General features: G+C 42.8%; 99 protein-coding genes and 18 tRNA genes. 26 read left to right on the top strand and 91 right to left on the bottom strand.

Annotated elements, in window-relative coordinates:
* Nucleotides 1-135: 135 nt before the first annotated feature.
* From LQ226_RS19225 to LQ226_RS19165, 13 genes are all read right to left on the bottom strand, one after another.
* Nucleotides 136-212: transfer RNA gene (locus tag LQ226_RS19225), tRNA-Ile, on the bottom strand.
* Between the two features lie 10 nt (nt 213-222).
* Nucleotides 223-296 (bottom strand) — tRNA-Gly (locus LQ226_RS19220).
* A gap of 16 nt (nt 297-312) precedes the next feature.
* Nucleotides 313-389 (bottom strand) — tRNA-Pro (locus LQ226_RS19215).
* A gap of 11 nt (nt 390-400) precedes the next feature.
* A tRNA-Arg gene (locus LQ226_RS19210) sits at nt 401-477 on the bottom strand.
* An 87-nt stretch (nt 478-564) separates the two neighbouring features.
* Nucleotides 565-651, bottom strand: a tRNA-Leu gene (locus LQ226_RS19205).
* Between the two features lie 54 nt (nt 652-705).
* Nucleotides 706-790, bottom strand: a tRNA-Leu gene (locus tag LQ226_RS19200).
* Between the two features lie 14 nt (nt 791-804).
* A tRNA-Lys gene (locus LQ226_RS19195) sits at nt 805-880 on the bottom strand.
* Between the two features lie 9 nt (nt 881-889).
* Nucleotides 890-964, bottom strand: a tRNA-Gln gene (locus tag LQ226_RS19190).
* 6 nt (nt 965-970) lie between these two features.
* Nucleotides 971-1047: transfer RNA gene (locus LQ226_RS19185), tRNA-Asp, on the bottom strand.
* Nucleotides 1048-1056: 9 nt separating this feature from the next.
* Nucleotides 1057-1131, bottom strand: a tRNA-Glu gene (locus LQ226_RS19180).
* Nucleotides 1132-1141: 10 nt separating this feature from the next.
* Nucleotides 1142-1232, bottom strand: a tRNA-Ser gene (locus LQ226_RS19175).
* A 2-nt stretch (nt 1233-1234) separates the two neighbouring features.
* Nucleotides 1235-1309: transfer RNA gene (locus tag LQ226_RS19170), tRNA-Asn, on the bottom strand.
* 282 nt (nt 1310-1591) lie between these two features.
* Complete coding sequence (locus LQ226_RS19165; protein ID WP_231419657.1) at nt 1592-2041, bottom strand: SprT family protein; 450 nt, start codon at nt 2039-2041, stop codon at nt 1592-1594.
* A 113-nt stretch (nt 2042-2154) separates the two neighbouring features.
* On the opposite strand from LQ226_RS19165, the gene cmpA reads away from it, so the two are divergent.
* Entirely contained in the window at nt 2155-2268 is a 114-nt protein-coding gene (cmpA, locus tag LQ226_RS19160) for a cortex morphogenetic protein CmpA (RefSeq protein WP_231419656.1), read from the top strand.
* A gap of 25 nt (nt 2269-2293) precedes the next feature.
* Here cmpA and LQ226_RS19155 read toward each other — a convergent pair whose 3' ends face one another.
* The 15 genes from LQ226_RS19155 to acpS form a co-directional block, all read right to left on the bottom strand.
* A complete protein-coding gene (locus LQ226_RS19155; RefSeq protein ID WP_231419655.1) occupies nt 2294-4456 on the bottom strand; it encodes a Tex family protein in 2163 nt (720 codons plus the stop codon).
* 132 nt (nt 4457-4588) lie between these two features.
* On the bottom strand, nt 4589-5182 hold the full coding sequence (locus LQ226_RS19150; protein ID WP_231419654.1) for a SpoIIE family protein phosphatase: 594 nt from the start codon (nt 5180-5182) through the stop codon (nt 4589-4591).
* Complete coding sequence (gene sigB, locus LQ226_RS19145) at nt 5179-5970, bottom strand: RNA polymerase sigma factor SigB (RefSeq protein ID WP_231419653.1); 792 nt, start codon at nt 5968-5970, stop codon at nt 5179-5181. The genes LQ226_RS19150 and sigB overlap by 4 nt, the downstream gene beginning before the upstream one ends.
* Nucleotides 5942-6421 (bottom strand): anti-sigma B factor RsbW, encoded by a 480-nt coding sequence (gene rsbW / locus LQ226_RS19140; RefSeq protein WP_231419652.1) that lies wholly within the window; start codon nt 6419-6421, stop codon nt 5942-5944. The genes sigB and rsbW overlap by 29 nt, the downstream gene beginning before the upstream one ends.
* A complete protein-coding gene (locus LQ226_RS19135) occupies nt 6421-6756 on the bottom strand; it encodes an STAS domain-containing protein (RefSeq protein WP_231419651.1) in 336 nt (111 codons plus the stop codon). The genes rsbW and LQ226_RS19135 overlap by 1 nt, the downstream gene beginning before the upstream one ends.
* A 65-nt stretch (nt 6757-6821) precedes the next feature.
* Nucleotides 6822-7832, bottom strand: coding sequence for a PP2C family protein-serine/threonine phosphatase (locus LQ226_RS19130; RefSeq protein ID WP_231419650.1), 1011 nt, complete (start codon nt 7830-7832; stop codon nt 6822-6824).
* Nucleotides 7833-7846: 14 nt separating this feature from the next.
* Nucleotides 7847-8248, bottom strand: coding sequence for an anti-sigma regulatory factor (locus tag LQ226_RS19125; RefSeq protein ID WP_036786615.1), 402 nt, complete (start codon nt 8246-8248; stop codon nt 7847-7849).
* 4 nt (nt 8249-8252) lie between these two features.
* Entirely contained in the window at nt 8253-8609 is a 357-nt protein-coding gene (locus LQ226_RS19120) for an STAS domain-containing protein (RefSeq protein WP_255688851.1), read from the bottom strand.
* A gap of 5 nt (nt 8610-8614) precedes the next feature.
* Nucleotides 8615-9484, bottom strand: coding sequence for an RsbT co-antagonist protein RsbRA (locus LQ226_RS19115; protein ID WP_231419649.1), 870 nt, complete (start codon nt 9482-9484; stop codon nt 8615-8617).
* Between the two features lie 232 nt (nt 9485-9716).
* Nucleotides 9717-10067, bottom strand: coding sequence for a type II toxin-antitoxin system endoribonuclease NdoA (gene ndoA / locus LQ226_RS19110; protein WP_036786621.1), 351 nt, complete (start codon nt 10065-10067; stop codon nt 9717-9719).
* Between the two features lie 4 nt (nt 10068-10071).
* Nucleotides 10072-10281, bottom strand: a complete 210-nt coding sequence (locus tag LQ226_RS19105) for an antitoxin (RefSeq protein ID WP_255688859.1) — start codon at nt 10279-10281, stop codon at nt 10072-10074.
* A 228-nt stretch (nt 10282-10509) separates the two neighbouring features.
* Nucleotides 10510-11679, bottom strand: a complete 1170-nt coding sequence (alr, locus tag LQ226_RS19100; RefSeq protein ID WP_354665920.1) for an alanine racemase — start codon at nt 11677-11679, stop codon at nt 10510-10512.
* 152 nt (nt 11680-11831) lie between these two features.
* Nucleotides 11832-12857, bottom strand: coding sequence for a LolA family protein (locus tag LQ226_RS19095; RefSeq protein ID WP_231419646.1), 1026 nt, complete (start codon nt 12855-12857; stop codon nt 11832-11834).
* A gap of 54 nt (nt 12858-12911) precedes the next feature.
* A complete protein-coding gene (locus LQ226_RS19090) occupies nt 12912-14426 on the bottom strand; it encodes an NAD(P)H-hydrate dehydratase (protein WP_231419645.1) in 1515 nt (504 codons plus the stop codon).
* 74 nt (nt 14427-14500) lie between these two features.
* A complete protein-coding gene (acpS, locus tag LQ226_RS19085; protein ID WP_231419644.1) occupies nt 14501-14857 on the bottom strand; it encodes a holo-ACP synthase in 357 nt (118 codons plus the stop codon).
* 137 nt (nt 14858-14994) lie between these two features.
* Between acpS and LQ226_RS19080 the strand changes: the two genes are divergently transcribed.
* On the top strand, nt 14995-15759 hold the full coding sequence (locus LQ226_RS19080) for a rhomboid family protein (protein WP_231419643.1): 765 nt from the start codon (nt 14995-14997) through the stop codon (nt 15757-15759).
* 75 nt (nt 15760-15834) lie between these two features.
* Here LQ226_RS19080 and LQ226_RS19075 read toward each other — a convergent pair whose 3' ends face one another.
* The 4 genes from LQ226_RS19075 to cshA all read right to left on the bottom strand — a co-directional run bounded on the left by LQ226_RS19075 (nt 15835) and on the right by cshA (nt 20919).
* Nucleotides 15835-17034 carry a DUF4129 domain-containing protein gene (locus tag LQ226_RS19075; RefSeq protein ID WP_231419642.1) on the bottom strand — a complete coding sequence of 400 codons (1200 nt, stop codon included), beginning with the start codon at nt 17032-17034 and terminating at the stop codon, nt 15835-15837.
* Complete coding sequence (locus LQ226_RS19070) at nt 17021-18238, bottom strand: DUF58 domain-containing protein (protein WP_231419641.1); 1218 nt, start codon at nt 18236-18238, stop codon at nt 17021-17023. Before LQ226_RS19070 ends, LQ226_RS19075 begins: the two co-directional genes overlap by 14 nt.
* On the bottom strand, nt 18238-19191 hold the full coding sequence (locus tag LQ226_RS19065) for an AAA family ATPase (protein WP_231419640.1): 954 nt from the start codon (nt 19189-19191) through the stop codon (nt 18238-18240). The genes LQ226_RS19070 and LQ226_RS19065 overlap by 1 nt, the downstream gene beginning before the upstream one ends.
* 198 nt (nt 19192-19389) lie before the next feature.
* A complete protein-coding gene (gene cshA / locus LQ226_RS19060) occupies nt 19390-20919 on the bottom strand; it encodes a degradosome RNA helicase CshA (protein WP_284526723.1) in 1530 nt (509 codons plus the stop codon).
* A gap of 226 nt (nt 20920-21145) precedes the next feature.
* On the opposite strand from cshA, the gene LQ226_RS19055 reads away from it, so the two are divergent.
* Together LQ226_RS19055 and LQ226_RS19050 are read left to right on the top strand one after the other, a co-directional pair.
* On the top strand, nt 21146-22054 hold the full coding sequence (locus LQ226_RS19055) for a DMT family transporter (RefSeq protein WP_231419639.1): 909 nt from the start codon (nt 21146-21148) through the stop codon (nt 22052-22054).
* Nucleotides 22055-22112: 58 nt separating this feature from the next.
* Entirely contained in the window at nt 22113-22967 is an 855-nt protein-coding gene (locus LQ226_RS19050; RefSeq protein ID WP_231419638.1) for a DegV family protein, read from the top strand.
* 44 nt (nt 22968-23011) lie between these two features.
* Here LQ226_RS19050 and LQ226_RS19045 read toward each other — a convergent pair whose 3' ends face one another.
* From LQ226_RS19045 to LQ226_RS19025, 5 genes are all read right to left on the bottom strand, one after another.
* Nucleotides 23012-24289 (bottom strand): MFS transporter, encoded by a 1278-nt coding sequence (locus LQ226_RS19045; RefSeq protein ID WP_231419637.1) that lies wholly within the window; start codon nt 24287-24289, stop codon nt 23012-23014.
* 125 nt (nt 24290-24414) lie between these two features.
* Nucleotides 24415-24813, bottom strand: coding sequence for a YppG family protein (locus tag LQ226_RS19040; RefSeq protein ID WP_231419636.1), 399 nt, complete (start codon nt 24811-24813; stop codon nt 24415-24417).
* A 137-nt stretch (nt 24814-24950) separates the two neighbouring features.
* Nucleotides 24951-25235, bottom strand: coding sequence for a glutaredoxin family protein (locus LQ226_RS19035; protein ID WP_231419635.1), 285 nt, complete (start codon nt 25233-25235; stop codon nt 24951-24953).
* 233 nt (nt 25236-25468) lie between these two features.
* Nucleotides 25469-26095 carry an SDR family oxidoreductase gene (locus tag LQ226_RS19030; protein WP_231419634.1) on the bottom strand — a complete coding sequence of 209 codons (627 nt, stop codon included), beginning with the start codon at nt 26093-26095 and terminating at the stop codon, nt 25469-25471.
* 162 nt (nt 26096-26257) lie between these two features.
* Nucleotides 26258-26719 (bottom strand): MarR family winged helix-turn-helix transcriptional regulator, encoded by a 462-nt coding sequence (locus LQ226_RS19025; RefSeq protein WP_231419633.1) that lies wholly within the window; start codon nt 26717-26719, stop codon nt 26258-26260.
* A 179-nt stretch (nt 26720-26898) separates the two neighbouring features.
* Here LQ226_RS19025 and LQ226_RS19020 point away from each other — a divergent pair, with 179 nt between their 5' ends.
* Nucleotides 26899-27516, top strand: a complete 618-nt coding sequence (locus LQ226_RS19020) for a class I SAM-dependent methyltransferase (protein WP_231419661.1) — start codon at nt 26899-26901, stop codon at nt 27514-27516.
* 74 nt (nt 27517-27590) lie between these two features.
* On the opposite strand, the gene LQ226_RS19015 is transcribed toward LQ226_RS19020, so the two are convergent.
* The 16 genes from LQ226_RS19015 to LQ226_RS21235 form a co-directional block, all read right to left on the bottom strand.
* On the bottom strand, nt 27591-27986 hold the full coding sequence (locus LQ226_RS19015; protein WP_231419632.1) for a FixH family protein: 396 nt from the start codon (nt 27984-27986) through the stop codon (nt 27591-27593).
* Between the two features lie 30 nt (nt 27987-28016).
* Nucleotides 28017-28925: a YegS/Rv2252/BmrU family lipid kinase gene (locus LQ226_RS19010; RefSeq protein ID WP_231419631.1), complete on the bottom strand. Its 909-nt coding sequence runs from the start codon at nt 28923-28925 to the stop codon at nt 28017-28019.
* Nucleotides 28926-29031: 106 nt separating this feature from the next.
* Nucleotides 29032-30144, bottom strand: a complete 1113-nt coding sequence (locus tag LQ226_RS19005; RefSeq protein ID WP_231419630.1) for a hypothetical protein — start codon at nt 30142-30144, stop codon at nt 29032-29034.
* A 93-nt stretch (nt 30145-30237) separates the two neighbouring features.
* Nucleotides 30238-30894, bottom strand: coding sequence for a DUF4396 domain-containing protein (locus tag LQ226_RS19000; protein WP_231419629.1), 657 nt, complete (start codon nt 30892-30894; stop codon nt 30238-30240).
* A 68-nt stretch (nt 30895-30962) separates the two neighbouring features.
* A complete protein-coding gene (locus LQ226_RS18995) occupies nt 30963-32471 on the bottom strand; it encodes a class I adenylate-forming enzyme family protein (protein ID WP_231419628.1) in 1509 nt (502 codons plus the stop codon).
* A gap of 55 nt (nt 32472-32526) precedes the next feature.
* Nucleotides 32527-32853: a hypothetical protein gene (locus LQ226_RS18990; protein WP_231419627.1), complete on the bottom strand. Its 327-nt coding sequence runs from the start codon at nt 32851-32853 to the stop codon at nt 32527-32529.
* Nucleotides 32854-32876: 23 nt separating this feature from the next.
* On the bottom strand, nt 32877-33617 hold the full coding sequence (gene fabG, locus LQ226_RS18985) for a 3-oxoacyl-ACP reductase FabG (protein ID WP_231419626.1): 741 nt from the start codon (nt 33615-33617) through the stop codon (nt 32877-32879).
* Nucleotides 33614-34534: an intracellular short-chain-length polyhydroxyalkanoate depolymerase gene (phaZ, locus tag LQ226_RS18980; RefSeq protein ID WP_231419625.1), complete on the bottom strand. Its 921-nt coding sequence runs from the start codon at nt 34532-34534 to the stop codon at nt 33614-33616. Before phaZ ends, fabG begins: the two co-directional genes overlap by 4 nt.
* On the bottom strand, nt 34534-35550 hold the full coding sequence (locus tag LQ226_RS18975) for a 3-oxoacyl-ACP synthase (RefSeq protein ID WP_231419624.1): 1017 nt from the start codon (nt 35548-35550) through the stop codon (nt 34534-34536). Before LQ226_RS18975 ends, phaZ begins: the two co-directional genes overlap by 1 nt.
* 3 nt (nt 35551-35553) lie before the next feature.
* Nucleotides 35554-35748 carry a hypothetical protein gene (locus LQ226_RS18970; protein WP_231419623.1) on the bottom strand — a complete coding sequence of 65 codons (195 nt, stop codon included), beginning with the start codon at nt 35746-35748 and terminating at the stop codon, nt 35554-35556.
* Nucleotides 35749-35760: 12 nt separating this feature from the next.
* Entirely contained in the window at nt 35761-36762 is a 1002-nt protein-coding gene (locus LQ226_RS18965) for a branched-chain amino acid ABC transporter permease (protein WP_231419622.1), read from the bottom strand.
* Nucleotides 36763-36768: 6 nt separating this feature from the next.
* Complete coding sequence (locus LQ226_RS18960) at nt 36769-37629, bottom strand: branched-chain amino acid ABC transporter permease (RefSeq protein ID WP_231419621.1); 861 nt, start codon at nt 37627-37629, stop codon at nt 36769-36771.
* 15 nt (nt 37630-37644) lie between these two features.
* Nucleotides 37645-38352, bottom strand: coding sequence for an ABC transporter ATP-binding protein (locus LQ226_RS18955; protein ID WP_231419660.1), 708 nt, complete (start codon nt 38350-38352; stop codon nt 37645-37647).
* Nucleotides 38336-39103: an ABC transporter ATP-binding protein gene (locus LQ226_RS18950; protein WP_231419620.1), complete on the bottom strand. Its 768-nt coding sequence runs from the start codon at nt 39101-39103 to the stop codon at nt 38336-38338. Before LQ226_RS18950 ends, LQ226_RS18955 begins: the two co-directional genes overlap by 17 nt.
* A 64-nt stretch (nt 39104-39167) precedes the next feature.
* A complete protein-coding gene (locus LQ226_RS18945; protein WP_231419619.1) occupies nt 39168-40424 on the bottom strand; it encodes a substrate-binding domain-containing protein in 1257 nt (418 codons plus the stop codon).
* A 157-nt stretch (nt 40425-40581) separates the two neighbouring features.
* Complete coding sequence (locus LQ226_RS21235; protein WP_231419618.1) at nt 40582-43833, bottom strand: winged helix-turn-helix domain-containing protein; 3252 nt, start codon at nt 43831-43833, stop codon at nt 40582-40584.
* Nucleotides 43834-44041: 208 nt separating this feature from the next.
* Between LQ226_RS21235 and LQ226_RS18935 the strand changes: the two genes are divergently transcribed.
* Nucleotides 44042-45031 (top strand): LLM class flavin-dependent oxidoreductase, encoded by a 990-nt coding sequence (locus tag LQ226_RS18935; protein ID WP_231419659.1) that lies wholly within the window; start codon nt 44042-44044, stop codon nt 45029-45031.
* Nucleotides 45032-45081: 50 nt separating this feature from the next.
* Here LQ226_RS18935 and LQ226_RS18930 read toward each other — a convergent pair whose 3' ends face one another.
* Nucleotides 45082-45591, bottom strand: a complete 510-nt coding sequence (locus LQ226_RS18930; RefSeq protein WP_231419617.1) for a GNAT family N-acetyltransferase — start codon at nt 45589-45591, stop codon at nt 45082-45084.
* A 121-nt stretch (nt 45592-45712) separates the two neighbouring features.
* On the opposite strand from LQ226_RS18930, the gene LQ226_RS18925 reads away from it, so the two are divergent.
* A complete protein-coding gene (locus LQ226_RS18925; protein WP_231419616.1) occupies nt 45713-46669 on the top strand; it encodes a BMP family lipoprotein in 957 nt (318 codons plus the stop codon).
* A complete protein-coding gene (locus LQ226_RS18920) occupies nt 46662-48320 on the top strand; it encodes a methyl-accepting chemotaxis protein (protein WP_231419615.1) in 1659 nt (552 codons plus the stop codon). Before LQ226_RS18925 ends, LQ226_RS18920 begins: the two co-directional genes overlap by 8 nt.
* A gap of 58 nt (nt 48321-48378) precedes the next feature.
* Here the strand turns inward: LQ226_RS18920 and LQ226_RS18915 are convergent, their stop codons facing one another.
* Both LQ226_RS18915 and LQ226_RS18910 read right to left on the bottom strand, forming a co-directional pair.
* On the bottom strand, nt 48379-48633 hold the full coding sequence (locus LQ226_RS18915; RefSeq protein ID WP_231419614.1) for a DUF2164 domain-containing protein: 255 nt from the start codon (nt 48631-48633) through the stop codon (nt 48379-48381).
* 22 nt (nt 48634-48655) lie between these two features.
* Nucleotides 48656-49276, bottom strand: a complete 621-nt coding sequence (locus LQ226_RS18910) for a class I SAM-dependent methyltransferase (protein WP_231419613.1) — start codon at nt 49274-49276, stop codon at nt 48656-48658.
* 161 nt (nt 49277-49437) lie between these two features.
* On the opposite strand from LQ226_RS18910, the gene LQ226_RS18905 reads away from it, so the two are divergent.
* Complete coding sequence (locus LQ226_RS18905; RefSeq protein WP_231419612.1) at nt 49438-50112, top strand: SIMPL domain-containing protein; 675 nt, start codon at nt 49438-49440, stop codon at nt 50110-50112.
* A gap of 128 nt (nt 50113-50240) precedes the next feature.
* Nucleotides 50241-50864, top strand: a complete 624-nt coding sequence (locus LQ226_RS18900) for a Bax inhibitor-1/YccA family protein (protein ID WP_231419611.1) — start codon at nt 50241-50243, stop codon at nt 50862-50864.
* A gap of 68 nt (nt 50865-50932) precedes the next feature.
* Here the strand turns inward: LQ226_RS18900 and LQ226_RS18895 are convergent, their stop codons facing one another.
* Complete coding sequence (locus tag LQ226_RS18895) at nt 50933-51421, bottom strand: hypothetical protein (RefSeq protein WP_231419610.1); 489 nt, start codon at nt 51419-51421, stop codon at nt 50933-50935.
* A 97-nt stretch (nt 51422-51518) separates the two neighbouring features.
* Entirely contained in the window at nt 51519-51821 is a 303-nt protein-coding gene (locus LQ226_RS18890) for a thioredoxin family protein (protein WP_370635538.1), read from the bottom strand.
* An 833-nt stretch (nt 51822-52654) separates the two neighbouring features.
* On the opposite strand from LQ226_RS18890, the gene LQ226_RS18885 reads away from it, so the two are divergent.
* From LQ226_RS18885 to LQ226_RS18845, 9 genes are all read left to right on the top strand, one after another.
* Entirely contained in the window at nt 52655-53893 is a 1239-nt protein-coding gene (locus tag LQ226_RS18885; RefSeq protein WP_231419608.1) for an ABC transporter substrate-binding protein, read from the top strand.
* Nucleotides 53871-54731 carry an ABC transporter permease gene (locus LQ226_RS18880; protein ID WP_231419607.1) on the top strand — a complete coding sequence of 287 codons (861 nt, stop codon included), beginning with the start codon at nt 53871-53873 and terminating at the stop codon, nt 54729-54731. The genes LQ226_RS18885 and LQ226_RS18880 overlap by 23 nt, the downstream gene beginning before the upstream one ends.
* A 1-nt stretch (nt 54732) precedes the next feature.
* Nucleotides 54733-55542 (top strand): ABC transporter permease, encoded by an 810-nt coding sequence (locus tag LQ226_RS18875; protein WP_231419606.1) that lies wholly within the window; start codon nt 54733-54735, stop codon nt 55540-55542.
* The gene (locus tag LQ226_RS18870; protein ID WP_231419605.1) at nt 55539-56525 is read left to right on the top strand and encodes an ABC transporter ATP-binding protein; all 987 of its coding nucleotides are present in this window, start codon (nt 55539-55541) and stop codon (nt 56523-56525) included. Before LQ226_RS18875 ends, LQ226_RS18870 begins: the two co-directional genes overlap by 4 nt.
* A 1-nt stretch (nt 56526) precedes the next feature.
* Nucleotides 56527-57180: a TVP38/TMEM64 family protein gene (locus LQ226_RS18865; RefSeq protein WP_231419604.1), complete on the top strand. Its 654-nt coding sequence runs from the start codon at nt 56527-56529 to the stop codon at nt 57178-57180.
* Between the two features lie 21 nt (nt 57181-57201).
* Nucleotides 57202-57783 carry a CDP-alcohol phosphatidyltransferase family protein gene (locus LQ226_RS18860; RefSeq protein ID WP_231419603.1) on the top strand — a complete coding sequence of 194 codons (582 nt, stop codon included), beginning with the start codon at nt 57202-57204 and terminating at the stop codon, nt 57781-57783.
* A 15-nt stretch (nt 57784-57798) separates the two neighbouring features.
* The gene (locus tag LQ226_RS18855; protein WP_231419602.1) at nt 57799-59226 is read left to right on the top strand and encodes a dihydrolipoyl dehydrogenase family protein; all 1428 of its coding nucleotides are present in this window, start codon (nt 57799-57801) and stop codon (nt 59224-59226) included.
* A gap of 185 nt (nt 59227-59411) precedes the next feature.
* Entirely contained in the window at nt 59412-59519 is a 108-nt protein-coding gene (locus LQ226_RS18850) for a YjcZ family sporulation protein (RefSeq protein ID WP_231419601.1), read from the top strand.
* A 51-nt stretch (nt 59520-59570) separates the two neighbouring features.
* Nucleotides 59571-59699: a YjcZ family sporulation protein gene (locus tag LQ226_RS18845; RefSeq protein WP_231419600.1), complete on the top strand. Its 129-nt coding sequence runs from the start codon at nt 59571-59573 to the stop codon at nt 59697-59699.
* A 200-nt stretch (nt 59700-59899) separates the two neighbouring features.
* Here LQ226_RS18845 and LQ226_RS18840 read toward each other — a convergent pair whose 3' ends face one another.
* The 9 genes from LQ226_RS18840 to LQ226_RS18800 form a co-directional block, all read right to left on the bottom strand.
* Nucleotides 59900-60703, bottom strand: coding sequence for a DUF368 domain-containing protein (locus LQ226_RS18840; protein ID WP_231419599.1), 804 nt, complete (start codon nt 60701-60703; stop codon nt 59900-59902).
* A gap of 15 nt (nt 60704-60718) precedes the next feature.
* Nucleotides 60719-62029, bottom strand: a complete 1311-nt coding sequence (locus LQ226_RS18835; protein ID WP_231419598.1) for a DUF2254 domain-containing protein — start codon at nt 62027-62029, stop codon at nt 60719-60721.
* An 88-nt stretch (nt 62030-62117) separates the two neighbouring features.
* Nucleotides 62118-62927, bottom strand: coding sequence for a ZIP family metal transporter (locus LQ226_RS18830; protein WP_370635537.1), 810 nt, complete (start codon nt 62925-62927; stop codon nt 62118-62120).
* Between the two features lie 177 nt (nt 62928-63104).
* On the bottom strand, nt 63105-65189 hold the full coding sequence (locus LQ226_RS18825; protein ID WP_231419596.1) for a TolB-like translocation protein: 2085 nt from the start codon (nt 65187-65189) through the stop codon (nt 63105-63107).
* Complete coding sequence (locus LQ226_RS18820) at nt 65182-65685, bottom strand: RNA polymerase sigma factor (RefSeq protein WP_231419595.1); 504 nt, start codon at nt 65683-65685, stop codon at nt 65182-65184. The genes LQ226_RS18825 and LQ226_RS18820 overlap by 8 nt, the downstream gene beginning before the upstream one ends.
* A 149-nt stretch (nt 65686-65834) precedes the next feature.
* Nucleotides 65835-66818, bottom strand: a complete 984-nt coding sequence (locus LQ226_RS18815) for an NAD-dependent epimerase/dehydratase family protein (protein WP_231419594.1) — start codon at nt 66816-66818, stop codon at nt 65835-65837.
* 155 nt (nt 66819-66973) lie between these two features.
* On the bottom strand, nt 66974-67264 hold the full coding sequence (locus LQ226_RS18810; RefSeq protein WP_231419593.1) for a YkvA family protein: 291 nt from the start codon (nt 67262-67264) through the stop codon (nt 66974-66976).
* A 101-nt stretch (nt 67265-67365) separates the two neighbouring features.
* The gene (locus tag LQ226_RS18805) at nt 67366-67560 is read right to left on the bottom strand and encodes a hypothetical protein (protein WP_231419592.1); all 195 of its coding nucleotides are present in this window, start codon (nt 67558-67560) and stop codon (nt 67366-67368) included.
* Between the two features lie 157 nt (nt 67561-67717).
* A complete protein-coding gene (locus LQ226_RS18800) occupies nt 67718-68170 on the bottom strand; it encodes a GNAT family N-acetyltransferase (protein ID WP_231419591.1) in 453 nt (150 codons plus the stop codon).
* A gap of 132 nt (nt 68171-68302) precedes the next feature.
* Here LQ226_RS18800 and LQ226_RS18795 point away from each other — a divergent pair, with 132 nt between their 5' ends.
* Nucleotides 68303-69736: a DUF2254 domain-containing protein gene (locus LQ226_RS18795; protein ID WP_231419590.1), complete on the top strand. Its 1434-nt coding sequence runs from the start codon at nt 68303-68305 to the stop codon at nt 69734-69736.
* Between the two features lie 124 nt (nt 69737-69860).
* On the opposite strand, the gene LQ226_RS18790 is transcribed toward LQ226_RS18795, so the two are convergent.
* Nucleotides 69861-70868: a cation diffusion facilitator family transporter gene (locus LQ226_RS18790; protein WP_231419589.1), complete on the bottom strand. Its 1008-nt coding sequence runs from the start codon at nt 70866-70868 to the stop codon at nt 69861-69863.
* 153 nt (nt 70869-71021) lie between these two features.
* Entirely contained in the window at nt 71022-71405 is a 384-nt protein-coding gene (locus LQ226_RS18785) for a DoxX family protein (protein WP_354665919.1), read from the bottom strand.
* Between the two features lie 156 nt (nt 71406-71561).
* Between LQ226_RS18785 and LQ226_RS18780 the strand changes: the two genes are divergently transcribed.
* Nucleotides 71562-72044, top strand: coding sequence for a hypothetical protein (locus LQ226_RS18780; protein ID WP_231419588.1), 483 nt, complete (start codon nt 71562-71564; stop codon nt 72042-72044).
* A gap of 25 nt (nt 72045-72069) precedes the next feature.
* Here the strand turns inward: LQ226_RS18780 and LQ226_RS18775 are convergent, their stop codons facing one another.
* Nucleotides 72070-72624: an LOG family protein gene (locus tag LQ226_RS18775; protein WP_231419587.1), complete on the bottom strand. Its 555-nt coding sequence runs from the start codon at nt 72622-72624 to the stop codon at nt 72070-72072.
* Nucleotides 72625-72746: 122 nt separating this feature from the next.
* Here LQ226_RS18775 and LQ226_RS18770 point away from each other — a divergent pair, with 122 nt between their 5' ends.
* From LQ226_RS18770 to LQ226_RS18760, 3 genes are all read left to right on the top strand, one after another.
* On the top strand, nt 72747-73382 hold the full coding sequence (locus LQ226_RS18770) for a uracil-DNA glycosylase (protein WP_231419586.1): 636 nt from the start codon (nt 72747-72749) through the stop codon (nt 73380-73382).
* Between the two features lie 484 nt (nt 73383-73866).
* On the top strand, nt 73867-74385 hold the full coding sequence (locus tag LQ226_RS18765; protein WP_231419585.1) for a sunset domain-containing protein: 519 nt from the start codon (nt 73867-73869) through the stop codon (nt 74383-74385).
* Nucleotides 74386-74581: 196 nt separating this feature from the next.
* Nucleotides 74582-75589, top strand: coding sequence for a S8 family peptidase (locus tag LQ226_RS18760; protein WP_231419584.1), 1008 nt, complete (start codon nt 74582-74584; stop codon nt 75587-75589).
* A 37-nt stretch (nt 75590-75626) separates the two neighbouring features.
* Here the strand turns inward: LQ226_RS18760 and LQ226_RS18755 are convergent, their stop codons facing one another.
* The 8 genes from LQ226_RS18755 to LQ226_RS18720 form a co-directional block, all read right to left on the bottom strand.
* Nucleotides 75627-76925 carry a globin-coupled sensor protein gene (locus LQ226_RS18755; RefSeq protein WP_231419583.1) on the bottom strand — a complete coding sequence of 433 codons (1299 nt, stop codon included), beginning with the start codon at nt 76923-76925 and terminating at the stop codon, nt 75627-75629.
* 158 nt (nt 76926-77083) lie between these two features.
* Nucleotides 77084-77875, bottom strand: a complete 792-nt coding sequence (locus LQ226_RS18750) for a DeoR/GlpR family DNA-binding transcription regulator (RefSeq protein WP_231419582.1) — start codon at nt 77873-77875, stop codon at nt 77084-77086.
* A gap of 135 nt (nt 77876-78010) precedes the next feature.
* Nucleotides 78011-79135, bottom strand: coding sequence for a 2-aminoethylphosphonate--pyruvate transaminase (gene phnW / locus LQ226_RS18745; protein ID WP_231419581.1), 1125 nt, complete (start codon nt 79133-79135; stop codon nt 78011-78013).
* A 15-nt stretch (nt 79136-79150) separates the two neighbouring features.
* Nucleotides 79151-80500 carry a (R)-1-hydroxy-2-aminoethylphosphonate ammonia-lyase gene (gene pbfA / locus LQ226_RS18740; RefSeq protein WP_231419580.1) on the bottom strand — a complete coding sequence of 450 codons (1350 nt, stop codon included), beginning with the start codon at nt 80498-80500 and terminating at the stop codon, nt 79151-79153.
* On the bottom strand, nt 80493-81302 hold the full coding sequence (gene phnX / locus LQ226_RS18735) for a phosphonoacetaldehyde hydrolase (protein WP_231419579.1): 810 nt from the start codon (nt 81300-81302) through the stop codon (nt 80493-80495). The genes pbfA and phnX overlap by 8 nt, the downstream gene beginning before the upstream one ends.
* 13 nt (nt 81303-81315) lie before the next feature.
* Nucleotides 81316-83091 carry a putative 2-aminoethylphosphonate ABC transporter permease subunit gene (locus LQ226_RS18730; RefSeq protein ID WP_231419578.1) on the bottom strand — a complete coding sequence of 592 codons (1776 nt, stop codon included), beginning with the start codon at nt 83089-83091 and terminating at the stop codon, nt 81316-81318.
* Between the two features lie 10 nt (nt 83092-83101).
* A complete protein-coding gene (locus LQ226_RS18725) occupies nt 83102-84127 on the bottom strand; it encodes an ATP-binding cassette domain-containing protein (RefSeq protein WP_231419577.1) in 1026 nt (341 codons plus the stop codon).
* 55 nt (nt 84128-84182) lie between these two features.
* Nucleotides 84183-85214, bottom strand: a complete 1032-nt coding sequence (locus LQ226_RS18720; protein WP_231419576.1) for a putative 2-aminoethylphosphonate ABC transporter substrate-binding protein — start codon at nt 85212-85214, stop codon at nt 84183-84185.
* 269 nt (nt 85215-85483) lie between these two features.
* Between LQ226_RS18720 and thiD the strand changes: the two genes are divergently transcribed.
* A complete protein-coding gene (gene thiD, locus LQ226_RS18715) occupies nt 85484-86308 on the top strand; it encodes a bifunctional hydroxymethylpyrimidine kinase/phosphomethylpyrimidine kinase (RefSeq protein WP_231419575.1) in 825 nt (274 codons plus the stop codon).
* A 278-nt stretch (nt 86309-86586) separates the two neighbouring features.
* Here the strand turns inward: thiD and glmS are convergent, their stop codons facing one another.
* The 6 genes from glmS to sigW form a co-directional block, all read right to left on the bottom strand.
* Nucleotides 86587-88392, bottom strand: a complete 1806-nt coding sequence (glmS, locus tag LQ226_RS18710; protein ID WP_231419574.1) for a glutamine--fructose-6-phosphate transaminase (isomerizing) — start codon at nt 88390-88392, stop codon at nt 86587-86589.
* 508 nt (nt 88393-88900) lie between these two features.
* The gene (gene glmM, locus LQ226_RS18705) at nt 88901-90253 is read right to left on the bottom strand and encodes a phosphoglucosamine mutase (protein WP_231419573.1); all 1353 of its coding nucleotides are present in this window, start codon (nt 90251-90253) and stop codon (nt 88901-88903) included.
* 40 nt (nt 90254-90293) lie between these two features.
* The gene (locus tag LQ226_RS18700; RefSeq protein WP_231419572.1) at nt 90294-91523 is read right to left on the bottom strand and encodes a CdaR family protein; all 1230 of its coding nucleotides are present in this window, start codon (nt 91521-91523) and stop codon (nt 90294-90296) included.
* On the bottom strand, nt 91516-92349 hold the full coding sequence (gene cdaA, locus LQ226_RS18695; protein WP_231419571.1) for a diadenylate cyclase CdaA: 834 nt from the start codon (nt 92347-92349) through the stop codon (nt 91516-91518). The genes LQ226_RS18700 and cdaA overlap by 8 nt, the downstream gene beginning before the upstream one ends.
* Nucleotides 92350-92519: 170 nt before the next feature.
* Nucleotides 92520-93131, bottom strand: a complete 612-nt coding sequence (locus LQ226_RS18690; RefSeq protein ID WP_231419570.1) for an anti-sigma factor family protein — start codon at nt 93129-93131, stop codon at nt 92520-92522.
* 14 nt (nt 93132-93145) lie between these two features.
* Nucleotides 93146-93709 carry an RNA polymerase sigma factor SigW gene (gene sigW / locus LQ226_RS18685; protein WP_231419569.1) on the bottom strand — a complete coding sequence of 188 codons (564 nt, stop codon included), beginning with the start codon at nt 93707-93709 and terminating at the stop codon, nt 93146-93148.
* A 206-nt stretch (nt 93710-93915) separates the two neighbouring features.
* Here sigW and LQ226_RS18680 point away from each other — a divergent pair, with 206 nt between their 5' ends.
* Nucleotides 93916-94068: an aspartyl-phosphate phosphatase Spo0E family protein gene (locus LQ226_RS18680; RefSeq protein ID WP_231419568.1), complete on the top strand. Its 153-nt coding sequence runs from the start codon at nt 93916-93918 to the stop codon at nt 94066-94068.
* A 54-nt stretch (nt 94069-94122) separates the two neighbouring features.
* Here LQ226_RS18680 and rocF read toward each other — a convergent pair whose 3' ends face one another.
* From rocF to LQ226_RS18645, 7 genes are all read right to left on the bottom strand, one after another.
* On the bottom strand, nt 94123-95022 hold the full coding sequence (rocF, locus tag LQ226_RS18675) for an arginase (RefSeq protein ID WP_231419567.1): 900 nt from the start codon (nt 95020-95022) through the stop codon (nt 94123-94125).
* Nucleotides 95023-95219: 197 nt separating this feature from the next.
* A tRNA-Ala gene (locus tag LQ226_RS18670) sits at nt 95220-95292 on the bottom strand.
* A 7-nt stretch (nt 95293-95299) separates the two neighbouring features.
* Nucleotides 95300-95374: transfer RNA gene (locus tag LQ226_RS18665), tRNA-Gly, on the bottom strand.
* 35 nt (nt 95375-95409) lie between these two features.
* Nucleotides 95410-95485, bottom strand: a tRNA-Lys gene (locus tag LQ226_RS18660).
* A gap of 9 nt (nt 95486-95494) precedes the next feature.
* Nucleotides 95495-95569 (bottom strand) — tRNA-Gln (locus LQ226_RS18655).
* 4 nt (nt 95570-95573) lie between these two features.
* Nucleotides 95574-95659, bottom strand: a tRNA-Tyr gene (locus LQ226_RS18650).
* Nucleotides 95660-95732: 73 nt separating this feature from the next.
* Nucleotides 95733-95809 (bottom strand) — tRNA-Thr (locus tag LQ226_RS18645).
* Between the last annotated feature and the right edge of the window lie 80 nt (nt 95810-95889).

Genomic DNA, 95889 nt, shown 5'->3' with positions numbered 1-95889 from the left:
AGCCAAGATCAAACTCTCCATAAAATGTGAGTCTGCCTAGCATCAAAATAAATGATTACTGGCTTTAAAAAATCAATTTAAAGACATTGACGATACATGTTGTTTCGTTCAGTTTTCAAAGATCAAATGTTTCTCTGGTGGGCCTGAGTGGACTTGAACCACCGACCTCACGCTTATCAGGCGTGCGCTCTAACCAACTGAGCTACAGGCCCATGTTATATATGGAGCGGGTGATGGGAATCGAACCCACGACATCAGCTTGGAAGGCTGAGGTTTTACCACTAAACTACACCCGCATATCAAGTTTTCCGATGGTCGGGAAGACAGGATTCGAACCTGCGACCCCATGGTCCCAAACCATGTGCTCTACCAAGCTGAGCTACTTCCCGCAAAAAGAAAATGGCGCGCCCGAGAGGAGTCGAACCCCTAACCTCTTGATCCGTAGTCAAACGCTCTATCCAATTGAGCTACGGGCGCATGTCTTTTTTTGAAGCGACAAGATTTATTGTATCATGTCTGTTTTATTAATGCAAGTACTTTTTTTAAATTTCTTTGTGACTTCAATGGTGCGGTCGAGAGGATTTGAACCTCCACGGGGTGAACCCCCACTAGGCCCTCAACCTAGCGCGTCTGCCATTCCGCCACGACCGCTCAATCAACTTGAGCTATTTAACGCTTTACAGCGAAGATCGCTTGCAATAATGATGGTGCGGGTGGAGGGACTTGAACCCCCACGTCGAGAGACACTAGATCCTAAGTCTAGCGCGTCTGCCAATTCCGCCACACCCGCACGGTGTGTATAAATGGTGAGCCATGGAGGATTCGAACCTCCGACCCTCTGATTAAAAGTCAGATGCTCTACCAACTGAGCTAATGGCTCTTCGTATAATGGCTGGCCCAGCTGGATTCGAACCAGCGCATGACGGTACCAAAAACCGTTGCCTTACCGCTTGGCTATGGGCCAATTAAGTGGCGGTCCGGACGGGACTCGAACCCGCGACCTCCTGCGTGACAGGCAGGCATTCTAACCAACTGAACTACCGGACCAATATGTAATGGTGACCCGTACGGGACTCGAACCCGTGTTACCGCCGTGAAAGGGCGGTGTCTTAACCGCTTGACCAACGGGCCAGATAGGAAATGGCGGAGAAGGAGGGATTTGAACCCTCGCGCCGCTTACGCGACCTACACCCTTAGCAGGGGCGCCTCTTCAGCCACTTGAGTACTTCTCCACTGGCTCCAACGGCAGGATTCGAACCTGCGACCGATCGGTTAACAGCCGATAGCTCTACCACTGAGCTACGTTGGAATAGGAATCAAATTGTATTTTGTTTGCGGCTTGTTTTCTTTCGCCGACAATTAAATACTTTATCATGTTTTTTTGCTGTTTGCAAGGAATTTTTTAAAGAAATTAATCTCATTTGACTTTATCTCTTTTTTTGTTTTCCGTTGCGACTTTTAATATATTACATTAATTTATTAAAAGTGTCAATTACATTCTCGAAAAAAATGAAATCATTTGATTCGGTTAATGCGCCGTATCGATGACGGCTATAATAATTTAACACGTGGCTCGTCCAAGGTCAATACATTATTCTATCTTTTTTAACTTCCCCTTACATTTCCCGCAACGGTATTTGGTTGTATTCACCCTCTTTATCCTATTGTAACGCTCTAGACAATCTTCACATTGGTAAATATGATTGGGTTTCTTATATTGAGAAGGGAGAGCTTTGCAAAACCTCGGTGACTTCGTGTCTTTCAACAATGCTTTAAACTCTGGATCTCTATGTTGATACCCTTTCCCTTCTATATGAAGGTGGTAATGGCATAATTCATGTTTGATAATTCCTTCGAACTCTTCCTCTCCTAATTCCCTCAGGTATTTAGGATTTAGCTCAATCCTCCGGTAAGCAGGTAAATAACGACCACCTGTTGTGCGTAGACGATTGTTCATTGTGACCTCATCTACATAAGGCTTTTTGAACCATTCTCTCGAGATTTGATCCACCCACTCATGTAATGTCTTTTCCTTATCCATCGTTTTTCCCTCCTTTATCACATATGGGCGTTTATATGCATACCATAAAAGTAACGCAAAACCTTTCTCAACAGCAACACGATTTACATACAACCAGAAAGGTGGTGTCCCATATGCCGAGTTGGTTACAGCGACAACTGATGAAAGCATACCAGGAAAAAAACTCATATCAAATAAAGATGCTTAATCAGTGCTGGTATTTCTATAGAAAAAAACACTGCTCGTAAGCAGTGCTTCTTTCTATATATTTCATTATTCAGATGGCCCTAGCATAGAAAGCGCAATTCGTTCCTTCTTTGTATCTACATCTTCTACCCAAACTGTAACTACATCCCCTACCGCTACTACGTCTAAAGGATGCTTAACGAAGCGCTTGGCTAATTTAGAAATGTGGACCAACCCATCTTGTTTAACTCCTATATCTACAAACACTCCAAAATCTACAACATTTCGCACCGTTCCTTGTAATTCCATTCCCTGCCTAAGATCTTCCATTGAAAGAACATCCTTTTTGAGCAACGGAGTCGGCAAGTCATCACGTGGGTCACGGCCTGGTTGCACAAGCGCTTCTAAAATGTCCTGCAGTGTAGGAACACCAATATCTAATTCTTCAGCAGCCTGTTGCACCTCAAGCTCTTTAACTTGTTGGTTTAACTTCTCTGATCCGAGGTCTTCTACAGAGCACCCCATCCTACTCAACAATTGCTTCGTAGCTTTATACGTTTCAGGGTGGATCGGTGTGCGATCTAATGGTTCTTCTCCCTCAGGCAATCTTAAGAACCCAATACTTTGTTCATAAGTCTTGGCCCCAAGACGAGGGATTTTCTTTAATTGGTTCCGGTTTGTAAACTTCCCTTGCTCTTCCCTTACTTTCACGATATTATTTGCAACTGTTTTGCTAAGTCCTGATACATATTGCAATAAAGAAGAGGAAGCTGTATTTGCATTCACACCTACTTGGTTTACAGTGGTTTCGACCACAAACGTTAAGGACTGATTTAACTTTTTCTGAGAGACATCGTGTTGGTACTGACCGACTCCAATTGACTTTGGATCGATCTTAACCAGTTCTGCTAACGGATCTTGCACTCGACGGGCAATAGATACCGCACTTCGTTCTTCAACCTGTAAGTCAGGAAACTCCTCCCTTGCTAAGGCAGAAGCCGAATATACACTTGCCCCCGCTTCATTTACAATCATATACGCAATGTCCAGATTATTATTCTGGATCATGTCCGCAATAAACTGCTCCGTTTCCCTCGATGCCGTTCCGTTTCCTATTGCGACAAGCTCAATTGGGTATTGCTTCATAAGTTGGAGGATGACTTTCTCAGCACCAGCTTTATCATTTTTCGGAGGTGTTGGATAAACCACTTTAATGGCCTGCACTTTTCCCGTTTCATCTACTACAGATAGTTTACACCCTGTCCGATAAGCCGGGTCCACTCCTAATACAGCTCGTCCTTTTAAAGGCGGCTGCAGAAGTAAGTTCTTTAAGTTCTTAGAGAAAACATCGATCGCCTGCTCTTCTGCTCGTTCAGAAAGAGAAGTGCGTACTTCCCTTTCTACGGAAGGCTGAATTAAACGTTTATAAGAATCCTCGATGGCGTCTTTCCAAATTTGAATGGTTTCACCTGACTGCTTCGGGATAAGCTTTCGGTGTAAATAATCGAGGATCATCTCTACAGGTGGCTGGATCGCTACCTTTAGAACCCCTTCTTTCTCTCCCCGGTTAAGCGCAAGAACCCGGTGAGACGCAATGGAGCGTATTGGCTCTGAATAGTCGTAGTACATTTCAAAAATCGACTTCTCATCATGCTCTTTATTTTTATCTACGGATTCAATTGATCCTTTTTCAAAGGTCTTCGTTCGAATATAGTCTCTGTATACTGGCTCGTCCGATATCCATTCGGCTAGGATATCATTTACTCCAGCGAGTACATCTTCTATTGTATGTAATTCATTTTCTTCAGATTGATACGTTTTTGCTTCGCTTTGTAGATCTTGAATACTGTGATCCCAAACCGCGAGCGCCAGAGGTTCTAACCCCTTTTCTTTTGCCACCGTGGCTTTTGTACGTCGCTTTTGTTTGTATGGTCTGTATAGGTCTTCCACTTTTTGAAGCTGTTGAGCTTTAAGGATTTCAGAACGCAATTCTTCTGTCAGTTTCCCCTGCTCTTCAATTAAACGAACTACTTCTTCTTTTCTCTTCGATAGGTTCTGCCCATACTCCCATTTCTCTTGTATGGTATTGATTTGAACCTCATCTAACCCACTAGTTTGTTCCTTTCTGTAACGCGCAATAAAAGGGACCGTGTTCCCTTCATTTAAAAGCGATATCACTTCTTGAATCAATGAGGATTTTATGGATGTTTCCTTTGCTACCCATTGTATGATTTGTGCTTCATCGTTCATCTGAGTTCCTCCTATCCTGGTTCATCCTATTCTTCCATTTTACCAAACTCACCCGGTAATTCCTATTTGACTTCCCAGTTGTTTGATCTAAAAAAAACCTTGCCCCTATACAGTTTGTAAGGACAAGGTTTTTCACCCATATTTCATCGCAATAAAAGTTGTATCATCATCGTATTTAATTGGTTGTTGTTGCTTGAATGATTCCATAATTAATTCTAGATTTTTGGATACGAATGTATTTGAGGATAATGTTCGTTCATTTACTCCATCAGAAAACATAAAGAAAAGCATGCCCGGATGTAACGAGTCTCGCTTAACATTATAAGGCCTTGGGTAGCCTGACAAATAACCTGCTACTGGGATGTTGCGCTGCTTCTTTCCATGTGCAGGCACAACGACAATACCTATGTTTCCGATCGATGTAAAAGAGTACGTTCCTTGAGAGAAATCCATTCTGAGTATACCAAGCACCGCTCCACGTTTGTCTTTTAGTGTCTCATTAGCCTTGGTAATAATGGAATCAATAGATCCATCTACATTATTTTCGATGACTTCCATTACAGCTTTAGAAGACTCACGAGCATATTCGCCGCTACCGAGTCCATCTGCTAATGCACAAATGAACCCTTCTTCTGTCTTCTGATAAAAATAGCTGTCACCGCAATAATAATTACCCTTTTTAGGCTGCTGAAAGACTTTTAAATCAACTTTCGGTTCTGTCGTCAATAGTAAGACTCCGCCTCATCTGTTTGCAAGGCTTCTTTCAACTTACGAAGAGCGCGTCGTTGAAGTCTGGATACGTGCATTTGAGAAATACCCAACTGCTCACCGGTGTCTTTTTGACTCATATTGTCAAAGTAAGTACACCTTAGGATTTCTTGTTCTCTTTCCGTTAAGATCGGCAGAACTTTCTCCAGTAGCATTTGTTGGTCAATTTGATCAAAGCCTTTTTCAGAGTTACCGATTAAATCTAAGATCGTAACGGTACTACCATCTGAGTCAGCTTCAATCTTTCTGTCCACAGATAGAGCTTTATAACTTTTACCCATCTCCATTGTCTCTAGCACTTCTTCTTCTGAAACCCCGATGTAATCGGCAATTTCAATGACCGAAGGAGAGCGTTGAAGGTCTGTCGTAAGCTCTTCTGCTGCCTTTTTAATCTTAGGACCTAGTTCCTTGATACGACGTGGAACGTGTACACTCCACGTTTTATCTCTGATGAATCGTTTAATTTCGCCAATAATTGTAGGGATGGCGAAAGACTCGAATGATTTCCCAAACGAAGGATCATACCTGCGGATTGCTGCCAAGAGTCCCAGCATACCGACTTGTACAAGATCTTCATGAATGGAACTGTTTTTAGAGTACTTTTTCGCGATGGATTGAACGAGATCCTCATATTGAAGTACAATTTTCTCTTGTACTACTTCATCTTCAGGGGTTTCCTGTAAGTGTTTGATCCATTCGTAAACCTCACCATCACGTTTATTGTGTGGTTGAGATTTGGTCGTCATTAAACCCCACCTCATTTTCATGAAGATATTTCGTCATTAAAACGATAACTCCATATTTATTATTGATTTCGACCTTATCCATTAAAGCGTCGATTAAGAAGAGTCCAAAGCCACCTTCTCTCAATTCTTCAATTGAGTCTTCTTCCTGATAAGGGCCTGTATCTTCTTTCACCTTCTTCAGATCAAAGCTACCACCGTGATCAGCTACCATTACTTCTAAACGATTTTCGTAAACACCAAAGCCAAGAGTAATTTCGCCCTCGCCTGTTTCATTGTAGGCGTGTTTCACAGCATTTGTGATGGCCTCAGAGATCGCTACTTTAAGATCTTCAATATCGTCATAAGCAAACCCCATACGATTAGCGATGCCAGAAATGCTTAAACGAACAACTCCAACGTATTCTGCCTTGGCAGGTATCTTGATTTCAATAAAGTCAAATGTCTCTGTCATTACATTCCACCTCGTACCGTAGAATCTGTTTCAATATCAATAATGTCTGTTAACCCTGTAATTTCAAACAGGCGGTAAACACGATCATTCATTTTGACCAACGTTAATTGGCTATCGTATTCCTTCGTAGACTTCAGAGCGCTAATGAAAACACCCAGCCCTGTACTGTCCATATAGGAAACTCCTTCAAGGTCCACTTTTACAACAACTTCATTCTCTTGCGTCAAAGGAAGTAATGTTTCTTTTAACTTTGGCGCTGTATATGCATCAATTTCACCGCTTAAGGTTACGGTTTTTAATTTATCATTATGATCCACGTTAATGGTTAAATTCATATTCTTAAGCCTCCGTTTCTTTTTTCTGTACCATCCTTTAAGAATTTACCCGTTCTTTTTTTTGATTAAACGTCGCGTCTTATAATCACCATCGTAAAATCATCGCGCAACTGAAAATCCTGCAGTCTCTCGAAATGCTGATAAACTTGCTCAGTGATCTCCTGAGCTGGTAAATGCTTGTACTGATGGATAACATCTGAAATTTCTTCACGTTCAATAAAACGTTCACCAGCCCGACACTCGGTTACGCCATCTGTTAACAGAACAATCATATCGCCTGGTGCGACAAGCGTTTCATACTGTTTATAAGTAGCACTACGGTCTACCCCTAACACAAGACCCTTAGCCTCAATTTCCGAGAAGGCATCATCCTTGGCAGAATAGTAAAAACCTGGTTCATGACCAGCTGAGGAATAATAGAAATAATTCGTAGCTTGATCATACAATCCATAGAACATGGTGATAAACATGCTTGGATCCACGTTTCGTTCAACAACACGGTTCATACCTTCTAATATGGAGCTAGGGTACATCTGTTCATCAGGAAAACTATCCATTGAGTACTTAATCATGGACATGCATAACGCTGCCGGGATCCCTTTACCAATTACATCCGCTACCGCAATCCCCACTGACCCTTTTTGGTCTTGTACAAAGTGATAATAATCTCCGCTCATTTGTCTGGCCGGATGACTGGTTACACCAATATCCAAGCCTTCAACGTCCGGTTTGGTCGTAGACAAAAGCGTATCCTGCATATTAGCGGCTACAGAGATTTCAGATTGCAGTTCAAATTGTTTCTCACGCAATGCCTGGTACTCTTGGTAAGCCAGGCCGTATGAGATCATTGTTTCTAAAAGAAAATTCATTGAATTCATGATGTTCTCAGGGATGTCAGGATAGAGTTCCAATAAGGCTTGGAGGTGCACATCTACAATTTCATCAGGTGATATATTCTGCTGGATTGAATGCTTACTGAATTGTTCAGCACGGTAAAGAGCCTGCTCGTTTTGTGTTTCAATATATTGCTTCAGCAAGTCCTTATAGCTACTAAGATCCATTTTTAAGGTACTCATCTTGATTTCCTCCTTTAGCGGAGCCATTTCACAACTCTCACTTCAGTCCCTTCCCCCTGCCTTGATATTACATCAAAATCATCCATTAAGCGTTTAACACCTGGCAATCCCGCGCCTAGTCCGCCAGAAGTAGAGAAACCATCTTCCATAACCTGACTGACATCGCGAATACCCGGTCCTTCGTCCATGGCCACAATTCTTAGACCACGTTCATTAATATCTTCAATTGCTTCAAAACAAACCTTACCTGTTCCAGCATATAAATAAATATTACGGGCAAGCTCGGATATAGCAGTCGCTATGCGAGCCTGATCCACTGTACCAAAGCCGATCTTCTTGGCAATATCTCGCCCAAGTTGCCGGGCGCCTACAATGTCCCATTCCTTTTTAATGTTCACACAGGATTGAAAGTCCATTCACTCACTCCTCCAATTCCTGTCGAAGTTTGATCAACCCTTGTTCAAGATCCAGAGCAGTCGGAACGTCTTGTAGGTGAATTCCTAAATCAATTAAGGTCATTGCAACAGCAGGCTGTATTCCTGTCAGCACAACTTTAGCACCCATTAGATCAGACATTGATACAACATCGCCCAATACTTTCGCGATGAACGAGTCGATAATATCTACAGACGTAAGGTCAATAACGACACCTGTTGCCCCGCTTTCATGAATCTTACTTAGAAGATCCTCTTGAAACTGAATTGCGGTTTGATCGTCTAAATCAATCTGGATAGAAATTAGCAAATAATTGTGAAGTTTTAAGATGGGTATTCTCATGTTCATCACTCCCTATCCAAAGAGTCTACTAACTCTTCTATTTCGTTGTTCTTGCTTTGAATATCTTCTATTCGTCTGTTTGTTAGCTCTAATGCTGATTCGAATCCTTTCTTCAAGGAACTCTTCGTCGGAAACTTACTCAGATCGATACCCAGGTTCACGATCGTTTGAGCAATCTCAGGCCGGATCCCAACTAATATACAAGTGGAACCGATTAAACGAACCGCTTCAGCTGCTTGTATAATATGATGGGCAACCATTGTATCCACTACTGGAACACCCGTGATATCAATTAACACCACATCAGCATGATGCTTGATCACACCATCTAATAGGTTCTCCATAATTAATTTAGCTCGTTCCGTATCGATCGTCCCAATTAGGGGCATGACTGTGATATTTTCCATAACGGGGATTAGCGGAGCTGATAATTCTTGAAGAGCAACTTTTTGTAGGGAGACAATGTTTTCCCAACTACCAGAGTATTCGTTCACGAGTTGGTTAATAACGGGGTCGACCCACTCATCCACTTTCGCCAACACCTCAGAGAAGTATTGAGTATCAACTTTCGTAGATTGTCCTAGAATATAGTTAATGGTTACACGCCTAAAGGCTTGCATTCCATCTGTTAAATAACTCAAGGGCCAGCCAAGATTGATTAAGCGTTCTGCAAAACCTTCTATGTCATTTGTTGCGCCCTGTTTCTCAAGACTTGTAAAAATAACGTTTACAAACTCTCTATTTGTACTCTCAAATAATTCATCTGAGATCGTTGAGGTGTAGTCGTGTTTCCGGTGTTTCTCCACCTCATCAAGCCACATTTTAACAATATCATTACTATTGTTAAGTACTATTTCCTTCAAATTCGCTTCCATCTCGGGACCCCCTATGATTCCTGTTCCATTTAAGTCAGAATTACATCCATTGTCACACTTTTGTATAAGCTACGCAAACATATATGCTCGTCTATTCATTGTTATTCTTAAAAAGCATTTATCCCTTATACTGTAACACCAACGGTTAGAATCGGCTACTCTCAACACTCTGTCTTTTTGAAGAATTTTTACAGATAATAAAATAAGCTACTCGATTTCGAGTAGCTTATTTTTAAAAGTCAATGAGCCCTAAACTGATTTGTAATGCTTCATCAACCCTGCTCATCATAGCTTCATCTAGATGGGTAATTTTGTCTGTAAGTCTTTGCTTATCAATTGTACGGATCTGCTCTAACAATATGACAGAGTCTCGCTCGAATCCATATCGTTCAGCATCAATTTCTACGTGTGTGGGTAATTTTGCTTTTTGTATTTGCGCAGTAATAGCCGCCACAATGACTGTGGGGCTGAAGCGATTACCAATATCATTTTGAAGGATGAGGACTGGGCGGACGCCTCCCTGTTCTGAGCCAACGACCGGGGAAAGGTCAGCAAAGTAAACGTCGCCTCTTTTTACGATCAAATCCTTACACCCCGCTCACTAGGCGTTCGCAGGTAGTTTCTGCCTCCTCTTCAGCTTGAAAAGCTTCTGAAGCAATGTTTAGATTGATCTTTGCCATTTCCATGTAGCCCTGACGCATCGACTCACGAATGTGGCGTTTTTTACGCTCCCGCAAATACATTTTCGTTGCCTGGTAAATAAAATCGCTCCGATCACCATTTTCGAGTTGTACCATACCATCAAGTTCATTTAATAAATGCTGTGGTAATTTCACTACAATTTCTTGTGAACTATCGGACACTAAAATGCACCTCCACCATCAACTAAGCACCATAATCGGTTCATTTCTTTCTCAATCATACCACCAGAACGCGGGCATTGCAAAGGCTCATTGACGATTTTTACCTAATTTACGCTTTTTTCTGTCAAATTTCACAGATGTGCGTCGATATTTTACAGGACTTCATCCCTTCTCATGTGAAAACGCTATCCCATTCCAGACGGCTTTTACTTCCCCTTTTTGATAGTAAATCCTCGGGACACGTTCACTAATCATACAAGGTATTTCATAATTAATCGTATCAAGGTAATCGGCTACCTCATCAACCTCAATTTCTTCTTCCCTTTGTTTCCCAATTAACGTCACCTGCGTCCCCACTTCATAAGCATCATCAAGCTTCACCATGCATTGGTCCATACAAATACGACCTATAATAGGCATACGCTTCCCATTTATAAGCACTTCCATACCTTGAAGTTTTCGAATCCATCCATCAGCATAACCGATCGGGATCGTTCCAATCCACTCCTCCTCTGAAGTCGTGTAGGTCGCACCATAACTAATGGACTCTCCAGGAGAGACCTTCTTAATGTGTACCAGTTTACTATGGAGAGAAAAAGATGGGGATAATTCAATTGGCTTTAAAGCCTTTACTTCTTTGGAGGGGTATAACCCATACATACTTATGCCGAATCGAACGATGTGATTCATCTTTTCTGGAAATCGCATAGAGAGCGCACTGTTTCCTGTATGAACTTCAACAGGGCCCTTCCACACTGAAGTGAATGTTTCCATTAACCTTTCAAATCGTTGTTCCTGCTCTTTTACATAGCGAGTCTCTTCTTCATCAGCCGTTGCGAAATGGGTAAACACACCTTTCAACCGAAGACCTTCAGCTTCACACTCATGCAGCAGCTCTGTTAATTCCTCTTCGTCACGAACCCCTATGCGCCCCATTCCTGTATCGAGCTTAATATGGAAACTCAGATTTCCATGAAGACTCATGCTTTTTACCCTACGCAACCAATCGGCTTGAAATACGGTAACGGTAATATCCTTTTGGGCTGCCACGTGTGCATCTTCCGGTCTCACCCAACCCATTACAAGAATCGGTGCTGTGAAACCAGCTTCTCTTAAACGGATAGCCTCATCTAATAAGGCAACGGCCAAACCACTTGCCCCTCCATCTAAAGCTGCTTTCGCGACTTGTACATCCCCGTGACCATATGCATTTGCTTTTACAACGGCATACACTTTCGTCTGTGTCGGTAATTGTCGTTTAACATTCTGGATATTCTCTTGAATGGCATCAAGCTGAACCTCTACCCAGGAATCCCTATAATAGTGCGTCACCAAAGATTCCCCTCTCGCAATTGTTTAGCCTTATTATTAATTGTTCCTTCCTGACTGTCAAACTAGAATGCAATAAGAAAGGGCTTCTATCAAAAAAATAAAAGCAGACTCATGATAGGAATGAACTGAGTCTGCTGCTAAATATAAAAACATTATTTCACTACTGTTCCCTGAACGGATTGGGCAACTTCAATCATTTCTTCTTTCGTCAAATCTTCACTAGCAAGATAGAAGTTCATCCCTTCATGGCTCCATTCAAGAGTAGATCCTGATAGAGCTCCCATTGTATAGCCAAGGTCTACCATCTCTCCAGAAACTTCTACAGGGACAGTCGCACTAGCTGGATAGGAAGTCCATGATTCTTGAATAAGAGTGTAGGACTTTTCCCCTTTAAAGCTCAAGATGACGCGTTTACCGTTTTCCATATCAATTTCTTTTTGCTCATCAAGCTCTGTATTTCCAATTACTGCTTCTGGGTACAAAACGGTAAATGCTGCCGGCTCATTCGGTTCTCCATCAGCCATTACCGGAATGCCAAGAGCTCCACTTGTCATATTTTTTTCCGTCGTGAAGGCATCGTCGCTAAATTTAGGGTTAAGTTCGAAAGATGAGAATTTAACCTCAACCAGCGGCTTACGGTCTTTATCCAATACTTTTACCATTACAGGAGTCAGACTCTTCTTATCAAAATAGATTTCCTGGTAAGGAAGGTTCTTGCTATTTTGATAGTTTGTCTTGGTTTCAAAGACATAATACGTTTCTGTAGTTTCAAAGGTTGCATCTTTATCCTTAACCACATCAGCTACTAATGAATTGTATAGATAAGGCTGGCTACTGTTGTTAGGCCAATCGCTCTGGAATTTAAAGCTTTTATTCAAAGCAGGCGTTAACACATAGACGCCATCTTCATTCTTCAGAATGATTTGGCTGTTCTTCTCGTCTTGTTCGTTATTAAGCAACACACGGTAATAATCCTTTTTCTTATGCCATACATCAATTTTGTATTTTTGTTCTTCATCACCTGTTTTAAGGCTCATGGTTGCTTCCGTTTTATAGCCAGTCATTTCTTCTAGCTTCTTCTGTAAGGACTGGACAACGTCTTCTTTTGATTTTTCCCCACACGCTGATAGTACGAGCATCAGCGAGGCGACGATCCAGAGCCAATATCTTTTCTTCATAATGACAACTCCTTTGTCTCATTTGAATGGACAAAGGGAACGCACTCACCTTACTTAGATCGTACGATACGTTTTTGAAAGACCGTCTATGAGATCAGTAGCCAACAGGTCGTATGTGGAATGGGCCTGTTCTGTTAAAAGGTCAGCTGTTGATCCATGAAGCCAAACCCCATTATTGAGCGCCAATTCTACCGTTTGCGGTTGCATCACCATGGCCAGAAGCATTCCGGCTAAGACATCGCCGCTCCCGCCTTTTGCGAGACCAACGTTCCCTGTAGTATGCACCCACTGCTTCTCATCCGGAGTAGTCACAAGAGTAAAGGCCCCTTTTAGAACTACGTGGACGCCATAGCGTGATGCAAACTGTCTGGAATAGTGAAAGGGCTTCTCTAGTAATTCAGGAATAGACACGTCTAGCAAATGAGCCATTTCGCCTGGATGAGGCGTAATAATAGTTGGATAGGATCGAGACTTCACTTCAGATAAATACCCTTTTAGAGCATACAAGCCATCAGCATCAATCAGAACTGGCGATTCTGAAAGCTTTAGCACCTTCTCTAAGAGCTCTTTCCCTTCGCGATGTCTCCCCATTCCCATACCGATTGCTACGCCATCATATCCAAATTCTATTCCTTCCACAGAGCTGATTCGCCCTTCTTGTTCTTCCAGCGGAATAAAAGTAGCTTCCGTTACAGACGATGCAAGAATCGAGATCACTTTCGATACAGTCGCTACTGTCAGAAGCCCCGCCCCCGCTCGAAGCGCTGCTCTTGAGGTCATCGTTACAGAACCTGGCATCTGAATAGAACCACCAATGACTAGCCCCTTCCCATGAGAGCCTTTATGACTGAAGGGCTCTCGTTCGGGTAAACTAGCTACTACGTCTGATTTGGTCCATACGCTGCACCCTTTGTTTCTTCCTCGCAGAAGATGGTCAGGGAGACCAATATCGACAGCCTTCCAATCTCCATAGTATGGAGCAGTATGTTGTAAGAAAGCTGACGTCTTCGGGTACTGAATCACTACCGTATAATCGGCTTGGATAGCCCCCTCAAATGAGACACCTTCATCTGCGGGCACCCCGCTAGGTAGATCAACCGATATGACCTTTGCGTCCAATTGATTTACATGCGGAACGATTTCATCATACGGCGAACGAAGAGGTCCTTTTACTCCGATCCCGAGTAAGCAATCAATAATGACCGTTTTCCGAGAACTGAGGGTTGCTAGAGAATCAACGCTGTCAAAACGACGGTATCCATACCCAAAGGCTTCATAAATTTCACGGTGAGTTCTGGCATCTCCCTGAACCTCTTCATCATTCGGAATCTGCAATACTTCTACACTATATCCTTGTTGAAGCAGCGTACGTGCAATAACGAATCCATCTCCTCCGTTATTGCCTTTCCCGACGAGTATAAGAATCTGGTCTTCTTCAGATACTTGATCTTTGATGGCTGTAGCTACAGCCCTCCCTGCGTTTTCCATTAACAGGTGGCCTTGAAGCCCCATTTCTTCCATGGCATAACGGTCCGTATCGTACATTTCTTTTGCGGTGACAATGTGCAAATCGTTCCCTCCTACCCGCACTAAAATCATATGAGACAAAGTATGCGATTATGCAGACTAGCCTGACAAGCTTTTTATTCTTCAATGACAACTTGAGCAATCGCATGGCTTTGACTATGAGCAATAGAGAGCCAAATGGAATAGGGAAAATTCTTTACTTCAATCATTGGAGCTCCTTTGTCTGTGCGTAACACAGCGATATCTAAGAAGGCGTACTCCTTCCCAATCCCCGTCCCCATCGCTTTAGCAAAAGCCTCTTTTGCCGCAAATCGTCCGGCTACAAATTCTGCTTGTCTTTTGGGTGCGGTTATATTTTTTAGTAATTGTTGTTCCTTTTCTGTTAATATTCGTTGTAGAAAACGTTGATTCGAGTTGAGACTCTGTTCGATGCGTTCAATCTCTACTAGATCAACTCCGATTCCTTTAATCATCCATACCACCATCTTCCTTTATGTATTCATGATAACCGTTTCTGGTTTGAACATGCAGTTTGTAACATGAATGAACTGGTTTCATTGTATAATGAAATAAGCTGATATCAACTTTTTTTAAGTAAGGAGAACTGATTATGTTTTTTCGAACAGAATCCTTTCAAGACTTTATTCGTTTCTACCCAGTTGTAGCGACCATTATCGGTATCCATATCTTCTTATGGTTAACAGGGGACCTTCTTCACCTCTCCTATTTCGTTCAATTAGAACGTCTCGGTAACGGAAATAACCTTGCTACAGCGGATGGCGAATATTGGAGACTCATTACACCGATTTTCTTCCATGCAGGGCTAGCTCACATGGTTTTTAATTCGTTCTCTCTTGTATTATTCGGACCGGCTCTTGAGCAAATGCTTGGAAAAGGAAAGTTCCTGCTCGCTTATTTAGGAGCTGGCTTCGCTGGTAATGTCGGCACCTTTTTACTTGGCCCAGACTTCTACCTGCACGTGGGAGCATCAGGTGCAATCTTCGGCCTATTCGGTGTCTACCTTTATCTGATCTACGCTAAGAAACACTTAATTGACCAGGCCAATGCTCAAATCGTATTAACCATTACTGTCATTGGACTTGTGATGACGTTCATTCGCCCTAACATTAATATCTATGGGCACATCTTCGGTTTACTTGGTGGATTGGCCCTTGGTCCAATCGTCACCACTGGCGCGAATCGGTTCTCAATGAATCCCGCCCGTTCAAGACGCCGGGGAAGAGATTCAGACGTTGGTTTTGACCCGAACAGATGGAACAAGCGCAGAGTTCCTTGGAGAAAGTTCTTACCGAAATTATTATGGGGTCTCTTCGTCATTCTTATCATTGCCGGATTACTTGGGCGCTTCATCTAACCCTAAGGCATACAAAAAGGCTCAGAGCTTATTACCTTTAGCTTCTGAGCCTGATCTTTTTACAGAAAATGTATTCTAAGAGTTTTGAATGGCTTCCCTTAACGATTCAATCGTTCTTTTGAAGAGATCCAGTTCTTGTTGGGACAGAGGTTGATCCCCGTAGCGTACTTTCTGATACAGATCAACATCCCCCTCTTTCACCCCTAACCGTTCAAACCATTCTTCAATGGTTTCAGATGGAGCACGACCCTTCCCTCTTTTAGCAGCGAATGCTTCAAATTTAAAGAACAATTTCCGAGCTTCATCAGTCGGCGCACTCTGAAAGATACGTTTGAATGAGGACCCCCAAGAAGATTCACGTTCCTTTAGGAGGCTTGTATACGTAACCGAATCCTCTTCCGCCGCAACATCAACGAACTGCTCCATTCTTTTATTCCTTAAGCGAATGGCTATGACAACCCCTATGACGATTAAGAGTAAAATGACTCCCCCATACAGAAGGTCAGAGAGATCCGATGTTACAGTAGGATCAGGACTTCGATCGACGCTTTCTCCAAGTTCCATATCAGGCGGGTTTTGCTTATCCACTCTCTCTTGCCAGAACTCCCCAACACCTAGCCACTCTAGTATGAAGAAAATACCGGTCACAACCCCACTAAATGCTTTGGCAATAATGAGGCCTCCGCCTGTAAATCCAGCACGGATGACGTCATAAATAAAGAAGATCCCAACCATTACCCCAATGAAAGAACCCATAACAGTGGCGGTTCTGGTATTCACTCGTTTTTGATTCGCTCTCGAGTCAACACTGACCACCTGACTCACCATATAGCCAAATACCAATACGACTAATTGAAGTGCAGCCATGAGGTACACCTTTTCTTGGTTAAAATAAAGGACGTTCACAATCAGTATACCTAACGAGATCATCAACAGGGTCTGCTCGTTCCTTAAATCAGGATCTCTTTCATGGACGATAAAGCGCCAAGCTAAATACGCACTGAGAAGAATAGCCATAATCAGGTTAAACGGTCCTATAAAGGAAAAGGCAAACACCGCTAACGGAATATAGATGAGGACAGGAATATACCGGGCTGTCAGTTTGGATCCTACGAATAAAAAAACATAAGAACCAAGAACCCCCAACAGAAAACTCCAAAATGGCAGCGTTTGAGTGGGGAGCAAATAGTAGAGTAGACCAAGCGGTAGATAAAAGGCCATCGCCTCCGCTATCCATAAATACAGTTTCACAACAGAGGTTCTACGGTGTTCCATAGATACCCTCCTTCTCTGCTAGGTTTACAAGTGTTGCATGCTCTCCCTGGCCTTCAACAGCATATACCTTTAATTTCTGATTCTGCCATTTATGGGCATAATACTTCATTTCATCGTTTTGATCCCCTAACAAGAAGATGGTCTTAGGCTTATAAAGTTGTTGGTCAAACCGATGGAGGAGCATTTGAAACGACATGACAAGCTCCCTTGATTTAATACGCGCAATGAGCTCAAGAGCCTTCTGTAAATGCTCCCTCCCGCTTCCTTCAGGTAAATAGTAAAAAGGAGGATTCCCCATTTTCCTCGCGTTGATATATAGTTCAAAGGGGTATCCTTTCTTCGTTGCTAATTGACACATATAAGCAGCATAAGAAAGAATCGATTCAATGTCTGGGTTCACACTGAAAGGGCCGCCCCTATGTGAAGTTAAGTTGATGACAATACTCCACGTATGATCCCAGTTCTTCTCAAGCACTTTTGTCTGTAGCGTTTGTTTCCTTGCTGAAGCCTTCCAGTGAATACGATGAAAGGGATCTGAACTCGTATAGTCCCTCGTTCCAACAGGGCTTATTGGATCCTCAAAGGGAGAAAGGCGCGCCTGCTGGGAGCCAAGGGTCATGTGATTATGCTCTTTCAGTCCATACACAGGCAAAGGTTCTGGATAAACAATAAACTCCGCTTTATGAAATGGGACAAAATAGAGAAAAATCTCGTTAAAATTTAGGAGATGAGGAAACGTGTATTGAATATCACGAAAGATCGTTACGCCACGGCGTTTAGCCTCAAAAGGGACTTGAACCTCTGTTTTCCCCTTTTCCACAACAGTGAGAGGAACCTCATATCGAATCCATTCTTCTCCTTCATTCACTACATAGTTCTCCCCTTGTACTTCTGAGCCCACCCTAAATCGAAAACGGCCATTAATAATGGGTAATCGTGATTGATTCTGAAAGGATAGTGGAACTTCAATCCGATCACCGGGGAACATCTTATAAACGTGCTTATGATTTTCAAAGGTGAGTCCTTTTCCTATAAATCGATCGTAGATCATACTAAACGTAATAAAAGCCGTAATTCCACCGATCACAATAAAGGCGCCGGAACGATTAAAGAATAAACTGATAAATAAAAGGATCAGGCTAAACGCAAGTACTTTATCATAACTTTGAGTCAAACTTGATCCTAGTTCCTTCCGCCACTGCATTATGTACGCGCCCCTGATTCAACAGGCACTTCTACACTGCTGATCACATCACGAACGACATCAGCAGGAGATTTCTGAATGGAGGCCTGCATGGATAGAATGAGGCGGTGTTCAAAGACGTATGGAACAAGCGTCTTCACATCTTCTGGACTTACGTAAGAACGGTTACGAAGGTAGGCTCTTGCCTGACTCGCTCTCATGAGTGCCAGGGCTCCCCGAGTACTAATCCCTAATTCAATGTCTGTATGTTCTCTTGAATGACGAACTAAGTTCAACAAATAATCATTCACAACATCTGAAATATGTACGTTTCTCACTTCTTCTTGCATCGTTATTAAATCCTCAGGACTTAACGCTGGTTGAAGCGTATCAAGAGGCTCTTCAGTTAAGTACGCTCTCATGATCGCTCGTTCTTCCTCTTCACTCGGATATCCCATATCCACTTTAAATAAGAACCGATCCAACTGTGCTTCAGGCAATGGAAATGTTCCGTGATTGCTTTCAACAGGGTTTTGCGTTGCAATTACGATAAATGGACTTTGGATCGAGAATGTTTCTCCGTCAATTGTCGTTTGATGCTCCTCCATAACCTCTAATAGACTCGACTGGGTCTTGGGCGTCGCCCTGTTGATTTCATCGGCTAGTAATACATTGGTCATCACTGGCCCTTTACGCAGCTCAAACTCTTGAGTCTTTGGATTAAAGAACTGGATGCCAGTGACATCTGAAGGCAATACATCAGGAGTAAACTGAATACGGCTGAACCTACCGTCTATTACTTTAGCGAAACTTTTCGCAAGCTTGGTCTTCCCTGAACCAGGGACGCTTTCTAACAGAACATGCCCATCCGCAATCATACCAACGAACAATAACTCCACAACTTCTCTCTTTCCATAAATCACTCGGCCAATTTCATCAATGGCTACATCGATCTTCCTCTTCTCCCCCACCATTACACGCTCCTCTTATCTATACAAATATTCTGACATCCATTATATAACAAAGCCTTCCTAACCCCAAATAAACCGCCCCTTACATCGGGTGTCTGACACCCTTCACTCCTTTAGTGCAAGAACGCGTGTCTGACACCCTTTAACCTGATAAAGAAATAAAAAAACTCCCTGCTCGGCTTGAGCAGGGAGTTTTGGGCTTTAGGAATTGTCGCGGTTTGAGTTTTGGTATTTACGGTTTCGGTTACCTTTGTATCCTTGGCCGCTGCCTGAACGGGATTTGTTATAACCACCGCCAGATTTGCCATTACGGTTGTATCCGCCTTTACCTTTTGGACCACCGCTACCTTTACGGTTATAGCGTTTGCCGCCACCACCGCGTTTTTGTTTATCTTTTTGAGCTTGCTTCGTACTAACTGGCGCAAGGTAGCTTAGTTGTACTGGTACATCTTTACGCTCTTTCGTTAGCATCTTAAGAGCTGCTGCAATAACAGAAACAGAATCGTGCTGTTCTAGTAATTCAGCTGCTGTGCTCTCATATGACTCAAGGTTGTCAGATTCGATAGATTGAACAAGTTTCTCAATCGCAATGTTCTGTTGACCTTTAAGAGCCTGATCATTTGATGGAATCGGAAGACGATCAATCTTACGACCTGTAGTCTTCTCAATTAGGTTAAGGTGAGCCATTTCTCTTGGTGTGATGAAGGAAACTGCGTACCCTTCCTTACCAGCACGACCTGTACGACCTATACGGTGTACATAGCTTTCAGGATCTTGAGGAATATCAAAGTTGTATACGTGTGTAACTCCTGAGATATCCAGGCCACGAGCTGCAACGTCTGTTGCTACTAGTACTTCAACCCCACCACGTTTGAATTTCTTCAGAACGCTCATACGCTTACCTTGTGTCAGGTCACCATGAATTCCTTCAGCACGGAATCCGCGAGCACTTAATCCTTCTGTAATTTCATCAACACGCTTCTTCGTACGAGCGAATACGATCGCTAAGTCAGGCGTGTGAATATCAAGAAGACGTGTTAGTGTATCGAATTTCTTGCCATCATTTACCTCGATGAAGTACTGATCGATCTTCTCAACCGTCATTTGTTTCGCTTTAAGCTTAACTGTTTCAGGCTTCTTCATCATTTTCGTAGCAATTTCATGAATCTCTTTTGGCATTGTTGCTGAGAACAGTAATGTTTGGCGCTGCATAGGAACAGCTTTAAGAATATCTTTAATATCTTCAATGAAGCCCATGTTAAGCATTTCATCTGCTTCGTCTAGTACAGCTGTGTGAATGTTTGAAAGCTGAATCGTTTTACGACGAATATGGTCTAATAGACGACCTGGTGTTGCGACAACAATTTGTGGTTGTTGTTTAAGGGAACGAATCTGACGTCCCATATCTGTACCACCGTAAACAGGTAGTACTTTTACGCCTTTATATTGTCCGTACTTATTTAACTCTGTTGCTACCTGCATAGCTAGCTCGCGAGTAGGCGCAATGACAAGACCTTGAATCTTCTTCATATTCTCATCGATCTTCTCGATCATGGGAATACCGAAGGCTGCAGTCTTACCAGTACCTGTTTGCGCTTGTCCGATCACGTCTCTTCCATCCATCGCAAGAGGGATTGTCTGCTCTTGGACTGGCGTAGCTTCCTCAAAACCCATTTCTTGAACGGATTTTAAAACTGATTTGGATAAACCTAATGAATAAAAATTTGTCACTTCGTTTTTCTACTCCTTTTTTGTTCTCTCTAGTATGCCAAAGAGAAGCACGTAAAAAAAGCCATCCTCACAGCTGGAAGAGGGCTTTCGGTACGAGTTGATTTATACTTTATTCTACCACACTGTTTTCAATCCGGCAATTCATGCAAGTTTAAAGTATCCTTACCTTTTGATCAATGGTAAAATAAGATAAACGCTAACGAATTCGATGGAGGTGGGCTAAAAATTGAACAAACCACCATTTAACCCCTATATAGCCATCATCATCGGAGTGCTCTCCGTTTCTACTGCAGCCGTTTTCGTCAAATTGGCCTCAGCAGCCCCAGCGTCTATAATCGCTCAATATCGCTTACTATTCGCCGTACTTCTTATGGCTCCCTTTGTGTTAACCAAGCACCGACATGAATTTAGGTCCATCACAAAACGAGATTGGACTCTCTCGATAGCAGCCGGCGTCTTCCTTGCTTTTCATTTTATCCTATGGTTTGAGTCTTTAAACTATACATCTGTTGCAAGTTCAGTTGTATTAGTCACGCTCCAACCCATATTTGCTTTTATCGGAACCTTTATTTTCTTTAAAGAAAGGTTTACAGCTGGAGCTATCCTTAGTATGCTAATTGCAATTACAGGTAGCGTCGTCATTAGTTGGGGAGACTTTCAGATAAGTGGATTAGCCCTTTTCGGGGATATTCTGGCTTTATTAGGGGCCATCATGGTCACAGGCTATTTCTTATTAGGACAAACGATCAGAAAACGCCTTTCCCTTATGACATATACGTTTATTGTATATGGAATCAGTACCATTACGCTTATTCTTTATAACGTCATTTTACAGAATCCATTTTCAGGGTATCCTACAACATACTGGTTTATTTTCTTAGCATTAGCTGTCATACCTACCTTTTTAGGTCACACGCTATTTAATTGGGCTTTAAAGTGGCTAAGTACCTCAACCATTTCGATGAGCATTGTATTCGAACCCGTAGGGGCTTCCCTTTTAGCTTACCTTATTCTCGGTGAAACCATATCATGGTCTCAATGGCTAGGAGGCGTTATTGTCATCGTAGGATTAAGTTTGTTTATCTACAGCACTTCAAAGAAATCCAAACAGATTTCTATTAAGGAAGACATTTGAATATCCTTTACCATATAGAAATATTCCATCCGAAAAAATTTTTAAAGCAGGTGAACGCATGAATATTCAACTCATGACAGATGGAGGAGCAGATCTTCCAAAGGACTTATTGGACCGTTACAACGTTCATTTCATCCCCCTCAACATCCATTTTGGGGACGAGCAATTCTTAGGTGGAGTCGATATTGATACCCCCACTTTTTATGAGAAGATGAGACAAGCTGAAGAGCTTCCACGCACATCAGCTCCAAGCCCATACGCTTTTTATGAAGCTTATAAAGCAGTGGATCCAGACAAACCGATCCTTATGATCTCGTTATCAAAAGAATTAAGTACCACCTACGAAAATGCTTTACTCGCAAAAGATATGCTTCTAGAAGAAGAACCTGAGCGTAAGATTGAAGTGATCAATTCACGAACAGCTACTTCAGGCATGACCTTGTTAGTGGATGAAGCCGGAAAACGAATCGAAGAGGGGTATACACTCGAGGAGTTAACCGATCACATGCACGAACGTATTAGTAAGTTAGCAACTCTTATCTTACTTCGCACGGTTGAGAACTTAATGAAAAGCGGTCGCTTAAGCCGGTTCAAAGGAGCCATTGCGAAAACCTTAAATATCAAAATCCTTATGCACGGCAGTCCTGAAGGGACGATTGAAGTCACGGAGAAAGTTCGCGGGAACAAAAAAGCGGTCCGTCGTTTCATCGACCAAATCGGAGAGTACTCAAAGGACTTTGAGAATAAAGTGATCACGATGTCTTACAGTAACGCCGAAGACAAAGCGAAGAAGCTTCTTCAAGAAATGAAAGATAAATATTCCTTTAAAGAATCCATGCTTGTGGAAATGGGTCCTCTCATCGCCACACACGCTGGCGAAGGTGGATTTGTCATCTCCTTCTTTAAAGACTAAGTAAAAACGGGGCGAAATCTGATCAGATTTCGCCCCGTTTTCTATTATCCATGATAAGCCTGGTAGCTCGGTTTAGGAGAAAGAAGCGAAAAGACCATCGCCAGAAACGGAAATAGAATCATAATCCACAAGATCCCTTCATATCCTCCAAACCAGTCAAAATATAGCCCAAATGGAAGAGGTCCAAAAGCAGAACCTAACACCATAATGGTTTGAGCCAATCCTTTAATACTCCCTAAATGCTCCCGGCCAAAATAGTTCGGCCAGACGATACTTAAAACAATCCGTTCAAACCCGTTCACAAAGCCCCACACTACTCCATAAAGAATGATCCCTGTGGTTGAGTTCACTTGGAGTAAAATGAAGAGTGCAAGGATATGACCTGCAAACGTAATGGCTAAGACGTAATGCACCGAAATGCGATCTACCAGATACCCCACGACGAACGTAATCGGAAAGCCAATAACAGCCATTAAAGTCAGCACAAGCGCTGCAAGCTCATTGGATAGCCCCTTCCCCTGCACAATAGAGACTAAATGGAACGTGACCCCCGTATTTACGAGCGCCGGAACGCTGACACAGAACAAGATCAGCCAGAATGCCCGTGTTTTCATAGCCTCAGAAAGGGTCCAGTTCTCTTCGTTCACTTCGACATTTGGGTTATTCTCAAGGTCTTTGTGCTTAGGCGTCCCATCCGGAATTTCACCAATATCCTTAGGTTGGTTTCTGACTAAGAAAATGGCCAATGGCACGAAAATAACCGCTAGAGCCACACCCCAAATGGTCCATGTAGTACGCCATCCGAATTCGTTAATTAACCACGTATTTAATGGTGGCAGTAAGGCTGAACTTAAGAAACCTCCGATCGCCATTACACTTAAAGCTCTTCCCCTCTTACCAATAAACCACTGAGGGACAAGGGTGTTTGGAATAAGCGTCATCGACCCTTGTCCAAATAATCGAAGCATAAAGAAACCAAGAAACATCATAACAGGACCAATCATAAAGCTATTCCAGAAACACGCGACCGCTAAGAGAAGACCAACTGATGCCATCATAATTCTTTGCCCCAGACGATCTACCAGCCTACCTACCATAAAGAGGGTTAACCCCGCAATTAAGGTAGCAGTGGAATAAAGCGCCGAAACAAAAGAACGAGAATACTCAAAGTCACTTATGTAACTCTCAATAAATATGGATACGGAGTAGGTCTGCCCCGGCCCAGAAAAGAAGACACTTAATCCGGCTATTAATACAATCACCCATCCGTAATAGAACGGTGTTTTAACTGGCGCTTGTCCTACCTGATTGTGTGCATTCATGCTGCCTCACCCTTTCACCTTTTCTCATCTATATCTCCTATCATGGTAGACGTTTCCATAAGCCAATGCAAAGCAAAAGCTAGCTCCTAAAACAAAAAAAGCTCCCGCTTCAGCCGGGAACTTCTTTACACCTTAAATCCTTTAATAAACGTGCCGAGCCCTTTCATGAGCGGACTGAATTGATTAGCTGTATTTGCGACTTGCCCCATTGTAGATAACATCTTATCGAGGTCGAGCTGTCCGTTCTTATCTTGAAAATACTGCATCATACCAGGCGGCTTCTGTTGTTGCCCATTCATCGGCGATTGTTGTTGCAAGGAATAGTAAGGATCCCATTGATTTGGCTGCGGGGGTTTTGCGAATTGTTCATATGGATTTTGGTAGCCTGGGGGTGCATGAAATTGAGCTCCTTGTGAGACGGAAGGTTGATTAGGAAAATGCTGATTTTCCCAAGGCATTTCCATCGGATAAGGGCCATATGGATGAGTAGGACTTCCCTGTACATTAGGGGGTCTTCGTCTCATGATCTGCACACCTCCTATACTTTCTTCTTTATCCACTCCTAGCCTATGTGAAAGGAGAAAAATTGTGAAAGGTGAATCGCACAGATCACTAAATTTAGATATAAAAAAAAGAGGGTCTACGCCTCTTCTTTTCATTGTTATTTATTTAGCCCCATAGCGCCTTGTCGAAAATAAGAGGTAACCTCGTCGATATTTAACACTTTCTTCAGCTTACGCTTTTGAAAGCCTAAAATCACTTGGTCCCCTACATATGTAGCCGGCGTACCGTATACACGATTGGATCGCATTTCTTTATAGTGCTCTTTGCTTGTGGAGATGTTCTTCTCCGTATAAGGAATGTTCCATTCTTCCATAAAACTCTTCACATTGTCACAATGATGACATCCATTACTTGTATACACCACTACTTGTTGATTACTCACGATGAGCCCCCTATCGTTGGTCCTTTGTACCTAACCATCTATTTTCCCAAAGCATAGCATCCGTTGTATTCTACTTGTGTGTACCCGACTCAATCAAAAATAAACATCTTTTTTGCAACTTATTGTCGAAATATTGAAGGTTTCATAGTGCTCTGCCAATAGGAAACAGTTCGATGGACCCATCTAGCACTAAAAAAGCCTGCCTTATTGAATAAGACAGGCCCTGGACCTCTTTACGCAAATAGCTCTTTCACATCGGTGTCGCCACTTAATAAATCAAAGCTCTTACCAATGACATTGTCATTTGTGAGGATGAAAGCTAACACATTCCCTACATCTTCACGAGGAATGGTTCCTTCATTTAAATGCTCTTCGGCTTGAACGTTTCCTGTGCCTTGTTCATTGGTTAAGCCCCCCGGGCGAACAATGGTGTATTGCAGGGACGTGTTGCGAAGATGTTCGTCAGCACGGCCTTTTGCATATAGGTAATGCTTCAACTCTTCAGGCCCCATTTCAGGACGATCTGCCGCCATTGAACTTAGCAGTACAAAACGGGATACGCCCTTTTCTTCAGCAAGTTCCATTGATTTAATGGCACCTTCCTGGTCAATCATAATCGTCTTATCAGATCCGGTATTCGGGCCCGATCCAGCTGCGAAGATCACCGCATCTACCCCGTTATAGACGTGAGAAAAATCTTTCTCTAAATCACCTATCACGGTTTGAACATTACGCTCCTCAAAGTATGGAACCTGATCTTCCTTTCGAACCATCGCAACCGGTTCGTGGTTATAGTAATTTAATTTATCAACAACATGTTTTCCAACTTGACCATTTGCTCCAATAACAAGTACTTTCATGAAAAGTCACCCTCCTTGTGCAAATTCTATATTCTTCATTCCCGAGGGGACTAAAGGATAAACAATTGGATGCTTAATTAAGTGACTCCCATTCCTCTACTCTGCAAAGATTAAACGACACAAAAAAACCCGCCTCAAGTATGAGCCAGGCCTTTCTTCCCTCTATTTTAATTCATCAGCATATTTCCCTAACTTTTTCAGCATAGGGATCAGTTGCTTTTTCTCTTCATCCGTTAGGCCACCCGTAATTTCTTCGATTTGCTCCCAGTGACTCGGAAAGATTGTATTCAATAATTCACGGCCATCTTCTGTGATGGCAGCGTACGTAATTCGGCGATCTTTCGGGCACGGTTTTCGGTCTAATAGGCCTTTTTGCTGTAATTTATCGACCACATAGGTGATACTACCGCTTGCTAATAAGATTTTATCACCAATTTTTTGTAATGGTTGGTCCCCTTGATGATAAAGCAACTCTAATACACCAAACTCCGTCGGGTTTAATCCATGAGTTTGGATATCTTCTTTTACACGGTCTGAAATTGCCCGAGATGCTTTAGAGAGAACAACAAACAACTTCAATGATGGATCTTCTTTTTTCGCTTGATAGTTCTGTGATTGATCCACTTTACTCAGCCTTTCTATTATAATGGTGCATTAGTAAAAGTATAGCGACCATTTCAATTTATTGTCAATCCTTCTTATGTAGGTTCTCTGTTCTTTTTACTCTATTCGAATCTGTGGCATAATAGGAAGAAGAAGCTAGTTGCACTATACCACACTCTTAGAAAGCGGTGTATAAAAAAATGGTAGAAGATACGGGAGAACGAGTCATCCCAGCATATATGAAACCATCAAACGGCATGTTACTAGAACACATGGCGCGTTATCAATTTGCATTGCCTTATGTAACAGGTCGCGTACTCGACCTATCATGTGGCTCAGGGTACGGAACTCATATGATGATTAAAGATCGTAAAGACGACGTTTCTGAAATGATCGGGGTGGATATCGACCCTAAGATTATTCAATACGCCAAAGGCGCCTATTATCATCCAAAATCCGAATTCCGAGTAGCCGACGCCACAGATGTAAATTTACCGGAACAGCTAGGTACATTTGATACTATTGTAAGCTTTGAAACTTATGAACATATAGAAGAGGAGGATAAACTCCTCCAAAACTACGAACGGTTACTAAAAACAGGTGGCACTCTTATCGTTTCCACACCATTTGGAGAAGGACGGGGAGTAGATTGTTATTCACCTTTCCACGTCCACCAAATTACACCTGAAGAATTCCACCAACTTTTCACGAACTTTGAAGAGGTTCAATTCTATTATCAAAAAGGTGTGCTCATCGAACCCCCTCGCCAAGAGGTCCATTATCCCCTGGGAATAGCGGTGTGCAAGAAATCTAACTAAAGAATCGCGCTCGAGGGATGTTAAAAAGCATTGAATTGAAATCAATGCTTTTTTTAGTGATCACATCGCTGGTATTAATCATTTGGTTCCTCTACTTCGATTTCCTTTTCCACTTCCTTGTGCTGCCCATTCACTTCTACAACAGCAACTACCCTATAAGTGCCCGCTTCATCAAAGGTGTGCTGAATAGAATATAAACCATTTCCTTGTTTCTGTGAGGGCTTCTCGTCAGAAGGTTCTTCCCCTTCTCTTGCCCATTTAATAGTAACTTTCTTGGCCTCATCGACCTTCTGATCCCCTTGACTAACCTTTACTTGCAACGTAGAAATTTGCTCAGTGGTCAACTCTTCAGGTACCGTTAGAATCTTAGCTGTAATCGGCTTATCTGATTCAGACCCAGATGCTTCACCTTCTGACCCACAAGCTGCAAGTGCCATGAGGCAGAATCCAAGAATAAATAGAATATTCAACGATCTAGACAATTCTCTCACTCTTTCTTCTTATTGTTGCGTTTGATGAAAAATCATGCGCAGATGGTTCGGCAGGACTTTAATATGACCAGGGGTCTTCAAATAGATTTCCCCGTCGGTGTCCACTTCTTGTTCATTTTCTGTTTCTATTTTCACTTCTGAAGCTTGTCTATGAAAGATGCCCTTTAAATCGTCGGTATCCTTCCCTGGCTGATTCATGTTAATTAACTCTTTGAACGTCGATAAATTAGAGTTCTTTACTACTAAAACATCGAGCTTCCCATCATTTACATTTAGCCCAGGTACAGGTACATATCGCGTGCCTATGTACTGGCCGTTCATAACGAGCGCCATCACGCCTTCTTCCTCATACACATCATCTTGGTCGATTGTAATCTTGTAACGTGAAGGTTCTGATGCATTCATGGTTTTTACAGCACTAATGAAATAACTCAAAACTCCAAAACGGTCCTTCTGAGCAGGGTCTATATTTAAAGACGTATCGGTCACGAGTCCAATCCCCCAGAAATTCAGGAAATACCCTTCGTTTTGAATTTCTCCAACGTCCACTGGCGCAACACGTCCATCCACCAAAGCTTGGGCGGCGGCTTTTATATTCTGAGGCATGCCTAGCATTCTAGTGAAATCGTTACACGTGCCTCCAGGTAATACGCCAATTACAGGGCGATTCTCCAATTGCGCCAAGGCATTAACGCTGTCATGAACCGTCCCATCTCCTCCTAGTATATAAATGACTTCAACTTCTTCCCCGTATTCCTTACATTTTTCCTTTAAATCCTCTGGACTTTTCGTTTGAACTACACGCAGTTCTTCAACGTGTTGGGATAAGACCGGAAGAGCCACTGAGAGTTTCTCATTCATTTGATCCGGCCCAGCATCCCCATTATATAAGAAAAGCCCCTTATTATACTGAATCATTTTCCTTCCCCCAATCATGAGCAATAGGTCTATACGTATCATTTCCTTTTATGCCGCTAATGAAACCAGTTCAAAAGGGAGGAAAGGCTGATTTGAAGGTGGCTGGTTATTCCCCTAGTTCATTCGAACCTGAAATCCCTCGAGCATTCTTGAAGATCTCTAAGAAACAATTCGGCTCATCTACTGTAATATGAATTCTTTCTACTTTTTTGGATAATCCAAAAACGAGACGAACGTCCACGGGCTCTTCTAGTTGAATGGTCCATTGAGGAGGTTGAGTTTCTAATGAGGGGAGCGTTAAGGAAACGGCTTCCTTATCCTTTTCACATTCTTTCGCTGTTACAGTTGTTTGATGAATGTCTTGAATAGATTCATAAGGAATAAAGGTGAAAAACCGTAAACCTTTTTGAATGTGTATCCCTTTATGATCAAGAATAATGGGTGATTTACGTATGGCCTGATAATCTGCCACGACAAAGATCAAAGCATAGATGTCTAATAGGGTTACAATCCAAGCTGCTGTATGGCTCCATTGAGATACTAAGAAGTGAACCCCGATAATCTCGATCAGAAGGCCATGAACAATCATAATAAAGACCCCTAGGTACTCACTGTTCTTATGGTACGAGAATACAGGAGCCGTGGTGTATCGCTTAACGTCTTCTCGTTTTCCTGCAAACACATAATAAAAAGCGGACAAATCTGTAATCAGGAATCCTAACACTCTTTGCATCGTTTTCCTTCTGCCAGTTACATTAGCGAATGCTTTCTCAATCCCTTTAACCGTACTCATGGAAAGATGATAATAAGAGGACCGGGCTTCTCGTATCGATCTTCTAATAACCGGGAGATAGCGAATCACCCAAATAAACAAAAGGAGTTCAATAAAGATAATGGAGGCTTCTACAACAATTAACGATCGATTAATCCACCACAAATGCTCTCTGGCATAGTCAGGAACTATCCAATTGAGCGCCATAAGCCCAGCAAACATCAGGGGCACAAAAACGATCAGCGAAGGCCGTCTCCTTAAGACGAAGAAATAGCATGCCAAAGGAAAAACAATTAACAAGTCGACTGCCGTTCCCCATACTGCCCCACTCGTAACCGTTCCCGCTAGTTCAAATTTTTGTACTAAAAGATTCGGGAGCAACACTAGCCCCATAATCAAGAAGAGACGAAACCAAGCAACGGGCTTCTTTGATACCGTGGGATTCATAACCATCCCTCCTCAAGTAGGATACCTTCATTATATCAAAATTTGGAAATGAGGAACGCTAAAAAACACTCCCATTAAGAGAGTGTTTTTTCATTACATTGCTTCTTTGATTCCTTTTTTCACGAGCCACCAGTTAGCAGGATAGCTCGTTAGGAATCCTAAAATCATAGCAATTTGCATCATGAACCAATAGGTTGCCTGATCAGGCTTTGGTGGTTGTTGGAATAATACGAAATGGACAATGGCCATCCATCCAAACATCCCAATCTCAAAAGCAATTAATGATAATGTATCTGCTTTTACAGCATCTTTTAAATTTCCCAGTATACCCGCTTCTTGATTCATAGGGTAGATCGCAAATAACTGAAATAAGATTCCGAATAAGTAGGCCGCTATAAACTCAACCGTATAGTGCGCAAGGAGCGTGGACCCTGCTACTGTAAGGCTCGTAAAGAATACAATAGGCACTCCTACCGCATCTCCTAATGTACAACCACTTGAACAGTGGCTTGTCGACATAAACACTTGAGCTCCCTTACCACGATTGTCCTCGCGGTCTAAATCCTTCGCCTTCAATCGTCCCCATTTATAATAGGTCCAGACCGCGAAGGGGCCAAGAAACCACCCGTTAATGGGCCAGACGACATTCATAATGGCCATCATTTGAGGGTGACGGATTACGTCTACAATAATGATAAGAGAAGATACTAAACCAATTCCTAAAGCAATCCAAGCAATCGTTGATAACATCTTCGCCACCTCTTTTTTTCGATTTGTATAAATCGATACCCCCTAGAGGTGTTAGCATAAACGTTTTTCTATGAGTGATGGCTTGAGGATTGGTTTACATCATTGGCTTGAAGAGCTTTCTTGTCAATCTTCCCAACATGGGTTTTGGGCAATTCATCTATGATATGGAACGCTTTAGGAATCTTATAGCGTGATAACTTTAACGCACAATGCTCCCTTAAATCCTCTTCGGTTAGGCTGCTTGTTGAATGAAGAGATACAAAGGCCGTGACAACTTCCCCCCACTTGTTGTCTGAAAGCCCTACAATGGCAACTTCATTCACTCCTTCTAAGGAAGACAGCCAATGTTCAATTTCAAGAGGGAAGACATTCTCCCCTCCAGTAATAATCATCTCTTTCTTCCGGCCTACTATATAAAAAAAACCATCCTTATCCTGACGGGCAAGATCCCCTGTATGAAGCCAGCCGTTTTGGAGCGACTCTTGTGTAGCCTCAGGATTGTTCCAATAAAAACTAAATACATGCTGTCCCCTTAGTAGCAACTCCCCGACTTCCCCTGCAGGACACTCTCCTCCATCGTCCTTAACGATTTTCACATCATTAAAGACCATCGCTCTTCCCACAGAACCAGGCTTCTTTACCGCTTCATCAGGATGAATAAAAAAGTTATTTGGACCCGCTTCCGTTAGTCCGTATCCTTCTTTAAACTGTAACCCTTTCTGATGGAAAGCCCGATAGATCGTGAGGGGGCATGGCGCTCCGCCAGAAAGGAACACGTTCATTGAATCAAATGTGGCCCTTCTAAACGCTTCTGTCCGGATCATCATGTGATACATCGTCGGCACAAACAGCGCAATGGTACAGTTGTATTGAATTAAATCATTCACGGCTTGCTCGGCTTCAAACACTTTCGATACGACCACGGTTCCACCAGCCATTAAAACAGGCAGGCTCAGGGCATTCAGTCCTCCTGTATGGAACATAGGTAAACAAGTAAGTGTGGTATCCTCTTTGCACAAATTCCAACTGACAATCGTGTTTAACGCATTCCACCGTATGGAATCATACGTAAGGATCGCTCCTTTGGGCTTCCCTGTTGTCCCTCCCGTATAAATCATTGCTAACGGCTCTGATTCTGTCCCCATTTGATCTACCGTTTTCACAGAAGTCTCTAATCCATCCACATACGCTGCATTCGTAATGGGCACAATCACGTAATCTTTCTTCTTCTCTACCAATGTGGCTTGACTATCGTGGACCCCAACAACAGTAGGAGTAGCATCCTCAAGAATATACTCGACTTCTTCCTCAGATAATCTCCAATTGACCGGAACAAATATAGCACCGCTCTTCATACAAGCGAATAAGAAATCAAAATAACTTATATCGTTAGGAGCAAAAAGCGCAACCCGATCTCCTCGCTTAACCCCCATCTCCAGCAGATAGGCAGCCAGCTTCTCAGCACGGTTGTTGATGTCCTCAAATGTCCATTCCATTCTTGTAGCTGAGTCTACGACCGCTCTGTCCTTCGGAAACAAGCGCGCCCGACTCTTTATCCAATCCAATTCACATCTCACAACCTACTCACCTCGTTCATCTATAGATTCATAATCTTAGTGTAGAAGAAGGGAGTTACAGCGTAGTTACAAAAAGCAATTGAGAGATTTGAATGATTCTTTTCTCGACGTGTGTGCTCGCTTTCTCGACGTCCCTGCTCCTTTTCTCGACGTCACCGCTCCTTTTCTCGACGTCCCTGCTCCTTTTCTCGACGTCACCGCTCCTTTTCTCGAGGTCCGTGCTCCCTTTCTCGACGTCACCGCTCCTTTTCTCGACGTCCGCGCTCCCTTTCTCGACGTCACCGCTCCTTTTCTCGACGTGTGTGCTCGCTTTCTCGACGTCCCTGCTCCTTTTCTCGACGTCCCTGCTCCCTCTCTCCACAAAAAAAGCCCCCGCATTCATGTGGAGGCTTTCCTAGACAAGACTTACATCATAATGCCGCCATCAACGTGGAGGGTGTGTCCATTCACATAATCCGATTCATCAGAGGCCAGGTAAAGATAAGCATTGGCTATGTCTTCTGGCCTCCCAAGTCGGCCCATTGGAACCATGGTTTTCATCTGATCAATGACTTTCTCCGGAACTTGTTCTACCATTGCGGTTTCCGTAAAGCCCGGTGCCACTGCATTCACGTTAATGCCTTTTCTACCAAGCTCTTTAGCCCATGTTTTTGTCAGACCAATCAAGCCCGCCTTGGCTGCTGCATAATTGGACTGCCCCACATTCCCGTATGTACCTGTAACGGAAGAGGTGTTGATGATTTTGCCTTTTCCTTGCTCTACCATGTGAGGCATAGCAGCCTGGGCACAGTGGAAGACCCCTGTCAGATTCACATCGATTACCTGCTGAAACTGTTCAGGTGTCATTTTGGAAAGCATAGCATCTCGCGTGATGCCTGCGTTGTTTACAAGAATATCGATTTTGCCATAGGTTTGAACAGCTTGTTCCATAAGCGCATCAACACTCGCCCGGTCTGCTACATTCACTTTCACAAATAAAACGTCAGCACCGTTTTCTCTTAATTCTTTCTCTCTCGCCGAACCTGTTTCTTCATCGAAATCGGCCAGAATGACTTTAGCCCCTTCACTCGTGAATCTCTTTGCCGCTTCGAGTCCAATTCCATTAGCGGCCCCCGTAATGACAGCTACTTTTCCTTCTAATCTCATTGGCGTTGTCTCTCCTTTTTCTCAAGAAATTGTTCCATGGTTTCTACTAACAACCCTAAATCATCAATGAGGGGGGAGTGTCCGCAATTCGGCAGCGAGACATATGTAGCGCGGTCCCCGAGATCTTCTAGAAGTTCCTCATTCATTCTTGCTGTAATCACCTGGTCGCGGTCCCCTCTCATCACAAGAACAGGAACATTGATGTCATCTACCATTCCGTTTCCTTCTACAAGTCCATTATGATGATGACTCATATTGAAGATGTTCAATGCTTGGTAGACTTCAGCCAAATTCCGCTGCGTCATCATGTCCTCAGTATAAGCTTGATATAACGACTCACTTGGCTGATTATGAGTATATATTAGCGAATTCCATACAGCTTGTAGAAGAGCTTCGTTCCCTTCATCGTAAGCCTGCTGAATGGGAATCGTTTTCCCGGGATCCCTTCTCACTTCCTCGATTGTCTCTAGTCGATTAGAAAGATCCGGCAGCCCATTTTCACCTGTAGCAAAGAACGGATACCCCCTTGTAGATGCTGATGCAAGGAGTAGTAAGCGATTACAAAAATTCGGAAAGCGCGCGCAAAATTCCATAGCCACAGCCCCGCCTGTAGACCAACCCACGATGGCGAACTCCCGTAGGTTCAATGCTTCTACGAATTGGTGGACATCCTTGGCAAAATCCCCAATCGTTTCAACCGGATTCAAATAGGTGGAGGCTCCAAATCCCCTTAGGTCAAGAGCATACACTTTATACTTCTCATCCATCTTCTCTAACACCAAATCCCAGTGTTTGGAAGAGGTCATATTCCCATGAAGAAGCAGAACGACCTCATCGCCCCCTTCACGTTCCCTGTACCCTAACGATTCTCCATTTGGCAATTGAACCTTTTTCATATGAACGTTTACCATATTCATCAATCCCCTTCCTGGTTTCCCCATTTAATCACTGTAGCTCCCCAAGCGTATCCAATGCCAGCACTAACAAGGACAACGACATCTCCGTTTTTCAATTTCCCTTGCTCTGCTGCTAATTCAAGTGAGAGAATTTGATCGATTTGACCGATGTGTCCATAGTCTTCCAGATAAACAGACTGCTCAAGTGTCAGCCCTAATGACTTTAGTACGTATTCGTGAGCAGACCGCTTCATATGAAGCATCGCCACATAATCAATATCCGCTTCTGTAAATCCGCTCTTTTCTAAAGCATCTCGAATAACATATAGAAAGTTGTCCATAGATTGATCTGCTAAACGTTGTTTCATCCCATCCGGGTCCAGTACATCAAGCTGATAGTCTTCTAGATTCGAAGCCGTTAAAGGATGTTTTGTTCCACCAGCTACGACCACGACATCTTCTGAGAAAGAACCATCACTAATCACAGACGTTTCAAGAACCGTATTGTTTGTAGCGCCTTTCTTTAAGAGAAACGCTCCACCGCCGGCACCGAGGTTATACATAAACCTTGTTCTTGGATTGGTATAGCGAATAAAATCTCCATTCCGGTAGCCACCAGCTAACAGAACGTGTTGAATGGACGGATCACCAAGCATCATACTTTTGGCCACTTTTAACGCCATAATCGTTGTGCCACATCTCATCGCGACATCAAATGCCCAGGCATTCCTGGCTCCAATCTCTTCCTGCAACTTAATCCCAGCGGTCCACAACGGGTATTCTTTGTACTCTTCTCCGATATAGATGACAAGGTCAATTTCTTTTGGGTGAACGTTCGCCTTCCGAAGTGCCTCTTTCGCTGCACGTACGCCCATCTCACACGTATGATCTTCCGGTCCAGGAATTGGTTTTTGCCTAATTCCTAACTTTTCTTCGACAACATCAACGGGTAATCCTGCCTCTCTTGCAATCTCTGTTCCTTTCATTCTTGCTGATGGCAAATACACGCCAGAACTTATAATCCCGATCGACTCCATCCTTTACACCTCCTCGTGTTGCCCTTCTCGATCAACAGAACCTTTCATATAGCGCACAGCTTCATCCAGAAGATCAAAGGTAGATTCATGTTCTGTCTGCACGTGAGTTACTTTAATTCGATACGTTTTCTCCTTGGTTCTCGGATCCACGTTCGCTAGATGAAACCGAACAACAAACGACGAAACAGGTTGACTCATCTCTTCTCCCCCTTAACTTGCTAAGTCCTTTTCTTTTGAAGATGATTTCTTTTTCGCACTCCTCTTGGCCCACATGTACTGCAGGCTTCCCACTATCCCTCGAGGGAAGAAGATAACGGCCAGTATATACACAATTCCAAATAGAATGAGCCATCTCTCAAAAATCCAGTGAACACTTGCTAATTCAGAAAGGTAATGGTGAGCCACTTCTATAAGTCCTGCCCCAATTAACGGACCCACGAGTGTACCTACTCCCCCAATAATGGTCATTAACAGGGCATCCAATGTAACGTCTGTTGCAAACACACTCGTGTCCACAAACCTTAGAGACAGAATGTAGAGCACGCCTGCAATGCTAGCCACAATTCCAGATATGACACTTACCGCTACTTTGTAGAACATAATAGAGAACCCAATGGATTCTACTCGCTGTTCGTTCTCACGAATGGCCATCACCACTCGCCCTGTTGGAGACTGGGTGAATCGGCGAACGAGAAAGAATAAAACGATAAGAGAAACGAGACAAGTCAGATACAAGTGCCCCCGGTCCTTAAAGAATTCCGGAATCTGCATCGTAAACCCGTCATTCCCCCCCGTTACTCCTCTCCATTTCTCTGCTAATACAAGGAATAACCCCGCAAGAGCAAGTGTGAGCATCGCGTAGAAGTGGCTCTTCAACCGTAATGTAAGAAGACCAGCAAGCAAACTGACAACACCCGCAATGACAATGCCCACAATGGTTCCGAGCAGAAGATATCCCATTGTTGGTTCGTTTCGATCGATGATGACAGATACGCTATAGGCCCCAATTCCAAAAAACATCGCATGGCCAAATGAAACGATTCCTGTAAACCCGAGCAACAAGTCATAGCTCATGGCAAATATGCCGAAGATAAAGATTTGCGTCATTAAGAATAAAATCGTTCGGTTATCGTAGAAAAACGGAACCAATAGAAAAAACGAAAATACCAATAGATAAATGCCTGTGCTTCTCTCCCATTTAAGTGGACGCACCTTCCATCACCCCTTCCCCGTAAATAAACCTTGTGGACGAAAGACAAGTACCGACACCATCAGCAGCATATTCACCGCTAACGAAAGGTCCGAATAATAATAAGCCATAAAGGACTGAGCTAACCCGACTAATATAGCTGCGAAGAGCGACCCGGTAAAGCTCCCCATCCCTCCAATGACCACCACAATGAAAGCAAGGATGGCAAATTCCATACCCATTTCAGCATAAATAACACCCGAATAAGGAGCGAGCAACACTCCGCCAAGCGCAGCGAGTGCCGAACCAACCATAAAGACAAGCATAAAGACAAGGCGAATATTAATTCCGAGTGACTGCACCATTTCTTTGTCCATCACTCCTGCTCGAACAATTAATCCGATCTTCGTTTTTCTTAATATATAGAAGGTAATCGCGTAAACAAGCGCTCCCACCAAAATAATAAACAAACGGTATTTGATCAGAATAACGTCCCCCACCATAAAGGATCCATCCATGAAGGCAGGTGGTTGAGCTGCTTTTTGATCGGGACCAAAGACGACCTTCAGCATTTCAGATAATACAATCATGAACCCGAGCGTGATCAGGATTTGCTGCACATGATTTCCATACACAGGTCGAATAATCAGATACTCTGTTAACAACCCAAGTAACAGACCCGTTACAATGGCTCCTATAATCGCGACAAAGAAATTGCCGGTTAAATCATATACCCACACCCCGCTATAGGCTCCCCAGGCAAACAAGCCACCGTGAGCGAAATTTAAGACATCCATTAATCCGAAAATAAGTGTGAGGCCTGCCGCTAATAGAAAAATTAACATACCAGTAGCTAGACCATTGACTGTTAAACTAAGCAGTAAATCCATACCCCTACCTCCCCACTATGCAATTCCTAAGTATTTCTTCCTGAGCCCTTCGTTTTCATTCAGTTCATTCATCCTGCCCTGATGGACCGTTTGACCATCATCCAGAATATAGAAGCGATCACCTATTTTACTGGCCATCATAAAGTTCTGCTCCACAAGAACGATTGTGGTTTTCTCCTTCATTTGCTGGATGGACTCCATAACTTTCTCCACAATAATGGGAGCAAGTCCCTTACTTGGCTCATCAATTAACAGAAGCTCATTTTCATTCATATAAGCTCTCGCAATGGAGAGCATTTGCTTTTGTCCACCGCTCAGCTGGCCTCCTGGCTTCTTCCAGAACTTCTTAAGATCCGGGAATAACTCAAGCACCCACTCCATCCGTTCAAGGGTGGCGTCATCTTCTTTCTGCATCGAGACTTTCATATTTTCCCCTACTGTTAAACCAGCAAAGATCCCCTGGTCCTCAGGGACATATCCAATCCCTTTTCGGGCGATTTGGTAAGGAGGGAGCTTCGTAATCTCCTCTCCTTTAAACGTAACCTGACCCTGACTTGCCGGGTTCAGTCCCATAATAGTGCGAAGGGTCGTCGTCTTGCCTGCCCCGTTTCTCCCCAATAGAACAGTCACTTCCCCTTTAGGTACCTCAAATCCGATATCATGCAGGATATGAAACTGGTCAATATAGGTTTCAATCCCTTTTACGCTAAGCAGAGCTTCCATCATATAACCCTCCTAAGTACGCAGATTGAACGGTCGTATTCTGCATAATTTCTTCTGGTGATCCTTCAGCCAGAAGTTCTCCGTGAAAGAGAACCAGAACCTGATCAGAGAGATCTAAGATCATATCCATTTTGTGCTCGATCAGAACAATCGTACGGTCCCCTCGCTCTTTAATGGAACGAATAACGTCCAAGATGGCGGGCACTTCTTCAATCGACATCCCTGCTGTTGGTTCATCTAGCAGAAGAATGTCTGTTTCTAAGGCAAGAAGCATCGCAATCTCAAGCTTCCGCTTCTCACCATGGGCCAAGTTACTTGCCAAAGAATGAGCTTTCTCTCGCAACAGGACCTGTTCTAGTAACTCCATCGCTTCTCTTTCGAATTCTTTATAAGAACTGAAGTGACGAAACATTTGAAAACGGACACGATTTCTAGATTGAACTGCCAACCGAACATTCTCTAGCACAGTCAGGTTTGGAAAGACATTCGTCATTTGAAACGAACGACCAATTCCTTTTCTGGTTCGCTTGGTGGGGCGGAGTTTTGTAATCGGTTCTCCTCTAAGAAAGATCTCTCCCTCGGTTGGCTGAAGCTGACCACTTAGCAAATTAAAGAAGGTCGTCTTTCCAGCTCCGTTTGGGCCGATGACCGATGTGAATTGTTTCTCTGGGATCCGAACAGAAATATGATCGACAGCCACGTGCCCACCAAAAGCGATCGTTAACTCCTTTGTTTCCAATATAAAGCTCATAACTTTCCTCCTTACGGGTATGAAACAAGAACTTCGGCGCAAATTTGGCCGAAGTTCTCTCAAATTAGTTTTGGATTGGTGGAGCGGTTTCTTCAGGTGTCAGCACTCGCTCAAGAACCGGAACGGGATAATCTACACCCTCTTGTTCTTCCAATCGAATCTTATATAGAGATTGAAGGGCTTGGTGGTCTTCTTCACGGAAGGTCATCGTGCCTTTTGGTGTTTCAAAGCTCATCCCTTCCATGGTGGTAATCAATTCATCAGCGTCTACTTTTCCACCTGTCTTCTTCAATGCTTCTGTAATGGATAACGCCGCACTCATACCACCTGGTGTGAACAGGTCAGGTACAGCATCATATTTCTCCTGATGTTTCTCCACTAACCAGTCGTTAATTTCATTATCAGGAAGGGTATGATAGTAAACCGTGAACCCTTCCATACCGACGAGTTCCTTCATTGTGCTAAGTGCAGCAATATCCGGTGCTCCAGTAGAGATCTTAATGCCTTTTTCTTGAAGTTTCATGTCAGAGATCTGGTTCCAAGGAGAGTTCGCTCCTGCCCAAATGACAAACAAGTAATCCGGCTCAGACTGAATGATCTTTTGAATATTAGCTGTAAAGTCAGTAGCCGTCGGATCAGCGTATTCTTCGTGAACAATCTCTGCACCTAAATCTTTAGCCGCTTTCGTGAATGCAGCTACTCCGTCACGCCCGAAAGAATAATCCGGTGCTAAGGTAGCGATTTTTACGCCATCTTTAGCAATGGCCGCCGCTCCTGCTACAGCATCTTGGGAAGAGTTACGTGCAGTACGGAATACATATTTATTCCAGTCCTTTCCTGTAATACTATCGGCAACAGCAGGCTCAACTACCATGATTTTCTTATACTCTTCCGCTAATGGCAGAACCGCTAGCGTATCTCCTGAACTGGACGATCCAACTAAGAAATCCACCTTATCGTCTTCTAGTAATCCGATTGCTTTTTGTCTGGCTACTTTTGGATCCGTTTCTGTATCAGCATATACAACCTCAATAGGACGACCCTCGATCTCGTTCGTTCCATCTGTTGCATATTCAATCCCTAACTCGAAGCCTTGCTTCGTTTGTTTTCCGTAAGATTCGAGCGCCCCTGATAAGGAAGCAAGCACACCGATCTTGATCGGTTCGCCTGATGTAGCCTCTTCTTCACTTCCATCTGTTGTTTCACCCGTTTCCGTCTCATCTTCCGTACCCTCAGATGAAGCATCATCACTGCTACACGCCGCTGCAAATACCAATAACATCAATAATACCAACAACCCAAACCCACGTTTTAGTTTCATTTAACCTTCCCCCTTCTCCTCATTTAAACAATCTTTATGGATAGCTCTATCGTAGAAGAAGGGAGTTACAAGACAGTTACAAACAGATTCATCACCGCTTATGGATCATTTTCCAAACGAAAAAAGCATGGAACGGTTCAGCCATTCCATGCTTTTCTTATGGTTTAGTCGCGTACGTTTGAACAGTTCTTTCCTTTCGGATCAACTGGAACATCTCTTGTGTTGATTCCATTGGCGGAACGCCTAGTTCGTCATCAAGGATCTTGCAGCACTTCTGATACCACTTAATTGCTTGAGGACGATTGTTTCGTTGGTAGTAGCTAAACATCATTAATCGATAAGCTTCTTCCCAAGTTGCGTCTATCCTTAGAATACGTTCACACCAATGGATGCATGTGTCATATTCTTCTAACCGCACACAAAATTGAGCCAACCGTTCAGCTCCCCGCAAGAATAAAACTTGGAGTCGCTCTCGTTCGTGTAAACACCAATCAGATAAACGCTGATCAGGTAAATAATCATCTTTATACAACGACAAGCCTCGCTCAAGCATACTTTTTACCTGATCAGGGTTATGCTCGAGTAATCCAGCTTCCACCCACTCCTCAAACAGCGCACTATCCAATTCGTATCCTGATTCTGGATGTATTCCGTAAGCGCTTCCTTCTTTCTTGATAAAAAATGACGCCCCTCTCGCTTTACGATCAGGCTCGATCGTTTTTAGTAGAGCGTTTAACGCTACCTTAAATCCCCGGTTAGCACTTTCTTCATCCTGGTCAGGCCACAAAGCAGATAAGATCTCCTCTTTCCTGACTAAATGCTTTCGTTTTGTAATCAGGAGTTCAAATAATTCTTTTGCCTTGCCTCGCTGCCAGTCCTCTTCTACAATGACACGCGTTCCCATATACAGCTTCAATGGTCCGAACGTTTCAATACGAAGCGTAAACCCTGGATGCGTATCACGCTTACCATAGCCTAGCTTCTTAATGAACATCGTCACAAAGGATTCATGAATGTGCAGACTGCGAGCTTTAAAAAGAAGCGGTACCGTGTTTTGCAAGTCAACAGGTCCAAATGTTGTACGGTTTGTTAAGAAAAACTCATATTGTCCTGTTTGAACCCGTTGCAGGAAACTTCTCATCTCTTTTTCAAACGATTCTTCATCCCCAGTTTTCCAATCGATAAAAGCTTTCCAGTAAGAAGTTAGCATTAATCCGTATTGATCGCCGCACTGATGGAATTGCTTTTCAATACCGTTTAGTTTTTCTGCTGCTTGCTCGTACTTGTTACTATAAACGGAAGCAATGGCCATACAAAGTTGAATTAGTGTTGAGAGCCACACGTCTTGAACGTGTTCCGTTTCGTATAGCCCTCTTTCTCCGGTTTCCATTGCTTTCTCATACTGACCTTGAACGCCGTATAACACACAAAGCCCCATATAAGGTTCAGCTTTTCCCCGGGAAACGTTCAATGTTTCCATCATTTCAAGGGAGGTTTGATAGCAACGCTCAGCCAGGTCTGATTCATAGTGATTGGACAACTGAACAGCATGGCCAATACGCATCCAACCACAAGCTTCCACAAAGGGGGACTGTACTTGTATCCCTTGTTGGATCCCTTCTTCCGCGTGCTTCTTGCTTTCTTCCCCTTTCCCCATAAAGGCTGCAATAATAGATAGCAAGATATCCGTTTCCCGGTGAGATTGGGGTAAGAGAAGGTGGTTGTTTTGAGGTTGCTTTTTCTTCCTTGACTTGAGCACCTTTTCCGCTTGGTTTAGCCGACCTGTGCGCAAGTATAAACGCGCTTCGAAGTTATCATCTTGCAGGGGTAAATGAAGTTCTTTCGCCCGCTTGTACCAACTTTCAGCCTTACGCGCTTGCCCAGCATTTAATAAATTCTCCGCTAAGAGGTGGTAGAGATGAGCCATTTCCTCTTTAGCTACCTCAGCCTTCTCCCTGTATTCGATCGCTTGCTGTAAATAACGCTCCCCCTTTTCTGGTTGGATAGTATCCAGATAAATGCGAGCCATTCCTTCTAAAGCGAGACTCGTGATATAGGCATCATTGCTTGTTTTCCCTATACGATAAATCGCATTATAACAAGCTTCTGACTGCTCATATGATGATCGGTAGCGCAGCACTTCACCTTCATAGAACCAAAGCATCGGATGATTCTCTTTTACATCTTCTGATAACAGACGAATCGAATCGTGGAGGCTCTGTAACTTCCCAGACTGAATCATCGTCTCCCCGTACCGTTCGAGGATGCTTGCGACCCTTCCTTCCGCTACACGATGAGCATGGTACAGTGCGGTTTCCATATCCCCATTTTTCTCATAGTACGTCGCAGCAACGGAGTGAAGCGTAATATAAGAATTCTGATCCTTTTGTTTCATTCGATTTTCTAGAAAGATTTTTATAAGGGCGTGATAGCGGTAATGGGTTTCATCGATGCGTTGCAGAAATAATTGTTGAGAAGCGAGTTGCTCAAGCATTTGTTTGGACCCAGACATTCCTAAAACGTTATCACAAACGTCCGCTGAGAACACGTCCAAAATAGCGGTTTGTTCCAAGAATTGTTGAACGAATAGAGATTGTTTCGCAACTACTTCCTGGGCCAGGTAATCAAATAAGTCCTGCAAGGAAGAGGAGTGATTTTGAAGAATCTCTCTCGTAGGAACTCCTGCTTGAAGCTGTTGAAGGATCATCTCAAACGCGATCGCCCACCCTTCCGTCGTACGATGAATGGCTTTTAGATCGTTCTCTTCCACTTGTAACCCGTATACATCCTCCAGGACATGCCCCATTTCTTCTTGAGATAAGAGAAGGTCTTCCTGGTTTAGTTCTAGAAGATTTCCCTTCACTTTTAATGAGGTTAGAACATTGAATTGAATTTTGCTACGACTGGCTAAGATCATATGTACGTGGGAAGGCAAGTGTTCAAGGAAGAGCTCCATCCACTCTTTAATCGCGGTAGATGGTTGAAGATGATGAAAGTCATCCATGACGAAATAAACGGGGTGGTCGATCTGATTGAGTTCATTAATCATCAAAGACACCAACCTGGCCATTTCATGCTTCTGGTGAATTTGATGATAACGATCCAGTTCGCTAAGCATGTGCTCCCCAAATGATGGCTCCAAAAAGCGCAGCGCATAGATCCACTTTGTTAGAAATGGAATAAGATCATCATCGTTTGATGAGACACTATACCAGGCTATATCGAGCCCACTATCTTGTACAAAAAGTGTTAAAGCAGTACTCTTTCCATACCCTGCTCCTCCATGCATACAGATAAGGGGATACCTTGTGATGGATGCCATCTTCTTTTGCAAAGAGGATCGGCGGACGAATCGGTCTTCTGCTACAGGTGGCCTGAGTTGCGTTTGGATAATAGGGATAGTAGACACCTAATCACCTCACTTATTTTCGGACTTTTCTATCATTTTAACATATAGGTTTGTGAGATTTTGTCAAAATATCAAGGCAACGTTCGACGTTTTAAGCTAAAGAGTAGCCAATGATCTGGATAAGGCAATATTTTTGCATGGGGTGGTGGTTTTCTCTGATAATAATGAAAGAGAGGTTGAACAATAATGAGGATGGTGCATCGTGACTATAAAATTAAGCGTATTGGATCAATCCCCCGTTTTAACTGGGCAGAATCCACAAGACGCCTTTCAGCAAACAACAGAACTTGCCAAACACGTCGATCAGCTAGGCTATCACCGGTACTGGGTTTCGGAGCATCATAGCACACAGAGCTTAGCAGGCTCCGCCCCGGAAGTATTAGTCGCTCACTTAGCAGCCAATACCAAACATATTCGAATTGGAACAGGGGGCGTTCTTCTACCTCACTATAGTGCCTATAAAGTAGCCGAAGCGTTCCGAGTGCTTGAAACGTTGTATCCAGGACGGATCGACTTAGGAATTGGACGCGCCCCAGGCGGAATGCCGAATGTCAATTACGCCTTAAATGACGGCTCGTTTCCTAACGTTGAGAAGTATCCGGACCAAGTGAGAGAGTTAATGGCTTATCTACATGGACAAGATCCTTACCATTTAGACGTTCGTGCTACCCCGCAAAGTGAAACAGCTCCACCTGTTTGGATGCTTGGTTCCAGTGGCACAAGCGCCCGACTCGCAGCCGATCTCGGTGCTTCTTATTCGTTTGCTCATTTTATTAATGGGTTTGGAGGAACGCGAGCTATGGATCGGTACAAGAACCACTTCTCCCCTTCTATTCAACAGTTAGAGCCAAAGGGAAACGTTTCTGTATTTGTCGTGTGTGCGGAGACGGAAGAACATGCAGAGTACTTAGCTTCATCTTTAGATGTGTCGATTCTTAAGATTGAACAGGGGGCAAAGCGTGAAGGCTTCCCTCCTCCAGAAGAAGCAAGCCAATACCCTTTCTCTATCTTTGAGAAAGAACGGGTTCGTGAAAATCGTCAGCGTATGATTGTCGGAAACCCTGAACAAGTGAAAGAACGACTCGAACACTTAGCCAGAGCTTATAATGTAGATGAAATCATTGTGAACACCATTATTAATCCCTTTGAAGAGCGGCTCCGTTCTTACGAGCTCCTCGCTAATGCATTTAAAGCGTAATAATCAAGCCCTGTCTCAAACATTACTGGTTGGACAGGGCCTTTCTGTGTTTAATCCCGTTGGATGGTTTTCTCATAAAAGTAAAAAGGAGCTTTTCGCTCAGGGGTACTCCACTCCCCTATATACGTATAACCTTTCTTTTGAAACACACGCTGTGCTGCCGGATTTAACGAATAGGTATCGGTTTTCATATAAGAAATTCCCCGGTTCATAGCTAGTTGTTCAGCATATTGATAAAAGGCCTCAGCTATCCCCTTCCCTCTTACGTTTGGATCAACCGCAAGCCTTTGGGTTAATAACACCTTTTCCTCACCGGGTCTTGACCAGGATAGAAGCTCATAATGGGTTGGTTCTGTCTCATTAAAGCACGCAACCCCACACACTACTCCATCCTTTTCAAATACAAATAACCTTTCTTTATCGTGGTCGTTTTCATAATCGGAATACAAAGGATACGCTTCGTCCCACTGGTCGCTCCCTGTCTCCTTCATGATGACTTTTGATTCTTCTACAATTTCCATTATTCGTTCTAAATCTTCTCTTTTGGATCGTCGAATCATGAATCATGCTCCCCTTCACTTTCGTTTCTTCCTATTTAATCTCTAGAAGAGTATTAAATCAAGCCCCTTTTAAGCCGATATATAAACTATGTGTTCAATTACGGAATAAAGGAGTAACGTTATGCAGAAGAAAACACTCTTTTTATGGATGATCGGATTATTGTTATTGAGCGCTTGTGCCGAAACAAGCCAAACAGGCAAAGCAGAAGAAAAGAAGACAATTGGACTCTTAGTGACAGATAGTGGTCTAGGGGACAACTCGTTTAGTGATTCAGCTCTTCAAGGGTTAGAGCGGGCACGTGACGAGTTAGGCGTTTTTTTCAATTATAAGGAACCGCTTACTGGAAACTATGAAGGGTATCTAGAAAAACTCATTGAAGAAGGTCATGACCTTGTAGTCGGGTTGGGATTTGAATCTCAAGAGGCTGTTGAGAAAATGGCCAAGAAGTACCCAGACCAAAAATTCTTACTCATCGATGCTGTATCCGAGCAACCAAACGTGACATCTCTTACATTTAAAGAAGACGAAGGTAGCTATTTAATCGGACTAATCGCTGGTATGCGAACCGAATCCAATCACGTTGGGTTTATCGGCGGCATGGACATCCCAGTAGTAAAGAATTTTGAGAAGGGCTTTAAAGAAGGTGTTCAAGAGGTAAACCCTGATGCAACTATTTCTGTTGATTATATAGGAAATTTCGATAATGACAATAAGGCAGCAGAGCTTGCTCAGAAACAAATCAAGAATGGGGCAGATTATCTATTTCCTGTAGCTGGCTATGCAGGTGTCGGAGCTCTAAAAGAAGCCCAAAAGCAAAAAGTATATTCATTCGGGGTAGACAGTGATCAGTATTTCTTAGCGGAAGATTCCGTCGTTACCTCTATGATGAAACGAATTGATGTCGCTTTGTTCGATATTGCGAAACAGCTGAAGGAAGATTCCTTTGAACAAGGAGAGCACCTTCAATTAGGGCTAAAGGAAGAAGCGGTTGGATTAGCTCCGATCCGTGTCATCCGTTTATCCCTTTCCGAGCAAGATACTTTAGAGGAAGCTATGAATAAAGGAGGCGATGAATAACATGTCTCTTCGTAAACGGATCTTATTATTATCTTCTATTCCTTTAATACTAAGTTTACTCCTGATCGGGTATGTGATTACTCAGATGTTAGACGTTCAAAAATCATCTTCACAAGAGGTTGAACTTCTTCTGAAAGCGGAGCATTTAAACGGTAGTGTGGTTACGCTTCAGCAGTCATTGAATAATTACTCAAACAATCCATCAGAAGCGAGTAAAGAAGAAACCACAGACTTACTACAATCCGTAAACAAGGAAGTCGCTTCATTGGAGAGTTATTTAAAAAATTCCGAGCAACAAAAGTGGTTTGATCAGCTCAAATCCAAATACGCCTCATTAAAGGCTCAATCAGAGCAATTCCTGGCTTCCAATGATACAAATGAAATTAGTCGTCAGGCTGCCCGCGCAGGCGGTATTCTAAATGATGCTTTCATGATTAATCATACAGCGAATGAATGGTATGAAAGTCAAGTAGAGGGACGAAAGGCGCAAATTCAACAGCTTATCCTTATCACTTTGATTGCAAGCGGAGCGTTAATCCTTCTTTCTATCTTATCTTCTTGGAGATTATCCGCTCAGACTGCTAACCCCATTCGGGAACTGGCTAAGAAAGCTACTACGATTGCAAGCGGCGATTTAACAGTAGAAGTAGCGAAAACGAACCGTAAAGATGAAATCGGACAACTCGCTTCCTCCTTTGGAGAAATGGTGGATCATCTAAAAGAAACGATCCGTTCTATTGAAACGATGGGAAAAGAAGTGCAAGAGTTCAGCTTAGGGTTAAAGAGCAATATCGATACGCTTTCTGAGAGCTCTATACAAGTGGCGACTTCTACAGATGAACTTGCTCAAGGGAGTCAATCGATCTCTACCGATATTCAGGATGCTTCTTACTTAATGGATGAGATGCACAACGGATTTCAACACAACGTAGAAGCTAGTCGGAACGCAAACGCTCAAAGTGAGAACGCTCTTAAGAGTGTTGAAGTTGGGCAACGTTCGATCGAAAATCAACAAGATTTGCTTAACAAAGGCATTGAAGCCACTCGATCTATTGAGCACTCCGTTCAATCCTTTGTCCAATACACGAATGAAATTCATCAAACTTCTCAGCTTGTAAATGACCTGTCTGAGCAGACGAACCTTCTGGCGCTAAATGCAGCCATTGAAGCTGCTCGAGCAGGAGAGCACGGGAAAGGGTTCGCTGTTGTAGCAGAAGAAGTACGAAAGCTAGCGGACCAATCAAGAACCGCTACAGAACAGATCTTCAGTATGGTTGAACATATTCAAAACGGCATCCATATGATCGAAGAAGATACAAGCCGCTCCACATCGATCTCTCAAAAGCAAGAAGAGACGATGAATGAGTCTAAAACGGCCTTTTCTTCGATCCACGACCATGTCACAATGATTCATACAGAATTACAGCAACTCGTTCAGAATATGGATACGTCCTTAAATCGAAGTGAACAAGTATCATCCAGCATGCAGAGTGTGAGTGCCATTACAGAAGAAACGGCAGCTGGTACAGAAGAAATCTCAGCCTCCACAGAAGAGCAACAAAGAACGTTCCACAACGTGCAACAACAATCTGTCGAGCTCCAATCCATGATCAATCAACTAGAAGAACAACTGAACCAATTCAAACACTAAATGCTTTATTACGTGCCAGACACCCTTTACTATAGTAAAGGGTGTCTGGCACGTTTTTTTAGCGTCTATTAGGATAAGTGGGTTTTTCAAGGGAGCTGATGTCTTCATCCAGGTTCATCATCTTTTCTTCTAGCATTCCCTTCGCATCACGTACTCCTTGATTATAAAAGTGAGGAGCAATTTCTTTCTCTATAAACTGAAAGACTTGATCAGCTGCAATGTTACCAATCTCTTCTCCTCGTTCCATTTCAAAGTATCCTTGAATTTTAGATAGAATTTGCTCTCTTTCTTCCTTTTTTAATGATGGATTCATAGGTTCCACTCCTTTTTCATTTTCATGGGTTTTGGACCGGTAAATCTGATACAGACCCTACAACACATGTGGTTTTCGTTGGACTCCCGGGTTTATGGTGAACGAGTACCTGCTTAAATCCGGCTTGTTCTAAGAAGGAACGGATTTGATCCCCAATAATGACGGTCGTTTCGTCACTGGCGCCTTTTTCGTGTGGCTGAAGAGCAATCGCAACTCTTCCCTTTTCACTCATCTGTTCCCTAAGCGCAGCAAGCGTTCCAACCGGGTCTTCCCAATACGTAATGTTATTAATCGCAAGAACTTTATCTATTGTATCATGAAGATTCGTTGATTCTTCCGCATAGCCTTGTGCTAATCTTACTCGTCCTCCCTCTACGTCCTTCTTATTACGTCGCTTTGCTTCTTCCACCATGGCTTCTGAAGGGTCAAGCCCAATCACTCTTACCCCATCATAGGAATCGCATAGTTCCTTCACGCAATAGCCAGGTCCAAACCCAATCTCTAGTACACAGTCATCCTGTTGAATATCTAAAAAAGACATCGCCCATTTATTGATACCAGCGTTTTGCTTATACATGAGCCAGCCGACGGCTTTTCCAATCAGACCTTGTGGTTTTGAAAACTGAGAGAACAAAAATCCCATACCGATTCGCTCCTTTTAAAGAAATCTTTATTCTTCATTCCCCCAATTCCGCACTCCTTTAACAACTTTTCTACCTATCGAACGGACAAATGGGTATATTTTATTCCCTTATTTCATGAATTAAGTAGTAGGGTTAATTTTAGACGGAAGGTGGAATTGTTATGTATTATCCTTCACCACAACCGCAATACCGTGACAATCAACGCCAGGCAAACCGTTTTCTGACGGTGACAGGAATTGGTTCAGTCAAGGCTCAGCCGGATATCGCGAATATTACACTCGGAGTGGAGACGCAAGATAAAGAATTAACAACCGCTCAGCAAACCAATGCCCAAACGCTTAATGAAGTGATTGATGCGCTCATTCAAATTGGAATTCCAAATGAAAATATTCAAACAGTAGATTACTTTATCTTCCCTCAATATGATTATATTGATGGAAAGCAACAATTCAGAGGCTATGAAGTTACCCATCTTATTACAGTGACGATCGAAAATTTAGAACAAACAGGAGAAGTCATCGATACAGCTGTAGCCAATGGAGCAAACCGGGTCTCAAATATTTCCTTCACCGTCCAAGACCCTCAGTCCTTTTACCAACAGGCTCTTGCTTCCGCTTTACAAAATGCGAATACGAAAGCACAAACCATTGCTCAAACGATGAATCTCCAAATCGACATGACACCCTTCTCAATCGACGAACAAGTTCCCCCTACTCAAGCAACGCCGCAAACCTTTGTGAAAGCTGAATCTGTTGGAGCGACCAGCACTCCTGTGGAACCTGGTCAGTTAGAAATTACAGCGCGAGTTGAAACCAAATACCAATACATTTCGTAAACCATATAGACACTTAAGTTGAAGATTGCCACTAACATTTACAGGGAACTGCGTTAGATAGGTAGACGCTTCACTAAGTGGCGATTATACTAAACAACGCATCTACTACTACTTGGAGGGAATACTTCTTGAAAAAACATGAACTACTCAGCAAAGTACTCCGAACGTTTGCACTATCTCTACTCGTGGCAACGGTCGGATTGTATATGGGGCAGTGGGTTCCACCAGCCTTGTTTCTCCCACTTGTCATCTTAGAGTTTATATTACTCATTTCTGTTTTCTTCCTGCGTAAAGCAAAGAAAATTGGATATGGTTTTCTATTTCTGTTTACGTTTATATCGGGCTTAACGTTATACCCAGCTATTTCGTATTACATCAGTTCTATCGGCGCTACGACTGTTCTGATGGTGCTCGGCGTGACAACGATCATCTTTATTGCGCTATCCCTTTATGCCTGGAAGACCAAGCGTGATTTAAGCTTTCTTGGAGGCATGCTGATGAGCGCCCTTCTTGCGCTTATTCTGGTATGGCTAATTCATATCTTCTTTAACTTAGGCAGTGCAGCTATTCTTGTTATTACGTTAATTAGTGTGGTAATCTTCTCCGGATTTATCATCTACGACATTAACAAGATTAAGAATGGCCACTTCAGCGAGAAAGACATCCCCCTTCTTGCTCTGAACTTGTATTTAGATTTCATTAATCTATTCTTAGACTTGCTTCGCCTTGTAGGTATCCTAAAAGATGACTAATACAAAAAGAGCCGAAAACCTCTATAAGGGTTTTCGGCTTTCTTTATGATTAATGCGAAGGACATGAATCACGAACTAAATAAATGCCCCACTCCAAAAAGGGTCGTGAAAAACACAAGCGCTATAGCTAATAATAAAGAAGCCAACCTCACCTGACTCTCTCTAAGAGGATCAGGATCCTGGTAATGTGTTGGATTCTTACGAAGACGCGCAAATACAAAACTCACGACTAGCGTTCCTAATAAGAAAAACGTATCCGAATCTTCTCCTGCACCTCGTCCTAGCTCTCCGTCCATAATCACTAGCATAAACACGAAAAAGATCGGAAAAGCCTTAATGACCTTCCACACAAACCGCTTCAGCACTCTTTCATCTGAAGAAGAACGAGATGCTTCCACAGAAGCATCCGTTAACAACTGCAAAAAGGCGAGCATATAGATCGCTATGTATAAGATGTAAAACGGAAGAGACAGAAACGACACAGCAGCCATCAACCCCACGATCGCCACTATCACGAAACCACTTACCCCTTTATAGTTACTTCGCAACATTTCCACTCCTCCACCCCCTTCCCCAGTTCCAATAAAAAAAACACAAACGCAGAGTATTTTCCATTTTACTCCACATTTGTGCGTTTGAAAACGACTGATTTAATTATTGAAACGTACGAGCTAAGAAGCCTTCCACTTCTTCAGGTGTTTTAGCATCTGCGCTATGAAGGTGAGCGATTTTCTGACCGTTTTGGAATACAAGAATACTAGGAATCCCCATCACTTCATACTGATCAGCAACATCTGGTAGCTCATCACGGTTAATCTCGAACCATTTATAAGCATTATACTCCTCTACAATGTCCCCAATAAACATATCCATACGCTTACAATCCGGACACCAATCCGCAGAGAACTTAATAATAACCGGCTCTTCCCCATCTATAAGATCTTGAAATGTCTTCATCTCTCGAATAAACTCCACTAAAAATAACCTCCTTGAAATAACTCTCATTCTATTTAAACATATCCCAACCAGATTCGAAATACATGAGCACATTCATGTAAGTTGGATTAGAGTTAATACTTTTATAATAAATGTATAATGGAATAAAGAAAAGCACAGGCGGGGTGGTCAGGGCCGTACGGATAAGCCAGCTTTTCGGAAAAGGCGAATAGCCTTTGGAGAAAAGATGGCTTATCTCGCTAGGCCCTCCCCGCCGGAGCTGGATCTAGGCCAGAAAAGCACAGGCGACTGTTTAGGTAAAGTGGAAGTTCGACTAAAAACGCCACATCCTGTGGCAACATCGAACGACCCCACGTCCTGTGGGGCCGCATAAGCAAGCTAATGGAAGTCTGCGCAGCAGACTGGAGTTAGATTGCTTATGACGCTAGGGGCTAGGAGCCGGAGCTGGATCTAGAACGAAAAGCGCAGGGGGCTTGCCCAGGGGCGTACGGATAAGCAAAATGCCGGAAGTGGCGTTAGCCACTGCAGGTAGTTTGCTTATCTCGCTAGCCCCTAGCCCCCGGAGCTGGATCTCATGAAAAGCGCAGGGCCGCTGCTTAGGCACGGCAGGCATAAGACAAAACCCGCAGTGAGGTGCTTTTCCTCACGAAGGGGGTTGCCTTATGTCCAGAGTGTCTGCGGCCCGGAGCTGGATCTAGGCCAGAAAAGCGAAGGCGACTGTTTAGGTAAAGTGGAAGTTCGACTAAAAACGCCACAACAATAACCAACATCGAACGACCCCACGTCCTGTGGGGCCCAACTATAAAAACAGATTTCAATAAGGGGGATTACAAGTGAAAAGAGTTATAGGATTTCTTTTACTCCTACTCATCCTTACATCTTGTAGCAATGCAGACGGAGAAACAAATGGTACTGATCAGTCCTTACAAGATACATCTTGGGAAGATATTAAAACCAAAGCCTCCGAAACCACTGTGCGCCTTCATATGTGGGGTGGCGATGAGGGCATCAATCGTTATATAGACGAATGGGTCGCCCCTCGCATGAAAGAACAATACAACATCCATTTAGAGCGAACTCCTATGGACACAGGCAACATCCTCCAGAAACTTTACTCAGAGAAACAGGCCAATAAACAAGATGGTACGATTGATGTGATTTGGGTAAACGGAGAGAATTTTAAAAATGCGAAAGAAAACAATCTGCTCTATGGTCCTTTTCGTAATCAACTTCCTAACTTCAAAGATTACTATGAACAGGATAGCTTAGCGTTCGATTATGATTTCGGAACCCCTACTGAAGGATATGAAGCTCCGTGGGGGAAAGTTCAATTCGTCTTTTTATACGATCAGGACAAAATAGAACAACCACCTGAAACCTTTCAAGAATTGAAGACATGGATTCATAACAACCCAGGAGAGTTTACTTATCCAAATCCAGATGATTTCTCAGGGAATGCGTTCTTAAGACACCTCCTCTACAAAGGAGCTGAGGATACGAAGACCCTGGTCGAAGAGCCATTTTCAAAAGAACGTGCAAGTAGCGCCGGGGATTATATGTGGTCCTACTTGAATGAAATAAAGCCAGATTTATGGAGAGAGGGAAAACACTATCCTTCTTCATTAGCTGAATTAGATCGTTTGTATAGCAAAGGAGACGTTTCCATGACAATGGGGTATAACGAAGCCCGTGCTGAACACATGATTGAGAACAATGAGTTCCCTGACTCAACTCGAAGTTTTGTTCTAGATGAAGGGTCAATTGGAAACACTCACTTCTTAGCTATTCCTTACAATAGCCCAAATAAAGCAGGAGCCATGACGTTGATTAATTTCTTGCTATCTCCTGAGGCTCAGCTTCAGAAATTGAAGCCAACAAACTGGGGAGATAACACACCAATCAGCATAGATAAGCTTTCAGAAGAAGATCAGCAAGCCTTTGAGTCATTAAACCGAGGCAAAAGTGTCCTCTCCAATGAAATTTTAGAAGAGAGCTTCCTACCAGAGGCCGACGCCCAATATGTAGAGTGGATAAAGGAGAATTGGAAAGATGAAGTTATCAGAGGCGAATAAGGCTTGGGTTCTCTTAGTTCCAGCCTTACTCTTTCTCGCATTGCCACTTTACGGCTTCCTATCAGCCGTACGTACGAGTTTACAAGATCAAGGGGCGTTTACAACCAAGTACTACACAACACTATTTACCGAACAGAGCTTCTATGAGTCACTCGGGTACAGCATCCGTATTACCTTAATCGCCACCGCTCTTTCGCTATTACTTGGGGTGCTGATTACCAGAAGCTTCACACCATTCATCCAGAGAACAGCAGGCAAGCTAAGCATTTGGCTCCCGATGCTTTTCCCTCACTTTGTATGGGGGTATATTGTTCTTCTTCTGTTTGAACAGAGCGGCCTTATCTCTAATCTATTGAACGAGATCGGTTTCATACCGAGCACAGATGCTTTTCCCATTGTGACAAACGACCAAAATGGAATTGGGATGATTCTGACCTATGTGGGCAAAGAAACCCCTTTTGTCGTATTAATGTTGCTTCCGATCTACACGAAGCACGATAAAGGCTACAGAGATCTCGTCGAGACATTAGGGGGTGGGAAATGGGCGGCATTTAAAGATGCAGAGTGGCCATGGGTTTTCCCGGCGCTAGTGGAGACGGGGATTATTTTATTCGCCTTTATTCTAAGTGCTTATGAGGTTCCCTTCCTTCTTGGGGCGACTTTCCCAGAGATGATTTCCGTTTTAACGTATGATTGGTTCTATTCGGGGGATTGGAATGATCGACCTTTAGCTTTCGCTGCGATGGTTATGACCAGTGTCATTATTGGTATCGTCAGTTTTATTGCATTTTCAGTCATGAATCGGAAACGGATGCTTCTCACGAAAGGACAGGATTAGTATGAACCGCCTTAGCAAACAGAAAAAAATTCAATTTTGGGTTCTCACGTGGCTCCTGTTCATCTTACCTGTCGTGTTTTTGTTCGCCAAAAGCTTATTCATGAACATTAGCAGTAATGGCAGTTCAGAAATGATGATCTCTTTAAAAGGCTGGGAGGCACTCTTTTCTGAGGCAAAGTTGATTCAAGCTACCTTTGTTTCCCTCGGCATTGGTGCCCTTGTCGTGGTACTTAATCTCATCATCGGTCTCTTAGCCGGAAAGGCACTGGCCTTTTATTCTTTTAAAGGGAAAGCCGTTGTTGATGCACTCTTCCTACTCCCACTCATTGTTCCCTTGCTTGCCATTACAATGGGCCTTCATGTGGCTATGATTCGAATTGGTCTGACCGACACGTGGCTCGGGGTAGTGCTCATTCATCTCGTACCGACTATCCCTTATAGTATTAAAATGTTACGAAGCGGATACGCATCTATGGGAACCGGGATCTTACAACAAGCACAAGTACTTGGCACAACAAGATGGCATCGCTTCTGGAGTGTAGAACTCCCTCTCCTCATGCCATCTATCAGAAGTACGGTTTTCTTAATCTTTGTCATTAGCCTAAGCCAGTATGTGATTACAGCCATTATCGGGGGCGGGAATGTGGTAACTCTCGCTATGATTTACTTCCCATTCTTAGATTCAGCTGAAAGTACCGTTCTTGCCGCCTTTTCTGCCTGGTTCGCTTTACTTCCCGTCTTATTCTACCTGTCTATGGAGCTTCTTTTATCGCTCCTTCCGTATCAAAATCCTTGGAGGACTCGTTTATGACAGCATCGTTTATCACAGTCAATCACACATCGAAATCATTCCATAATGACACCATCTTCAACGATCTCTCGTTCACCTTATCCAAAGGAGAGATCTTAAGTATCGTAGGCCCTTCAGGAAGCGGGAAAACAACCCTTCTTCGTTGCTTAGCTGGATTAGAGCCGTTTACTGAAGGGACATTCATCATAGATCAACAAGAAGTCACGAACCTTGATGCCAATAAACGCCCAGTAAGCTTGGTATTTCAGCATCCTTTACTATTTCCGCATATGACAATCGCTGAGAACGTTGCCTACGGGTTATCCTTTCAACGAATAAAGAAAAAAGAAAGAATGCGACGTGCACAAGAATTGATCAACCAAGTTGGGCTAACCGGTTATGAAAAAAAATTCCCTTATGAATTATCCGGCGGTCAGCAACAGAGAGTTTCACTAGCCAGATCCTTGGCTATCTCCCCTCAGCTTCTCTTACTCGATGAGCCCTTTAGTAGCCTGGACGTTCGTCTTAGAGGGGAGATGCGTGCCTGGGTCAGACAGTTGCTAAAGGATCAGGCCATCACGGCTGTCTTTGTTACACATGATCGAGAAGAAGCCATGGAGATGGGGGATTATGTCGGCGTCTTTGAAAACGGACAATTTCAGCAGATCGGTGAACCTGAACACGTGTATCACGTTCCCGCAAATGCCTTTGTCGCCGATTTCTTTGGCGACCATCTAATTGTCGACAAGGAGACCTACATTCCTGTGCAATCCCTATTCTTATCCAAATCCACACCGCATCAAACTGAATGGGTGTGGAAAGGGACGATGAAGAATAAGGTGCATATCCATGGACACAGCCTTTATCAAATCTTTATTGCAGACGTAAATCAACAAGTCACCGTTTCTAGTTCCCTTGGCCTTCAGTGGGATGAAACGGTTTATGTATCAGCACACCCTGATACGGTTCATACGTTTACAAATTTAAAGCAAAGGAATGAGTAACATGAAACAATTGAAAAATTGGATAAAACCAGTGATTGTACTCATTCTATTTGGTATAGCCGCTTATATTGTTCGATTCGAGTTCAATTTGGGAAAAGATGAAATAAGCACCTTTGTTCAATCATTTGGGTGGTGGTCCCCTTTTATCTTCTTTCTCATTTATGCACTCGGCCCTATCGTTTTCTTTCCGACCTCTATCCTATCGCTCGTAGCAGGTTTTGTGTATGGGGTTTGGCCTGGTTTTCTTTATATCCTCTTCGGAGCAACAGGAGCTGCAGTGACAGGATACATTATGGGACGTTTCTTCGGCGACTCACTCGTCAAAGTTCAAAACTTTTCATGGTCCGAACAATTATTTAAAAAAATAGATCAGAATGGCTTCTTATACGTTCTTATTCTTCGTTTGACTCCCATCGTTGGATTTGATCTTTTAAGTTATGTATCTGGCATTACCAGGGTCAACTTTCGATCCTTCATCCCGGCAACCATGATTGGAATGTTCCCAGGGACGCTCGTTTACAGCTATTTGGGCGCTAGTCTTGGAACCGGTAATGTTAAACAAATTATGTTAGCTGTCTCTCTTCTTCTTGCGCTAATGGCCATCACCTTCTTGTTTAGAGAAAGGATTAAGCGATGGCTCGGCTTTACAGGATAGAGAGCGCAGGAGGTGTAACAAATGCTCGACACACATGCTAGGAAATACGTTCAGCCATCGATTGAACACACATCCAAGTGGTTGACGACACTCGGATTAACCGCCAATCAAGTTACAACCATTGCCTTTATCATCGGTATTGCTTCAGGTGGGATCTATGCTCTTGGCTTTCCCATTCTGGCTGTAGTCGCTCTTTGGCTATCCGGTTTTTTAGATGCTGTTGACGGAACAATGGCCAGAATGACCAAACCATCCTCCTTCGGCACCGTCATGGATATTACGTTTGACCGAATTGTTGAGATTAGCATTATTTTAGGCATCGCCTATCTTCATCCTGAAGTTATGTGGCCCCTTCTTCTCTTAAGTGTCTCGATTATCTTTTCAATGACCATCTTCCTAACAGTCGGGGCTGTGTCTGAAAAGCAAGGGATTAAGTCTTTTTATTACCAAGCAGGAGTGGCAGAGCGTACGGAAGGCTTCATCTTCTTCAGCATCATGATGCTCTTTCCATCCATCTTAATGTGGTCAACGCTTGCTTTCTTCGCTGTAGAAGTCTTTACAGCGTTGCAGCGCTTTATAGAAGCAAAACGAATCTTGCCTTAGAAAGGGGAAAAAACGATGAAACAATATGACATCATCATTATAGGCGGCGGTGCAGGAGGCCTTACTGTAGCTTCAGGAGCCGCTTCCCTGGGAGCCCAGGTAGCCTTAGTAGAAAAGCGAGAAGACTTAGGTGGTGACTGCCTCCACTTCGGTTGCGTCCCTTCTAAATCTCTTATTGAAGCAGCTAACGAAATTCACCATGCCAGAAGTGTATCGAAGTACGGCGTACAGGCATCAGGTGAAGTCGATGTAAAGATGATTAATCAACGCGTCAAGGAATCAATTGAGCACCTTCAGGAACATGACAGCATTGAACGCTTCGAAGACTTAGGAATTGATGTCTATATAGGAGGAGCGTCGTTTCGAAGTGACCATGAAGTTGAGGTTGAGAACCAAGAGGAAGCTCTTTTTGGAAAACGCATCATAATTGCAACCGGCTCAAGACCTAACGTACCTCCAATCGAAGGGCTGAAAGAAACAGGTTACCTTACAAATGAAACTGTCTTTGACCTTAAACAACTACCGAAGAAAATGGTCTTTATTGGCGGAGGCCCAATCGGTCTTGAAATTGCTCAAGCCTATGCACGCCTTGGATCTGAAGTCACTGTTCTTGAAGCCGGCCCTGGGGTACTAGGCAAGGAAGATCAAGATATCCAGAAGAAAGCGCAAGAGATACTGGAACGAGAGCTAACGATCATTACAGATGCAAATGTAAAGAAAACCTCTCGAGAAGGAAAACAGAACTACGTTCATTATTCCGTTCAGGATGAAGAATATGTAATAGAAGCTGACCAAATCTTCCTGGCAACAGGCCGTAAGCCGAATACAGATTCTCTCGATCTAGATCAGGCTGGCGTCGATATGGACGAGCGGGGGTTTGTAAAAGTCGATGAGACGCTTCGTACAAACGTCGGACATATTTTCGCCATCGGAGATGTGAACGGAACGCCTCCTTTCACTCATGTAGCGGGGTATGAAGGGAAAACAGTTGTACAAAATGCGGTGTTTGGACTAAGTCGCAAGGCGTCTTATGAGTTAATCCCATGGAACACCTACATCACACCAGAAGTCTTCCACCTTGGCCTCACGCAGAAAGAAGCGCAAGAGAAACATGATGGCGTCCTGATCTATCACACCGATCTGGCGGATGTGGACCGCTTCGTGGCCGATCACAAGTCAGAAGGCTTCATTAAATTTATCACAGATACCAAAGGGCATATATTAGGAGCACACGCCATTGGGAAAGGAGCAGGAGACTGGATGCAAGTAGCTGTTTTAGCTGTTGAAAAAGGAATGAAGATCGGAGAACTTTCCAGTATGATCTATCCTTACCCCAATCACACAGCCGCAATTGAACGTGCCAGTAACGAATACTGGAGAAGTAAACTATTCAGCGGCGTGGTCCCGTCGATTACAGAGAAATATATTAAGTGGTTCAGATAAAGCAGAAGAGCTGCTGATGGTTCGCCATCAGCAGCTCTTTTTATGTTGTGGGACTAGGAGGACAATACACCTCTCAAAATCTCTAGGCAAACGTCCATTTTTGATGAATTCGCGGAAGAACCCAACCAAATTCGGGTCATCTGCATATTGTAGTAAAGAAGTCAGATCTTGAAGGAGGGATTCAAATGAGTGAAGGATACGGCACAGGGCTCGCGCTCATCGTTGTACTTTTCATCCTACTCATCGTCGTAGGAGCATCGCAATTTGGAGGATACGGTGGCTACGGTTACTAAGTCTAATGAAGAATGATTGAATCTCTTGAGATCATAAAGGAGGAAGATGTTATGTACGGTTATGGTGGATACGGTTGTTGTTACGGTGGCGGCGGTTACGGCTACGGAGGAACATTCACACTGATCGTTGTATTGTTCATCCTACTAATTATCGTAGGCGCAACAGCATTTAGATTTTAAGAAATGAAAAGCGCAGGCGGGGTGGTCAGGGCCGTACGGATAAGCAAGCTACTGTAAGTCTGCGTAGCAGACTGGAGGTAGATTGCTTATCTCGCTAGGCCCTCCCCGCCGGAGCTGGATCTCATGAAAAGCGCAAACGACTACAAAAAAGAGGTCATCCTAAAAAGGATGGCCTCTTTTAACGTAAGCATCTATTTGTCCTAATATTCAACTTTCCCCAGCAAATACGCCACTAACAAACCGCCAATAAACGTAATCAGGCAAAGAATGAGATCATCCGGCATCCCCGGAAATACTACAAAAATCGAACCAATTACTAGACCAATTACGGTAGCATAGGTATGAGATGGGAATCGTTTAAACAAATAACGAATCGCCTTACTACTGATTAAAAGCCCGACAGCTACGCCAGCTCCGATAAGGGCGATGCGCCCAATTTGAAATTGGGAAACAGCATCGGTTGCAACTTTATAAACTCCAACTAAAAGTAATAAGAAGGATCCACTTATTCCCGGTAAAATCATAGCCATACTCGCCATCCAGCCTGAAAAGAATAGACCAATCATTTGAGCGGTGGACAAACTTCCCTCCCAGGATTGAGGTTCACCCGTTTCAAAGAATGCCATAGATGCAACGAGTGCTGCAGAAACAAGCAGAAAAATCATATGACTACCTTTAAAGTTTTCTTTGTAATCAGCTTGGTGTAGTAAAAACGGGATGACCCCAATTATTAAACCAAGGAAGAAATACAACGTAGGTTGTTCATGATGCTCAAACAAATAGCTAATCAATTTACTCAGTGAAACAATCGAGATTCCGATCCCAATACCTAAAGGAATGAGAAAACTTATATACTTCCTCCACTCCCTACTAAACACACCCGAAATCGCTTCAATTAAGCGGTCATAAATCCCTAATAGTACGGCGATGGTTCCTCCACTAACGCCGGGTACGACGTCACTTGCCCCCATCAGCATTCCTCTGTATATGTTTCTCCACTCCATAACTTTCTATCTCCTTTAAATCACAGGTTCTTTTTGACAAAGCTCGGCCAATTCTGAAGCGATGTCCCTTATTACGTTAAGGTCTATTTCATGATACCCTTCATCTTTGATTCCATCAATTATATAAACAGAAAATTTCCAAATATCCTCTCTGATCTCCCCATCGTTTACAAGTGCTGTTTTATAAAGCGCTTCTAAAACCCCGTTCATCACGGAGACATCATGCTTTCCGTACAAACGTATTTGATAAAAGCTCTTATAAAGATATTCACGATAAGGCTTTGGCATGAGAATAATCCGTAACTTTTCATCCTCATCTGTATAATATTTAAACGGTTTATACTTGTGGCCTAACTCAGACAGTAAGGATCCAATCCGGTTGATACAATTAATCGCTGTATGTGGATCATTGATCCCTGGTGAGATCGCCCGGAGTGCAATCTCGACTAACTTCTGTATGGAAAATTCTATGTCCTGAAGGCTCGTTCGTTCTTTTCCCACAATCATATTATTCAAACCAGCCGTCTCATTTATGTCCGCTTCCTCTTGCTCTGCCGTATAAGAAAATATCGGTGTTCCTTTCTCCACATAATCTCCTACTTGTGCATGCATCCAGACGGTGGCCTTATGCTGCTTTGCCCACTGGATGAACGCTTTAAATTCGATATGTTGAAGGTAACCCGAGCGCTGTACGTGTACAACATGATCCAAACCAGATTGAACCTGGTCGAGCTCTTGTTGGTCCCAGTCCTGAAAGACATCATACTGTTTCTCTGAGAACGTCTTACCAATTACATCGTACGTTTCATGCTGAATTTTACCGATTAAATTATTGACCTGAACCCAGCGGGTGGAGTGATGAATAAACACCACAAAGAATCCAAGTGTCGTAATCGCCACTACAACCGTAAGGAAGGGGCTGGCCAGGAGACGTTCCTTATCTTTTGTGAGGAGAAGTAAATTGCAGAGTGTGTAAATAAAACCAAATACATACACTCCCAATACGTGCTGAGTCGTCCGATCACTCATGAAATCTTGGAGAGTCCTTGGAGAGAACTGCTGCGAGTACGTCGTTAATACCACCATAATGGATGAGAAACTAATCGTCGTCATCGTTAAGATCGATGTGATAAGAGCTGTATATAAAGACATTGCTACGCTTCGATTGGTCAAGAATATAGAAGGAATAACCTTTGCAAAATCCTCTATGAAAAACAAGTCAGCTACTGTTGTTATTCCCACTGCTAAAATGGATAAAATGCTGTATACAGTCGGAAGGAACCAATAGCTATTTCGTATACGTAACCACCATGCTGTCTTTCTCATATGTAACTTCCTTTCTCTTAGCAGATTGTACAGTGCATGAATCTAAAAAAGTCCCCCTGTACTTTCATTCGAACAGGGGGACATGAATTTATCCTAACGCAACGTCTAACGTCATCATAACAGCAAAGCCGATCAATAAACTAATGGATGCGAGTTCTGTGTTCCCTTTTTCCTGGGAAGCTGGAATGATCTCTTTGGCTACCACAAAGATCATAGCACCAGCTGCAAAACTCAACGCATAAGGAAGCAATGGTTCGATATAGATCACCGCTGTTGCCCCGATTACAGCCGCAATGGGTTCAACCATACCGGAAAACTGACCATAGAAGAAGCTCTTCTTCCGAGACATGCCTTCACGTCTCAGTGGCATTGAAACAGCAAGTCCTTCCGGGAAGTTCTGGATCCCGATACCAATCCCAAGAGCCATGGCTCCAGCCAAAGCAGACTCTGTGAAAGATGAAGCAAGTGCACCAAAGGCTACACCCACAGCTAACCCTTCGGGGATATTGTGAAGCGTAATAGAAAAAACTAATAAGGTCGTTCGGCGTTTAGAATCATTTGTTCCTATATCGTGCAAGTATTGGTTATTGTTAAGCATTGGCAACAATTTATCCACTAAAAGCAAAAAGAATCCACCTAATAAAAAGCCCACAACTGCTGGTACCCATTGCGGGACAGCTTGCTCAGATGCCATCTCAATGGCTGGAGCAAGTAACGACCAGTAACTGGCCGCAATCATCACACCTCCGGCGAATGCCAGCATGCTATCCATGAATTTCTGATTCGTACCCTTTGAGAAGAAGACAAGAGACGCGCCAGCTGCTGTCATCCCCCACGTAAATAAAGTTGCGATCAAAGCTTGCATTACAGGTGTCATCGATTGAAATCCCTCATATATTGCTTCGAATGATGTCATCATGTGTCTGTTTCACCTCTTTTTATTACTATTTCCCGTCGATTTTTGCGCATACGCAAATTTTATTGTCGAATTCATTTTATATGGTTACAAGAAAGATCGTCAATGTTAAAGGGTTACGCCTTACAAATTAAAAAAGCAGCCCCTGGTGGGCTGCTTTTAGTTCTTAGGAATGAGTTCTTTCCCGTTATAAGAATAACGAACCTTTTGACCATCTTCTGCTTCAGCATGAATGATCTCTTCCCCATTTACTTCCTGGATCGTGATGGACGAGGTGCCGATAGCTCTATTTAGCGAGACATATGAAGTAATTGAATCGCTAAATTGATACAGGAGTCGATCGTCTTCTGAGAAACCAAGAATTTCTCGAGTCCCATCCCCATCTAAATCCATCCTAGTAAAGTTCGGAATACGTGCTTCAAATGACAATGAACGATCGTTAGGATGGTACTGAAGAACAGCGGTGCTAGACTCTTGCCCTCCACCTTCATAGTCGTAACCATGAATAGCAATCCCTTCGTATGAACCATCCAGAACGACCCGTTCCGCTTTAAATTCGTCTTGTATCCTTGCTATTTTTCCGATTCGATACCAGTAACCTTCTCGCTTCACATAGGCCATGACTGGAGAATTTGGATCATCCTTTAGTTGTTCATAAAAATGAACCGTAGCACTGATCTCCCCTCCGATGTCATCTCTTCTGACTTCCTCCCACATGGAATAAGGCTCTTCATTCGGAAGCGACTGGTTAATGGAAATCTCTCTGAAGGCACGTATTGGGATCTCCTCCTGAACGAGCTTTCGCTTCCACGAGTTCTCTTCGTTTACTAAAAGGATTGGCGCTTCTGACTCGCCTTGTGTTCGAAGTACGTTCATTTGGTCTGGAGACGGCCAAGAATCAACCTTCAATTCTGATAGGCCTCCTCCATTTTGCGGAATGCTATAGATACGTTCCGGTTCTTTCGATCCATCTAGTGTATAAATCATAATGCTGTTTTCATAAGGCCCTTTAACACCTTCTGATACAGCTACTCTATCCCCGTCCGGTCCCCATACAGGCATAGAAACGGATTGCCTTGCTTTTGAAGTCTTTTGATTTCCAAGATCTACACTTAGCCAGGTGAACGGGAGGCGTGAATTTAATTGCTCTCCTCTTTTTAGAACCACAAGCGCTTTTTGATCAGCCATCCATCGTATCTCTGCGACCTGATCAGCCAACAGATCCGCTCCATCATGGAGAATAACAGGGCTTTCCTCTCCCACGTTCCATTGTTTTAGAGCAAGACGATTTTCAAGCACTTCCATAATCAAAACCTTTTCCCCATTCGGCGACCATTCGTAATCTTTTATATCCCCCTGGTTCTGCTTTAAGGTTTCTTCAATGTAAGCTTTTGAATAAGGTTCATGATTTTCTTCTTCAACAGATTTTTCCCATGTGCCATCTATTCGGTTAAACACCACTTGAGACTGATGACCATTTTGAGTGTTGATCTCGAGCAGTTTTAATTCTTCCTCCTTATACGCTGTTACATGGTACGAAACGTCTTTTGATTGAAGCATCCGCTTCGTTTCTCCTTCTTTGAAATGATGGATCATCACAGCGTTCTCACTCATTTGCTTCTCATTCTGGATAATATGAGCAGTGGCAATACTGGCCCCATTTTCTTTCCAAACGGGTATTTGCGTTGCTTGCGGGATGAAGAACGGTGATTGCTCTTTCGTCTCTTTGTTATAGTAACGGACTGCATAAGATTCTTGATTGTCATAGACCACTTGGACATACTGGCTATCCGGGGACCACTCAAATGACTGCATGCCTGCAGCGGAGGTTAAGGCTGTTGTAGTGGAAGGACGTTCTACAGTACGCATGGATAAGACAGGCTCTTCCAGGTTGTTTCGAAATACAACCGTATGACCGTCAGGCGACCACGCATACCCTTCTACACGTGAGCTTTCTAGTTCTTTCTGAATGTCTTCCTTCGCCTTTTCTTCCTCCGGAGTTAAGTCTGTGCCTTGTTGGCTAGAAAAGTCCCCAAGTGAGAGAACCGTAATGAGAAATAAGGCAAGAGCGGCAATGCCCGCGATCCCAACTGTCCACTTTTTCCTTCTTGGTTCTTTGTCAGGTTCTTTTTCATTCCCTAATTCATTTCGGATAGCTTGCTTCATCTGTTCCTTTTTTTGATTTGAAAGAGTTTGATTGTGAGGAAATTCGCTCATTTGTTTGTGTAGGTCTTCGTCACGCATGGTTCCTCAACTCCTTTTTCAAAGCTTTCATGGCGCGGTGATAGGTGACTCTCACCTTGTTTGGACTCCATTCTAAGACAGAGGCCGTTTCCTGAACGGTAAAGTCTTTTACGCATCGAAGGAGCAGTAAATCGCGATAACTGCGCTTCAACGTTCTAATAGCACGATAAATTTCTTGTTTTGTTTCTTCGAGCTGATAGACCTCTTCTGGCGTCTTACTTGATGATAGCTGGTCCTCCTGAAGGGGCATGTGGTTCTTCCCATTCATTCGTTTGTTCTTCCGTGCCCAATCAATCGCTACACGGCGGGCGATTTGATACAACCATGTCTTCGGTTTCGCTTCGCCTTTGTAGCTGTTATATCCTCGAATCGCTTTAATGAACGTCTCCTGAATCAGGTCTTCTACGTCAGAAGAGCCTGTATAATAAATAAGAAAATTATAGAGATCATCACTGTAGGCATCGAACCATTCTTCAATGACAACACGCTCTTCCATTCTTTACATCCCCCCACTTCCTTTGTATCGCTTTACTCTTTAGACGTATAGATTTGGATTGCATTACACTTTTATGGAAATTTATTGAGGATTTATGTATGGACATAAAAAATTCATACCCCCTCTTTGAAGGGAGTATGAATGTTATCTTATTTACAGCGCCTTACGATGGTTGCTTCTTTATCAGGTTCAATTCCGACACGCATATCCGTATCCTCTTTTGATTCAAACCATTTTCTTGTGTCTTCAATCGTGTTTTCTAGCGCACGGAAGGTAAGACCTTTTTCTCTCGCTTTCTTATTAGAGGCAAGGATAAAACCGTGCGGGTGATCTTCTGAGACTGGAATCCAAAGAGGTAGATCTGAAGATGGCTTAGCATCATTATCTAACAAGCACTGATCACTAATCCAACGATCTTCTGCATTCGGATTTTGTTTAATAAGGGCATCCACAAATTTCTTCATGGTTAGCTCTTCGTCATATCCAACAGCATTGTAGGTCCCTGTCTCTTCTTGTTCTGCCATTTGGATGATCCACTTTGATAGGTCTCTCGCATCAATCCACTGAATGGGACGGTCTTGTTTACCCGGCACAAGCACTTCGCCGCCACGTCCGAAACGCATAACCCAATACGTAAATCGATCTGTAGGATCATGAGGACCTACAATAATACCTGGTCTGATATTCAGAACTCTTCCTGGCATCACCTCTTCAAGTTGTTTCTCAGCCAATGCTTTCAAAGGACCATACGTATTGGCGTTTACTTCTTCTGTTGTCTCGTCTTCAAGTTGTCCAACAGGATAGCTCTCATCCACATATTTCTCGTGGAAATCACGATAAGCTGATATAGAAGAAATGAAGATATAGCGTTTTACAGAATCCTTTAACAGGTCCGCTGCTGCTGTTGCCTGACTCGGTGTATAACCAGAAGCATCAATGACAACATCCCATTCTCTTCCCTTTAACGCCTCTAAGTCACTAGAACGGTCTCCCTTTAACTTCTCAACGTTTGGGAATAAATCCTGGTTCGTACGGCCTCGATTAAAGAGGGTAACCTCATGGCCTTTCTCTAATGCTGCTTCTGTTAAATGACGACCCACAAACACCGTGCCGCCTAAGATTAAAATGCGCATACAAGCGCCTCCTTTAGATCATTTCAGAATATGTAAAAGGTTTTCCTTTTCCTTATACATTCGAAACGCAAGGGGAGAATTCCTCTTTGCTTGAATGTGCTCCGTTGATTTCATAGAAAAAAGACCTCTGGAGATCATGATGCTCCGAAAGGTCTTTATGTCTTCGCCTTGCCATCCAAGTCATATTTATCTTGTAAAGAAGGAGGAGCCATTTTCACAATCTGTTGTAACACAAATGTGAAGATCGTGACATCGTCCAGAATACCAAAAAAGGCAAGGAAATCCGGAATAATGTCAAAAGGAATCACGATGTATAAGAGTAAAAAACCTACAGAAAGAACTTTCTTCTGACTCGCAACTTCTTTCGTTGTAAAGAACTCCCATAGGAAAGGAACGGACTTACGTATATTAAGAAGAAAACGTATCCTTCTCCAAAGCTTTCGCACGTCATCACCTTCATTTCATGTAAATAGTTGCTCCATTACTCCATTACCCGTTATAGGAGCCATTGTATCTACATTTCAAAGGAAAATGCATGCTAATGGGTTTAGCATGCATTCATAAGAAAATGATTCACATATAACGTTGCGCCTGAAAGAAAACGATAACTCGTTTCTTCATCATTGAAATTTGCATAAGCTATGAAGATAAAAATGGCTGTCAAAATAATCAAAGCCATTATGAGAAAGATAACTTTCCAAAGCAAATTAATACTCTTCTCGTTACTCTTTTTCACTGCCATATTCATCGCCCCTTCCACCCCTTAGAATGCACCGAAACGATAAAAATACTCATCCATCAACACCCCTTCACCGCGTTATTGCATTACAAGAGCGATGGGTGTCTGACACGCTTTATTACGGTGGCGCATTACAAGAACAGTGGGTGTCTGGCACGCTTTAGTTCTGTGCAGTGGTTAAGAGCATGTCTACGTGGGGGATGCCGTCTTCTAGGTAGACATCGCTTATGTTGGAGAATCCTAATGATGTATAGAAGGTGTTGAGATAGTGTTGAGCTTGGATTTTAATGGCTTTCTCCCCCCATAGTTGAAGGATCGTATGTAAGGCTTTTTCTAATAAGACCTTAGCATGCCCTTCTCCTCTGCGTTCTTCTTTCACAAATATTCGACCGATTGATGCTTCCTCATATTTCACCCCTGATGGGAAAAGGCGACAATAGGCGACGATCTCTCCCTGGTCTTCAAGCCACAAGTGTTCGGCCTGATCATCATCGCCATCTACTTCCGGGTAAGGACAGTTCTGCTCCACCACAAACACTTGAACCCGTTCTTTAAAAATAATGTGCAATTCCCTTTTGCTTAACTCTTCATAAGATTTTAATATCCACTCCATACGAAGACTCCCCTTTTTATTTATTACACTAATTATAAGGAATCATGAGGATTGAAAAAAGTAGTATTGAAATAGTTTTACAGAAGCATCGCTTGGGGAAAGAAGGTAGTTAGAAGGAGGATCGATCGACTCATGAAAATCATCCCACCAGGAATACGAAAATATTTAGAAATGTCAGAGAGACTACGAAAACACGAACTAAAACTAACGCTATGGTTCACACCAGCTATCTACATTTTTGGTTCATTCTTATTTGCAGCCATCGTCTTATTAGTCGATTTAAACGTACAATTAGGAGATTGGGTGCCGAAATTCCTACAATCAAAAGCATCTGTCTCGAGGATGCTGATTACAACCTTAATTGGAGGAATTCTAACGCTAAGTGCCTACACTTTAAACTCCCTCCTCGTCGTGCTCACAACGTTTAGTGGGCAGTTTTCCCCCAGGATGTTGTTGAACTTCGTCTCTGATAAACGAACCCAACATGTTTTGGGGATTTTTAACGGTGCATTTGTGTATGTACTAACCCTATTTATTTTTATTACCAATTACGAAGATCAGACATTTGTGGCCATTCCACTTATCACGACGCTTGTCGCATTATTTGCAGCTGTTACTTTTATTTATTTTATCAACCACTCAACAACTTGGATGCAGGTGCATAACATTTCTTACAACATGCAATCCATCAGTAAACAAATCTTAGATCAATCGATCAACAAAGAAATGTCCCCTTATCGCAGCACGGACACTCTTTTTCACGAACAAGAAGCCAAGAAGAAGCCTGAGCAACCTGAGAAGATCTATACAAAGCAATCTGGCTATATTCAGCTCATTAATTTTGACCAAATTATTGATCAGGCTCAAAAGGATCATGTGGTTGTGCAATTAGAAGCAAGCGTAGGGACCTTCCTGTTAGAAGGAAATCCTATTCTGTCCTATTGGAGCACGGATGATCGTGTCCCCGACATCGACCACAATACATACTTAGGCATGTTGGAGGTCGGACAGAAGCAAACAGAAATTCAAGATGTGGAGCATGGCCTTAATAAACTCTCAGAAATTGCCATAAAAGCTCTTGGCAACAATGATCCAAAGACCGTGAGCAATATCATTCATCAGCTAGGGGAATTACTCCTTAAGATCTCCAGAATGATGAATATTCCCCCTTACCTCGTGGACAATGAAAAACAATTGCGTTTAATCATACCTGGTGAGAGCTTCGAATTCTATTTATATAAAGGGTATGGATATATCCGTCACTATGCTGAGGGGAACATTCAAATTATCACAGAGATTCTACGCGTAATGAATCTGTTAGCGAAGTCGGTGGATACGAGCCACCACCAGACCTTATGGGAATTTGGATGCAATACCGTCTACGGGTTTCAATCCTTGCACATCTATGAACTAGATCAGCACTACTTACTAGAAGCCTTAAAGGAACTAAGTGAGACCACAGGCCACAAAGAAGAGTACGAAGACATCCGAGAACAAATCATTGAATCCGAACACCCAACAGCCGATCCATATAAATCCCAACAAAACGCTGCCCAAAATTCATAAAGGGCAGCATTTTTTACCCCAGCACTTTAGTGCACTACTACAAAGAAGCGTGCCAGACACCCTTCTTCGCTCTAAAGCAGTGCAGGGTGTCTGGCACGCGTTTTCTCTTTAAAGTGGTGAAGTTTTATTCTTCTTCTGGATGAGACCAGGAGCTGTTTCGTTCGTTTTTCTTTGGGTCCCAGTCTTCTTCTTCGTTGGTTTCGATAATGCCTAATGACACATCTGAGATATCATCACTCTTTAACAAGCGATCCCATACCTTGAATTTAATATCATCCGCTTCGGCTAAGGATAGTCCTTTTTCTAATTCGAGCATGGCTTCAACATGATACGTGCGACCTTCCTTTACAATACGCATTCTTCTGATATCAACGACTTGTGGATGTTCCAATATGGACTTTGCCACGTCTCGCTCAACATCACGGGGAGCTGCTACTCCAATCAGACCTATCATGTTCTCATAGCCTACACGAAACGCTACGGCAAACATCAATAACCCGATAAGAAGGGTGACAATTCCATCTAAGATTGCAAAGTTTGTAAACGTGGTGATCGTCACGGCGATTAGAGCTAGCACGGCTCCTGTTACTGCTACAACGTCTTCAAAAAACACCAGGCGAGTAGGCGGAGAAGCTTGAGGGAGGTTTTGAATGGCTTGTGCCGGGATCTTTAAACCCGTTGCCTCTTCCTTCGCTTCTTTATTAATTTCCTTCATCGCTTTAACTAAAATTCCCCCGTCGATTGCAATATTCAATAGAAGAATGCCCACATTAAGCCAAAATCCTCCTGATTCTTTAGGATGTTGAATCAAATGCCAGCCTTCCTTAACGGACTCATAGCCCAAAATCGTAACGATAATAACAGCAATCATGACAAATATATTAATGACCCTTCCAAAACCTGTCGGGAAACGGGACGTTGGCTCTTTTTCTGCAAGGACGCTTCCTGCAAATACAAATCCCTGGTTCACCGAATCCGCAAAGGAATGAAGCGTTGACGCAAGCATTGCCCCGCTTCCACTAAAGACTGCCCCTACTGCTTTAGCAATGGCGATAATTAAGTTACCAACTGCAGCGTATGCCGAGGATTTGTTTCCTTTTTTTATTAATTCAATCCACGATTGGGATGCCATACCTTATACCTCCTGCCTTCCAAATGCTTTTGCTATTGTTAGTATCCCGAAATCTGTACATTTCATGAATGGAACAAACAATAGCCAAACCATAGACCCGGAGGATATAGAAAAGCCAGTCTCCTTCTTGAGAGACTAGCTTAACAGTGAGCGTTACTTTTGAACTTTAGAAACAGCAAGTACCCACCAGATTAACAGCGGCTGGAACAACAGACGAACCCATAAAAGGGTAGTATTAGCTTCTTCAGAGCCTGGTGCGGGTATCCCTGCAATAGCGGCATAAATGTTTGCCGGGAAAATAAGAACAAGATATACAGCAGTCCAAATCCCAGCTTGTCGCCTTGTGGAAGGGATCAACAACAAAATGGCAAGGATCCACTCAATAACCCCTGTCACATAGACAATCAGGTTTCGAAACGGAATGACATCCGGGATCATAGCGGCAAACCCTTCAACTTGTGTGAAGTGAATGACACCTGCCACGATGAAAAATAAACTAAATAAAACGAGTCCAATTCCTTTTACGATTGATTTCACAACGAGAAACTCCTTTCCTCCCCTACTATGTTACTTGATTGATCTCCCTGTCTTCAAAACCTAACACTTCATTTATTTTGTAAAGTACACTTGACTAAGGTTCTAATGTAAAGTAAACTTTACTTAATAATTAGAAAATACTGGAGGTTATGTGGAATGGAAATAGGTGCACTCATTTGGATGTATATTGGTGTCTTAGGAGGATTATCTGGATGGTATTTCGGACGGAAGAAAGCCCGAAAGAACCGGGGGCTTGATGAAATGTATGAGCAAATATGGCAAACTGCCCGCTCGTTTTCCTGGTACGCCACTCTATTCGCCATCTATATTGTGTTAACCCTTTCCATGATGGGGATGGAATTATCGGTAGCACCTGTCGTTTCTATTCTTTTAGCCACTCACCTTGGTAGTTGGGGGATTGTCGGAGCAATCCAATCCATTCGGATGTCTTCTGAAGAAGAGCCAGATCATCTACTGAAGTTTGTCGGGGGCCTTGCATTAGGAGTTGGCAGTACCATTCTATTTGTTACACTCACCATTGCAACAGGCGATTACCGCTACCTCGTCATTATGCCCCTCCCCCTCCTGATTGGAATCATCATCTCCATCCAAGCCAAAAAAAGTGCCAGACCCCTTTAGTACAATAAAGGGTGTCTGGCACCGTTTAGCTCTGTGAAGCAATAAAGGTTTTGAATTTTGTTAAGAGCGTCTCTGAATCCTCTTCGATGATGACCATATCACGGTTCTCTTTTCTTAAGAATTTCTCATTAACCATGTGGTCGAACAAAGAAATTAATGGGGTGTAATACTGATTTGTATTTAAAATACCAAAAGGCTTCTGATGAATGCCGATCTGGGCCCATGTGTACACCTCAAAAAACTCTTCGAGTGTTCCTGCTCCACCTGGCAATGTAATAAACGCATCAGATAACTCCGCCATTTTGGCCTTCCGCTCATGCATGGATTCCACCACATGTAATTCCGTAAGACTGGCGTGAGCAATTTCCCGCTCCACGAGTTTCCGAGGGATGACCCCGATCGCTTCTCCCCCTTCAGAAAGAACTGTATCTGCCACAGCTCCCATAAGCCCTACGCTTGAACCTCCGTAAACGAGGGTAATACCTTCTTTGGCAAGGATTTTCCCTAACCTAACTGCATCTTCTTTATATGTCTCAGACGCACCAACACTAGATCCACAAAACACAGCAATCCTTTTCATCCAATCACCTCAATTGTTTCTAAGTATGAAATTACTAAAAGTATAGAGGATTTTTCAAATGAATAAAAGCAGGGAAATGTAAAGATTAAAGATACGATATGATTTTACGGGAGGCGATCAAGATGTTTCCAGACCATTTGAAAAAACTAGGGGAAAAGAGAATTCAACCTTACCAAACAGAGGGATTTGTGCCCGGTAAAGGACCTAAGCATGCTGAGATTATGGTGATTGGAGAAGCCCCAGGAAGAAATGAAGTAGAACAAGGGGTTCCCTTTATCGGACAAGCGGGCGAGAAGCTAACTGAATTCTTTGAATCGATTGGCGTAGATCGCGAAGAGCTTTATATAACAAGTGTTGTCCGTAGTCGCCCTTATAAAGTGGTTGAAACAACAGACCGAAAAGGTAACCCTACTACCAAAACACCGAATCGAACGCCAAATCAAAAAGAAATACTTGCCCATGCCCCGCTCCTTGATTATCAGATTGATGAAATGAACCCCAAGATCTTAATTACACTTGGGAACATTGCATTAAGGCGCTTAATCGGAAAAGATTATAAGATTTCTGACGTTCATGGCACTGTCTTAAACCAACCTATTTACAAATGGACCGGAGAAGAAAACGAGTCTTATGAGCTCACAGAAGAATCCTATACGATCTTCCCGATGTACCACCCAGCAGCGGTCCTCTACAACGGCTCCTTGAGAGACACCATCTATCAAGACTTCGAAAACCTCAAACAATGGCTAAACCGCTAATTCCCTTTAACGGAGTGAAGGGTGTCTGACACCCTTCACTCCGTTAAAGCAAAACGTTAAATGGAAAAAAGAGTTGACTTTAGCACTTTTAAGCGTTTAAGATATAAAGCAGATCATCATATAGTTGGACGACACTCCGAATGGATCTATTCGTCCTTGCTAGCATAGAAGCTGGCATATTTTTATAACCTTATACTTTAACACTTAAAAGCGTTCAAGCGTTTAAGTGTTGATATTTGAAAAGGAGCATGGGCAGGAATATCTCTTTCCAGACCACTCATATTCCAGACAACCTCCCCCACTCTAACACTGCAAAAGATCACAGCGTGCCAGACACCAAGTACCACTGCACAGCGGGAAAGTGATAAAGGGTGTCTGACACCCTTTATTACGGTGATTAAGTGAAGATTTGAGGGGCATGGCGGGTTGTGGGTTGGACGATGGGGAGTGTAGGGGCTACAATAGGTGTAAGGAGGAGAGGAAGATGAAAAGATTCGGTGTTTTACTCGCTTACTTAGCCGTAATCGCAAGTGGAATCATGTGGGCTTTGCTTATCGTGAATCCGTCTCATCGCAATAAGCGGCTTCGTTCCGCACCTCGCACTGTTCAAGCCCCTACGATCCAGAAAAAGCCAAGCCACAGAGAATCAGATGAGACCGAGTTAGTTGAGTTTGCAGAGGCAGAAGAGTTTAAAAGTTCAGAAGAGAAAGACGAGTTTAAGAGTCTAGCAGAGACAGTTGAGTCAGGAAAGGCAGAACTTAAAGAGAGTGAGCTATTCACAGAGACGAGAGAACGCATTAGAGAAGAGCTGAGATCTGAAGTTGAGACGAGCGAGATTGATCGCTCCCTTAACCCGCAACCCATAAAAGGTAATCAAAATGCTAAAGGAGAAAAAATCTATCATATGCCTGGCGGTCAATATTATAACCGTGTAAAGGCTATTGAAATGTTTAACACCCCTTCAGAAGCAGAAGCAGCAGGATACCGAAAATCACGACGTTAAAGGTTTGCTAACCATAGGTAGCAAACCTTTTTCTTTTGGCTGAACAATACTGCCATTATTCTACAAAAAATCCCCTTCCCATAGTCCCATCTCCCCTAGGTCAAAATGGTTATTTTTACAAAAGTTAGAATATTCTAATTTATTTTCTTTTCTCTTTCGTGTACGATTCAAGTAATCACATTGAGGAGGGATTACCATGGAGAACATGTATCTGATTCCTTACAAAACAGAAGATGTATTTGAGAGCACATCAATGATCCCAGAAGGTGTGCGCATGATAGAAGCACCCGCTATATGGGAACAAACCTCAAAAGGAAAAGGCAGCGTTGTAGCCGTTATTGATACGGGATGCCAGCTAGACCATCCTAACCTAAAAGGCCAAATCATCGACGGACGTAACTTTACGACAGATTACGATAGTGACGAGACCAATTACGCTGACAACAACGGTCACGGTACGCATGTCGCAGGGACAATCGCTGCATCTGAAACAACAAAAGGCGTCGTAGGTGTTGCTCCAGCAAGCCAGCTGCTTGTTCTTAAAGTATTAACAGGCGATGGCCGTGGCAACTATGATTGGATCATTGACGCTATAAACTATGCACGAGAATGGGAAGGTCCAGATGGTGAGAAAGTGCGAGTGATGTCCATGTCTCTAGGCGGCCCTAAAGATGTTCCAGAACTTCACGAGGCGATCAAATCAGCTGTCGATTCCGGAATATCCGTCGTTTGTGCCGCCGGAAACGAAGGGGACGGACGTGAGAACACCAATGAATATGCCTATCCTGGCGCCTACAACGAAGTGATTCAAGTCGGGGCTGCTGACTTTAATCGAAACATCGCTGACTTCACGAATACCAATGATGAGATTGACCTTGTAGCACCAGGTGTCAATATTCTCTCTACCTACACAGATGGAAGGTACGCAAGGCTATCAGGTACTTCTATGGCCACTCCACACGTATCTGGTGCATTGGCATTACTCATTCACCTCGCTGAAAAGCAATTAAATAGAAAACTCTCAGAAGCAGAGGTTTATGCCCAACTGATTAAACGTACGGCTCCAATAGGAAGTACCCAGCAAGGGCAAGGAAATGGCTTCCTCACTCTAGGTTTAGTTCATAAACTCGAGAGTCTTCTCAATCTCTACACCATTGACTGGAATGATTTAGTCAAGCGAAACACAGAAAAAGTAGAAGTATAAAAAGACTTGTCTCCTCCAATGGAGACAAGTCTTTCTCTTACATTTGTTCGGTCATTTGAGTTAAACGATCGGCTGAGGAGGCTACAGTTGCAGACGCTTCATCCATCTCTTTAATATTCTCAAGTAATTGTCTAATCTCTTGATCAATCCGCTCATTTTGCTGAACTGTCTCTCGCATATCCGTTAAAATCGTACCAAACGAGTCCGTTGTCTCCTTCATGCTGTCCTTCCCTAGTTCTACAAACGAACGTATATTATCAATCGATTCTGTTACGTGGGCACTCTGCTGATTCACATCCTTAATCAAATCAGCAACCGTCGACGTAGAGTCTTTCGTCTGTTCAGAAAGTTTTCGAATCTCTTCAGCTACCACCGCAAACCCTTTTCCATACTCCCCTGCACGTGCAGATTCAATAGAAGCATTTAAAGCAAGCAGATTCGTTTGCTCAGCGATCCCACTCACAATATCAATCACTTCCGTAATGCGTTTCGAAACATCCCTTAACCCTTGTGCATTCTTTGTGATTCTTTCCATGCCTTGTTCCATGTTTTCCATATTCTCATTTTGATACTCCACTTGCCTTTTTCCGGTTTCTGAGGCGTGTTCAGATTTCTTAGCTAATTCAATACCCTGGTTCGCCATTTCTTTCACATTATAAGATTGAGATGTAAGCTCGGTGATCGAGGAACTAGTTTCCTGAGAAGTACCGGCTAACTCATGGGCTACATCACGAACTTTGCGGTGCAGTTCTTCCGCCTGCTCTTGTTGTTCATGACGAAGCCTTTTATGTTCCTGTTCGTAAGCCTCAATGACGAGCTGTTGTTCGAAGTTCAGCATCTTTGTCAGTGATTGAATCGATTCGCAGAAATGGTCAGGATCTTTCACCTCAGTTTTCAGGATATCAAACGAAGAATTTAACAGGCTTTGAAACGCCCCTACATACCACTTCGTTTCCAACCCTACACGCACGTGAGCAAACGCAATGCGATACCGCTTCTCGAGGAAATTCTTATCTACTTGGCCATTAAACAGCTCTTCTATATGCTGTTTCAACGTCGATTTCAAACGTTCAAGCGTACTATGATGATCAATAATTTCTAATAAATTCGGTTGCTTGGTAATATTGGCATAAAACTCTTCTGTAATTTCATCAATATGATTACAAACGATCGGCTCTAGCCATCTCATCACTTGTAGATCTCTCTCATTTAGTCCGATCACATCAAGCTGTCTTCTGATCTCCTCAGGAACTTCAAGACAAACATCAAATCCTTCTACGTTCATCTCTTCATGTTGGCGCTTCTCTCTTTTGGTCAATAAACTAAGTAGTGGCATTAAAATTGTTCTCCCCCTGCGTAACGTAAAAGCTACTTTTTATATACATGTCTACCTTATATTTCGTCAGTTCCTTGGAGATTGTTAAGGGGAAACCTTCCGAAAGAAAGGTTCCATTCTTTCACTTTTAAATTTTAATATTAAAAAAGCCAGATACTCTATTCTCTGGCCTGAGGGGAAATCCAATTTGTTTCATAATGTTCTAAATCACCATTCCAATGAGCTGGAGCTGACTGATTACAAATGACAGCAAAAACGTCTTCAAGGTTCGCCATTTTCGCATAAGTTCGTTGACCTATCTTAGAGTGATCAGCCAAAATAAACGTTTCATCCGCATGCTCGATAAGTTTTCTCGTAAACATAGCCTTATTCGGATCATAGCTTGTTATCCCATAGCGTATATCAACACCGTCGGTCGCAATAAACGCCTTGTCTACATAGAAATCATCCATGATCTTCTCCGCAATTGGGCCAGATACACGTAAATGATCTGCATCTACTTCTCCGCCTATGAAGATCACTCTTGCATCGATGAGTTGCTTCTTCTTATAATCAATAAGCATATTTAAAGCAGGTACCGAACTTGTCATAATGGTGAGATTGTTCTTGTGCGTAAGGAAAGGAATTAATTGAAGCGGCGTACTCCCTTCATCAATTACAATCACATCATGATCCTGAACTTGCTCTGCTGCAAGTCTACCAATCAGCTGTTTCTCTGATGTTCGAATTGAAGTTCGCTCATAGTGCGGGAGTTCAGTTTCTAACTGCACACGAATCGCTCCCCCGTACACTTTCTTCAGTTTATGTTCATTCTCAAGGTCATCCAGGTGCCGTCGAATCGTTTCCGTTGAGACATCTAGCATCTCGGCTAATTCATTCACACGCACTTTTCCTTTATCATTTAACAACTGAACAATCTTTCTCTTTCTCTCTTCTGCTACCAATGACACTTTCAGTTCCTCCTCTAAACGTTCTACTTTCTCTATTGTAACGCTTCAATCCAACTTAAACATATTATGACCTGAAACAATTTCTTCGTGAACTCTTAACTCTCTAAAAATTCTCTTAGGTGAAAAGGCTTCTTTTTAACCTATTGGCTCTAGCCAATACATACTCTTTTCAATCGCTTCTAAAAGGCGCTCAATATCTTCTTCGTTGATGGCTCCAATATTGCCAATCCGGAACGTTGACTGATTTGTAACTTTACCAGGGTAGATCACAAATCCTTGTTCTTTTAATTTCATATAAAAATCTTGGAAACGAAACGAATCATGGACCGGCTCAAGGAATGATGTAATGATCGGTGATTGATTGACATCCGGTAGCAAGGTCTCAAATCCTAACGTCCTCATGCCCCTTACAAGTCTTCTTTGATTGGTGCGATAGCGCTCACCCCTCGCTGTTATCCCACCTTCTTCCTTCAGTTCCTCAAGGGCTTGCTTGAAGGCATGGACCGTATGTGTTGGAGATGTAAAACGCCACTTTCCCTGTTCATCCTCCATTGTGACCCACTGATCATATAGATCGAGCGACAAGGATCGGGCCTGATTCGCACATTTATTAAGCTCATATCGAGCAGCAATAATAAACCCAAAACCCGGGACACCTTGTATGCATTTATTCGCACTGCTGATTAAGAAATCAATCCCTATGTTCTTCATTGAAATCTCTATCCCGCCAAAGCTGCTCATCGCATCCACGATATAAATCTTGTTATACTGCTTTACAAGTCTCCCGATTGCTTCGATTGGATTGACCATCCCTGTTGTCGTTTCACAATGCACGACCGCTACATGTGTAATGCTCTGATCTTCTCTCAGCTCACGTTCAATCCCTACTAAATCCGGAGCACTAGATTCCTCTCCACACACGACTGTAACCGGTATATTAAGACGCTCAGCAATCGTTGCTATCCGGTTTCCATATGCACCATTGGCAATAACGAGCAGTTTTCCTTCTGACGGAATAGCAGTGCCAAGCACAGATTCCACACTAAATGTCCCGCTTCCTTGCATTAACACAGTCGTATAGTCCTCTGACGATACCCTTCCAATTGTTAATAAATCAGAACGAATGGATTGCACAAGGGATTTATACTCATCATCCCATGTACACCAATCTCTTAACATTGCCTCTCTTACACCTGAAGAAGTAGATAGAGGGCCTGGAGTTAATAAGAGGTAAGGATTTTGATCGTTATAAAAATTCATCGTTTACGTCTCCTTTCAATTCTCACTTTCCATCAGAGCCTGTTCCAAGATAGTAAGCGCTTCTGTGAGCTGTTCTTCCGTAATGGTTAACGGTGGACAAAGTTGAAGCACATTTCCCTTAGATACTTTAAAACTTAGTCCGTTCTGTAAACACGTGTGCATGATTTTGTCCGCTTCTTCTCTCGCTTTTTCTTTTGTATTACGGTCCTTCACAAGTTCAATACCAAACAAGAGTCCGATGCCTCGCACATCCCCAATAATAGGATAAGATTCCTTCATGGTTTCGAGTCTAGCTCTGAGCGTACCTTCCAACTGTCTCGATCGCTCCAGTAGCCCTTCCTCTTCAATCACTTCGATTGTGGTTAGCGCGGCTACTGCGCCTACAGGAGACTTCTCATGCGTGTAATGCCCAAGTGAAGTTTCTTCCACTTGATCGAGCGCTTGATCAGCTAGAAGAGCGGCCATAGGGAAAGCACCCCCTCCAAGTCCTTTACCAAGCACAACCATATCTGGCTCTATATCATAGTGCTCAAAAGCAAACATCTCTCCTGTTCTCCCTAAACCAATAGCTGTTTCATCAAAAATTAATTTTATATTGTGCTCTGTACAAATCCCCCTGAGCTTTTTCATAAATGCTTTTGAAGGCATTTGCACATCCGTATTCCGGATTGGTTCCATTACAAAAGCTCCAATTTCTCCGTCTTGCTTTACAATATACTCAATGTAGTTCGCTAATTGTCGATCATCAAGGCTCGCCCCCTCCCATAATGGTCTGTATGTTTGAATTGGGGGAACATGAATAGCTCCAGGAAGGAGTGGACCTATTTGGCGACGAAAGTGAGCCTCACCTCCAACAGACAACGCGTCCATAGAGGCACCGTGAAAAGACTCCCACATCGAGATTGTTTTATATTTACCTGTCGTGAATCTAGCTAGCTTTAACGCCATACCAATTGCAGACGTCGCCCCTGGGGCAAATAAACATTTTGATAAAGAACCAGGTGCCAATTCAGCTAACTTCTTACCCAACTGTATAGCAGGTTTATTTGTATAGCGTCTTGTGGAGAAACTTAACGTGTCGAGTTGTTCTTTCATCGCTTCAATTACTCGCGGATGGCCGAATCCTACTTGATGAACAGCGTTCCCATGAAAATCGTATACAACTTTTCCATCAATCATGGTTAAGAAAGGACCTTTCGCCTCTTCTACGACGTCAAGGCAAGGGGTAGACAGGGATTGGTGGAAAAAAGTCTCTTGATCGTCGATCAACCATTCTTTAGTCTCACGGCTTTGGTTTTCAAAATGGTTTCTTCGTAATGGAGAGTGATTGCTATCCCCCTCCCCATACAAATAAGACTTATACATGAGCTACTTCAGACTCTTGTGCTTGGTTTATTTCATCGATCAAACCAGGCAATTCACTCATATCCTCAATGACGTAATGCGCACCTGCTTCGGTTAAAACGCGCTTGGCCTTTTCTATTCGGGCATTCAGCTCTGTGTTTTCCATGGCATCAACCTGGTCTTTCGTTAACCCGAGTGTACTGCTCCCTTTTACAACTCCTACAGTCAACATACCTGCATTCAATCCTTCTGCCATATCACTTGTGGTGTCGCCAACTTTCATCATTTGTTGCATAGGATAGACACCAAGATTCATCGCATTTGCATAACACATCCACGGCAAAGGTCTGCCTGAGGAAACTTCTGTTGAAGCTACAATCGAATCAGGGGCATAGCCTTTCTTCTTTGCTTCTCGCGCTACGACTTCGACCATCTCTTTTGTATAGCCAGTAGTCGAACCGATTTTTATTCCTTTATTTCGAATATCTTCTACGGCCTCCAACACGTGAGGGATAGGTTCAGCATAGTTTTCTAAAACGCGAAACATCATTGGCTCAAAGTCTTCATATAATGCCCTAACGTCCACTTCTGAAGGCTCTTCACCGTGTAGCCCTTCCCACTCCTTTGTTACCCGGTCCATCTGACAGATCGCTCGTATATGGTCAATCTTCAATAACCCCATGGGCTCCCTTGCCTCTTCTAAAGTGATGTGAACCCCGCGCTTTCGAAATACTTCAATAAAGACATTTACAGGAGCAAAACACCCATAATCTACTGTTGTACCAGCCCAGTCAAAAATGACTCCTTTAATTCGGTTATTCATAGTAACCATCCTTTCATCGTTTCCACGCATGTGTTTTTTTAAAGAGAAACCGAGATGCAACTTCATATAGTGTGCGGACGAGTATATTTGTAACAATAATTAAGAGCGCCATCGCAGCAGCAGGAGCAATATCTCCTGCATCATCCATATTCACCATCGCTATAGACGCGAGTTTCCACTCCGGTGAATAAAGAAATACAACAGCCGATATAGTTGTCATTGAATTTACAAACAGATACATCGCCATTTCTAGAATAGCTGGTAAAGAAAGGGGCATCGTCACCCTTACGAATGTTTTATAAAAAGGAACATCCATGGCTTCTGAAACAGATTCATACGCCTTGTCTTGCTGCTTCAAAGAAGTGGTAGCCGTTAGGAATGAAACGGAATAGAAGTGTACAAGATTCGCCAACACTAATATAAACACAGACCCATAGAGCCAATTGAATGGATTCATAAATTCGATCGTCGTAAACGGAACCTGAAACATTTGCTGATTAAAGAAGAAGATAAATGCAAGTCCGATGACAAGCCCAGGAAGAGCGATCGGTAAAATAGAAAGAAAGTAAGAAATCTTCCTAATAACTTTCATATACCGGGATTTCTCTACCAGATAAGCACCCAGGAAAATGAGGAAAGTTCCAATAACAGCTGTTAAGCCAGAGACTAGCAGACTATTCCAATAGGGTTTGAGTCCATCACCCGCTACATTCCCAAACCCAAAATGTCTGAAGGTAAGAGAGAAATCATATGGCCACACTTTAACAAACGCTGCTGCCACAATCGCTCCAAACAATAAAAGGAACATACCAGAAACGGTTGAACAGTAAAGTGTATATAAATGGTCTCGTCTTTTATTAGGCGGAGTCTTATACGGGACAGCTCTGGAGCTAACACCCGCTTCTTTCTTTCGTTGTATAATCTGATCCACCACAAAAGCTATGACAGCCGGAATCGTCAAAATGATTCCAACCGTTGCTCCCATGGAGAAGTTCTGTTGTCCGATCACCTGTTTATAAACATCTGTAGCTAGTACGTTGTATTGTCCTCCAACTACTTTCGGAGCTCCAAAATCTGTAAAGCTAAGGGTGAAACAAACGAATATCGCGCTCACCAAACCATATTTTATATTTGGTAGTGTGACCGTAAACACTTTCCTCAGTTTACTAGCTCCAAGAGTGTCAGCCGCTTCATATAAACGCTGGTCGGCAGTGGATAGAGCCACCTTTAGAATTAAAAAGGCTTGTGGAAACGTAAAGATCACTTCAGATAAAACAATTCCTTTCAGCCCATAGATATCAAAATCCCATTCTCCAATCCCGAACCAGTCCTCTAGCGTGCCGAAGAATCCTGTTGTAATTACACCATTGTTCCCAAACAAATAAATCAGGGAAATACCATACATCATTGTTGGAGCAAATAACGGGAGCAGTGCCATATAAGTAAAGAATGTCTTTCCTTTCATGCGGGTACGTTCAATAGCGTATGCGTATAAGAGAGCAGCACCCACTGAAATGACAGTTGTAATAACGGCTACTGTTACAGTATGATAGGCTGATTGAAACAGGCTCGGAGATGAGAAATAAGTAAAAAAGTTCTCAAAGCCTATATATTCACCGCCCCGATTCTGAAGAGCGCGCTCCATGAGCTCAATGACTGGCAACACCATGAAGGTGCATAGCCCTACCACCATGCATACAATTAGCAAGCGTTGCCATTGCCCCGATGCACTTGTCTGTTGAGGAACGGTTTCCCGGTATCCTAATATTGTTTTCAATGCTGTAATCATAGAGATTCTCCTAACTTATTGATGAAACCAATGGTTTAGAGCGAACAGGGTAATCTTTGAAATGCATCATGCCGCTTTCCTGAAACTTCATATAAATGGTTTGTCCAAGTTCGTATTGTTCTTTCTTATATTCTTCAGCTGATACATCAGCAAATAGATACCTAGCTTGTTTATTTACCTTATTTTTAAGCATCATTCTGTAAAAACCACCACGGAACTCCATGTTTTCGATCGATACCGGAATAGAGTTTTCCCATAAATCTTTCTTTAGCTCAACATGTTCAGGTCTAATCGCGCGTAAAGAATAAGCATCTTCTAGAAAGTTAACTGTTCCAATAAAATCAGAAACAAATGGAGTTAGTGGATACTCATACACTTCCTGAGGAGACCCAGCCTGAACAAGCTCCGCATTATTCATAACCACCATTTTATCTGCCATGGACAACGCTTCTTCCTGATCATGCGTAACCATAATCGTTGTGATCCCAAGTTGCTTCTGAAGCCTCTTCATTTCATTCCGTAACTCTACACGAACTTTTGCATCAAGAGCAGATAATGGTTCATCCAAAAGCAAGAAGTCAGGAGAAAGGGCAAGGGCACGAGCTAATGCAACTCTTTGCTGCTGTCCACCCGATAGCTGCGCTGGATAGCGATCGGCAATATGCTCAAGGTTTACTTGTCTTAGCGTTTCGTAAACTTTGTCTCGGATTGAACGCTTTCTCATCTTTCTAGTCTTTAATCCATACGCAATGTTTTGGAATGCCGTTAAGTTTGGAAATAACGCATACGACTGAAACACAATTCCGAAATTTCGTTTAGCTGGCGGCAAGTGCGTAATATCTTTTTCATTCATCATCACAGACCCTTTGTTCGGTTGGTCAAGGCCTGCGATGATTCGAAGTAATGTCGTCTTACCACATCCGCTTGGACCTAAAAGACAGACAAACTCTCCTTTATTTACAGAGAAAGAAACGTCTTCTAAAGCTGTAAATTCCCCAAAATTCTTATACACTCCATTAACTTTTAAATGCTCCATTACATGCCCACTCCTCTTAAGAAATAATTGAATAGAAGAGGAAGAGCTCCCCTACTTATTCTTCAGGGGCACTCTTTCCGTCATATTTCTTTGTCCATTGATCAAGAATCATTTCACGATTCTCTGCAGCCCAGTTAAAGTCGTTCTCGATCAGCTGTTCCGTAGGATCTTGAGGAAAGCCTTCTGGCACTGGCTTATCTGTTGGTACCGTTGTAATCGCAAAGTTCTCACTGTATTCTTTCATCGCTTCATCAGAGATCGCCCAATCTAAGAATTTCTTTGCTGCAGGCTTTGTATCTTCTTTCTTCACTAGAGCATTTGCTTCTAGATCCCAACCTGAACCTTCTTCTGGGAAGATCGTTTTAATGGGCTCGCCTTTTTCAGCTTGTGTAATTCCTCTGTAACCAAAGGAGATACCGATGGGATATTCTCCTTGACCTGCTAATTTAGCTGGCTTCGAACCAGAGTGCGTATACATTCCTATATTCTTATGAAGGTTATCCATGTAGTTCCACGCTTCTTCTTCGCCCATCGTTTGCATAAGAGCAGAAACCGTAAGGAACCCTGTACCAGATGAAGCTGGATTAGGCATGACAATTAAATCTTTGTACTGAGGATCTAGTAAGTCTTCGTAAGAACGTGGAATATCTAACCCCATCTCTGCTATTTCAACTGTATTTACTGAAATCCCAGTCATCCAAGCATCAATTCCTACCCAGTGTGGTGTTTCACCATCACCCTTGTATGCGTCCCCTACACGTTCAATTCCTTCTGGCGCATATCCTTCAAGCATGCCTTCTTGATCCGCTACCAGAAGACTTGTAGCTGCAAGACCCCATACAGCGTCAGCTTTAGGATTGTCCTTTTCTGCAAGAAGTTTTGCCGTAATGACACCAGTTGAATCGCGAACTATATTTACTTTAATATCAGGATATTTCTCTTTAAAAGACTCTAAGTACGTAGGAATCATGTCATCTTCAAGCGCGGTATACACCGTAATCTCTTCCTTTGTTTCAGCTGTTCCACTTGAGCAAGCCGCTACAAAAAGCATAGATAAAGCCACAACAATCAACATCATTTTCTTCATGTGTTTGTTCCTCCTTAGATGATTTACGAGCAATACTTTCTGGCCTCCGGACAAGCCATTTCTCAAAGGATTACTCCTAATGTTTGCTACACCTCTACTATAATCATCATTTGTTAATTGCATATTAACCCAACATTAATGATGTGTTTTTTGTTGTCTTTTTGTTGTTTTAGTTGGTTTGTTGAAATTAGTTAAACGAATTGTTTTAAAAATGCACAAAATACCGTTAAAATAAAGAAAACACCTAAGAATGGAAGGGGAATAAACAGATGAGAAAGAAAGTCCTTACAATTGCAGGATCAGACAGTAGCGGAGGAGCCGGAATCCAGGCTGACTTAAAAACATTCCATCAGCACGGAGTATACGGAATTTCTTCTTTAACTACGATTGTAGCTATGGACCCAGAGAACGATTGGGCTCACAATGTATTTCCGATGGAACTTTCCACCGTTAAGGAACAACTAAAAACAGCTATGTCTTTAGGAATAGATGCCGTAAAAACAGGCATGCTTGGCTCCCCTGGCATTATTGAACATGCAGGAGAGGTTATTAAACAAAATGGTATTAAAGATGTCGTAATCGACCCTGTCATGGTTTGCAAAGGCACAGACGATGTCCTTCACCCTGAAAACCTTGAAAGCCTGCGTGAATCCCTTGTACCGCATGCTAAAGTGACAACTCCAAACCTTTTTGAAGCTGCCAAACTAGCAGGAATTCGCCGCATTGAAACAGTTGAACAATTAGAGGATGTAGCTAAAACGATCCATGAACTTGGCGCTCAAAACGTTCTGATTAAAGCTGGAACGCTTGTAGATGAAACCAAGGCAACAGACCTTCTTTACGACGGACAAGCATTCCACTATATTCAGACTGAGCAGTTTGATACTGGAAATGTCCACGGAGCAGGATGTTCCTATGCAGCAGCGATCACAGCTGAACTCGCAAACGGTAAAGATGTAATCGAAGCCATCAAATCCGCTAAAGCCTTCATCACAGCGGCTGTAAAAGAAGGCTTCCCTCTTAACGAATATGTAGGGCCTGTTTACCAAAAAGGCGATGCTAACGAGATTGAAGTTTCAGTAACAACGAAATAATGTACCTAAAAGAGCTTGGATGGTGATTCAAGCTCTTTTTTTATTTGTTCTACATATGATTCAGACTCTTCCATACAAGCCCCCTTACACGGAAGAGTCGAAGTTGAGATAGATTGGACCTTTATGTCTGTGAATGGTTTCTAGGCCCGCCTTACACCCAATTAAAGCAAACGGAGACATTCTCTCAACATCGAGTCTACATCCTCATCTCCTACTCTTTATTAAGCATATAAAAAACGCATGTGCCCTCAACTTGAGACCACATGCGTTATTGTTATTTATTCAACCGTTACACTCTTAGCCAAGTTACGCGGTTTATCCACGTCACAGTCACGGTGAAGAGCAGCGTAATAGGAAATCAGCTGCATCGGTACAACCGATACAAGAGGCGTTAAGAGCTCATGCACTTGAGGAATAACAAATGCATCATTTTCTTGATCTAACCCCTTCATACTAATTACACAAGGCTTCGCCCCACGTGCAGCAACTTCTTTCACATTACCACGAATGGAATAGTTCACATTCTCCTGTGTCGCAAGCGCCACAACCGGCGTCCCTTCTTCAATAAGGGCAATCGTTCCGTGTTTCAATTCGCCACCGGCAAACCCTTCTGCTTGAATATAAGAGATTTCTTTAAGTTTAAGAGCTCCCTCTAGACCAACATAATAGTCTTGGCTACGGCCGATAAAGAAGCAGTTTCTTGTTGTTGATAAATAATCAGCAGCAATTTGTTCAAGCTCTTCTTTTTGATCGCAAAGAGCTTCCATTGCGTTTGCTGCAATACCTAATTCTTTCATAGGGTTGAACTCTAGTTCTAAACCTTTGGCTTTAGCTGTATCTACAGCAAGAATTGCTAAAACAGCCATTTGTGCTGTATAGGCTTTCGTAGAAGCTACAGCAATCTCAGGACCTGCATGTAAGTGTAGCGTATAATCCGCTTCACGAGAAAGGGTAGAACCAGGTACGTTTGTAATCGTTAGGGCTGGGTGTCCTTTTGCCTTCGTTTCAACCAGGACGGCACGACTATCCGCTGTCTCTCCGCTCTGAGAGATATAGACGAATAGTGGCTTTTCTGAAAGAAGAGGCATGTTATATGAGAATTCACTCGCTACATGAACCTCAACCGGAACCTTCGCCAGCTTTTCAATAAACTGTTTTCCGATTAAACCAGCATGATAACTTGTGCCACATGCAATAATGTACACACGATCACAATCCATCATAGCTTGACGTACTTCTGGATCTAATTTAATTTCATCATTTTCATTTTGATATTCTTGGATGATTTTACGAATGACAAATGGTTGTTCATCGATCTCTTTTAACATGAAGTGCGGGTAAGTACCCTTTTCAATGTCACTAGCATCAAGTTCAGCTGTAAAAGGCTCACGATCAACTTGTGTACCATCTAATTTCTGAATCTCCACCTCATTACGACGAACAAGCACAATTTCTTTGTCTTCTAATTCAACAAATTGATCGGTGACTTTCAACATCGCTAATGAGTCACTAGATACAACATTAAAACCATCCCCTAAACCGACAAGGAGTGGGCTTTTATTCTTGGCTACATAAATAACGTCTGGATTCTGAGCATCAATAATGCCAACAGCATATGAACCTTTTAACAAGGAGATTGCTTTACGAAAAGCTTCTTGAACATCTCCCATTTCGTTATAAAGGTTCTCGACAAGCTGGACAATGATTTCTGTATCCGTTTCACTATTCATATCAACGTCGCCCAGGTATTCGCGTTGTACATCTTCGTAGTTTTCGATCACACCATTATGAACAATCGTAAAGCGGCCAGACGCGCTTTGATGCGGGTGAGCGTTTTCATAGCTTGGCGCGCCATGGGTAGCCCAGCGTGTATGACCGATTCCCATTGTTGATTCGATGTCTTTCTTCTCTACTTCTGAACGAAGTGCAGCAATGCGTCCTTTAACCTTCGTCACATGAACACCATCATTGTTTAATTCTGCAATACCAGCCGAATCATATCCTCGGTATTCAAGCTTCTCTAAGCCTTGTAATAAAATCTCTGTTGTATCTTGTGTTCCAATATATCCTACAATTCCACACATATCGTTGTTTCCTCCTTAAAATAAGGGGCAAATCAACGTTCCGATGGTTGTTCGGGGCTTGATCTGCCCCTTTCTCATGAATACATTCTTTTCACCTTGCTTTGATCCTTTGTGCAAAGGGTCACCCCTTTGTTTTAGGATAAAAGCTTACGATTGAGGTGAACCCAACCGGGAGGCATCCGCCGATACTCGATGAACCTCCTCCTCGTCAACTACCTTCCTTCCGAACAGAAGATAGTCCAGGCGCTTTAGTTATCCATTTCTTCTAATTTGCTCCCCCTCCTCTTTTACTACAAAACGGTATTCCTTATTTGCACACACTTAAGGATAGTATCCGTTACGTCACTACATTAAACGTAGTTAGAAAAATTAGACGGAACAAAATTAATTTTACTCTATTTCTTCTTACAGGGTCAATGTCTAATCCATTACAGGTTTGTTACAACAGTAAAGATCTTCCCTATAAAATATGCGCAAGGACACATAACGTGCCTCCTGCGCATTCTTATCAGTCTTCTTTCATTCCTAACTCCGCTTGAACGACTTCAACAACTTGGTTGACGTATTTCTCACAGTCCTCTTCTGTAGGAGCTTCAACCATAACACGCACAAGTGGCTCTGTCCCTGAAGGACGTACAAGCACGCGTCCTTCATCTCCCATCGCTTCTTCAACCGCTTCAATTTCAGAAGTAATACGAGGATTTGTCATGACTTTTTGTTTATCAATGACACGAACGTTCTTTAATACTTGTGGGTACTTCTTCATTTCATTTGCTAATTCGGATAATGGTTTGCCCGTTTCTTTTAGGACGTTTACAAGCTGAAGTGCTGAAAGCAATCCATCTCCTGTTGTGTTGTAGTCTAAGAAAATAATGTGACCGGACTGTTCACCACCAAGGCTATAGTCCCCGCGGCGCATCTCTTCTAATACATAGCGATCGCCTACGTTTGTTTTATCACTCTTCATACCGTTTGCTTCAACAGCTTTATAGAAACCAATATTACTCATTACAGTAGATACAACTGTGTTATGACGAAGACGACCTTGTTCATTTAAGTATTTCGCACAAATAAACATAATTTGGTCTCCGTCTACAATGGCTCCGTTCTCATCAACCCCAATTAAGCGGTCTCCGTCGCCATCAAATGCTAAACCAATATCAGCACCCTTTTCCTTAACAAAGGATTGCAAAGCTTCCGGACTTGTAGAGCCGACTCCATCGTTAATGTTCAGGCCATCTGGTGATGAACCCATTGTGGAAAGTTCCGCTTCTAAGTCTGCGAAGATATGAGGGGCTATGGAAGATGTAGCACCATGAGCACAATCTAGAGCCACATGTAATCCATCAAAGTCATAATCAATCGTTTGCTTCAGATATTGCATGTATTTCTGACCACCTTCGAAGTAGTCATTAACAATACCAACATCGCCACCAGTCGGTCGAGGTAGCTCATCTGTTTCTTGATCCATTAGCGCTTCAATTTCATTTTCTTGTTCATCGGTTAACTTAAATCCATCTGGCCCAAAGAACTTAATTCCGTTATCTTCAACTGGGTTGTGAGAAGCTGAAATCATAACTCCTGCTTCTGCGCCCATTGATTTCGTTAAATAAGCAACCCCCGGAGTTGAGAGAACCCCAAGGCGCATAACCTCCGCACCAATTGATAGTAATCCTGCTGTTAAAGCGTTCTCAAGTAGCTGACCCGAAATACGCGGATCACGGCCTACCAATATTTTAGGTCTTGGTGTATCTTTCGTTAGCACGTAGCCTCCGAATCTTCCTACTTTAAATGCTAGTTCTGGTGTTAGCTCCTGGTTGGCTACGCCTCGCACACCATCTGTACCAAAATATTTTCCCATTATTCAATCGCTCCTTCACTCTAGGCAAATGAGGTATTTACTACTCTATACGAATTAGAGCTTCGTCGTTACTTGTTTGCCATTCAATACTTTCAGGTCCATTTACTTCTATCGGTACGTTTGCTTCACCATTGACGAGCTGTCCAACATCAATAAAAACTTCGAAATCTTCTTTTGTAATGTTTTCTAACTCCTCTTTTGTACCTGTTAAAGTCAAATCAATAACCTGTTGTTCTGGTGTAATAAATGTTAGATTTTTACTTGATTCCAAGTTGTTCACGTTAATGGTTACATCATTAAACGTTTTTTCTGTAATTTGCTCCACGTCTACCTTTGCCCCTACCGTTTCTGGCTTCATTGTTTCAATCCCATCAGGTAAAGGAAGGTCCACGTCTAAAGTTGTATCTTCTTTGAGATCGGAGACATCTACCTCGATATCAACAAAAGCGCTAACACCCTTCAGAGCATCTTGTGAACCATAGACAGCGATAAATTCCGGAACTGGTTCAATTCCAACAAGACGATATCCTTTAGCGAGTTCTCCTTTAGGTTCAAATGTTACAGGGACCTCTTTACTTGGAGGTAATAAGGGAACCGTCACTTTAACAGTGCTCGGCTCTACCACTACATTAAGCTCGTTCCCTTGTTCATCATAAACCTTTACAGGAGATTCCTTCTTCGTAATGTCACTCTCAGCGTTTTGTACATCTACAATTGCTTTTACAAGAGATACTTTGGAAACCTCTGTCTCAGACCCTATAATATCAACCTGAGCTGGTGATACTTCCGGTGTACCTAGCTGGTACCCTTCTTTAATCGTGTCACGGTGTATGTAGTCCACGCCAACCTGGAACTCTTTTGAAGACCGTTTCTCCAGAACCACATTAACTTCTTGCGGATCTATAGAGACGGATAGCTGATTCGAGATCCCTTGAGTCTGGATTGGCACGGTTTGAGGGCCAAGCTCAAGACCCTCTAAATCGATGTATGCCTCGAACGTCTTTTGCATGACAGTTCTCGTCACTACAGAGTTCGGTCCTTCTACAGTGACAGTGACGCTCGATGGCACTTCTTTCACTACATATTTTTCCTCATTCATTTTTACTTGTAAAGGAATATTATTCATAGCTGCAATTTTATCATTGCCTTCAAGAAAGATAGAATCAGAACTCGATTGCCCATCATCAAGGTTTATCGAGGCGTATAAGAGGAGTGCTAATATTAAAGAAATCGCTCGAATGAACCACGGACTTCTTAACCACTTATCCATCTTTTTTCCCCCTCCAATCCCAATTCTTTGAGCTAGGAGCCTTCGGCGCTCGTTCTAATTCCCTCTCCAAAATTTCCCGGAGAGCTTGTTCATCTAAACCTCTGTGCAATTCTCCGTTTCTTGTACAGGAAATGCCTCCTGTCTCCTCAGAAACCACAATAGTTAATGCATCAGTTACTTCACTGATTCCCATTGCAGCACGGTGCCTCGTTCCTAACTCTTTTGAGATAAACGGGCTTTCTGAAAGGGGCAAATAACAAGCGGCAGCCGTTACTTCATCTTGTTTAATAATAACGGCACCATCATGTAAAGGTGTATTAGGAATGAAAATATTGGTCAATAACTCACTTGATAACCGACCTTGAATAGGAATCCCTGTCTCTACGTAATCGCCCATTCCTGTTTCCCGCTCGATTGTAATAAGAGCGCCTATGCGCCGTTTTGCCATGTAATTACAAGATTTAATAATTGCTTCAACTGTTCGTTTCATTGAATCTTCTTCACTATTCGAATTCCTGGCAAAGAAACTACCTCGTCCGAGCTGCTCGAGCGCCCTTCTTAGCTCTGGTTGGAACAAGATAATCACACCAAGAAAACCCCATGTCATCGCTTTGGACATTAACCACATTAACGTACTAAGCTGAAGAAAGTAACTAACAAGCCATATCCCAAGGACCACAAAGATCCCTTTCAACAACTGCACAGCTTTGGTGCCACGAATCAACATGATTAATTTATACAAAACAAACCAGACAAGGGCTACATCAATAATAATTCGAATGTATTTCAATCCATCTAATTGAACATTCAATCCCCCATCAAGCATGCCTACACTTCCTTCTTATCCTTGACTTCATTTACGTTATAAACATATGTAACAAATTCACAATAGTTTTATTATAGCATACATCTTTATAGTAAAAATAACACTAAAACGCTCCAATTAAACAAAATAAAAAAAGTCACTATAAAAGTGACTTTAGACTTAGATGGCCTTTATTGAGTAAATGAAAAAATATCTTTTGTCGTCTTCTTGATGTTATACCACATCCACCCAAAGATCTGGTCCACTTGATTAAGTTCCCCAGTAACCTCACCGGCGGATGCCTTTAAGTGGTCCCCATTGATTAAGACTACATCCCCATTTACCTTACCTTCTACCTTTAAATTACCATTCTTCACTACAAGATCGCCTTCTACGGTTTTCCCTTCAGGTACAATGACCGTATTCTCTTGAATCACTATATCTTTCTGTTTTGAAACGCTCAATTGCTGATCCTGACTCCAAGTAGAGAAAATGCCACTAAACATCAAAATAAAGAAAATCGCAGCTGCTGTAATCATAGGGTGGGCTTTGAACCACCGCTTGTAACCTGAACGTTTCTTTTCTTTAGGCAGATTTCCCATGACCTTTGCCGTGAAATCAGGCGGAGCTTGAACCGCACTTGTACTTTGAACCATGGCTACTGTTCTCTTTAATTCATGAAAATGGGATTGGCAATCATCACATTGTTGAAGGTGTTGTTTTAATAGTTTTGTCTCTTCTTCGTTTAACCCATCGTCTAAATGTTTATGCATTAACTGAATAACGTCATTTGCACACTTCATTTCCCATCACTCCTTTACACGTGACGAAGTTTCTTACGAAGCGCTTCGCGTCCTCGGTGAACTCTCGTTTTTACAGTTCCGACCGGAATGTCCAAAATGTCACTAATCTCTTGTAATGAAAGCTCATCTATATATCGAAGGACGATAACAGAACGATACTTAGCAGGAAGTTGAAGAATTTCATGATGAATATATTCCTGCAACTCTAAGCTTTCCACCTCTTCTTCTGGCAGCGCTTCGTCAGCTGAAATTTGCGAGTACATGTTTAAGCCTTCAGTACCCTTCACCTCAGCATCCAGAAAGTAGTCTGGTTTCTTCTTTCGTATTCGATCAATGGATAAATTGGTCGCAATCCGATATAACCAAGTAGAAAACTTTCGGTTCTCATCAAAAGAGTGGATGTTCGTATAGGCTCGTATAAAAGCTTCTTGAGCAATATCTTCTGCTTCATGAGCATTCCCAAGCATCCGGTAACATATTTGGTAAACTTTATTTTGGTAAAACGTCACTACATCTTCAAAGGCTGAGTGATCACCTTTTTTTACTTTTTTAATCTTTTGTTTAATAAATATCTCCATGTACTATACCTCCGCTAGATCTGCGGTCATTCTACATACGAATAAACCTACGACCAGGTTTCAAAATCAATTAAAAAAATAAAAAAGAAATTATATGTACAAAAGTTATACATTTGCATTTTTTTAAAATGAGAGGTTTAACTTTATATAAATAGGATATATACAACTATAGTATAGTACTTAGGTTATAGTAAGGAGGAAATAGAATGTTGAAAGAATTGTTAAATGAGATTGAAATGTGTAGAAATGAAATGATTCAGCTAAGCTCAAGCTTACCTTTATCATCTCAAGAGGTCATTGAAGCAAGCTCCCGGTTAGATGGTTTACTTAATGAATATGAAGCAAGAAAAAATAAATAACGGAAACAGCAACTTATGAGAATAAGCTGCTGTTTCGCTCACTTTTCTATCGTTCTATTTTAAATTCTCTCCGAATAACGAACCCATCAAACCGACTGCAACAGTCGCCGTTTTATTCTTCTCATCCAATATCGGATTCACCTCAACGAATTCCGCTGAAGTAATAAAGTTAGCTTCTGCAAACATTTCCATTGCTAAGTGGCTTTCTCTATAGCTCATTCCACCCATTACAGGTGTCCCTACTCCCGGTGCTTCATTAGGATCCAATCCGTCCAGATCTAAACTTAGATGAACTCCATCAGTACGATCCTTCAAGTACTCCACTGATTCCTGAATCACTCCCGGCATTCCCATACGATCAATCTCATGCATGGTATATACCCTTATTCCCTTTTCTTTAATTAATTGCTTTTCACCCTCGTCAAGAGAGCGTGCTCCTATAATAACGATATTCTCAGGTTTAATTTTTGGCGTGTATCCATGGATACCCGTTAAACGTTCATGACCAATCCCTAAGCTTACAGCTAATGGCATACCATGAATATTTCCTGAAGGGGATGTATCCCCTGTATTTAAATCCCCATGAGCATCATACCAAATTACACCAAGATTGTCATAATGTTTTGCAATACCAGCCAAAGACCCAATCGCAATACTATGATCTCCTCCAATAATTAACGGGAATCGACCTTCGGTTACTACCTGATCTACCGCTTCAGCAAGGTTGGTATTTCCTTCAGCAACCTCTTTTAAATTCCTTAGATGATCTTCTTGAACTTCTTTTCGGTTGGGCCGAGGGATATGCACATCTCCCAGATCTTCGATATCATATTCTAAACGCTCTAATCGTTCAATTACTCCCGCGTAGCGTAGAGCACTAGGTCCCATATCTACCCCTCTGCGATTTTGTCCTAAATCCATTGGTGCCCCTATAATTGATAATTTACGATTCATTGTCCCATCATCCTCCTTTGACTCTACATCTATTGTAGACACAGTTCAGACAATGACTCAACTGGACATAAATCTGTATATATATACGAAAATAAAGCCGTTTTTATCGAATTTTCTTATAATTAGCCAGCATGCTTTGTTAACCTAAACTAAGACAAATAAAAAACCCTTAAGTCATCAAGACTTAAGGGTTGTGATGGAGCCTAGCGGGATCGAACCGCTGACCTCCTGCGTGCAAAGCAGGCGCTCTCCCAGCTGAGCTAAGGCCCCGTTTATATGGAGCGGAAGACGGGATTCGAACCCGCGACCCCCACCTTGGCAAGGTGGTGTTCTACCGCTGAACTACTTCCGCAAACGAAAAACACATCAACAAAGTTAATGTGAAAATGGTGAGCCATGGAGGATTCGAACCTCCGACCCTCTGATTAAAAGTCAGATGCTCTACCAACTGAGCTAATGGCTCTTCGTATAATGGCTGGCCCAGCTGGATTCGAACCAGCGCATGACGGTACCAAAAACCGTTGCCTTACCGCTTGGCTATGGGCCAAAAATGGTGGAGGGGGCAGGACTCGAACCTGCGAACCCAGAGGGAGCGGATTTACAGTCCGCCGCGTTTGGCCAACTTCGCTACCCCTCCAAACACAAAGAATAGTATACCACATATGCAATTTAATATGCAAGGGTTATTTATTTTTTAGAACATAACTTGCTGGTGCCGACCGAGGGACTCGAACCCCCAACCTACTGATTACAAGTCAGTTGCTCTGCCAGATTGAGCTAGGTCGGCAGAAAAAATAAATGGTGGAGGATGGCGGGCTCGAACCACCGACCCCCTGCTTGTAAGGCAGGTGCTCTCCCAGCTGAGCT

The sequence above is a fragment of the Pontibacillus sp. HN14 genome, assembly GCF_021129245.1.
Classification (GTDB): Bacteria; Bacillota; Bacilli; order Bacillales; family BH030062; genus Pontibacillus.
Note: the sequence above shows the minus strand (reverse complement) of the source record. Positions and strands in the feature narration are given on the sequence as shown.

Coding starts and splice junctions, on each gene's coding strand:
- LQ226_RS19165 (WP_231419657.1), bottom strand. CDS start 2,041: ATGGATAAGGAAAAGACATTACATGAGTGGGTGGATCAAATCTCGAGA.
- cmpA (WP_231419656.1), top strand. CDS start 2,155: ATGCCGAGTTGGTTACAGCGACAACTGATGAAAGCATACCAGGAAAAA.
- LQ226_RS19155 (WP_231419655.1), bottom strand. CDS start 4,456: ATGAACGATGAAGCACAAATCATACAATGGGTAGCAAAGGAAACATCC.
- sigB (WP_231419653.1), bottom strand. CDS start 5,970: ATGACGACCAAATCTCAACCACACAATAAACGTGATGGTGAGGTTTAC.
- rsbW (WP_231419652.1), bottom strand. CDS start 6,421: ATGACAGAGACATTTGACTTTATTGAAATCAAGATACCTGCCAAGGCA.
- LQ226_RS19135 (WP_231419651.1), bottom strand. CDS start 6,756: ATGAATTTAACCATTAACGTGGATCATAATGATAAATTAAAAACCGTA.
- LQ226_RS19130 (WP_231419650.1), bottom strand. CDS start 7,832: ATGAGTACCTTAAAAATGGATCTTAGTAGCTATAAGGACTTGCTGAAG.
- LQ226_RS19125 (WP_036786615.1), bottom strand. CDS start 8,248: ATGGACTTTCAATCCTGTGTGAACATTAAAAAGGAATGGGACATTGTA.
- LQ226_RS19120 (WP_255688851.1), bottom strand. CDS start 8,609: ATGAGAATACCCATCTTAAAACTTCACAATTATTTGCTAATTTCTATC.
- LQ226_RS19115 (WP_231419649.1), bottom strand. CDS start 9,484: ATGGAAGCGAATTTGAAGGAAATAGTACTTAACAATAGTAATGATATT.
- LQ226_RS19105 (WP_255688859.1), bottom strand. CDS start 10,281: ATGGTACAACTCGAAAATGGTGATCGGAGCGATTTTATTTACCAGGCA.
- LQ226_RS19095 (WP_231419646.1), bottom strand. CDS start 12,857: ATGAAGAAAAGATATTGGCTCTGGATCGTCGCCTCGCTGATGCTCGTA.
- acpS (WP_231419644.1), bottom strand. CDS start 14,857: ATGATTAAAGGAATCGGAGTTGATCTAGTAGAGATTGAACGCATCGAA.
- LQ226_RS19080 (WP_231419643.1), top strand. CDS start 14,995: ATGTTTTTTCGAACAGAATCCTTTCAAGACTTTATTCGTTTCTACCCA.
- LQ226_RS19075 (WP_231419642.1), bottom strand. CDS start 17,034: ATGGAACACCGTAGAACCTCTGTTGTGAAACTGTATTTATGGATAGCG.
- LQ226_RS19070 (WP_231419641.1), bottom strand. CDS start 18,238: ATGCAGTGGCGGAAGGAACTAGGATCAAGTTTGACTCAAAGTTATGAT.
- LQ226_RS19065 (WP_231419640.1), bottom strand. CDS start 19,191: ATGGTGGGGGAGAAGAGGAAGATCGATGTAGCCATTGATGAAATTGGC.
- LQ226_RS19050 (WP_231419638.1), top strand. CDS start 22,113: ATGAATATTCAACTCATGACAGATGGAGGAGCAGATCTTCCAAAGGAC.
- LQ226_RS19045 (WP_231419637.1), bottom strand. CDS start 24,289: ATGAATGCACACAATCAGGTAGGACAAGCGCCAGTTAAAACACCGTTC.
- LQ226_RS19040 (WP_231419636.1), bottom strand. CDS start 24,813: ATGAGACGAAGACCCCCTAATGTACAGGGAAGTCCTACTCATCCATAT.
- LQ226_RS19030 (WP_231419634.1), bottom strand. CDS start 26,095: ATGAAAGTACTTGTTATTGGAGCAAATGGTCAAGTTGGAAAACATGTT.
- LQ226_RS19020 (WP_231419661.1), top strand. CDS start 26,899: ATGGTAGAAGATACGGGAGAACGAGTCATCCCAGCATATATGAAACCA.
- LQ226_RS19010 (WP_231419631.1), bottom strand. CDS start 28,925: ATGATTCAGTATAATAAGGGGCTTTTCTTATATAATGGGGATGCTGGG.
- LQ226_RS19005 (WP_231419630.1), bottom strand. CDS start 30,144: ATGAATCCCACGGTATCAAAGAAGCCCGTTGCTTGGTTTCGTCTCTTC.
- LQ226_RS19000 (WP_231419629.1), bottom strand. CDS start 30,894: ATGTTATCAACGATTGCTTGGATTGCTTTAGGAATTGGTTTAGTATCT.
- LQ226_RS18990 (WP_231419627.1), bottom strand. CDS start 32,853: ATGAATGCGGGGGCTTTTTTTGTGGAGAGAGGGAGCAGGGACGTCGAG.
- fabG (WP_231419626.1), bottom strand. CDS start 33,617: ATGAGATTAGAAGGAAAAGTAGCTGTCATTACGGGGGCCGCTAATGGA.
- phaZ (WP_231419625.1), bottom strand. CDS start 34,534: ATGAATATGGTAAACGTTCATATGAAAAAGGTTCAATTGCCAAATGGA.
- LQ226_RS18975 (WP_231419624.1), bottom strand. CDS start 35,550: ATGGAGTCGATCGGGATTATAAGTTCTGGCGTGTATTTGCCATCAGCA.
- LQ226_RS18970 (WP_231419623.1), bottom strand. CDS start 35,748: ATGAGTCAACCTGTTTCGTCGTTTGTTGTTCGGTTTCATCTAGCGAAC.
- LQ226_RS18960 (WP_231419621.1), bottom strand. CDS start 37,629: ATGGATTTACTGCTTAGTTTAACAGTCAATGGTCTAGCTACTGGTATG.
- LQ226_RS18955 (WP_231419660.1), bottom strand. CDS start 38,352: ATGGAAGCTCTGCTTAGCGTAAAAGGGATTGAAACCTATATTGACCAG.
- LQ226_RS18950 (WP_231419620.1), bottom strand. CDS start 39,103: ATGAGCTTTATATTGGAAACAAAGGAGTTAACGATCGCTTTTGGTGGG.
- LQ226_RS18945 (WP_231419619.1), bottom strand. CDS start 40,424: ATGAAACTAAAACGTGGGTTTGGGTTGTTGGTATTATTGATGTTATTG.
- LQ226_RS18930 (WP_231419617.1), bottom strand. CDS start 45,591: ATGATTCGACGATCCAAAAGAGAAGATTTAGAACGAATAATGGAAATT.
- LQ226_RS18925 (WP_231419616.1), top strand. CDS start 45,713: ATGCAGAAGAAAACACTCTTTTTATGGATGATCGGATTATTGTTATTG.
- LQ226_RS18920 (WP_231419615.1), top strand. CDS start 46,662: ATGAATAACATGTCTCTTCGTAAACGGATCTTATTATTATCTTCTATT.
- LQ226_RS18915 (WP_231419614.1), bottom strand. CDS start 48,633: ATGAATCCATCATTAAAAAAGGAAGAAAGAGAGCAAATTCTATCTAAA.
- LQ226_RS18910 (WP_231419613.1), bottom strand. CDS start 49,276: ATGGGATTTTTGTTCTCTCAGTTTTCAAAACCACAAGGTCTGATTGGA.
- LQ226_RS18905 (WP_231419612.1), top strand. CDS start 49,438: ATGTATTATCCTTCACCACAACCGCAATACCGTGACAATCAACGCCAG.
- LQ226_RS18890 (WP_370635538.1), bottom strand. CDS start 51,821: ATGAAGACATTTCAAGATCTTATAGATGGGGAAGAGCCGGTTATTATT.
- LQ226_RS18880 (WP_231419607.1), top strand. CDS start 53,871: ATGAAGTTATCAGAGGCGAATAAGGCTTGGGTTCTCTTAGTTCCAGCC.
- LQ226_RS18875 (WP_231419606.1), top strand. CDS start 54,733: ATGAACCGCCTTAGCAAACAGAAAAAAATTCAATTTTGGGTTCTCACG.
- LQ226_RS18870 (WP_231419605.1), top strand. CDS start 55,539: ATGACAGCATCGTTTATCACAGTCAATCACACATCGAAATCATTCCAT.
- LQ226_RS18865 (WP_231419604.1), top strand. CDS start 56,527: ATGAAACAATTGAAAAATTGGATAAAACCAGTGATTGTACTCATTCTA.
- LQ226_RS18860 (WP_231419603.1), top strand. CDS start 57,202: ATGCTCGACACACATGCTAGGAAATACGTTCAGCCATCGATTGAACAC.
- LQ226_RS18855 (WP_231419602.1), top strand. CDS start 57,799: ATGAAACAATATGACATCATCATTATAGGCGGCGGTGCAGGAGGCCTT.
- LQ226_RS18850 (WP_231419601.1), top strand. CDS start 59,412: ATGAGTGAAGGATACGGCACAGGGCTCGCGCTCATCGTTGTACTTTTC.
- LQ226_RS18845 (WP_231419600.1), top strand. CDS start 59,571: ATGTACGGTTATGGTGGATACGGTTGTTGTTACGGTGGCGGCGGTTAC.
- LQ226_RS18840 (WP_231419599.1), bottom strand. CDS start 60,703: ATGGAGTGGAGAAACATATACAGAGGAATGCTGATGGGGGCAAGTGAC.
- LQ226_RS18835 (WP_231419598.1), bottom strand. CDS start 62,029: ATGAGAAAGACAGCATGGTGGTTACGTATACGAAATAGCTATTGGTTC.
- LQ226_RS18825 (WP_231419596.1), bottom strand. CDS start 65,189: ATGCGTGACGAAGACCTACACAAACAAATGAGCGAATTTCCTCACAAT.
- LQ226_RS18820 (WP_231419595.1), bottom strand. CDS start 65,685: ATGGAAGAGCGTGTTGTCATTGAAGAATGGTTCGATGCCTACAGTGAT.
- LQ226_RS18815 (WP_231419594.1), bottom strand. CDS start 66,818: ATGCGCATTTTAATCTTAGGCGGCACGGTGTTTGTGGGTCGTCATTTA.
- LQ226_RS18805 (WP_231419592.1), bottom strand. CDS start 67,560: ATGGCAGTGAAAAAGAGTAACGAGAAGAGTATTAATTTGCTTTGGAAA.
- LQ226_RS18800 (WP_231419591.1), bottom strand. CDS start 68,170: ATGGAGTGGATATTAAAATCTTATGAAGAGTTAAGCAAAAGGGAATTG.
- LQ226_RS18795 (WP_231419590.1), top strand. CDS start 68,303: ATGAAAATCATCCCACCAGGAATACGAAAATATTTAGAAATGTCAGAG.
- LQ226_RS18790 (WP_231419589.1), bottom strand. CDS start 70,868: ATGGCATCCCAATCGTGGATTGAATTAATAAAAAAAGGAAACAAATCC.
- LQ226_RS18780 (WP_231419588.1), top strand. CDS start 71,562: ATGGAAATAGGTGCACTCATTTGGATGTATATTGGTGTCTTAGGAGGA.
- LQ226_RS18775 (WP_231419587.1), bottom strand. CDS start 72,624: ATGAAAAGGATTGCTGTGTTTTGTGGATCTAGTGTTGGTGCGTCTGAG.
- LQ226_RS18770 (WP_231419586.1), top strand. CDS start 72,747: ATGTTTCCAGACCATTTGAAAAAACTAGGGGAAAAGAGAATTCAACCT.
- LQ226_RS18765 (WP_231419585.1), top strand. CDS start 73,867: ATGAAAAGATTCGGTGTTTTACTCGCTTACTTAGCCGTAATCGCAAGT.
- LQ226_RS18760 (WP_231419584.1), top strand. CDS start 74,582: ATGGAGAACATGTATCTGATTCCTTACAAAACAGAAGATGTATTTGAG.
- LQ226_RS18755 (WP_231419583.1), bottom strand. CDS start 76,925: ATGCCACTACTTAGTTTATTGACCAAAAGAGAGAAGCGCCAACATGAA.
- phnW (WP_231419581.1), bottom strand. CDS start 79,135: ATGAATTTTTATAACGATCAAAATCCTTACCTCTTATTAACTCCAGGC.
- pbfA (WP_231419580.1), bottom strand. CDS start 80,500: ATGTATAAGTCTTATTTGTATGGGGAGGGGGATAGCAATCACTCTCCA.
- phnX (WP_231419579.1), bottom strand. CDS start 81,302: ATGAATAACCGAATTAAAGGAGTCATTTTTGACTGGGCTGGTACAACA.
- LQ226_RS18730 (WP_231419578.1), bottom strand. CDS start 83,091: ATGATTACAGCATTGAAAACAATATTAGGATACCGGGAAACCGTTCCT.
- LQ226_RS18725 (WP_231419577.1), bottom strand. CDS start 84,127: ATGGAGCATTTAAAAGTTAATGGAGTGTATAAGAATTTTGGGGAATTT.
- LQ226_RS18720 (WP_231419576.1), bottom strand. CDS start 85,214: ATGAAGAAAATGATGTTGATTGTTGTGGCTTTATCTATGCTTTTTGTA.
- thiD (WP_231419575.1), top strand. CDS start 85,484: ATGAGAAAGAAAGTCCTTACAATTGCAGGATCAGACAGTAGCGGAGGA.
- glmS (WP_231419574.1), bottom strand. CDS start 88,392: ATGTGTGGAATTGTAGGATATATTGGAACACAAGATACAACAGAGATT.
- glmM (WP_231419573.1), bottom strand. CDS start 90,253: ATGGGAAAATATTTTGGTACAGATGGTGTGCGAGGCGTAGCCAACCAG.
- LQ226_RS18700 (WP_231419572.1), bottom strand. CDS start 91,523: ATGGATAAGTGGTTAAGAAGTCCGTGGTTCATTCGAGCGATTTCTTTA.
- cdaA (WP_231419571.1), bottom strand. CDS start 92,349: ATGCTTGATGGGGGATTGAATGTTCAATTAGATGGATTGAAATACATT.
- LQ226_RS18690 (WP_231419570.1), bottom strand. CDS start 93,131: ATGAAGTGTGCAAATGACGTTATTCAGTTAATGCATAAACATTTAGAC.
- sigW (WP_231419569.1), bottom strand. CDS start 93,709: ATGGAGATATTTATTAAACAAAAGATTAAAAAAGTAAAAAAAGGTGAT.
- LQ226_RS18680 (WP_231419568.1), top strand. CDS start 93,916: ATGTTGAAAGAATTGTTAAATGAGATTGAAATGTGTAGAAATGAAATG.
- rocF (WP_231419567.1), bottom strand. CDS start 95,022: ATGAATCGTAAATTATCAATTATAGGGGCACCAATGGATTTAGGACAA.